Origin of the sequence: Asanoa sp. NPDC049573 (assembly GCF_040676615.1) — a bacterium.
Lineage (GTDB): Bacteria > Actinomycetota > Actinomycetes > Mycobacteriales > Micromonosporaceae > Asanoa.
Map to the genome: position 1 here is coordinate 344,981 of NZ_JBFAPI010000001.1, position 114,075 is coordinate 459,055.

103 protein-coding genes and 2 pseudogenes (2 of these 105 only partly in view) are annotated in these 114,075 nt (G+C 71.8%); 55 read left to right on the top strand and 50 right to left on the bottom strand.

Features of this window, described 5'->3' with window-relative positions; all coding sequences use genetic code 11:
* On the top strand, window positions 1-869 hold the 3' portion of the coding sequence (locus AB0J74_RS01605; protein WP_363443133.1) for a GNAT family N-acetyltransferase. The gene continues 61 nt to the left of window position 1, outside the view; only the last 869 of its 930 coding nucleotides appear in the window; the start codon falls outside the window, past its left edge; its stop codon occupies window positions 867-869.
* A gap of 47 nt (window positions 870-916) precedes the next feature.
* Here the strand turns inward: AB0J74_RS01605 and AB0J74_RS01610 are convergent, their stop codons facing one another.
* The 4 genes from AB0J74_RS01610 to AB0J74_RS01625 all read right to left on the bottom strand — a co-directional run bounded on the left by AB0J74_RS01610 (window position 917) and on the right by AB0J74_RS01625 (window position 4,593).
* Window positions 917-2,539, bottom strand: coding sequence for a sodium:solute symporter (locus tag AB0J74_RS01610; protein ID WP_363443135.1), 1,623 nt, complete (start codon window positions 2,537-2,539; stop codon window positions 917-919).
* Window positions 2,530-2,745 (bottom strand): DUF3311 domain-containing protein, encoded by a 216-nt coding sequence (locus AB0J74_RS01615; protein WP_363443137.1) that lies wholly within the window; start codon window positions 2,743-2,745, stop codon window positions 2,530-2,532. The genes AB0J74_RS01610 and AB0J74_RS01615 overlap by 10 nt, the downstream gene beginning before the upstream one ends.
* 106 nt (window positions 2,746-2,851) lie before the next feature.
* Window positions 2,852-3,727, bottom strand: coding sequence for a LysR family transcriptional regulator (locus tag AB0J74_RS01620; RefSeq protein ID WP_363443139.1), 876 nt, complete (start codon window positions 3,725-3,727; stop codon window positions 2,852-2,854).
* Window positions 3,724-4,593 (bottom strand): LysR family transcriptional regulator, encoded by an 870-nt coding sequence (locus AB0J74_RS01625; RefSeq protein ID WP_363443141.1) that lies wholly within the window; start codon window positions 4,591-4,593, stop codon window positions 3,724-3,726. The genes AB0J74_RS01620 and AB0J74_RS01625 overlap by 4 nt, the downstream gene beginning before the upstream one ends.
* Before the next feature lie 109 nt (window positions 4,594-4,702).
* Here AB0J74_RS01625 and AB0J74_RS01630 point away from each other — a divergent pair, with 109 nt between their 5' ends.
* Window positions 4,703-5,989: a hemolysin family protein gene (locus AB0J74_RS01630; RefSeq protein ID WP_363443143.1), complete on the top strand. Its 1,287-nt coding sequence runs from the start codon at window positions 4,703-4,705 to the stop codon at window positions 5,987-5,989.
* Window positions 5,990-6,013: 24 nt separating this feature from the next.
* Window positions 6,014-7,021, top strand: a complete 1,008-nt coding sequence (locus tag AB0J74_RS01635) for a TerC/Alx family metal homeostasis membrane protein (RefSeq protein ID WP_363443145.1) — start codon at window positions 6,014-6,016, stop codon at window positions 7,019-7,021.
* A gap of 80 nt (window positions 7,022-7,101) precedes the next feature.
* On the opposite strand, the gene AB0J74_RS01640 is transcribed toward AB0J74_RS01635, so the two are convergent.
* Both AB0J74_RS01640 and AB0J74_RS01645 read right to left on the bottom strand, forming a co-directional pair.
* On the bottom strand, window positions 7,102-7,512 hold the full coding sequence (locus AB0J74_RS01640; protein ID WP_363443147.1) for a TIGR03618 family F420-dependent PPOX class oxidoreductase: 411 nt from the start codon (window positions 7,510-7,512) through the stop codon (window positions 7,102-7,104).
* 56 nt (window positions 7,513-7,568) lie between these two features.
* Window positions 7,569-8,384 carry an SAM-dependent methyltransferase gene (locus tag AB0J74_RS01645; protein ID WP_363443149.1) on the bottom strand — a complete coding sequence of 272 codons (816 nt, stop codon included), beginning with the start codon at window positions 8,382-8,384 and terminating at the stop codon, window positions 7,569-7,571.
* A 139-nt stretch (window positions 8,385-8,523) separates the two neighbouring features.
* Here AB0J74_RS01645 and AB0J74_RS01650 point away from each other — a divergent pair, with 139 nt between their 5' ends.
* The 7 genes from AB0J74_RS01650 to AB0J74_RS01680 are packed head-to-tail and all read left to right on the top strand — an operon-like array spanning window position 8,524 to window position 11,763.
* Window positions 8,524-9,078, top strand: coding sequence for a MauE/DoxX family redox-associated membrane protein (locus AB0J74_RS01650; protein ID WP_363443151.1), 555 nt, complete (start codon window positions 8,524-8,526; stop codon window positions 9,076-9,078).
* Window positions 9,071-9,613 carry a hypothetical protein gene (locus tag AB0J74_RS01655; protein ID WP_363443153.1) on the top strand — a complete coding sequence of 181 codons (543 nt, stop codon included), beginning with the start codon at window positions 9,071-9,073 and terminating at the stop codon, window positions 9,611-9,613. Before AB0J74_RS01650 ends, AB0J74_RS01655 begins: the two co-directional genes overlap by 8 nt.
* A complete protein-coding gene (locus AB0J74_RS01660; protein ID WP_363443155.1) occupies window positions 9,610-9,774 on the top strand; it encodes a hypothetical protein in 165 nt (54 codons plus the stop codon). The genes AB0J74_RS01655 and AB0J74_RS01660 overlap by 4 nt, the downstream gene beginning before the upstream one ends.
* An 18-nt stretch (window positions 9,775-9,792) precedes the next feature.
* The gene (locus AB0J74_RS01665) at window positions 9,793-10,344 is read left to right on the top strand and encodes a hypothetical protein (RefSeq protein WP_363443157.1); all 552 of its coding nucleotides are present in this window, start codon (window positions 9,793-9,795) and stop codon (window positions 10,342-10,344) included.
* 23 nt (window positions 10,345-10,367) lie between these two features.
* Window positions 10,368-10,913: a DUF5666 domain-containing protein gene (locus tag AB0J74_RS01670; protein WP_363443159.1), complete on the top strand. Its 546-nt coding sequence runs from the start codon at window positions 10,368-10,370 to the stop codon at window positions 10,911-10,913.
* Window positions 10,910-11,434, top strand: coding sequence for a hypothetical protein (locus AB0J74_RS01675; protein ID WP_363443161.1), 525 nt, complete (start codon window positions 10,910-10,912; stop codon window positions 11,432-11,434). The genes AB0J74_RS01670 and AB0J74_RS01675 overlap by 4 nt, the downstream gene beginning before the upstream one ends.
* The gene (locus AB0J74_RS01680; protein WP_363443163.1) at window positions 11,431-11,763 is read left to right on the top strand and encodes a hypothetical protein; all 333 of its coding nucleotides are present in this window, start codon (window positions 11,431-11,433) and stop codon (window positions 11,761-11,763) included. The genes AB0J74_RS01675 and AB0J74_RS01680 overlap by 4 nt, the downstream gene beginning before the upstream one ends.
* Before the next feature lie 78 nt (window positions 11,764-11,841).
* Here the strand turns inward: AB0J74_RS01680 and AB0J74_RS01685 are convergent, their stop codons facing one another.
* The gene (locus tag AB0J74_RS01685; RefSeq protein ID WP_363443165.1) at window positions 11,842-12,150 is read right to left on the bottom strand and encodes a hypothetical protein; all 309 of its coding nucleotides are present in this window, start codon (window positions 12,148-12,150) and stop codon (window positions 11,842-11,844) included.
* Window positions 12,151-12,261: 111 nt separating this feature from the next.
* Complete coding sequence (locus tag AB0J74_RS01690) at window positions 12,262-12,486, bottom strand: hypothetical protein (RefSeq protein WP_363443167.1); 225 nt, start codon at window positions 12,484-12,486, stop codon at window positions 12,262-12,264.
* A 157-nt stretch (window positions 12,487-12,643) separates the two neighbouring features.
* Between AB0J74_RS01690 and AB0J74_RS01695 the strand changes: the two genes are divergently transcribed.
* Together AB0J74_RS01695 and AB0J74_RS01700 are read left to right on the top strand one after the other, a co-directional pair.
* On the top strand, window positions 12,644-13,231 hold the full coding sequence (locus tag AB0J74_RS01695; RefSeq protein ID WP_363443169.1) for a hypothetical protein: 588 nt from the start codon (window positions 12,644-12,646) through the stop codon (window positions 13,229-13,231).
* Window positions 13,232-13,439: 208 nt separating this feature from the next.
* Window positions 13,440-15,902: a M14 family metallopeptidase gene (locus AB0J74_RS01700; protein ID WP_363443171.1), complete on the top strand. Its 2,463-nt coding sequence runs from the start codon at window positions 13,440-13,442 to the stop codon at window positions 15,900-15,902.
* A 62-nt stretch (window positions 15,903-15,964) separates the two neighbouring features.
* On the opposite strand, the gene AB0J74_RS01705 is transcribed toward AB0J74_RS01700, so the two are convergent.
* Complete coding sequence (locus tag AB0J74_RS01705; protein ID WP_363443173.1) at window positions 15,965-16,426, bottom strand: SRPBCC family protein; 462 nt, start codon at window positions 16,424-16,426, stop codon at window positions 15,965-15,967.
* A 63-nt stretch (window positions 16,427-16,489) separates the two neighbouring features.
* On the opposite strand from AB0J74_RS01705, the gene AB0J74_RS01710 reads away from it, so the two are divergent.
* From AB0J74_RS01710 to AB0J74_RS01725, 4 genes are read left to right on the top strand one after another with little or no spacing between them, the layout of a single operon-like run.
* Window positions 16,490-17,164, top strand: a complete 675-nt coding sequence (locus tag AB0J74_RS01710; protein WP_363443175.1) for a hypothetical protein — start codon at window positions 16,490-16,492, stop codon at window positions 17,162-17,164.
* A 17-nt stretch (window positions 17,165-17,181) separates the two neighbouring features.
* The gene (locus AB0J74_RS01715; RefSeq protein ID WP_363443177.1) at window positions 17,182-18,081 is read left to right on the top strand and encodes an FAD-dependent oxidoreductase; all 900 of its coding nucleotides are present in this window, start codon (window positions 17,182-17,184) and stop codon (window positions 18,079-18,081) included.
* Window positions 18,082-18,120: 39 nt separating this feature from the next.
* Window positions 18,121-18,726, top strand: a complete 606-nt coding sequence (locus AB0J74_RS01720) for a toll/interleukin-1 receptor domain-containing protein (RefSeq protein WP_363443179.1) — start codon at window positions 18,121-18,123, stop codon at window positions 18,724-18,726.
* The gene (locus AB0J74_RS01725; protein WP_363443181.1) at window positions 18,723-20,534 is read left to right on the top strand and encodes an effector-associated domain EAD1-containing protein; all 1,812 of its coding nucleotides are present in this window, start codon (window positions 18,723-18,725) and stop codon (window positions 20,532-20,534) included. Before AB0J74_RS01720 ends, AB0J74_RS01725 begins: the two co-directional genes overlap by 4 nt.
* Here the strand turns inward: AB0J74_RS01725 and AB0J74_RS01730 are convergent.
* Together AB0J74_RS01730 and AB0J74_RS01735 are read right to left on the bottom strand one after the other, a co-directional pair.
* Entirely contained in the window at window positions 20,525-20,797 is a 273-nt protein-coding gene (locus tag AB0J74_RS01730) for a hypothetical protein (RefSeq protein WP_363443183.1), read from the bottom strand. The genes AB0J74_RS01725 and AB0J74_RS01730 overlap by 10 nt on opposite strands.
* Window positions 20,798-20,827: 30 nt before the next feature.
* A complete protein-coding gene (locus tag AB0J74_RS01735) occupies window positions 20,828-21,247 on the bottom strand; it encodes a hypothetical protein (RefSeq protein WP_363443185.1) in 420 nt (139 codons plus the stop codon).
* Between the two features lie 230 nt (window positions 21,248-21,477).
* On the opposite strand from AB0J74_RS01735, the gene AB0J74_RS01740 reads away from it, so the two are divergent.
* The 5 genes from AB0J74_RS01740 to AB0J74_RS01760 all read left to right on the top strand — a co-directional run bounded on the left by AB0J74_RS01740 (window position 21,478) and on the right by AB0J74_RS01760 (window position 26,860).
* Window positions 21,478-22,716 (top strand): ABC transporter substrate-binding protein, encoded by a 1,239-nt coding sequence (locus AB0J74_RS01740; protein ID WP_363443187.1) that lies wholly within the window; start codon window positions 21,478-21,480, stop codon window positions 22,714-22,716.
* A complete protein-coding gene (locus AB0J74_RS01745; protein ID WP_363443189.1) occupies window positions 22,713-23,663 on the top strand; it encodes a sugar ABC transporter permease in 951 nt (316 codons plus the stop codon). Before AB0J74_RS01740 ends, AB0J74_RS01745 begins: the two co-directional genes overlap by 4 nt.
* The gene (locus AB0J74_RS01750) at window positions 23,663-24,517 is read left to right on the top strand and encodes a carbohydrate ABC transporter permease (RefSeq protein WP_363443191.1); all 855 of its coding nucleotides are present in this window, start codon (window positions 23,663-23,665) and stop codon (window positions 24,515-24,517) included. Before AB0J74_RS01745 ends, AB0J74_RS01750 begins: the two co-directional genes overlap by 1 nt.
* An 11-nt stretch (window positions 24,518-24,528) precedes the next feature.
* Window positions 24,529-25,728, top strand: coding sequence for a sn-glycerol-3-phosphate ABC transporter ATP-binding protein UgpC (gene ugpC, locus AB0J74_RS01755; protein WP_363443193.1), 1,200 nt, complete (start codon window positions 24,529-24,531; stop codon window positions 25,726-25,728).
* A gap of 199 nt (window positions 25,729-25,927) precedes the next feature.
* Window positions 25,928-26,860, top strand: a complete 933-nt coding sequence (locus tag AB0J74_RS01760) for a hypothetical protein (protein ID WP_363443195.1) — start codon at window positions 25,928-25,930, stop codon at window positions 26,858-26,860.
* A gap of 3 nt (window positions 26,861-26,863) precedes the next feature.
* On the opposite strand, the gene AB0J74_RS01765 is transcribed toward AB0J74_RS01760, so the two are convergent.
* Window positions 26,864-27,703 carry an endonuclease/exonuclease/phosphatase family protein gene (locus AB0J74_RS01765; protein ID WP_363443197.1) on the bottom strand — a complete coding sequence of 280 codons (840 nt, stop codon included), beginning with the start codon at window positions 27,701-27,703 and terminating at the stop codon, window positions 26,864-26,866.
* Here AB0J74_RS01765 and AB0J74_RS01770 point away from each other — a divergent pair, their 5' ends adjacent.
* Genes AB0J74_RS01770 through AB0J74_RS01785 form a run of 4 tightly spaced genes read left to right on the top strand, consistent with a single transcriptional unit; the run spans window position 27,704 to window position 31,575 of the window.
* Window positions 27,704-29,002, top strand: coding sequence for a cytochrome P450 (locus AB0J74_RS01770; protein WP_363443199.1), 1,299 nt, complete (start codon window positions 27,704-27,706; stop codon window positions 29,000-29,002).
* On the top strand, window positions 28,999-29,892 hold the full coding sequence (locus AB0J74_RS01775) for an alpha/beta hydrolase (protein ID WP_363443201.1): 894 nt from the start codon (window positions 28,999-29,001) through the stop codon (window positions 29,890-29,892). The genes AB0J74_RS01770 and AB0J74_RS01775 overlap by 4 nt, the downstream gene beginning before the upstream one ends.
* Window positions 29,879-30,694 carry an SDR family NAD(P)-dependent oxidoreductase gene (locus AB0J74_RS01780; protein ID WP_363443203.1) on the top strand — a complete coding sequence of 272 codons (816 nt, stop codon included), beginning with the start codon at window positions 29,879-29,881 and terminating at the stop codon, window positions 30,692-30,694. The genes AB0J74_RS01775 and AB0J74_RS01780 overlap by 14 nt, the downstream gene beginning before the upstream one ends.
* Complete coding sequence (locus tag AB0J74_RS01785; protein WP_363443205.1) at window positions 30,691-31,575, top strand: transposase; 885 nt, start codon at window positions 30,691-30,693, stop codon at window positions 31,573-31,575. The genes AB0J74_RS01780 and AB0J74_RS01785 overlap by 4 nt, the downstream gene beginning before the upstream one ends.
* Here AB0J74_RS01785 and AB0J74_RS01790 read toward each other — a convergent pair.
* Window positions 31,550-32,389, bottom strand: a complete 840-nt coding sequence (locus AB0J74_RS01790) for a hypothetical protein (protein WP_363443207.1) — start codon at window positions 32,387-32,389, stop codon at window positions 31,550-31,552. The genes AB0J74_RS01785 and AB0J74_RS01790 overlap by 26 nt on opposite strands.
* 157 nt (window positions 32,390-32,546) lie before the next feature.
* Complete coding sequence (locus AB0J74_RS01795; RefSeq protein WP_363443209.1) at window positions 32,547-34,370, bottom strand: anthranilate synthase family protein; 1,824 nt, start codon at window positions 34,368-34,370, stop codon at window positions 32,547-32,549.
* Between the two features lie 205 nt (window positions 34,371-34,575).
* On the opposite strand from AB0J74_RS01795, the gene AB0J74_RS01800 reads away from it, so the two are divergent.
* The 3 genes from AB0J74_RS01800 (at window position 34,576) to AB0J74_RS01810 (ending at window position 39,215) form a co-directional block, all read left to right on the top strand.
* Window positions 34,576-35,916 carry an FGGY family carbohydrate kinase gene (locus tag AB0J74_RS01800; protein WP_363443211.1) on the top strand — a complete coding sequence of 447 codons (1,341 nt, stop codon included), beginning with the start codon at window positions 34,576-34,578 and terminating at the stop codon, window positions 35,914-35,916.
* A gap of 189 nt (window positions 35,917-36,105) precedes the next feature.
* Entirely contained in the window at window positions 36,106-38,796 is a 2,691-nt protein-coding gene (locus AB0J74_RS01805) for a nitrate- and nitrite sensing domain-containing protein (protein WP_363443213.1), read from the top strand.
* A complete protein-coding gene (locus AB0J74_RS01810) occupies window positions 38,793-39,215 on the top strand; it encodes a roadblock/LC7 domain-containing protein (protein ID WP_116074212.1) in 423 nt (140 codons plus the stop codon). The genes AB0J74_RS01805 and AB0J74_RS01810 overlap by 4 nt, the downstream gene beginning before the upstream one ends.
* Before the next feature lie 126 nt (window positions 39,216-39,341).
* On the opposite strand, the gene AB0J74_RS01815 is transcribed toward AB0J74_RS01810, so the two are convergent.
* The 3 genes from AB0J74_RS01815 to AB0J74_RS01825 all read right to left on the bottom strand — a co-directional run bounded on the left by AB0J74_RS01815 (window position 39,342) and on the right by AB0J74_RS01825 (window position 44,267).
* Window positions 39,342-40,847: a GH1 family beta-glucosidase gene (locus AB0J74_RS01815; RefSeq protein ID WP_363443215.1), complete on the bottom strand. Its 1,506-nt coding sequence runs from the start codon at window positions 40,845-40,847 to the stop codon at window positions 39,342-39,344.
* 460 nt (window positions 40,848-41,307) lie between these two features.
* On the bottom strand, window positions 41,308-42,780 hold the full coding sequence (locus AB0J74_RS01820) for a GGDEF domain-containing protein (protein ID WP_363443217.1): 1,473 nt from the start codon (window positions 42,778-42,780) through the stop codon (window positions 41,308-41,310).
* A 2-nt stretch (window positions 42,781-42,782) separates the two neighbouring features.
* Window positions 42,783-44,267, bottom strand: a complete 1,485-nt coding sequence (locus AB0J74_RS01825) for a GGDEF domain-containing protein (RefSeq protein ID WP_363443219.1) — start codon at window positions 44,265-44,267, stop codon at window positions 42,783-42,785.
* A gap of 218 nt (window positions 44,268-44,485) precedes the next feature.
* Between AB0J74_RS01825 and AB0J74_RS01830 the strand changes: the two genes are divergently transcribed.
* A complete protein-coding gene (locus AB0J74_RS01830; protein WP_363444037.1) occupies window positions 44,486-47,362 on the top strand; it encodes a glycoside hydrolase family 48 protein in 2,877 nt (958 codons plus the stop codon).
* A gap of 137 nt (window positions 47,363-47,499) precedes the next feature.
* On the opposite strand, the gene AB0J74_RS01835 is transcribed toward AB0J74_RS01830, so the two are convergent.
* Window positions 47,500-47,952 (bottom strand): globin domain-containing protein, encoded by a 453-nt coding sequence (locus tag AB0J74_RS01835; protein WP_363443221.1) that lies wholly within the window; start codon window positions 47,950-47,952, stop codon window positions 47,500-47,502.
* 220 nt (window positions 47,953-48,172) lie between these two features.
* A complete protein-coding gene (locus AB0J74_RS01840; RefSeq protein ID WP_363443223.1) occupies window positions 48,173-48,613 on the bottom strand; it encodes a hypothetical protein in 441 nt (146 codons plus the stop codon).
* Window positions 48,614-48,728: 115 nt separating this feature from the next.
* On the opposite strand from AB0J74_RS01840, the gene AB0J74_RS01845 reads away from it, so the two are divergent.
* Window positions 48,729-51,086: an MFS transporter gene (locus AB0J74_RS01845; protein ID WP_363443225.1), complete on the top strand. Its 2,358-nt coding sequence runs from the start codon at window positions 48,729-48,731 to the stop codon at window positions 51,084-51,086.
* Window positions 51,087-51,300: 214 nt separating this feature from the next.
* Here AB0J74_RS01845 and AB0J74_RS01850 read toward each other — a convergent pair whose 3' ends face one another.
* Window positions 51,301-52,101 carry an SDR family oxidoreductase gene (locus AB0J74_RS01850; RefSeq protein WP_363443227.1) on the bottom strand — a complete coding sequence of 267 codons (801 nt, stop codon included), beginning with the start codon at window positions 52,099-52,101 and terminating at the stop codon, window positions 51,301-51,303.
* Window positions 52,102-52,105: 4 nt separating this feature from the next.
* Complete coding sequence (locus tag AB0J74_RS01855) at window positions 52,106-53,089, bottom strand: LLM class F420-dependent oxidoreductase (protein WP_363443229.1); 984 nt, start codon at window positions 53,087-53,089, stop codon at window positions 52,106-52,108.
* A gap of 94 nt (window positions 53,090-53,183) precedes the next feature.
* Here AB0J74_RS01855 and AB0J74_RS01860 point away from each other — a divergent pair, with 94 nt between their 5' ends.
* Window positions 53,184-53,810, top strand: a complete 627-nt coding sequence (locus tag AB0J74_RS01860; RefSeq protein WP_363443231.1) for a DUF3159 domain-containing protein — start codon at window positions 53,184-53,186, stop codon at window positions 53,808-53,810.
* Here the strand turns inward: AB0J74_RS01860 and AB0J74_RS01865 are convergent.
* From AB0J74_RS01865 to AB0J74_RS01890, 6 genes and pseudogenes are all read right to left on the bottom strand, one after another.
* Window positions 53,807-54,403, bottom strand: coding sequence for a cysteine hydrolase (locus AB0J74_RS01865; RefSeq protein WP_363443233.1), 597 nt, complete (start codon window positions 54,401-54,403; stop codon window positions 53,807-53,809). The genes AB0J74_RS01860 and AB0J74_RS01865 overlap by 4 nt on opposite strands.
* Before the next feature lie 116 nt (window positions 54,404-54,519).
* Window positions 54,520-56,991, bottom strand: coding sequence for a transglutaminaseTgpA domain-containing protein (locus AB0J74_RS01870; protein ID WP_363443235.1), 2,472 nt, complete (start codon window positions 56,989-56,991; stop codon window positions 54,520-54,522).
* Window positions 56,985-58,118, bottom strand: coding sequence for a DUF58 domain-containing protein (locus AB0J74_RS01875; RefSeq protein WP_363443237.1), 1,134 nt, complete (start codon window positions 58,116-58,118; stop codon window positions 56,985-56,987). The genes AB0J74_RS01870 and AB0J74_RS01875 overlap by 7 nt, the downstream gene beginning before the upstream one ends.
* A 183-nt stretch (window positions 58,119-58,301) precedes the next feature.
* A pseudogene (locus tag AB0J74_RS01880) lies at window positions 58,302-59,255 on the bottom strand (MoxR family ATPase); the annotation flags it as partial.
* A gap of 31 nt (window positions 59,256-59,286) precedes the next feature.
* Complete coding sequence (locus AB0J74_RS01885; protein WP_363444040.1) at window positions 59,287-61,974, bottom strand: fibronectin type III domain-containing protein; 2,688 nt, start codon at window positions 61,972-61,974, stop codon at window positions 59,287-59,289.
* Window positions 61,975-62,212: 238 nt separating this feature from the next.
* Window positions 62,213-64,495 carry a tetratricopeptide repeat protein gene (locus AB0J74_RS01890; RefSeq protein WP_363443239.1) on the bottom strand — a complete coding sequence of 761 codons (2,283 nt, stop codon included), beginning with the start codon at window positions 64,493-64,495 and terminating at the stop codon, window positions 62,213-62,215.
* Between the two features lie 68 nt (window positions 64,496-64,563).
* On the opposite strand from AB0J74_RS01890, the gene AB0J74_RS01895 reads away from it, so the two are divergent.
* The gene (locus AB0J74_RS01895) at window positions 64,564-65,460 is read left to right on the top strand and encodes an aminotransferase class IV (protein WP_363443241.1); all 897 of its coding nucleotides are present in this window, start codon (window positions 64,564-64,566) and stop codon (window positions 65,458-65,460) included.
* Here the strand turns inward: AB0J74_RS01895 and AB0J74_RS01900 are convergent.
* The 3 genes from AB0J74_RS01900 to AB0J74_RS01910 all read right to left on the bottom strand — a co-directional run bounded on the left by AB0J74_RS01900 (window position 65,457) and on the right by AB0J74_RS01910 (window position 67,975).
* Window positions 65,457-66,185 (bottom strand): HAD family hydrolase, encoded by a 729-nt coding sequence (locus AB0J74_RS01900; RefSeq protein WP_363443243.1) that lies wholly within the window; start codon window positions 66,183-66,185, stop codon window positions 65,457-65,459. The genes AB0J74_RS01895 and AB0J74_RS01900 overlap by 4 nt on opposite strands.
* Window positions 66,155-66,859 carry a hypothetical protein gene (locus AB0J74_RS01905; protein ID WP_363443245.1) on the bottom strand — a complete coding sequence of 235 codons (705 nt, stop codon included), beginning with the start codon at window positions 66,857-66,859 and terminating at the stop codon, window positions 66,155-66,157. The genes AB0J74_RS01900 and AB0J74_RS01905 overlap by 31 nt, the downstream gene beginning before the upstream one ends.
* A 66-nt stretch (window positions 66,860-66,925) precedes the next feature.
* The gene (locus AB0J74_RS01910) at window positions 66,926-67,975 is read right to left on the bottom strand and encodes an LLM class flavin-dependent oxidoreductase (protein WP_363443247.1); all 1,050 of its coding nucleotides are present in this window, start codon (window positions 67,973-67,975) and stop codon (window positions 66,926-66,928) included.
* 82 nt (window positions 67,976-68,057) lie between these two features.
* Here AB0J74_RS01910 and AB0J74_RS01915 point away from each other — a divergent pair, with 82 nt between their 5' ends.
* Window positions 68,058-68,906, top strand: a complete 849-nt coding sequence (locus tag AB0J74_RS01915) for a helix-turn-helix transcriptional regulator (RefSeq protein WP_363443249.1) — start codon at window positions 68,058-68,060, stop codon at window positions 68,904-68,906.
* 303 nt (window positions 68,907-69,209) lie between these two features.
* On the opposite strand, the gene AB0J74_RS01920 is transcribed toward AB0J74_RS01915, so the two are convergent.
* Together AB0J74_RS01920 and AB0J74_RS01925 are read right to left on the bottom strand one after the other, a co-directional pair.
* Window positions 69,210-70,001, bottom strand: coding sequence for an alpha/beta hydrolase (locus AB0J74_RS01920; RefSeq protein WP_363443251.1), 792 nt, complete (start codon window positions 69,999-70,001; stop codon window positions 69,210-69,212).
* A 59-nt stretch (window positions 70,002-70,060) separates the two neighbouring features.
* Window positions 70,061-70,474: a MarR family winged helix-turn-helix transcriptional regulator gene (locus tag AB0J74_RS01925; RefSeq protein ID WP_363443253.1), complete on the bottom strand. Its 414-nt coding sequence runs from the start codon at window positions 70,472-70,474 to the stop codon at window positions 70,061-70,063.
* 81 nt (window positions 70,475-70,555) lie between these two features.
* On the opposite strand from AB0J74_RS01925, the gene AB0J74_RS01930 reads away from it, so the two are divergent.
* Together AB0J74_RS01930 and AB0J74_RS01935 are read left to right on the top strand one after the other, a co-directional pair.
* A complete protein-coding gene (locus AB0J74_RS01930; RefSeq protein ID WP_363443255.1) occupies window positions 70,556-72,328 on the top strand; it encodes an ABC transporter ATP-binding protein in 1,773 nt (590 codons plus the stop codon).
* Window positions 72,329-72,390: 62 nt separating this feature from the next.
* Entirely contained in the window at window positions 72,391-72,708 is a 318-nt protein-coding gene (locus tag AB0J74_RS01935) for a hypothetical protein (protein WP_363443257.1), read from the top strand.
* 9 nt (window positions 72,709-72,717) lie between these two features.
* Here the strand turns inward: AB0J74_RS01935 and AB0J74_RS01940 are convergent, their stop codons facing one another.
* Together AB0J74_RS01940 and AB0J74_RS01945 are read right to left on the bottom strand one after the other, a co-directional pair.
* Window positions 72,718-73,680 (bottom strand): dihydrodipicolinate synthase family protein, encoded by a 963-nt coding sequence (locus AB0J74_RS01940; RefSeq protein WP_363443259.1) that lies wholly within the window; start codon window positions 73,678-73,680, stop codon window positions 72,718-72,720.
* 12 nt (window positions 73,681-73,692) lie between these two features.
* Complete coding sequence (locus AB0J74_RS01945) at window positions 73,693-74,568, bottom strand: isocitrate lyase/phosphoenolpyruvate mutase family protein (RefSeq protein ID WP_363443261.1); 876 nt, start codon at window positions 74,566-74,568, stop codon at window positions 73,693-73,695.
* 15 nt (window positions 74,569-74,583) lie between these two features.
* Between AB0J74_RS01945 and AB0J74_RS01950 the strand changes: the two genes are divergently transcribed.
* The gene (locus AB0J74_RS01950) at window positions 74,584-75,141 is read left to right on the top strand and encodes a hypothetical protein (protein ID WP_363443263.1); all 558 of its coding nucleotides are present in this window, start codon (window positions 74,584-74,586) and stop codon (window positions 75,139-75,141) included.
* A 169-nt stretch (window positions 75,142-75,310) separates the two neighbouring features.
* Here AB0J74_RS01950 and dinB read toward each other — a convergent pair whose 3' ends face one another.
* Window positions 75,311-76,501 carry a DNA polymerase IV gene (dinB, locus tag AB0J74_RS01955; RefSeq protein WP_363443265.1) on the bottom strand — a complete coding sequence of 397 codons (1,191 nt, stop codon included), beginning with the start codon at window positions 76,499-76,501 and terminating at the stop codon, window positions 75,311-75,313.
* Window positions 76,502-76,760: 259 nt separating this feature from the next.
* Here dinB and AB0J74_RS01960 point away from each other — a divergent pair, with 259 nt between their 5' ends.
* The 4 genes from AB0J74_RS01960 (at window position 76,761) to AB0J74_RS01975 (ending at window position 82,155) form a co-directional block, all read left to right on the top strand.
* On the top strand, window positions 76,761-79,556 hold the full coding sequence (locus AB0J74_RS01960) for an alpha-amylase family glycosyl hydrolase (protein ID WP_363443267.1): 2,796 nt from the start codon (window positions 76,761-76,763) through the stop codon (window positions 79,554-79,556).
* A gap of 369 nt (window positions 79,557-79,925) precedes the next feature.
* Window positions 79,926-80,756, top strand: coding sequence for a methyltransferase domain-containing protein (locus AB0J74_RS01965; RefSeq protein WP_363443269.1), 831 nt, complete (start codon window positions 79,926-79,928; stop codon window positions 80,754-80,756).
* Window positions 80,757-80,788: 32 nt separating this feature from the next.
* Window positions 80,789-81,136 (top strand): helix-turn-helix transcriptional regulator, encoded by a 348-nt coding sequence (locus tag AB0J74_RS01970; protein ID WP_363443271.1) that lies wholly within the window; start codon window positions 80,789-80,791, stop codon window positions 81,134-81,136.
* Window positions 81,133-82,155, top strand: a complete 1,023-nt coding sequence (locus tag AB0J74_RS01975; protein WP_363443273.1) for a hypothetical protein — start codon at window positions 81,133-81,135, stop codon at window positions 82,153-82,155. Before AB0J74_RS01970 ends, AB0J74_RS01975 begins: the two co-directional genes overlap by 4 nt.
* A gap of 362 nt (window positions 82,156-82,517) precedes the next feature.
* Here the strand turns inward: AB0J74_RS01975 and AB0J74_RS01980 are convergent, their stop codons facing one another.
* From AB0J74_RS01980 to AB0J74_RS01995, 4 genes are all read right to left on the bottom strand, one after another.
* Window positions 82,518-84,338, bottom strand: a complete 1,821-nt coding sequence (locus tag AB0J74_RS01980; protein WP_363443275.1) for a glycogen debranching N-terminal domain-containing protein — start codon at window positions 84,336-84,338, stop codon at window positions 82,518-82,520.
* A gap of 63 nt (window positions 84,339-84,401) precedes the next feature.
* Complete coding sequence (locus AB0J74_RS01985; protein WP_363443277.1) at window positions 84,402-85,706, bottom strand: trehalase family glycosidase; 1,305 nt, start codon at window positions 85,704-85,706, stop codon at window positions 84,402-84,404.
* Window positions 85,707-85,912: 206 nt separating this feature from the next.
* Window positions 85,913-86,710: a sugar phosphate isomerase/epimerase family protein gene (locus AB0J74_RS01990; protein WP_363443279.1), complete on the bottom strand. Its 798-nt coding sequence runs from the start codon at window positions 86,708-86,710 to the stop codon at window positions 85,913-85,915.
* Window positions 86,707-87,753: a zinc-binding alcohol dehydrogenase gene (locus tag AB0J74_RS01995; protein WP_363443281.1), complete on the bottom strand. Its 1,047-nt coding sequence runs from the start codon at window positions 87,751-87,753 to the stop codon at window positions 86,707-86,709. Before AB0J74_RS01995 ends, AB0J74_RS01990 begins: the two co-directional genes overlap by 4 nt.
* 291 nt (window positions 87,754-88,044) lie before the next feature.
* Between AB0J74_RS01995 and AB0J74_RS02000 the strand changes: the two genes are divergently transcribed.
* The 6 genes from AB0J74_RS02000 to AB0J74_RS02025 are packed head-to-tail and all read left to right on the top strand — an operon-like array spanning window position 88,045 to window position 94,168.
* Window positions 88,045-89,436, top strand: a complete 1,392-nt coding sequence (locus AB0J74_RS02000) for an extracellular solute-binding protein (protein WP_363443283.1) — start codon at window positions 88,045-88,047, stop codon at window positions 89,434-89,436.
* Entirely contained in the window at window positions 89,436-90,419 is a 984-nt protein-coding gene (locus tag AB0J74_RS02005; RefSeq protein ID WP_363443285.1) for a sugar ABC transporter permease, read from the top strand. Before AB0J74_RS02000 ends, AB0J74_RS02005 begins: the two co-directional genes overlap by 1 nt.
* Window positions 90,419-91,285, top strand: a complete 867-nt coding sequence (locus AB0J74_RS02010; protein WP_363443287.1) for a carbohydrate ABC transporter permease — start codon at window positions 90,419-90,421, stop codon at window positions 91,283-91,285. The genes AB0J74_RS02005 and AB0J74_RS02010 overlap by 1 nt, the downstream gene beginning before the upstream one ends.
* On the top strand, window positions 91,269-92,525 hold the full coding sequence (locus AB0J74_RS02015; protein ID WP_363443289.1) for an ROK family transcriptional regulator: 1,257 nt from the start codon (window positions 91,269-91,271) through the stop codon (window positions 92,523-92,525). Before AB0J74_RS02010 ends, AB0J74_RS02015 begins: the two co-directional genes overlap by 17 nt.
* A gap of 56 nt (window positions 92,526-92,581) precedes the next feature.
* Window positions 92,582-93,277: a DNA-3-methyladenine glycosylase 2 family protein gene (locus AB0J74_RS02020; RefSeq protein WP_363443291.1), complete on the top strand. Its 696-nt coding sequence runs from the start codon at window positions 92,582-92,584 to the stop codon at window positions 93,275-93,277.
* A gap of 15 nt (window positions 93,278-93,292) precedes the next feature.
* A complete protein-coding gene (locus tag AB0J74_RS02025; RefSeq protein WP_363443293.1) occupies window positions 93,293-94,168 on the top strand; it encodes a Gfo/Idh/MocA family oxidoreductase in 876 nt (291 codons plus the stop codon).
* Here the strand turns inward: AB0J74_RS02025 and AB0J74_RS02030 are convergent.
* Window positions 94,158-94,835, bottom strand: a complete 678-nt coding sequence (locus AB0J74_RS02030) for a DUF1345 domain-containing protein (protein WP_363443295.1) — start codon at window positions 94,833-94,835, stop codon at window positions 94,158-94,160. The genes AB0J74_RS02025 and AB0J74_RS02030 overlap by 11 nt on opposite strands.
* A gap of 93 nt (window positions 94,836-94,928) precedes the next feature.
* Between AB0J74_RS02030 and AB0J74_RS02035 the strand changes: the two genes are divergently transcribed.
* Together AB0J74_RS02035 and AB0J74_RS02040 are read left to right on the top strand one after the other, a co-directional pair.
* Complete coding sequence (locus AB0J74_RS02035) at window positions 94,929-96,518, top strand: hypothetical protein (protein ID WP_363443297.1); 1,590 nt, start codon at window positions 94,929-94,931, stop codon at window positions 96,516-96,518.
* Window positions 96,460-97,425, top strand: coding sequence for a hypothetical protein (locus AB0J74_RS02040; protein ID WP_363443299.1), 966 nt, complete (start codon window positions 96,460-96,462; stop codon window positions 97,423-97,425). The genes AB0J74_RS02035 and AB0J74_RS02040 overlap by 59 nt, the downstream gene beginning before the upstream one ends.
* Here the strand turns inward: AB0J74_RS02040 and AB0J74_RS02045 are convergent.
* From AB0J74_RS02045 to AB0J74_RS02055, 3 genes are read right to left on the bottom strand one after another with little or no spacing between them, the layout of a single operon-like run.
* Window positions 97,402-97,902 (bottom strand): DUF1992 domain-containing protein, encoded by a 501-nt coding sequence (locus AB0J74_RS02045; protein ID WP_363443301.1) that lies wholly within the window; start codon window positions 97,900-97,902, stop codon window positions 97,402-97,404. The two genes, AB0J74_RS02040 and AB0J74_RS02045, sit on opposite strands and share 24 nt — an antisense overlap.
* 17 nt (window positions 97,903-97,919) lie before the next feature.
* Window positions 97,920-98,885, bottom strand: a complete 966-nt coding sequence (locus AB0J74_RS02050) for an N-acetylmuramoyl-L-alanine amidase (RefSeq protein WP_363443303.1) — start codon at window positions 98,883-98,885, stop codon at window positions 97,920-97,922.
* Complete coding sequence (locus tag AB0J74_RS02055) at window positions 98,885-99,073, bottom strand: hypothetical protein (protein ID WP_363443305.1); 189 nt, start codon at window positions 99,071-99,073, stop codon at window positions 98,885-98,887. The genes AB0J74_RS02050 and AB0J74_RS02055 overlap by 1 nt, the downstream gene beginning before the upstream one ends.
* Window positions 99,074-99,207: 134 nt before the next feature.
* Here AB0J74_RS02055 and AB0J74_RS02060 point away from each other — a divergent pair, with 134 nt between their 5' ends.
* From AB0J74_RS02060 to lon, 3 genes are all read left to right on the top strand, one after another.
* Window positions 99,208-100,032 carry a TIGR03619 family F420-dependent LLM class oxidoreductase gene (locus AB0J74_RS02060; protein WP_363443307.1) on the top strand — a complete coding sequence of 275 codons (825 nt, stop codon included), beginning with the start codon at window positions 99,208-99,210 and terminating at the stop codon, window positions 100,030-100,032.
* A complete protein-coding gene (locus AB0J74_RS02065) occupies window positions 100,029-100,430 on the top strand; it encodes a TIGR03668 family PPOX class F420-dependent oxidoreductase (RefSeq protein WP_363443309.1) in 402 nt (133 codons plus the stop codon). The genes AB0J74_RS02060 and AB0J74_RS02065 overlap by 4 nt, the downstream gene beginning before the upstream one ends.
* Window positions 100,431-100,498: 68 nt before the next feature.
* A complete protein-coding gene (gene lon / locus AB0J74_RS02070; protein WP_363443311.1) occupies window positions 100,499-102,817 on the top strand; it encodes an endopeptidase La in 2,319 nt (772 codons plus the stop codon).
* Between the two features lie 12 nt (window positions 102,818-102,829).
* Here lon and AB0J74_RS02075 read toward each other — a convergent pair whose 3' ends face one another.
* Entirely contained in the window at window positions 102,830-103,711 is an 882-nt protein-coding gene (locus AB0J74_RS02075; protein WP_363443313.1) for a phosphatase PAP2 family protein, read from the bottom strand.
* 118 nt (window positions 103,712-103,829) lie between these two features.
* Here AB0J74_RS02075 and fdh point away from each other — a divergent pair, with 118 nt between their 5' ends.
* The 3 genes from fdh to nrfD are packed head-to-tail and all read left to right on the top strand — an operon-like array spanning window position 103,830 to window position 108,990.
* A complete protein-coding gene (fdh, locus tag AB0J74_RS02080; RefSeq protein ID WP_363443315.1) occupies window positions 103,830-107,087 on the top strand; it encodes a formate dehydrogenase in 3,258 nt (1,085 codons plus the stop codon).
* Window positions 107,087-108,016, top strand: coding sequence for a 4Fe-4S dicluster domain-containing protein (locus AB0J74_RS02085; protein WP_363444043.1), 930 nt, complete (start codon window positions 107,087-107,089; stop codon window positions 108,014-108,016). Before fdh ends, AB0J74_RS02085 begins: the two co-directional genes overlap by 1 nt.
* A gap of 38 nt (window positions 108,017-108,054) precedes the next feature.
* Complete coding sequence (gene nrfD / locus AB0J74_RS02090; protein ID WP_363444046.1) at window positions 108,055-108,990, top strand: NrfD/PsrC family molybdoenzyme membrane anchor subunit; 936 nt, start codon at window positions 108,055-108,057, stop codon at window positions 108,988-108,990.
* Here nrfD and AB0J74_RS02095 read toward each other — a convergent pair.
* Window positions 108,987-109,616, bottom strand: a complete 630-nt coding sequence (locus AB0J74_RS02095) for an NAD(P)H-binding protein (RefSeq protein WP_363443317.1) — start codon at window positions 109,614-109,616, stop codon at window positions 108,987-108,989. The two genes, nrfD and AB0J74_RS02095, sit on opposite strands and share 4 nt — an antisense overlap.
* 61 nt (window positions 109,617-109,677) lie before the next feature.
* Here AB0J74_RS02095 and AB0J74_RS02100 point away from each other — a divergent pair, with 61 nt between their 5' ends.
* Window positions 109,678-110,037 (top strand): helix-turn-helix domain-containing protein, encoded by a 360-nt coding sequence (locus AB0J74_RS02100; protein ID WP_363443319.1) that lies wholly within the window; start codon window positions 109,678-109,680, stop codon window positions 110,035-110,037.
* Window positions 110,038-110,125: 88 nt separating this feature from the next.
* On the opposite strand, the pseudogene AB0J74_RS02105 reads toward AB0J74_RS02100, so the two are convergent.
* The 5 genes and pseudogenes from AB0J74_RS02105 to AB0J74_RS02125 form a co-directional block, all read right to left on the bottom strand.
* Window positions 110,126-111,153: pseudogene (locus tag AB0J74_RS02105) on the bottom strand (glutamate--cysteine ligase).
* A 70-nt stretch (window positions 111,154-111,223) separates the two neighbouring features.
* On the bottom strand, window positions 111,224-112,189 hold the full coding sequence (locus tag AB0J74_RS02110; protein WP_363443321.1) for a class I SAM-dependent methyltransferase: 966 nt from the start codon (window positions 112,187-112,189) through the stop codon (window positions 111,224-111,226).
* 97 nt (window positions 112,190-112,286) lie between these two features.
* Entirely contained in the window at window positions 112,287-112,502 is a 216-nt protein-coding gene (locus AB0J74_RS02115) for a CDGSH iron-sulfur domain-containing protein (protein WP_363443323.1), read from the bottom strand.
* Window positions 112,499-113,485: an iron-containing redox enzyme family protein gene (locus AB0J74_RS02120; RefSeq protein ID WP_363443325.1), complete on the bottom strand. Its 987-nt coding sequence runs from the start codon at window positions 113,483-113,485 to the stop codon at window positions 112,499-112,501. The genes AB0J74_RS02115 and AB0J74_RS02120 overlap by 4 nt, the downstream gene beginning before the upstream one ends.
* 175 nt (window positions 113,486-113,660) lie before the next feature.
* Window positions 113,661-114,075, bottom strand: the 3' portion of a protein-coding gene (locus AB0J74_RS02125; RefSeq protein WP_363443327.1) for an SAM-dependent methyltransferase. 392 nt of this gene lie beyond the right edge of the window; 415 of the gene's 807 nt are visible here — the last part of the coding sequence; its start codon lies off the right edge, out of view; its stop codon occupies window positions 113,661-113,663.

Here is a 114,075-nt window from a genome sequence, read left to right on the forward strand (position 1 = left end):
CCTACCAACTCGACAAGGAACTCGCCCGCGACCTCGCCGAGGGGCGCCGCCGGCCGGAATGGCTGTGGGTCGCCCTCCGCGACGACCGGGTGGTCGCCCGCCTCGGCTGGTGGACGATCCGTGCGGGCGAAGACCCGTACGTCCTCGATTTCTTCGATTTCGACGACTCGCCCGGCAGTGTCGACGTCGCCCTGAAGCTGTTCGAGGCGGCCACCGCCGCGGTCTTCCCGGCGGGCGGCACCCTGCCGCAATACATCCGCTTCACCCCGCCCGACTGGCACGACGACCCGGCGGCCAACCAGGTCGTCACCGCCCGGATCGCCGCGCTGGAAAGCACCGGCGCGAAACTGCTCGTCGAGCGGCTCCGTCTGGAGTGGCTGCCCGAGCGCGGCGTCCCCGAGGTGGGCACGCCGCGGCTGAGCTTCCGCCCGGTCAACGACCGCGCCGACCTGGTCGCGTTGCTGACCGACGTGCTGGAGGGCACCCTCGACGCGCACAGCCAGGCCGAACTCGGCCGGATGAGCGCGGCGGAGCAGGCCGCACAGCAATACGACGAGGAGCTGCTGGGCTACCCGTCACCGCGCGACTGGTGGCGGATCGGCGTGCTCGACGACGGCACGCCGGTCGGCTTCGTGATCCCGGCCCGCAACAGCTACAACCCGATCATCGCCTACATCGGCGTGGTGCCCGCACACCGCGGCAAGGGCTACATCGACGAGTTGCTGGCCGAGGGCACGCGGCTGCTGGCGGCGCAAGACGTCCCCCGCGTCCGTGCGGCCACCGACGTCGGCAACGTGCCGATGGCCAAGGCCTTCGCCCGGGCCGGCTACCACGTCTTCGAACGCCAGATCGACATGACCTGGGAGTAGCGCGCGAGCACTGACCGCCAGCCCGGACAGCTGGCGGTCAGTGCGCGCTAACCCGGTCGCCGCGCGGCGTGGGCGCCGACCGGTCTTGCCGGCAGGCCGTCGAGGATCTCGTCCAGGCGCTTGACCATCGGGTCGTCGACGTCGGCCACGTAGTCGTCCGGCCGGGTGGCGTCCACGCCGCGCGGCACCCGCATCAGCCGCAGCAGCAGGGTCAGCACGGTCGCGACCACCAGGTTGATCCCGAGCGCGACGACGCCGACATAGATCGTCGCGCCCGTGTCGCCGACCGCCATCGTCGAGCCGCCGAAGTGTGCCTTCACCACGCGGCCGCCGGCGCCGATCTGTTGGATGTCCCAGAGCAGCACCAGGCTCGCGACCAGACCCGTCACCAGGCCGCCGATCAGGGCCCGCCAGTCGAACCACGCCGTGGCCAGGCCCAGGAAGACGGCCGGGATGGTCTGCAGGATGATCACGCCCCCGATGAGTTGCAGGTCGACCGCGTAAGAGGGCTGCAGCAGCAGGATGAACGCGACGGCGCCGAACTTGACCACGAGGGAGGCCCAGCGGCTGACCCGGGCCTCTTCCGCCGTCGACGCGTCCGGCCGCAGGTAGGTGCGGTAGATCGAGCGGGTGAACGCGTTCGCCGCCGAGATCGACATCACCGCCGCGGGGATGAGCGCCGCCACGCCCAGCGCCGCCAGCGCGATTCCGGCCGACCAGGCCGGGAAGAGTTGGTGGAACATCTGCGGCATGATCGTGTTGAGGTCGCCGTCCTGTGGCCGCACGCCCTCCGACAGGGCGAAGAAGCCGAGCAGGGCCATCAGCGCGAGTACGAGACAGTAGACCGGCGACGCCGCGATGTTGCGCCGGATCGTCGAGCGGTCCTTGGCCGCCAGCATGCCGGTGAGGGCGTGCGGATACGCGAAGATCGACAGCACCGAGCCCAGGACCAGCGTGATGAAGCCCAACTGGCCCGTCGGCGCGAGCAGCAGCCCGTCGCCCGGTGACGGCGTGCTGGCGAAATAGCCGCCGGCGCGCTGGAAGATCTGCTCCCAGCCGCTCGACATGGTGACCACCAGGAGCGCGGAGAGGACGACCCAGGCCAGCAGGATGTCCTTGGCGATGGACAGCAGCGCCGGCGCACGCAGGCCCGACCGGAACGTGCTCAGCGAGACGACGAGGACCGCGATCAGCAGCGGCCACTCGCCGGCCACGCCCACCGTGCGCAGCACGGCTTTGAGCGCCAGCAACTGCACGGCGACATAGGGCATCGTCGCGATGATGCCGGTCACCGCGATCAGGGCGCCCAGGCCCGTCGAACCGAACCGGGCGCGGGCGAACTCGCCCGGCGTCAGCAGCCCGTGCCGGTGCGCCACGGACCAGATCCGGGCGGTGAACACGAATGCCAACGGCGTGGTGATGATGGCGAACGGCACCGCGAAGAAGCCGATCGCGCCGGCGCCGTAGGTCAGAGCCGGAACAGCGACGAAGGTGTACGCGGAATACATCGTCCCGCCGAGCAGGAACCAGGTGACCCAGTTGCCGAAGGCCCGCCCGCCGACGCCCCACTCCTCGAGACTGTGGATGTCGTGCGGGCGCCGCCAACTCGCCGCGGCGAAACCGAGCAGCAGCATCGCGCACAGCAGCGCGACGAAGACCGTCACTTCCATGCGGGCCGCCGCTCACGGGTGGCCAGGTGCACCACGGTCAGCAGCGCCATCGAGAGGACCGCGCACATCAACTGCCACCAATAGAAGAACGGCAGCCCCCACAACCGCGGCTCCAAGCGGTTGTAGAGCGGAGTGAGCAGGGGAGCGACCGTCGGCGGGACCAGGAGCAGGTACCACATGCGGGACGGGCGAGCGCGCCGCGCCATCGGCTCCTCCTTTGATATCGACCGACGGGACGCGCTTGATCACAAACCGTGTGCAACGAGAAAGCAAAGACGAATTGTCACTGTCCCCATAGGCGCGTTACATGCGTCAATGGCCGCGAACCAGGCGGTCGGCCAGCAGCCGGGCGGCCGGCGACAGGCTGTCCGAGCGAAAAAGCAGCCCGTAGCTGATGTCGATCGGTGGGTCGAGCCGCCGGACCACCGCGCCCTCGGCGGCCGCCACCCGCGCGTAGGGGTCGGACACGAACGCCACGCCGGCGCCGGCGAGCACGAGCGGCACGATCGCCTCCCGGTGTGCGCTGCGGACCGCGGGCCGCATCACCACACCGTGCCGCACCAGCGCGGCCCGGATCGTCGTCCGCGCCGCGGTGAACTCCTTCAAGGTGTCGACGACGGTCATGCCGGACAGGGCCGCGAGCGGGAGCGGGTCGGGATAGGCGGGACCCGCGGGCAGGATGAGGTTGACGCAGCGTGTTCCCAGCGGATGGGCGCGCAGATCCGGATGCCGGACCGGCAGGTAGGTCAGGCCGACCTCGCAGTGCCCGTCGACGAGCAGCCGCACCATCTCGTCTTCGTCGTTGGGCCCGAACAGCCGGACCGACATGTCGGGCCGCGCCTGCCGGAGGTCGGCCAGCGCCCCGGCCAGATCCAGGGCCAGCACATCGTGCACGGCGAGGTTGAGCACCCCGAGCGTGGACAGGTCGGGACCGCGTACGGCGGCCCGCGCGGCGTCGACGTCGTCGAGTACCCGCCGGGCGGGGTCGAGCAGCGCCCTGCCGTCGGCCGTGAGGGTGAGCCCGCGATGCCGGCGCTCGAACAGCGTCACGCCGAGTTCGCGTTCCAGCGCCCGGATCGACTGCGACAGCGACGGTTGCGCCACCCGCAGCGCGGCCGCCGCGCCGCTCACGCTGCCGTGCTCGACGACGGCCACGAAGTAGGCCAGGCGGCGGATGTCCACGCTCACCCGCGCACGTGGTCGACGAACGCGGCGGCGATCGCGGTCAGCTCGACCGGCCGGTGGACCAGCCCGTAGGCGAGGTGCAGGGGCGGGTCGACCGCGCGCACGACCGCGCCGCGCGCGGCGATCGCGGCCGCGCCCGCGTCGGGCAGGAACGTGGCGCCCACGCCCGCGAGCACCAGCGCCCCCGACAGGTCGCGCTGGCCGTTCTCGACCACCAGGTGGGGCTGGACACCGCGGGTGCGCAGGGCCGCCTTGATCAACCGGCGCTGGCTCGACCCGGGCGGCACGCCGATCAGCGGCCGGCCGTCGAGGACGCTCAGCGGCACCCGCTTCTCGGGCAGCCGGGTGCCGGGCGGGAAGGCCAGCACGAACGCGTGCCGCCCGAGTTCGATCGTGGTGAGGTCGTCGAGTGGCGCCGACAGGTAGGCCAGGCCCACCTCGCTGACCCCGTCGCGGATCCGGGTGACCACCGGGTCGTCGTCGGCCGACCGGTCCGGCGCCCGGTCGAGGTGCACCCGCACGTCGGGATGCGCGGCGACGAACGACCCGACCAGGCCGGCTCCCGGATGGGTGGCCAGCGGCGCGCCGGCGACCAGTTTCAGCACGGGCTGCTCGTGGCCGCCGACCGACGCCCCGAGCCGCGCGATGTCGTGCATCAGCTGCCGGGCCGGCCCGACGAACCGGCGCCCGGCGCCGGACGGCACGACGCCGTGCGAGGCGCGCCGGAACAGCGCCACACCGAGTTCGCGCTCCAGCGCCTTGACCGACTGCGAAAGCGTCGGCTGGGCCAGGCCGAGTGCGGCGGCCGCCCGGCCGAACCCGCCGTGCTCGACCACCGCCAGGAAGTTGCGCACCTGACGCGGGTCCATTGCGACAGTGTTACGCGGGCCGGTCCGCCACGGAAGGCCCGCGTTTTGTGGCCGAACGGCTCGGGCATGGGAGTCTACTGTCGTTAGGCCGATCGGTGGAGGGGACGCTGTGGGGGGTTATGGGCTGCAGGTCGCCCTCGTACTCGTGCTGGTGTTGCTCAATGCGGTTTTCGCCGGAAGCGAAATGGCGCTCGTGTCATTGCGGGAGAGCCAGATCCGCCGGCTGGAGCGCGCCTCGCGGGCCGGCCGGGTGCTGGCCCGCCTCGCCGGCGACCCCAACCGCTTCCTGGCCACCATCCAGATCGGCATCACCCTGGCCGGCTTCCTCGCCTCCGCCGCCGCGGCCGTCTCCCTGGCCCAGCCGCTGATCAAGCCGCTCGGCTTTCTGGGCAACGGCGCCGAGCCGGCCGCGATCGTCGTGGTCACCATCGTGCTCACGTTCTTCACGCTCGTCTTCGGCGAACTCGCGCCCAAGCGCATCGCCATGCAGCGGGCCGAGGGCTGGGCGCTCATGGTGGCCCGTCCGCTCGACCTGCTGTCGACGGTCTCCCGGCCGCTGGTCTGGCTGCTCGGCAAGACCGGCAACCTGGTGGTCCGGCTGGCCGGTGGGGACCCCGACGCGGCCCGTGAGGAGGTCAGCACCGAGGAACTGCGCGACATGGTCGAGGCGCAGCAGACGATCCCGGCCGACCAACGGATGATCATCAGCGGCGCGTTCGAGGTCGCCGACCGGGTCCTGCGCGAGGTGCTGACCCCGCGCGGCGCGGTGTTCACACTGCCGGCGGGCACCCCGGCCGGCGAGGCGCTGCGGATGATCGCCGGTGCCGGCCAGTCCCGGGCGCCGGTGGTCGGGCCGGACGGGCTCGACGACGTGCTCGGCACGGTGCACATCCGCGACCTGGTCGACGCCGACGGCACGGTCGCGCAACACGCGTACCCGGCCGTGTTCCTGCCCGAAACGCTCAAGGTCACCGACGCCATCCGGCAACTCCGCGTGCAACGCCAGCAACTCGCGGTGGTGGTCGACGAGCGGGGCGCGGTCGACGGGATCGTCACCATGGAAGACCTGGTCGAGGAGATCGTCGGCGAGATCTACGACGAGACCGACCGCGACGTGCAGGCGGTGGTGCGAAAGGCTGACGGGGAGATGCTGCTGGTCGGCACGTACCCGATCCACGATCTGTCCGATATCGGTGTCGACCTCGGCGACGACGAGCCGCGCGACTACATCACCGTGGCCGGCCTGCTGCTGGCCCGGCTCGGCCACATCCCGACGGCGCCGGGGGAGACGGTCGACCTGCCGGGCTTCACCGCGGAGGTCGCCGAGGTGACGGGGCGGGCCATCACCCGGGTCCGCCTCCGGCCCAGGGTGGACGCGGTAGGGCAAGCTAGCTGATCAAAGGCGACGGAGAGGACCGGCATGCTGGAGGTCAGTGCCCTCGGTTGGACGATCACGATCCTGGCCATCCTGGCGCTGTTGGCGCTCGACCTGATCATCGGGACGCTCAAGCCGCACGCGGTCGGGTTCAAGGAGGCGGTCGCCTGGTCGGTGTTCTACATCGGCGTGGCGGTCGCGTTCGGCGTCATCTTCGCCTCGATCTCCGGCTGGGAGTTCGGCACCCAGTACTTCGCCGGCTGGCTGGTCGAGAAGAGCCTCTCGGTCGACAACCTCTTCGTCTTCGTGATCATCATGACCACGTTCGCGGTGCCGGCGGCGCATCAGCAACGGGTGCTGACGTTCGGCATCGTGCTCGCGCTCGCCTTCCGGGTGGTCTTCATCCTGCTCGGCGCCGCGCTGCTGTCGCTGTTCTCGGTGATGTTCCTGATCTTCGGCCTGATCCTGATCTACACGGCGATCCAGCTCTACCGACACCGGGACCAGGACCCAGATGCCGACAACGCGTTGGTACGGGCGACCCGCCGCATCGTCCCGATCACCGACGACTACCGCGACGGCAAGCTGTTCACGAAGGAGGCCGGCAAGCGCGTCGCGACGCCGCTGTTCGTGGTGCTGATCGCCATCGGCAGCACCGACCTGCTGTTCGCGCTCGACTCGATCCCGGCCGTCTTCGGCGTGACCTCGGAGACCTACATCGTCTTCACCGCCAACGCCTTCGCGCTGCTCGGCCTGCGCGCGCTGTTCTTCCTCGTGCAGGGCCTGCTCGACCGGTTGATCTACCTGTCCAGCGGCCTCGCGCTGATCCTCGGTTTCATCGGCGTCAAGCTGGCCCTGCACTGGGCGCACGAAGACATCTCGAAGAGCGTCTGGGAGATCTCGACCAACCTGTCGCTGCTGGTCATCGCGGGCGTACTGACCGTCACGACGGTGGCCAGCCTGGTCGCGGTGCGGCGCGACCCGAGCAGGAAGGCACACGCCGGCTCGCTGCGCGACCACCGCGAGCCCGAGCGAGGGACCGATGACCGTTGACCGGGGTGCCCATGTGCCCTTCCGGGCGATCGGGTCGGCGCTGGCCCGACGCGGGGACCGGGCGGTCACCAGACCGGACCTCACGCGTCCTTGAGTTCGCCCCACCCGTGCCAGCGGTCGATCTCGACGTGGGCGACCACGCGCGGGCTCTCCCGGTTCGGGTACGCGTTGCCGGTGTATTGCCGGGACAGCCGATCGATGCCGGCCAGCCCGATGTCGTCGACGATGGAAACGACCCGGCCCTGCAGGCTCACGTGGGTGTACCAGTCGTCGCGGGCCAGCACCGTCAGGGAGACCCGCGGGTCGGCGTGCAGGTGCTTGAGCCGCGCCCGTTTCGCGTCGAGGCCGAGCAGCACCCGGCCGTCGTCCTCGAGCAGGTACCAGGTCGCGACGGTCACCGGACGCCCGTCGGCGGCGACGGTGGCCATGACCGCGGGGTTGGGCTGCCGCAGGAGCGCGACGACGCGTTCCGGCAAGGGTGTGGATGGCATGGTCCAAGCCTAGCCCGCAAGATCCGCTGTAGCGCGCGGACCACCGCCGGCCGCGGTCAGGGGAGTCGGGCGACGCCGCCCAGGCAGGCGCTCTGGGCGGGGTCGTCGGTGAAGTCTGTCGGGTCGTCGGGCTCCGGGTGCCATTGCGGCACCCACACCAGGCCCGGCTCGACGAGTTCCAGGCCGGTGAAGAACCGCAGGACCCCGTCGCGGCTGCGGGGGGAGAGCTGGCTCGCCGTGTCGCGCTTGTAGAGGTCTTTGGCGCCGTCGAGCTGTGTGGCCCGGTCGGGCATGCCCTCGACCGAGCCGTGTGACAGCAGCAGGTAGCTGCCGGAGGGCAGGGCGGCCAGCAGCGTCGCCACGATGTCTGCCGCCTGGTCGTCGTCGGGGACGAAGTGCAGCACCGCGGACAGGAGCAGCGCGATCGGGCGGTCGAAGTCGAGCGTGGCCCGGACGGCCGGGTGGTCGAGGATCGACCGGGGTTCGCGCGCGTCGGCCCGGATCGCGGTCGCGGCCTCGTTGCCGGCGAGCAGGTCGAGGCTCTCCGAGACCGCGACGGGGTCGATGTCGACGTAGACCACCCGTGCTTCGGGCTGGATCTGCTGCGCGACCTCGTGGACGTTGCCCTCGGTGGGGATGCCGGAGCCGATGTCGAGGAACTGCGCGATGCCGGCGGTGGCGACGTGCCGGACGGCCCTGCGCAGGAAGGCCCGGTTGTTGCGGGCGCCGGCCCGCACCATGGGGAACAGCTCGATCATCTTCTGGGCCGCCTGCCGGTCGGCCTCGAAGTTGTAGGTGCCGCCGAGGAAGTAGTCGTAGATGCGGGCCGCCGTGGCCGGCTTCGACGCGCGATCCTTCGGTTCTCGCAGCACGTCGCCAGCCTCCGGTCGGGTCATCGGCCTCCGCAAGCGTCCACTATGCACCATGAGTGGGTATGCGCGCAGCCCCGCGTCACGTCCAGTGACTAGACAAGCATTGACCGTCACCATTTTTCTCAATACAGTGCCGTCTATGTCTACTACGGGGGTGGTGGTGGCCACGGCCACCGGGACCCTGGCCGCGATGTTCGCGACGAGCGGGGTCTCGAAGCTGCGACGGCCGTTCGACAGCGCCCTGGCGATGGTCCGGTTCGGCGTCCTGCGGCGGATCCGCCCGGCCGCCGGGCGCGCCCTCGGCGCCGTCGAACTCCTGCTGGCGGTAGCCCTCGTCGCCGCACCCGAGCCGTTCGTGGCGACCCTGGCCGCCGCCGGTGTGCTGGCCGTGTTCACCGCCCTGGTCGCCTGGGCGCTGGCGCACGGCCGCTCGTTCGAGTGCGCCTGCTTCGGTGCCGGCGAGCGGATCTCCTGGATCACTGTCGCGCGCAACATCGCGTTCATCGCGCTCGCCGCGGCGGTTGCGCTGGCGACCGCCCCGGGCGGTGCGTTCGTCGCGGCCGGGCTCGGCGACCGCGCCCTCGGCGTGCTGGTCGGCGCTCTGGTGATGTGCGCGGTCGCGCTGGTGTCCGTGCTGGTGACGCTCAATCCGTTCGCGACCCGGATCGAGACGGCGGGAGACGTCGATGGGTGACCTGGCACTGCTGGCGGTCGACGCGGTGTGGCTGGTGCTGCTCGGCCTCGGCGCCCTGGTGATCCGCCGCGAGTTGCAGTTGCTGCAGGACCGGCTGGCCGACATCGGCACGGCGCCGATGGACGGCATCGCCGTCGGCTCGTTCGCACCGCGTACCCCCGGCCTCGGTCGTGACGACGTGGTGCTCTTCCTGTTCGGCGACTGCGAGCCCTGCCACGACGCCGCCGAGATGGTCAGCCGGTCGCTCGTGCCGGGCCGGTTCCTGTGCGTGGTCAACGACGGCACCGTGCCGGGCTCGGCGGCCAGCGTGCTCGCGTTGCTCCCGTCCGGCGTCCGCACCGTCACCGGCGACCTCGCGAAGACGGCGCGCGAGCGTTTCCAGGTGCACTCCGCGCCGTTCGGTGTGACGGTCGTCGACGGACTCGTCGCGGCCAAGGGCACCCTGCGCAATCCCGACGACCTCGACCGCCTGGCCCACCTGGCCAACGGCCACCACCCGCTGGCCGTCGTCGGGACCCAGGAGCATCGTGCATGACGACGGCCGTCACCACGACCCGCGGGCCGGCGCGCCTCGCCTTCGCCACCGCGTCCGTCGCCGTGGGTGCCCTCCTGGCCGCGTGGAGCGGGACCGGACCGTTGCTGCCCCTGCTGGTCGCCGCGGTGCTGGCGGGGCAGGCGCAGCAGGCCCTGCCTTGAGGCCCCAACGTGATCGTCATGATCACGCGCGCCCGCGTGTCCGGGTGCTTCGACTCCTCCTTCGTGGCGGGCCTGGTCCTGCTGGCCTTCGCCCTGGCCGGAGCGCTGCTCAGCGGCGCCCTGCTGGGCCTGGCCGGCGCGGCCTTCGACCCGGTGACCCGGGCCGTGCTGACCGGTCTCGCCGCGCTGGCCGTGCTGCTGGGCGCGCTGACCCGCCCGGTGCCCTGGCAACTCGACCGGGAGACCGACCGGCGCTGGCTCGACTACCACGACTGGCGCACGGCGGCCCTCAACGGCTTCGCGCTCGGCCTCGGGTTCACCACCCGGATCGGATACTGGCTGTTCTACTTCGTCCTGCTGGCCGCGTTCGCGATCGCCGATCCGGTGCTCGCCGCGGCCGGGACGGCGGCGTACGCCCTGAGCCGGGTCGGTGGTTCTCTGCTGCTGGCCGCGACCGGGATCGAGGTCGCCGGTCGCGGCTGGATTCCCCGGCTCCGGACGGCCACCGACGCGGTGCTCTTCGCCGCGCTCGGGCACCTCGCCGTCGTGCTCGTGCGCTCCCTCGTGTGACCTTCGCCTAGAAAGGGGCGACCATGAAGTTCACCAGACGCAAGGTCCTCACCACCGGCTCGGTGGCGGTGGCCGGCGGAGCCGCGGCCGTCGCCGTGGCCGGCCCGGCCGAAGCCGCACCGGCGCTGAAACCGACGCCGGGGGTGAGCGTCGTCGAGAGCGTCGCCGGCGACACCGTCACCGTGCGCGTCCGCAGCGTCGGGCGACGCTTCGACGGCGCCGCCCGCACCGTCGCGGTCGACACCGAATCCTTCGGGTACGGGTGGAGCCTGCGCCCCGGCGACCTCGTGCTCGTCGAGGAGGCGGACGGTGCCGCGCGGGCGTTCCCGCTCTACCGCGACGTGGCGGGCCGGGTCGACGCGGTCGACGCGAAGTCGATGAAGATCGGCGGGGTGCGCGTGCGGCTCGACACCCGCACGCTGCTGTTCGCCCACGGCACCGACCAGCCGGTCATCGGCTCGACGTCGCGCCACCTCAAGGCCGGTGACACCGTCGCCGCCCAGTGCTTCGACAACCAGCGCGACGGGGCGCTGACCGTACATTTCCTGAAGCTCGCCGGGCCCGCGTGATGCTGCACGTCGTCGCGGTCGCCCTCGTGGTGCTCTGCGTGGTGCTCACCGTCGCGTTCGTGGCCTCGCTGCGCGGCATCGCCGAGTTGCGGATCCGCCTGGCCGGCGACGACGCCGGCGGCGTGCCGATGCTCATCATCGGGCGGCCCTTGCCCGAGTCGCTGCTCAGCCGGGTCTCCGACACCGAGTCCCTCGTCGTGTTCCTGTCGGCGACCTGCGGATCCTGCCTGCACCTCGCCGGCGAACTCGACCAGGTCGACGCGCCGTTCGTGGCGTGCGTGCTCGGCGATCCGCACGACACCGCGCCGGTCACCGAGGCGATCCCGGCCGGCGTGCCGGTCATCGCCGGCGACACCCACCGCATCGGTGTCGACATGAAGATCAAAACTTTCCCCACTGCCTTCGTCCAGCGTGACGGGTTCATCGTCGCCGTCGGCCAGGGCGGCGGTGCCGACACCGCCGCCGACCTCGACGAGCTCTGGCGGCAGGGCATCTCGGCTCACCAGGAGGCACGAGCGTGATCCAGGAACGAACCCGCACCACGACGCTGTCCCGCAACCGGTTCCTCGCCTTCGCCGGCACGGCCCTGGTAGCCGCCGCCTCGTCGGCGATGTTCCCCGGCCACGCCCAGGCGGCGGCCCCCAACGGCTGCCACGGCTACAACGGCTGTCCCTGCTGCAACTCGAGCTGCTGCGAGTCGGGCTGCACCCGCTACAACAGCTGCGGGAGCACAAGCTGCTGGCGCACCTGTGCCTACGAAGGCTCGACCCTGGTCAGCTTCTACTGCTGCGACTGGAAACGCAGCAACGGCGACTTCTGCATCTGCCGCGAACGCTGGGGCTCCTGCTGACGCACGCATTTCGGGATCCTGGCGGCGAAAGCTGGCGCCAGGATCCCGGACCAGCGACCGTACGCCCAGACCGGCCACTCACCGCACGGGGCGACGCAGGGCTCGCGCGTGCTCGGGCGAGGGCCTGCTGATGATCAGCAGAACGCCTACGGCTCCCAGCAGCACGGTAGAGCCGGCAAGGCAGGCGTAGAGCCAATTCGTGGAGACGAGGAAATTCGGTGACCTCGTGGACAGGTCACCGGCCCAGACTGCCGCGGCGAAGGCGACGAAAAGCACCGGGATCGCGGCGGCATTCGGCCATCGTCCGGCTCGGCGACGGACGGTTCGAACATCGTGGAACAACAGCGTGCCGGCCAGGGTCACCGTCAGCAAACCCGTCAAGGTCAAGCCCAGGTTGTAGGCGATCCATGCAAGCCTCGTCTCCTTCGGCTGCGGCGCGGGCGGCCTCCGTATCCGTGGCTCCGTTCATGAGGTAGAAGAGGGTGAGCGAAGGAGCCATCACTTGCGAGCGTTGGTGATGGTCTCGCCGGCGAGGACGGAGTAGGTGAGCGCCGCGAGAAGGAGCGCCACGAAGGCGGTCAGGAAACCCAAAAGGATCGGCCCACCTCGAGTTCGTGGGTGCGTTTGCAGGACGACGATCGCGGTGAAGGCGAAGCCGGCGAGCACCGCACTCATCTGCGCATAGAAGCCCGAGGTCTCGGCGATATCGAACAACGGAGGCACGCACGAGCCAACACCGTTTGGCACAGCGTTCCGCGTTCCGCGCTCTAAACCGAATCGCACGAATGTTCAGCGGTGCGTGACGATAATCCATCCGATGGCATCGCATCGCTGGGAAGTGGGTAGGACGTCCAGCCTCAGCGGGGCGAGGAGAACGTGGGTGGAGTCCGAGGGAACCGGGTCGAACCAGGGCGGGCGGCCCTCGTTGTCGCCGGTCCGGCCGATGCTCATCGCGTTGCTGGGGTTGGCCCTGGCCGCCGCCGGCGTCTACCTCCTCCGGCGCGACGACGAGTCGCTCCAGCTCGCCGGGTCGACGCTGTTCGTCTTCGGTCAGCTCGCCCTCGCCATCGCGATGTATCGGGCCATCCAGGACCGGGCCGCGCACTTCGCCGCGGCCGGCGTGCCCGAGGTCTGGACGCGGCCCCCGTTGCGCGGGCTGACCGACCTCGACCTGCGGCAATGGGACAACACCATCCGTGAGATGCGGCGGCCCTGGCCGGACGAGACCACCCTGCTCAACGCCGCCCGGGCCCGCGCGACCGGCGTACCCCTGCTGATCGTGCTCTCCGTCGCGACCCTGCTCGTGTCACTGGCGCGGTTCGTGCTGATGCTGCAGAACCCCGCGGCGCTGTTGGCGGTCTTCGCCCCGGTCAACCTGGTGCTCGGGTTCCTCGTCCTCGCGGTCGGCGTCCGCTACGCCCTCGACGGCCGGCGGGCCCGCGCCTACCTGGCGCGCTTCGGGCACTGATCAGGCCGGCGACCAGACGCCGGGGCCCAGGTCTGCCATGGAACGCCGGCTACCGGGCGGCCGGCTGGTCCATCAGCTCAAGTAATACTCAAGATCGGCTGCGCGCGGTTTCCGGAGCGAAAGATACACATACGCTGATCGGACTCAGCCTGTACGTGTGTCCTGAATGGACTCCAGCACCCCGAGCTGACCGAAGTAAGGAGGAAGCATGCGACGCAGACGACTGCGGATCGCACTTCTCGCGCTGCCGGCCCTGATGGTGGGCAGCGTCCTCATCGCGACCCCGTCCGCGGGCGCGGATCCCGCCGGCGGGCGGTCCACGCTGGAGAACGCGGACGAGGCCCGTTCCGTCCGGATCGAGCTGACCGGCTCCGCCATGCTCAACAAGGTCACCGACGCCGGCTTCGACGTCGAGCACGGCCTCGAGCGGGTGCCGAACGGCATCGAGGGCGAGGCCATGGTGACCGCCGACCAGGTCGCCGAGCTGAAAGCGCTGGGCGTCCGGATCCTGGGCGACGGCGAGGGCTTCGCCTGGCCCGAGGTGGCCGACGGCGGCCTGGCCACCAGCTTCGCCGCGCGGTCGGCCGCACCGCTGGCCGCGCAGCAGGACACCGTGCGGGTCGTCCGCGCCGACTGGTTCACCACGAAGGGCCAGGGCTTCCTCTACGTCGAGGCCCGCACCACCGAAGGGCAGCAGGCCGACCCGATCGTCGGCATGCAGCTGGAGAACGACTCGGGCAAGGCCACCCCGTGGGGCTACGCCCGCACGATGAGCCGGTTCGTCGACTCCGGTCAGTACATGTTCCACCGGAACCTGTTCAAGCTGGCCGCCCGGCCGCACCAGATCAAGGTCACCAGCTCGACCGGCGGCGTCGCCATCGGGACGGTCTCGGACTGGCTGGAGGGCGCTCCGCCGCCGTTGACCGAGAACCCGGGCTACAAGTCCAACTTCGTCGACAGCTACCGGAACCCGCAGCAGCTGTACGCGCGGGCCGAGGAGATCGCCGAGCAGTACCCGGACATCGCCGAGATCATCTACCTGCCCAACCGGACGAACGGCTACCAGCGTAAGGCCCAGGCCACGATCGGTGGCACCGGGCAGTCCGCGGTCGTCGTCGACTCGGCCGCGTGGGGCCACGAGGGCGGCAACGACATCACGGTCGAGTTCGTCGACCGGCCGGGCGCGGACCTCCCACTCGGTGTCGAGGTGACCGGCAAGGCCATCCGCGTGCTGCTCGCCAAGGACGCCGGCGGGGCGCTGGCCAGCACCGCCGCGGAGGTGTCGGCGGCGCTGGAGACCCAGTCGCAGGGGCTGGTCGACCGGGCACACCCGTACCGCACCAACACGGGCACCGGCATCGTCGCCGCCACGCCCGGCCCGGTCGCGCTGACCGACTTCCTCGACCAGAAGCGGGTCGGTGCGCCGGAGGGCGAGGTGCCGCGCGGCCCGAAGACGATCCCGGTCCTGCGGATCGGCAAGCACCGCGACGGGAGCCGGCCCGGCGTCCTGATCCAGGCGCAGGACCACGCCCGCGAGTGGGTGCCCGCGACGACCTCGCTGGAGTCGGCCGAGCGGCTGGTGCACAACTACAAGACCGACAAGGAGACGAAGAAGATCGTCAACGACACCGACGTCTTCTTCATCCTGTCGAACAACCCCGACGGGGCGAACTACAGCTTCTACAACAACGCCTCGCAGCGCCGGAACATGACCAACCACTGCCCGGACGAGAACGACGACCCGGCACGCCGCAACTCCTGGGGCGTCGACCTCAACCGCAACTACCGGGTCGGGTCGGGCTTCGACGGCTACGACGGCGCGTCGTTCAGCTGCACCAGCGACACGTTCCAGGGTCCGGCGGAGCTGTCCGAGCCGGAGTCGAAGAACATCATCTGGCTGGTCGAGAAGTACGCCAACATCAAGTTCATGATGTCGGTGCACTCCAACGGCGGCCAGCTGTTCTGGCAGCCCGGCGCCTACATCGCGGACGGCCGGATCACCACGCCGCGTCCGCCGCTGGGCGACGAGGCGTTCTACTGGCAGTCCGCCGGGCGGATCCTCTCGCAGGTCAAGGCCTACCGGCAGACCGTCGTCACGCCGGAGAACGTCGGCGGCTCGTCGGACGTCCTGTACTCGTCCGCGGGCAACGTCCGTGAAGACCTCTACAACACGTACGGCATCTTCGCCTTCGGTTGGGAGGTCGGCGGTTCGGTCTACAACCCGGCCACCGGCAACTGGCAGGGCGGCTCGTTCCAGCCGGCCTGGGACGGCGACCCGAACCTGGTCAGCGGCCACTCCGAGACGATGGAGTACGCGAACGGCATCATGGAGATGTTCCGGATCGCCGCGGAGTGGGGCAAGGACAAGAAGGACCCGACGTCGACCCTCGTGCCCGGCGGCGGCACGTTCAGCCGCCCGGTCGGCGTGCACTTCGAGACCGACGAGCCGGCCACCATCTACTACACGACCGACGGCAGCCGGCCCACCCTCGAGTCGCCCCGCTACGAGGCGACCGAGTTCCGGGAGCCGGGTGAGGTGATCCAGGTGACCACCACGACCACGTTCCAGTGGTTCTCGGTCGACGTCGCCGGCAACGTCGAGAACAACTACGACCCCGACAAGAACAAGGGCAAGGGCTTCAACAAGGCCACGATCACGATCGTCGACTAGCGACCGGGGTACGGGCGACCGCCGTCAGGACCTGGCGGCGGTCGCCCGACCCGGCCCGGCTGTCACGACCGGGACTCGACCAGGCGGGCCAGGTTGGCCAACGCCATCCGGGTCCCGGTCTCGTTGTCGGCCGGCGCGACGCTGTCCGGGAGTCCTTCGTGGACGATCAGCACGTCGGTGCCGCCCTCGGCGTCGGTCAACGTGGTGGTCATCGTCATCTCGCCCCGCAGCGCCGCGCTGTTGGTCTCGAACTCGAACACCTCGACCACCTGCTCGTCGGGCACGAGCCGCGCGAAGTGGCCGTGGTAGGTGTCGGTGTGCGACCCGGACTTGCCCGCGCTGCCGGGATCGTCGTAGGTCAGCGACACCCGGAACGTGCCGCCCTCGCGGGCCTCGAACTGGTGCACCTCGCTGGTCATCCCGGCCGGCACCCGCCACCGGGCGATCGCGGCGGGGTCGAGCAGGGCCGCGTAGACCGCCGACCGCGGCGCGTTGATGTGCTGCAGAACTCGCGTCGAGTACATGGCTCCCCACGGTAGCCCGGCGATCGGGGTAAACCGGATCGGGGTCTGGTGCGTCGAATCCGTATGAGGCGCTTCTTCGTACCCCTGCTGGCTCTGATCGCCCTCGGCGTGGCCGCGTGCGAACCGGGCGCGACCGCCGGCGGCATCGGCACCGCCGCACCCACACCCGCGACCGCGTCCGGGGCGGCCACCACCACCGCCGCGCCGGCGGCGACGAAGCGCGGGGCCTACCGGGTCAGCTATGGCTGGGCGGTGCCGTCCCGACCCGCCCGCGTCGCGCACCGGGTGGACGTGCCGGTGCAGCCGCCGCCCGCGGCACCCCTGCCCTTCCTGGCCACGGTCGAGGTCGGCGACCACCCGGGCGACGAACCGCCGTACACCCGGATGACGTTCGCGTTCGAGGGCGCCTGGCCGTCCTACGAGATCGCGTACGAGCGGTCGCTGACCCAGGACGGCACCGGCGACCCGGTGCCGCTGCCGGGCAACAGCGTCCTGCGGATCACCTTCACCGGCGCGCAGGCCCACGACGACCAGGGGCGCACGACCGCACGACCCGAAACCAAGCTGGGCTTCCCGACCCTGAAGGGGTACGCCGTCGCCGGCGACTTCGAAGGGCAGGTCGTCTACGGCCTGGGCATCCAGGCGGCGCCGAACAGCGACCAGGCCCGGCCGATCCGGGTCGGCGAGCTGATCCGCGCCGACGGCACCTACGTGGTGGCGGTCGACGTGCGGCGGTGAGCGGGCACCATGGTGGGGTGGACGTCGTCGTGCTCGGTGCCGGGATCATCGGGCTGACGGCCGCCCTCGAACTGCAGGCCGGCGGGGCCGAGGTGCGGATCGTCGCGGCCGAGGAGCCGGGCGACACGGTCTCGGCCGTGGCCGCCGCCGTCTGGTACCCGACCCGGATCGACGCCGACCCGCGGGTGCTCGGCTGGGGGACCCGGACCTTCGAGGCGTTCGCCGCGCAGGCCGGCAGCGCGCCCGGCGTCAGCATGCGGCCGACCCGCATGATCGTCCGGCACCCCGTCGACGGCCCGCCCTGGTGGGCGCCCGCCGTGCCGGACTTCGCCGATGTCGGCGGCGAGTGGCGGTTCACCGTGCCGGCCGTCGAGATGGTGCCCTACCTGGCCCACCTGCTCGACCGCTTCGCCGGGAACGGCGGTGTGTTCGAGCGCCGGCGGATCGACCACTTAGACGACCTCGACGCCCCGCGGATCGTCAACGCCACCGGCCTGGCCGCCCGCGCGCTCACCGGCGACGACCGCCTCTATCCCATCCGCGGCCAGGTGGTGGTCGTCGACAACCCGGGCCTGACCACCTCGATCCGCGACGAGGACCACCCGCTCGGCCCGGTCTACGTCCACCCGCGCAGCCGCGACGTCGTGCTCGGCGGCACGTTCGAGGTCGGCGACGACGACCGCACGGTCCGCCCGGCGACCGCCGACGCGATCATCGCCCGCGCCACCGACGTCGAGCCCCGCCTGGCCGGTGCGCCGGTCCGGCGCCACCTCGTCGGCCTACGGCCCGCCCGGCGCGGCGGCCCGCGTGTCGAAACCGAGAACCGGATCGTCCACGCGTACGGACACAGCGGCGCCGGCATGACCCTCTGCTGGGGTACCGCCGGGGAGGTGGCCCGCCTGGTCGAGCGCGGATAAACTCGGGCCTCCGCACACCGTCCACATTCGGGACCGAGCTTGTCCTACTCATACGAGGTGTTCGTCAGCTACCGGCGCGCGAACGCCTGGCCGCGCTTTCTGGACGGCACGTTCCTGCCGATGTTCCGGCACTGGCTCAGCGCCGAACTCGACCGCGAGCCGCGGATCTTCTTCGACGCCGACCTCATCGAGACGGGCACCTCCTGGCCGCACGCCCTGGCACACGGCGTGGCCGGCTCGAAGGTGATGCTCTGCCTCTGGTCGCGGCAATACTTCACCAGCCCGTGGTGCCTGGCCGAGCTGGGCCACATGCTCGCCCGCCGCCGGGCCCTGGCCGACACGCCGCCGCCGCTCGTGCTGGCCGCGGTCATCCACGACGGCGAGCACATCGCCGCCGACCTCGGCGACATCCAGCGCTTCGACATCCAGCCCTACGCGAACCCCTGGCTGGCCCGCGACAGCCCGACGGCGGAGGAGTTGTCCAACCGCGTACGGGTGCTCGCGTCACACGTCGCCCACGCGCTCGAGCAGGCGCCCGAGCACGACGAGAAGTGGGCCGACCTGGCCGTGGAGGAGTTCGTCGAGCTTTACCGGACCCGCAGCCTGCAGCGGGCGGTGCCCAGCCTCGGCGGGAGCCGGCCATGATCGTCACGTTCTACTCCTACAAGGGCGGCACCGGCCGCACGATGGCCCTGGCCAACATCGCGGTCCTGCTGGCCAATGCCGGGCACCGGGTCCTGATGGTCGACTTCGACCTGGAGGCGCCCGGCATCTGGCGGTATTTCAGCGACCTGCAGACCGGCCTGGATCGCCAGGAGGGCCTGCTCGACCTGCTGAACGCGCACGCTGACGGGCACAGGGTCGACTGGCGCTCCTACACCACGAAGATCCGGATCGGCGTCCAGTCGGTGTCGCTGATGACCAGCGGCCGGCAGGACGCCGACTATCCGGGGCGGGTCCTCGACTTCGACTGGTCCGCTTTCTTCGCCCAGCACGGCGGCGGCGAGTTCTTCGAACGCCTGCGCGACGAGTGGCTGGCCGAGTACGACTTCGTCCTGATCGACAGCCGGACGGGCATCACCGACATCGGCGGCATCTGCACGATCGCCCTGCCCGACATGATCGTCCCGGTCTTCGTCGCCAACAACCAGAACATCGACGGCGTGGTCGAGGTCCTGCGCCGCGCCCAGAAGGGCCGCCAGGACCTGGCCTACGACCGGGCGCCGGCCCTGGTTCTGCCGGTCCTGTCCCGCTTCGACAGCCGCACCGAGTACGAGTTCGTCAACGAGTGGCTGACCAACGCCGCCAACCGCTTCGGCGAGTTCTACGCCGACTGGCTTCCGGCCCAGGTCAATCCGCGGGTCGTGCTGGAGCGCACCAAACTGCCCTACGTCGCCTACTTCGGCTTCGGCGAGAAGCTGGCCGTGCTGCTTCAGGGCATCAGTGACCCGGATTCGCTCGGCTATGCCGTCAACTCGATAGCCACGCTGATCAGGAGCCGGCTGGCCGACCTCTCGCCGGTCGTTCCCCAGCCGATCGGTTCCGCGGCGGTGACCGGGTCGGCGAGGTCGCTGGCGCCGGCCGTCGACACCTGGATCGCGGCCGTCCACCTCGACGAGATGCTCCTCGGCACCGCCGTCCTCATCGATCGGCGGCTGTTGCTCACCGCCGCCCACCTGGTGGCGGCGCACAACGCGAACGACCTCTCGGTGTCGTTTCCGAAGGCTGACGACGAACGCAGGTACGCCGTCGCCGATGTCGCGTTGCCGGACGACATCGAGTCACACGACTTCGTCCTGATCACTCTGGCCGAGCCCGCGCCGCCCTCGGCCAGCCCGGCCCGGCTCGACTTCTCCGCGCCGAACGACCTCGTGGGCCAGCGGTGGTGGGCCTTCGGGTTCCCCCGGGACAACAAGTTCGGCCGAGCGGTCCATGGCACCGTGGCCGCCAGCCTCACCTACGGGTTGCTCCAGCTCGAATCGCAGTCGCGGCCCGGGCTGGAAGGGGGCTTCAGCGGCGCCGCCGTCTGGTCGCCCGACCAACAGGCGGTGGTCGGGCTGGTCGTCGGCAAGACCGGCGAAGGCGACGGCCTGGCCCTCACGCTGCATCGGATCGACGCCTCCGCCAAGCAGGACATTCGACGGCTGCGCAACCTGGTGGTGGATTCCGCGCAGCTCGGCTCCCGCCAGCGGCGCGATCTCGTCACGGCACTCGCCCGCGCCTTCGGCACCTGGGATCGCGCGAGCGAGCTGCTGCAGCTTCTCGGGTTCCCGGCCCGTCAACGGCCGAGCCGCGGCGAGTACGCGTCACCGGAGCTGCTCTGGGAACGGATCATCACCGACGTGGAGAACGGCGCGGTCGAGGGCGGCGTCGGCCAGCTCGTCGCCGAGGCGCTCAAGATCTATCCGCACAATCCGGTGTTGACGGAGATCGCCGCGACCCTTCAGCCCTGACCGCGGACGATCGCGACCGCCAGCCGGCACATCTCGTCCATGTTGGGTTCGAAGCCGGCCGCGATGTCGGGGTGGAGGCCCGCCTTGGTCTCCTCGACCAACTGACGGCAGACGACCTCGAACTCCTCACCCCGGTAGGACGCCCGGACCCGGTCGGTCGCCGCCTGGAGCGCCGAGGTGAGTTGGTCCTCCAGGGGACCCCGCAGCTTGCGTTGGACCGGGTCGTCGGGATCGGGCTCGAGCGTGACGTGGGGTTCGGACATGGGCCGGCAGTTACCCGCCCACGCCCGCGGCTACACGCCCAGTGATGTGACGCGGACCTGGTAGGACGGCTCGTCGCCGATCTCCTCGCGATAGGTCATCGACCGGATCTGGCGCTCGTCGGCGAACAGCGTGACGTCGGCCAGCACACCGAGATGGGTGCCGGTGAGCCGGCCGCGCTTGTCGCTGAGCACGTCGGCGACGCCGGCCAGGAAGCGGGGCGCGGAGCCGACGTGTTGGGCCGGGCCGCGGACGACGAGGTCGAGGGCGACCGCCGCGCGCAGCGGGGTCCAGCCGCTCTGCTGCGCGGCCGCCAGCGCGGCGAGCAGCAGGGTGCGTACCCGTTCGGCCTGGCGGTGGCCGGCGGACAGGATCGACAGGGTTTCGGTCTTCTGCGGCGGGTGGCCGCGCACCTCGAAGGTGACGCTCAGCGCCTGGGTGATGTCCTGCACGGCACTACCTCCGCGGGTCGGGCGGGGGCGACGCTACGTAAGGCGACGGTACCGTGTCGCGCTCGCGTCCACGAGGTGTACGTGAGGTCCACGTTTGTTTTTCCCGCACGGTGGGCATGGACCGAGATCGGTGCCAGCGACAAGCAGGGCGCCAGACCGCGATGACGCGGGAACGGAGGTCGGATATGGCGGAACGATCTCGAGGACCGGGACGGCGGCGACGGCGAGGGGTGGCCGCGCTCGCGGCGTTCACGCTCCTGGCGCCGGGGGTCGCCGCGTGCGGCGGGGCCGACGACGGCGGCGTACCGGTGATCAACGTCTATTACGCGCCGGAGGAGAACTTCCAGAAGGTCGTCGACGACTGCAACCAGCAGGCGCAGGGGAAATACCGGATCGCCTACCAGGTGCTGCCGCGCGGCGCCGACGAGCAACGGGTGCAGATGGTGCGCCGGCTCGCCGCCGAGGACGACGGCATGGACGTGCTCGGGCTCGACGTGACCTGGACGGCCGAGTTCGCCAGTGCCAAGTGGATCAGGGAGTGGACCGGGGCGCAGCGGGACGAGGCGTCCAAGGGCACCCTTCAGCAGCCGCTCGAGTCGGCGTCCTACGAGGGCAAGCTCTACGCCGCGCCGAAGAACACCAACACGCAGCTCCTCTGGTATCGCAGCGACCTGGTGCCCAACCCACCCAAGACGTGGGACGAGATGATCCAGATGTCGCAGGACCTCAAGAGCCAGGGCAAGCCCTACGAGATCGACACCATGGGCGCACAGTACGAGGGCCTGGTGGTGCTCTACAACAACATGGTCGCCAGCGACGGGGGCAAGATCCTCAGCGACGACGGCAACAAGGTCGAGTTCGACGACGGTGCCGTCAAGGCGCTGGGCACGCTGCAGAAGTTCGCTTCGGCCGGCGTCACCAACCCCTCGTTCACCAACACCCAGGAAGACGCCGCCCGGCTGCAGTTCCAGGGTGGCAGCGGCGCGTTCCAGCTCAACTACCCGTTCGTCTGGCCGGCGCTGCAGGAGGGCGCGCCCGACCTGAAAGACAAGGTCAAGTGGGCGCGCTACCCGGGCATCGACGCCAACACGCCGAGCAAGGTGACCGTCGGCGGCTACAACCTGGCCGTTTCGAAATACACGAAGCACCCCGACGAGTCGTTCGCCGCGGCGCTGTGCCTGCGCTCGCCGGAGCACCAACTCTTCTCCGCGATCAACGACGGCGTGCCGCCGACCATCGAGTCGGTCTACTCCGACCCGCAGATGGACAAGGCCTATCCGTTCAAGGCCGACATCCTGGCCCAGGTCAAGGACGGCGCCAACCGGCCGATCACCCCGGCCTACCAGAACGTGTCCACGGTGCTCTCGGCGACGCTGTCGCCGCCCGCCGACATCCGGCCGGACCAGGACGCCAAGGACCTGCGCGGCTCGATCCAGGACGCGCTCGAGTCGAAGGGTGTGCTGCCATGACGGCCGAGACCGCCGAGAAACCCACCACCCATCGGGTACGCCCGGAGAGGAAGGCCAGGGCCCGGCTCAGCGAGGGCAAGAAGGCGGAGCGGAAGCTCGGCTGGCTGCTCTGCGCGCCGGCGGCGATCGTGATGCTCGCGGTCACCGCGTACCCCATCCTCTATTCGGTCTGGCTCTCCTTCCAGCGCTTCGACCTCAAGTTTCCCGACCAGCGCGAGTTCATCGGGCTGGGCAACTACATCACCGTGCTGAGCAACCAGTACTGGTGGACCGCGTTCGGCGTCACCGCGCTGATCACTGTGGTCACCGTCGCGGTCGAACTCGTGCTCGGCATGGCGCTGGCCTGGATCATGTTCCGCACGCTGGTCGCCCGCGGGCTCGTCCGCACCGCGGCGCTGATCCCCTATGGCATCGTCACGGTGGTCGCCGCGTTCTCGTGGAAATACGCGTGGACGCCCGACACCGGCTATCTCGCGAAGCTGTTCACCGACGGCGCGCCGCTGACCGAGCGGGCCAGTTCGCTGGCGATCATCATGCTGGCCGAGATCTGGAAGACCACGCCGTTCATGGCGCTGCTGCTGATGGCCGGCCTGGCCCTGGTGCCCGACGACCTGCTCAAGGCCGCGTCGATGGACGGCGCCTCCGGCTGGCAGCGGTTCACCAAGGTGATGCTGCCGGTGATGAAGCCGGCGATCCTGGTCGCGCTGCTGTTCCGTACCCTCGACGCCTTCCGGGTGTTCGACAACATCTATGTGTTGACCGCCGGCGCCAACAACACCTCGTCGGTGTCGATGCTGGCCTACAACAACCTGATCCGCGGGCTCAACCTGGGCATCGGGTCGACCATGTCGGTGCTGATCTTCATCGCGGTCGCCATCATCGCGTTCGTCTTCGTGAAGCTCTTCGGCACCGCCGCACCCGGCAGCAGCGACGAAGGGAGGCGCTGATGGCTGTCATCGACCAGTCGGCTGGTGCGCAGAGCCGCCTCAAGAACTGGCGCTGGGGCGTTCTCGACGTGATCGTGATCGTCTTCGCGCTGATTCCGGTGCTCTGGATCGCGTCGCTGTCGTTCAAGACGCCGGCCACGATCACCGACGGCAATTTCATACCGCGGGAATGGACGCTGGAGAACTACCGGAACATCTTCAACACCGACCAGTTCGTCCGCGCCTTGATCAACTCGATCGGCATCGGGCTGATCTCCACGATCGTGGCCGTGGTGCTGGGCACGATGGCCGCGTACGCGATCGCCCGGCTGGATTTCCCGGGTAAGGGGCTCTTGATCGGCATCTCGCTGCTGATCGCCATGTTCCCCCAGGTGTCGCTGGTCTCGCCGCTGTTCGAGATCGAGCGGAGCATCGGCCTGTTCGACACCTGGCCCGGCCTGATCCTGCCCTACATCACGTTCGGGTTGCCGCTGGCGATCTATACGCTCTCGGCGTTCTTCCGGCAGATCCCGTGGGACCTGGAGAAGGCGGCCAAGATGGACGGCGCCACGCAGGGTGAGGCGTTCCGCCGGGTGATCGCCCCGCTGGCCATGCCGGGCATCTTCACCACGGCGATCCTGGTCTTCATCTTCTGCTGGAACGACTTCCTGTTCGCGATCTCGCTGACCTCGACCGAGCGTTCCCGCACGGTCCCGGCGGCCTTGTCGTTCTTCCAGGGCGCCTCCCAGTTCGAGGACCCGACCGGCGCCATCTGCGCGGCGGCCGCGGTCATCACCATCCCGATCATCCTGTTCGTGCTGTTCTTCCAGCGCCGCATCGTCTCCGGCCTCACCTCGGGCGCCGTGAAGGGTTAGGGGCTTTCATCGTGGCTGACATCGTTCTGGACAAGGTGACCAAGGCGTTCCCCGACGGCACGCTCGCGGTCCAGGAGTTCAACCTGGAAATCGCCGACGGGGAGTTCGTGATCCTGGTCGGCCCCTCGGGTTGCGGCAAGTCGACAACCTTGAACATGATCGCCGGTCTGGAAGACATCACGTCCGGCGAGTTGCGCATCGACGGCAACGTGGTCAACGACAAGGCACCGCGCGACCGCGACATCGCGATGGTCTTCCAGTCGTACGCCCTGTATCCCAACATGACCGTCCGCGAGAACATGGCGTTCCCGCTGAAGCTGGCCAAGCTGTCCAAGGAGGAGATCGACCGCAAGGTCGACGAGGCGGCGAAGGTGCTGGAGCTGACCGCGCTGCTGGACCGCAAGCCGGCCAACCTCTCGGGTGGCCAACGCCAGCGGGTGGCGATGGGCCGGGCGATCGTCCGGTCGCCCAAGGCCTTCCTGATGGACGAGCCGCTGTCCAACCTGGACGCCAAACTGCGGGTGCAGATGCGCACAGTAGTTTCCCGCCTGCAGAAGAAGCTGGGCACGACCACGGTCTACGTGACCCACGACCAGACCGAGGCGATGACCCTCGGCGACCGGGTCGTGATCATGCGGGCCGGCGCGATCCAACAGGTGGGCGAGCCGCAGCACCTCTACGACCACCCCAACAACCTGTTCGTGGCCGGGTTCATCGGCTCGCCCTCGATGAACTTCCTGGTCGCGTCCGTCGCTGACGGAAAGCTGCGGACGGCCCTTGGTGATTTCCCGCTGGGCTCGCGAATCCGCGACTCACTCGGCGATCACTCCGGCGACCTGATCGTCGGCATCCGCCCCGAGCACTTCGAAGACGCGTCCCTGATCGAAGACTCGATCCGCCAGCGCGGCGTCGAGTTCGAGGCGCCCGCTGATCTCGTCGAGTCGATGGGCTCCGACAAGTACGTCTATTTCACCGTCGAGGGCGAGAAGGCGAGCGCGGCGGAGCTGGAGGAGTTGGCGGCCGACGTGGGCAGCAGCGACCTACCGGCGAGCGGCTCCAACCTGGTGTGCCGCTTCTCGGCCGAGTCGCGCGTCAAGGAAGGCGACACCGCCCGCGTCTGGATCAACCTCGACAAAATCCACCTCTTCGACCCGTCAACGGGCCGCAACATCACTCTCCACGAGGGCAGGTCGTCCGGCGTGACCGCCTAGCCCCTTGCGCTGCACCCATATACGCACCACTTGAACGCAGGTTCAGGTGGTGCGTATGTGTGGGGTGGCGGGTTGTCGAAGTCGATCAGTCCGCTTTAGCGGCGCCGGACCCGCGGGCCATCGTCCGCGGCCAGGCCTGAGGAGCTGGCCGGTTGGGCAGGGCGCAACGTTCGGGCATCAAGGCGCTAGGGTATCGGTCATGGCTGATGTTCCCGATCTCTGGGACCTGGCGGCCGACCCGGACAGCCTGGACCGTCTGGAAGCTGCCTGGAAGGCGCAGGTGAAGCAACTCTCGTGGGCCGCGGACACGATCAACGCCGCTGCCAACCGGGTCATCGGTGGCGACTCGTGGGCCGGGGAGACAGCGGACCGTTACGACCAGCATCGGCGCACGTTGGTGAAAGACCTCGACGACTGTGCCGAGCTCGCCGGCAAAGTCGCCCGGGCCATCGGCGGGAGCGCCGAGGTGCTCCGGCACAACCAGGCGTTGCTGACCGCCGAGCGGCAGAAACTCGCGGGGATCCGCTCGGACAATGCCGGCGGGCAGCTCATGTTCTACCCGGCCGACGAGGACGAGACCCGGCAGGTCAATCGGGCGATCCAGGCCGCCAACGAGATCCGCGACCGGGTCAATGAGCGGCTGCTGGCCGACGCGCTGGTGTTCAACTCCGCGCTTACCGAGCTCAACGGCTGGAAGACCACCTATTCCGCCCGAACGTTGCGGATGCTGAACTACAACATCCAGCAGGGTGGCGGCGGAAACAACTGGCTACACCGTGGGCCGGGCACGGATCCCGGTGACTTCGGTGACCTTGCCCAGCGCATGATCGACGGCGATGTGGACGTCGCGACGCTGCAGGAGGTCTTCCGTGGCGGTGCCGAAGAGCTCGAACGCGAGTTGAACGAGCGAGCCGCTCCCGGCGAGCACTATGAGGTCCACTTCGGGGAGGCGTCCGACAAATACCAGTGGAGCAACGGCGGTGTTCCCGTGGTCGGCGGTTCCAGCGACTTCGGCAACGCCGTCGTCGTGCGCACCGGCAACGGCGTCTCGAGTGACTTCGACTCGGTGTCGGATCTCGGCCCCGGCGACGAGGGGCGCTCGACCACCAAGGTGCGGGTCAAGCTCGATTAGCCCCTACCAGTCCGACAAGGTCACGTCGACGACCTGTCCGTCGTGGTCGGACGGATCCCGATCCCAGCGCTGAGCTGACGAAGCGCCCACGCCGCGGGGCATCACGAAGTCGATCGGGTGATGGCTGTAGGAGGTTCCGCCCTTGCCGTCGTGGATGTCGCCGGCGTTGACGTCGAAGCCCTGGTCGCCGAACTCCCGGATGGCCTGGGCCGACGAACTCGTGCCCGACGACACCGAGTTGAAGTCGCCGGCCACGACGGTGTTGCCGGCGGTCTGGTCGCCGGCGAGGCCACGGAGTCGGTCGATCTCCGCGGTCTGTTCCGCCGCGTGTGGCCCGGCGTTGCTCAGTTGAGCGCTGAAGACATCCAGCTGGTTGTGTTTCTTCAACATCTCGTCAGCCGCGTCGGCCTCGGTCTTGCGATACAACGCCAGGGCCATCTCCAGCCGCTCGGCGTCGGCGTCGATCGTTTTCGCCATGCCCTGCAACACGGCTCCCATCGCACTCTGCGCCTGGCGCTGAGCGTTGGTGCAGGTCGCGCCCGCGCCCGTGTTGCCGAACGCCCCTGCGCCGCCCGGCAGCAACGGCGACCCGGCCGACGGCGCGCCCGAGAATCCCTGCACGCCCGCGTCGAGCGAACTCTGTGCGCGGCGTACCTCACTGCCGAGATGCGCGAGCTGATCGAAGTCGACCTTGCTGTCCGTCACCTCATCGACCTTAGTCCACGCCAAGCTGTCTCCAAACCCGAAGACATTGGAGACATAGACGAAGCCTTGTGCCCTCAATCGCGCCGGGGCTACCGTGCGGGGGTCGGGTACTGGACGGTACTCCCCTAAGGAGGCCACATGGGCCCTCCCGTCGTACGCCTTCCGAGAGCGGCGCAGACCCTCGGCATGGTGTTGGTCCGGCGCCGTTTTCTGATGTCGCTGCGCGACCGCCACGGTTCGGCCTTCGTGCTCGACGTGCCGCCGTTCGGTAAGACGCTGGTGATCAGCGACCCGGTCATGCTCAAGCAGCTCTTCAGCGCCAGCCCCGAGATCGCCGGGACGCCGCAGCCCAATCTTGGCCGGATGCTCGGCTCCGGCTCGATCTTCGGGCTCGACGGCGAGGAGCATCGGCTGCGCCGCAAGGTGTTGGTGCCGCCGTTCCACGGGCGCCGCATGCAGGCGTACGCCGGTCTGATCGAAGAAGAGTTTCGCAAGGAGGCGAGCACCTGGCCGCTGGGCAAGGAGTTCGAAACCCTCACCCCGTTCATGCGGATCACCCTCAACGTGATCCTGCGCGCGGTGTTCGGCGCCGAGGGCGCGCAGTTCCAGGCCCTGCGCGAGATGCTCCCGGTGTTCGTGACCTACGGCTCGCGGCTGACCGTGCTGCCCGTCAGCGACCGGGGGATCGGCCCGTGGAACCCGTGGCGGAAGTTCCGCGAATACCGCGACCGCTACGACCGCACCGTCCAGACGCTCATCGACCGGGCCCGGGCCGACGAGAAGGCGGGTGAGCGGGACGACATCCTCTCGATGCTCCTGCAGAGCCGCTACGAAGACGGCACCCCGATGTCCGACAAGCACGTCAAGGACGAACTGCTGACCTTGCTGGCCGCCGGGCACGAGACGACCGCGACCACGCTGGCCTGGGCGGTCGAGCGGCTGAGTCGGCATCCGGCACTGTTGAAGCGGCTGGCCGAAGGCGACGAGGACCTGCTCCAGGCCACCATCCTCGAAATCCAGCGGACCCGCCCAGTGGTGATCAACACCGCGCGCAAGGTACGCGGTGACGGCTTGATCATCGGCGACTGGCCCGTGCCGAAGGGGTGGACGGTGCTGGCCGGGATCGACCTGGCGCACACCGACGACACCGTGTTCGAGCACGCGAGCACGTTCGATCCGGACCGGTTCGTCGGCGTCAAGCCGGCCACGTACGCCTGGATTCCCTTCGGTGGCGGCACCCGGCGTTGTGTCGGTGCCGCCTTCGCCAACCTGGAGATGACCGTGGTGCTGCGCACCCTGCTGCGCGAGTTCGACCTCCGCCCGACCGACGCGCCACCCGAGAAGTGGCACTCCCGTGGCGTCGCCTACGCACCGCACAAGGGCGGACGAGTGGTCCTGGACCGCCGCGACAACGACGAGAGGGGAGTGTCCGCGTGAGCGAGGAGCGTTTCGCCGACGTCGGCCGGGGCATCGAGCTGTGCTATGCCGAGGCCGGTGACCCGGCCGGCCGGCCGCTGCTGCTGGTGATGGGGCTCGGTCAGCAGATGATCGCCTGGCCGGACGGTTTCGTCGACCTGCTGGCCGAGCGCGGCTTCCGGGTGATCACCTTCGACAACCGGGACGCGGGGCGTTCGACCCACGCCGACTACCGGCCACCGCCGCTGATGGCGATCCTGCGCAACAGGATCCCGGCCGAGTCCTACAACCTGGGCGACCTGGCCCAGGACACGGTCGGCCTGCTCGACGTGCTGGGCCTGGAGCGGGTGCACATCGCGGGCGTGTCGATGGGCGGGATGATCGCGCAGACGGTGGCCGCCCGGTTCCCGCAGCGGGTCCGCACGCTGACGTCGATCATGTCGACCACCGGCGCCCGTAAGGTCGGCCGCCCGGCCCTGTCGACCTGGATGCTGATGGGTGGCCGGCCGCCGCGGACCCGGGAGGAGGCCGTGACCCGGGCCGTGAAGATGTTCCGGCACATCGGCTCGCACGGCTTCCCGTTCGACGAGGACAGCCTGCGGGCCCGGGCTGGTGCGGCCTGGGACCGGGACCGGTCGGCCGCCGGGCTGGGCCGGCAGCTGACCGCCATCTTCGCGTCCGGCGACCGCACCGAGGAAGTGCGCCGGATCACCGCGCCGACGCTGGTCGTGCACGGCGACCGCGACCGGATGGTGCACCCGAGCGGCGGGCAGGTGACCCATGAGGCGATCGCCGGTTCCCGGTTGGTCGTCATCCCGGGCCTCGGCCACGACTGCCCGGCCGGCGTGTGGCCGCGACTGGTCGACCTGATCGACGAGCACGCACAGGACAGCACCCATGCCCCGGCCTGAGCCGCTGGCCGGCCGCACGGCTGTGATCACCGGCGCCGCGTCCGGGATCGGCCGCGCGCTGGCGCAGCGTCTGTCCGCCGCCGGTTGTCCGGTCGCCATCGCCGACATCGACGAGCGCGGGCTCAAGGAGTCGCTGCCCGGGCCGGTGCTGCGCCGGGTCCTCGACGTGCGCGATGCGGCCGCGGTCAGCGCGTTCGCGGGCGAGGTGCGGTCGTGGGCGCCGGGCCGGATCGGCGCGGTGTTCAACAACGCGGGCGTCGCGATCGGCTCGTCGGTGCTCGGCGCGGTCGCCGAGGACGACGACTGGCTGCACTCGATCAACTTCCAGGGCGTGGTCAACGGCGTGCGCGCGTTCCTGCCGATCCTGGTCGGCCAGGACAGCGGGGCGATGGTCAACACCTCCAGCGTGTACGGCCTGATCGGCGTGCCCAACCAGAGCGCCTACTGCGCCGCCAAGTTCGCCGTCCGCGGCTTCACCGAGGCCCTCCGGCAGGAACTGCGCGGTACCGGGGTGCGGGCGGTGACCGTACACCCGGGCGGGGTGAAGACCAACATCGCGCGCAACGCCCGGTTCCGCGGCGACCCCGAGGGTCGCGGGCGAACCCACGAGCAGATCGCCGCCGAGTTCGACGCGATCGCCCGCACCACGCCCGAGCGCGCCGCCGCGATCATCCACAAGGGAGTCGACCGGGGCAAGGCGCGGATCCTGGTCGGCCCCGACGCCTATCTGGTCGACGGCCTCGCCCGGCTGGCGCCGACGCACTATTTCGACATCATCGCCCGGCTCCGGCGGAGCCGGTGACCGCCCGGCCCGACCCGGTGCGGGAACGGCTGTTGAAGGGCCTGCACCGGGCGATCGAGGAGCGCGGCTACGGCGGCACCACGGTCGCCGACATCGTGCGGCACGCCCGGGCCTCGCGCACCACGTTCTACCAGGTGTTCGCGACCAAGGACGAGTGCCTGCTGGCGCTGATGGAGGCGGCGAACGGCTCGCTGATGCGCCGGATCAGCAACGCCGTCGACCCGGCGGCGCCGTGGCCGGTGCAGACCCGGCAGGCGGTGACTGCCTACATCGGGCACGTCGCGGCGAGCCCGGAACTGTCGCTGTGCTGGATCCGCGAGTTCCCGTCGCTCGGCCCGATCGCCGGTCAGGTCCGCCGCGAGTCGATGAACGCGCTGGCCGACCTGGTGCGGCGGCTGAGCGCCAACGAGCCGTTCCGCCGCGCCGGTCGGGCGCCGCTGACCCGCGAACTGGCCCTGGTCATCCTCGGCGGCCTGCGCGAGCTGACGGCGACCGCCGTGGAGGAGGGCACCGACGTCCGGCAGCTGACCGAAACCGGGGTGGCGGCCGCGGTGGCGTTCCTCGGCGCGGCGCCGCCGGTGCCCGTGGTGGCCCGGCCGACCGGCGACGAGGGTCTGTTGCTGACCGAGGAGCAGTGGGCCCGGATCCGCCCGCTGCTGCCGCCGGCCCGGGCGGCGGTCGGCCGCCCGCCGGCACCGCAGCGCCAGGTGGTCGAGGCGATCGTCTACCGCGACCGCGAAGGCATACCCTGGCGCGACCTGCCGTCGCGGTTCGGCCCCTGGCAGACCGCCTGGAAACGGCACCGCCGCTGGGTCGACGACGGCACCTGGGCGCGGATCAGCGCCGCGATCGGCGCTACGCCGGCGACAGGAACCCGGTGAGCACGACGGTGTCGGGGCCGTAGCGGGCGGCCAGTTCCTGCCGTCGCGCGTCGGTGGCGACGTAGACCTCGACGGTCACCCGGTTGGCCAGCGTGTCGATGCCGGTGCTCAGGACGCCGGGCAACGCCGCCAACTCGGTCTGCACCCGGGTCAGCTCGGCGGTCGTGCGGGCGGCCGGCGCCACGCACAGCGCGCCACCCCAGACCGCGCGCAGCCGGGCCTCGTTACCCGGAAGGTCGTCGGTGAAGAGCGCGTTCAACACCAGCCGCCGCGGATCGTTCTCGCCGCCGTTCTGGTCGATCCACAGGCCGGCCGACACCGGCGACGACGAGGCCAGCGCGATCGCCTGCTGCAAGGCGTCGTCGGTGGCCCTGGCACCGTCGACGACCCGCCACCCGTCGGCTGGCGGCGGGCACGCGCTGGAGAAGTCGCCGGCCGGCTCCGGGCCCGCCTGCCGCGGTGGGCCCGGCGGCTCGGTCAGCGTGAACCGCTTCCCGTCATACGTGCCCACGAGCTCGAACGAGCCCCACCGGGCGCTGCCCACCTCGGAATGCTCGAGCCCGTCCCACGACCACCCGACGATGTCGGGACCACCGCACCGCGGCGGATGGGACAGCGCGACGTTGCGGCAGAGCTGCGGCCCGTGCGAGGCGTCTTCCAGCACCAGCCCCGACGCCCGGAACCGGCCCGGATAGCTCTCGGGCGCGAAGCCCGGGTCGGGCTCGCCCGGATCCGCGCCGACTGGTGTGCCGTCAGGGTCGGCACAGCCGGCCAGCGGGGTGAAGAACAGCCCGACCAGAACGAGCACGAGCACGCGAGGCTTCACACCTACTGCGACGCGGCCGGCGGCGCGCCGGTTCCCTACCGGACAACAGACCGGCCGCTCGACGTCGCGAGCCGGTGGGCCGGGCGGGGGCTCTCGGACCCGCCCAACCCACCGGTGCCACCAGCCGTACCCCGGACGCCGAGGTTTATGCCGACGCGACCGGTGCGAGCACGTGCAGCAGCAGGCCGGTCAGTGCGGCCAGCCCGTCTTCGCTGAGCACCGACTCGGGGTGGAACTGCACGCCGGCGAAGCGCGGCCCGCGCAGCGCGTGCACCGCGCCGCCGGTGGACCGGGCCAGTTCGACCGGGCCGTAGGCGGTGGACAGCGCGTCGGTGGCCGCGGTCGGCGTGAACGTCGAGTAGAAACCCACCCGCGCCGGGGTGCCGAACAGGTCGACCGTCTTCTGCACGCCCTGGTAGGGCGAGCGGCGGCGGTGCATGCCGAGGCCGAGCAGCGACGACAGGATCTGATGGCCGAGGCAGACGCCGAGCAGCGGGCGCCCGTCGACCAGCCGCGCGGTCGCCACGGCACGCATCGCCGCCATCTTCGGCGAGGCCGGATCGGTCGGGTCGCCGGGTCCCGGCCCGGCGATGACCAGGTCGGCGTCGCCCCACGCCGGTGCCGTCCAGGGCAGCACCGACACCCGTAGGCCGAGCGCGCGGAGTTGGTGGGCGAGCATGCCGGTGAAGGTGTCCTCGGCGTCGACCACCACCACCCGGCGACCGGCCAGCGCCGGCACCACCAGGGCGTCCGGCGCGGGGCGGGCGTCGAGCCAGAAGCGGGCCAGATGGTCGTTGCGGGCGGCGAGCGCGGCCAGCACCCGCTCGTCGCCGGCCCGGCTGACCGGCGCGGGCGCGGCGCCGGTGCCCGCCGCCAGGCCGAGCGCGCTGAGGATCCCGGCCGCCTTGGCGTGCGTCTCGGCGACCTCGCCGGCGGTGGTGGAGTGCCGCACCAGGGTCGCGCCGACCGGCACCCGCAGCGCACCGTCGGCCGTGATCTCCGCCGCCCGGATCAGGATCGGGGCATCCAGCGTCTGCCGTCCGTCGTCGTCGTGCCCGAGCAGCGCCAGCACCCCGGCGTAGTAGCGCCGGCCGCGCCGCTCGTGGCGGGCGATCACCCGGCACGCGTTCTCGATCGGGCTGCCGGTCACCGTCGGCGCGAACATCGTCTCGCGCAACACCTCCCGCACGTCGCGGGTGCAGCGGCCGGCGAGCAGGTACTCGGTGTGGGTCAGGTGCGCCATCTCCTTGAGATAGGGCCCGACCACCTGGCCGCCGGTCTCGGCGACGGTGGCCATCATCTTCAGCTCCTCGTCGAGGACCATGTAGAGCTCGTCGATCTCCTTCGGGTCGGCGAGGAAGTCGAGCAGGTCGACGCCGGAGCCGTGCCGGTGCGTCCCGGAGATCGGGTTCATCATCACCAGCCCGTCCTCGACCGAGACGTGCCGCTCCGGCGAGGCGCCGACGATCGTCCGGGCGCCCGTGTGCACCAGGAACGTCCAGTAGGCGCCGCGCTCGTCGAGCAGCAGCCGGCGGTAGGCGGCCAGGGCGGCCGCGACCGGGGAGCCGTCGACCTGGGCGGTGTGCGCGCGGTGGATGACGAAGTTGGCGCCCTCGCCCCGGCCGATCTCGTCGGCGAGCACCCGGGAGACGGTCGCCGCGTACTCGTCGTCGCTGACGTCGAAGCCGCGCGGCCCGCGGGTGCGGACCGGCGCGTCCGGCAGGGCGGCCACGGCCTCCGCCAGCGGCACCCGGTCGTGGGTCTCGATCGACAGGAACTCCAGGGGTACGCCGTCGTCGACGGCGTCGAAGCCGCGCTCGGCGATCTGCCGGTAGGGGACCACGGCCAGGGCCGGGATCGGGAGCTCGGCCAGCGTGGCGACGGTCGCGACCGGGCCGGCGTACACGTCGACGTGGTCGGCGCCGTCGCGGCGGATCAGGGCGAACGGCGCGGAAGGATCGATCTGCATGCGGTTTCCTCGGGCTCTGGGCGGATGCCGTCGAGCGGAAACCGGATGAGCGGGCCGCCTCGAGGGCGGCCGCGTCGATGGTTACGCGCGGGAGTGGGCCGCCGGGTCGGCGGGCCACCACATGCTCAATCGCGCGTGCATGGTGAGCAAGCTACCGGCTGCGCGCCGGATTCGGAAGACGACGTGCGGGGTACGGTGGCGGGCGATGAACGTTCTCGCCCTCGACCTGGGCACCTCTTCGGTGCGCGCGATGGTCTTCGACGACCGGGCCACCGCCCGGCCGGAAGCGCTGGCCCGCCGTGGCTTCGACCTGTCGATCGCCGCCGACGACAGCGGCACGGCCACGCTCGACGCCGACGAATACCTCGCCGCGCTGATCGCCTGCGTCGACGAGCTGGCCAAGGGCGGTCACCTCGACGACATCGGCCTGGTCGCCGCGTCGGCACAGTGGCACTCGGTGCTGCCGGTCGACGCCGCCGGCCGCCCGCTCGGCCCCGTGATCACGTGGCTCGACACCCGGCCGGCCCCGCCCGACGGCGCCACCGGCCCGCTCGACCCGGAGGCCTTCCACCAGCGCACCGGCGCCTGGTGGCACCGGTTCTACTGGACCGTCAAGCTGCCCTGGTTGCGCGCCTCCGGGCTGGCCCCGGCCCGCTACACCGGGCTGGTCGAATACATCCTCACCGAGTTGCTCGGTGCCGCACCGATGTCGGTGTCGCAGGCTTCCGGCACCGGAATGCTCGACCTGGCGACGATGGAGTGGGACGCCGAGGCGCTCGACATCGCCGGCGTCGGCACGGGCCAGCTACCGGAGTTGGCCCCGCTCGGCTGGCAGGGTCGGCTCTGCGCCGAATACGCCCGCCGCTGGCCGCAACTGGCCGGGGCGCGCTGGTCGCCGGCGATCGGCGACGGCGCCGCCTCCAACATCGGGTCCGGTTGCGTCGACGAGAGCCGGGCGGCGGTCACCGTGGGCACCTCGGCCGCGGTCCGCCTGGTCCAGCCGGCGCCGCGCGGCGCGGTCCTGCCGCCGCTGCCGCACCGGCTCTGGCGCTACCGGGTCGACGACCACCGGGTGGTCACCGGCGCCGCCTACTCCGCGGGCGGCAACCTCTTCGCCTGGGCCCGCCGCGAGTTGCGGTTGCCCGACGGCCCGTCGCTCGAGCAGACGCTGGCCGGCATCACGCCCTTCTCGGGGGTACGCGCGGACCCGAGGCTGGGCGGCGACCGCCCGCCGGGTACGGCGCCGGCCGGCTCGGGTGAGCTGCGCGGCATCGGCTTCGGCACCACCGCGGTGGAGATGTTCGCCGGCCTGATGGAGGGCGTCTGCACGATGGTGCTCGGCGACCTGCAGGTGATCGAGTCCACCGTCGACCACCCGGTCGCGGTGACCCTGGGGGGTGGCGCGATCGCCGCCTCGCCCTGGTGGCGACGCGCGTTCGAGTCGACCCTCGCGCCGCGCGAGGTGGCACACGTCGACGACCCCGAGGTGGGCTGCACCGGCGCCGCGCTGGTCGCGCTCGGTCGCGCGGACCAGACTCCCGGGTGACTCGACCGCGCCACGATCACTCTGCGAGGATGGCTCAACCGGACGGACGAGGCACCTCCGCCGGACGGGCGGCTGCTCCCTCCACCTCGCGTTCAAGGTGACCACACTGGGCGGTTGCCCCCGTGCGCGGCGCTGCCACGCCTGGTTGGATGAACGGGTTTCCCGGTGTGGGCGACTAGGAGGAAACGGGTGGCAGGAGCGACCGGGCAGCCGAACGGCGCCGTGCCGCACCATCGCCGGCCGCAGGGCGAGGTGCGGGTCCCGCCGCACCGCCGCAACAACCGCTACCGCCTGCGCGACTGGCGCATCCGCACCAAGCTCGGTGCCGTCCTCATCGTCCCGTCGCTGGCGTTCCTGCTGCTCGCCGGCTTCCAGGCGCGCACCCTGTTCACCCAGGCCAACACGTTGGGCCAGTTCTCCGCCGAGGTCGGCGTCGCCGACGAGATCGGCGGCCTGGTCGACGCCGTCCAGCAGGAGCGCGACCGCACCGCCGGCGAGCTGGCCGCGCCGGGCGACGCGAGCGGCCGTCCCGACCTGGCCCGGCTCACCAACGTGCTGCGGCCCTACGAAGACGCCGTCGACGCGGCCGCGACCAGGTTCCGCGCGGCGGCCGACCCGGCGCTCGGCGGCGACGTGTCCTGGCAGGTCGCCTACGGCCGCACCGTGGAGCTGATCGACCAGCTGCCGACGCTGCGCACGGCGGCCACCGGCAGCGCCACACCGCAGACCGTGTTCGACAGCTACACCCGGCTGATCGACGCGTTGCTCACGCTTTTGGCCGAGCCGTCACCGGGCGCCCAGCATCCGGAGCTCTCCCAGGCGGTGCTCCGCTCGGTGCAGCTGGCCCGGGTCAAGGAGCTGGGCTCGAAGGTGCGGGCCCGGATCTTCGCCGCATCGGTCGCCGGCGCGTACGGGCCGGACGACCTGGTTACCCTCTCCGACCTGCGTGCGCAGCAACTCGCCGCGCTGGCCGACTTCCGCCTCGCGGCCACGCCCGAGCAGGTCTCGCTCTACGACGACACCTCGGTGCTGCCGCAGTTCGTCGAGGCCACCCGGCTCGAGGAGCAGACCTTCGGCACCGCCAAGGCGCCACAGGTGCTCGGCGCCGAGGAATGGTGGGCGGCCAGCCAGAACCGGGCCGAGCAACTGCTCAAGGTGGAGCAACAGGTCGCGGCCGACGCCGACCGGGCCGCCCGCGACCGCAGCAACGCCCAGCTGCGCGACAGCCTGCTGGTCGCCGGCGGCATCCTGCTCGTGCTGCTGATCGCGGTCCTGACGTCGATCGTGGTCGGCCGCTCGATCGCGCGCTCGCTGCGCACCCTGCGGACCCACGCCCTGCAGGTCGCCCAGGTGCAGCTGCCCGACGCGCTCGAACGGCTGCGCGCGATGGGCCCCACCGTGCCGCGGATCGACGTGTGGCCGACGCCGGTCCGCTCGATCGACGAGATCGGCGAGGTGGCCGAGGCGTTCGTCGCCGTGCACCACAGCGCCATTGCGGTCGGCGTGGAGCAGGCCACCATGCGGCGCACCGTCAACGCGATGTTCGTCAACCTGGCCCGCCGCAGCCAGGTGCTGGTCGAGCGGCAGCTCGAGCTGCTCGACGAGCTGGAGCGCGAGGAGAGCGACCCGGAACAGCTCGACAACCTGTTCAAGCTCGACCATCTCGCGGCCCGCATGCGCCGCAACGACGACAGCCTGCTGGTGCTGGCCGGCATCGAGTCGAGCCGGCGGTGGAGCGAGCCGGTCGCCCTGCCGGCCGTGGTGCTGGCGGCGGTCGCCGAGATCGAGTCCTACCCGCGGGTCCGGCACGACGCGATCGACCTCGTACACGTGCTCGGCCACGCCGTCGGCGACCTCGTGCACCTGCTCGCCGAACTCCTGGAGAACGCGACCGTGTTCTCGCCGCCGACGACGACGGTGCACGTCTTCGCACACGGCGGCTCCCGGGTCGGCACGGTCATCGAGATCGCCGACGACGGGCTGGGCATGTCGGAGGCGGCGCTGCGGGAGGCCAACGACACGCTGGCCGCGCCGCCGACGGCCGACGTCGCGGCGTCCGAGCGAATGGGCCTGTTCGTTGTCAGTCACCTCGCGGCCCGGCACGGCATCCGGGTCGAGTTGCGGGCGGCCCGCAGCGGCGGCGTGATCGCCGTGGTCCGGTTGCCGGCCGAGATCCTGGCCCACGAGCACGCCGAACTGCCCTACCGGCCGGCCCGACCGATGCTGGCCGCGGTCGCGGCGGTGTCGGGCGCGGCGCCGTCGCTGCAGCCGGCGCCGCGCGCCGGTGGGCCGCTGCTGCCGGGCACCGCGGTCACCGCGCTGACGATGTCGACACCGGGTGCCGGCGTGCCCGCGGTCGCCGCACCGGCGATCCCGCTGCCGATCGAGCCGGCGCCGGCCTGGCCCACGCCCGCCTCGGCGGTGCCCGCGCCGGCCGCGCCGCCTCCCGCCGTCCCGGCACCCGCTGTCCCGGCACCCGCTGTCCCGGCACCCGCTGTCCCGCCACCCGCGGTGCCCGCGCCGGCCGCGCGGGTGCCGTCGCACGACCCGGCCGACACCGAGGTCTCGTGGTTCTCCCGCACCGGCTCGCCGGCCACCGCGGGCGCGCGACCGCGGGCGGCGACCGCGGTGGCGCCGCCGGCGGAACCGGTGACCGGGGGAGTGGGCCGCACCGGGCTGCCCCGGCGCGTCCCGATGGCCCAACTTCCGGGCGGCAACGGTGCCGCGCCGGTTGCCGCACCGGTCGGCGTCGACGCCGATCCCGAGGCGGTGAGCAGCCTTCTCAACCGGTTCTACGGTGGGATCCGGCGCGCCGAGGCGGAGAACCCCGAAGACCAGACGAGCGCGCCGCCCTGGCGCGGAGAACGGGAGCAACGATGACGACGCTCAGCCGCGAGGCGCGCGACCTGAGCTGGCTGGTCAGCGGCTTCGCCCAGCGGGTCCCGGGTGTCTCGCACGCGATCGTGGTGTCCTCCGACGGCCTGCTGATCGCGGTCTCCGACCACCTGCCGCGCGATCACGCCGACAAGCTGGCGGCGGTCACCTCGGGCGTCATGAGCATCACCAGCGGCGCGGCCCAGATGTTCGACAACGACTACGTGAAGCAGACGGTCGTCGAGATGGGCCGCGGCTATTTCCTGGTGATGCACATCCGCGACGGGTCGATCCTGGCCACCCTCGCCGGTTCCGACGCCGACATCGGTGTGGTCGGCTACGAGATGGCGCGGCTGGCCAAGCAGGCCGGGGAGATGCTCACCCCGGCCCTGCGGGCCGAACTCCAGCAGGCTCTGCCGCGGTAGCGGCCCGGCCGGCTCTGCCGCGGTAGCGGCCCGGCCGGTTCTGCCGCGGTAGCGGCCCGGCCGGTTCTGCCGCGGTAGCGGCCCGGCCGGTTCTGCCGCGGTAGCGGCCCGGCCGGTCCTGCCGCGTTAGACCGTGTTGTCGCGGATCACGCCCTGATACCAGCGCGCGCTGCGCTTGGGGGTCCGGCGCTGCGTCGGGTAGTCCACGTAGACCAGTCCCCAGCGCTGCTCGTACCCCTCGGCCCATTCGAAGTTGTCCATCAGTGACCACACGTGGTAGCTCTCCAGCGGCACGCCCGCCCCGATCGCGCGGTGTGCCGCCGCGAAGTGGTCGCGCAGGAACTCGACCCGGCCCGGGTCGTCGACCGTGCCGTCGGCACCCATCTCGTCCGGGCAGGGCAGGCCGTTCTCCGTGATGGTGAGCGGGATCGGCCCGTAGTCGCGGGTGATCCGGGTCAGCATGTCGAAGAGACCGTCCGGGAAGATCTGCTGCCAGGACGCCTCGGAGGTCGGCCAGCGCTGCTCGGTGTCGCCGCCACCGGTGACGTAGTAGGGCGTGTAGTACTGCACCGCGAGCAGGTCGACCGGCGACGAGATAATCTCGAGGTCACCGTCGCGGATGCCGCGGACCATCCGGCTCTCCGGCCCAAGATCATCGAGCACGTCCCGCGGGTACGCGCCGCGCAGGATCGAGTCGAGGTAGAGGCGGTTCTCGTAGCCGTCGTAGAGCCGGGTCGCGGTGGCCGTCTCGGCGCTGTCGTCGGCCGGGTAGCACGGGTGCAGGTTGAGCGCCGGTCCGATCCGCGCGTCGGCGCTGGCCCGCAGCGCGCGCACCGCGAGGCCGTGCGCGAGTTGCAGGTGGTGGGCGACCAGGTAGGCGGCGGACGGGTCGCGCAACCCGGGTGCGTGGTGGCCGCCGAGATAGCCGTTCTGCACCACGGTCTTGGGCTCGTTGATGGTCAGCCAGTCGGGCACCGCGGCGCCGAGGGCGTCGAACACGGACGCGGCGTAGTCGGCGAACCGGTAGGCGACGTCGCGGTTCTCCCAACCGCCGAGGTCCTGGAGCGCCTGCGGCAGGTCCCAGTGGAACAGCGTCGCCATCGGCGCGATGTCGCGCTCGCGGAGGCCGTCGACCAACCGCCGGTAGAAGTCCAGGCCGCGCTGGTTGGCCTTGCCGGTGCCGTCGGCCTGCACCCGCGGCCAGGAGATGCTGAACCGGTAGGTGCGCAGGCCGAGGTCCTTCATCAGGTCGAGGTCGCTGGCCCAGCGGTGGTAGTGGTCGGCCGCGACGTCGCCGGTGTCGCCGTTGCGGGTCCGGCCGGGCGTGTGGCTGAACGTGTCCCAGATGGACGCGCCCCGGCCGTCTTCCTTCACGGCACCTTCGATCTGGTACGCGGAGGTCGCGGCGCCCCAGCGGAAGCCGTCCGGGAACCGCAGTCCGAGCCGGCGTTCCGGGTTCGGGTCGGCGTCGGGCGAGTCCGGGTCGCAGGCGGCGGCGAGCAGCGGCGCCGCGGAGATGGCGGACGCAGCGGCCGGTCTTGCGGCTGCCGACAGGGACGCTCGTGCGGCGGTCGCGGCGGTGGCCGAGAGCGCGGCCCGGCGCAGCAGGCGCCGTCGGGTCAGCACGGTCATGTCGCAGGTCTCCTCGGGGTGGGATCTGGGAGCGCTCCCAAGATCGTACAGCCGTTTGCAATGTTCCGGAAGCCCGGACCGGCCAGCTCAGTGGAAGTACCGCAAAACAGGACGGTCGACCGGTTGGGCGTCGCCGCCTGTCCTGTCGACCGATTCATGCCCGTAACAATCAAGGGCTAGCGTTGGGGGCGGGGAGGGCAACCCCACCCCCAACCTCAGTTACATACACGCACGGCGGTTGGCACCAGACGTGCGTGTCGCGCGGGAGCCGGGCCACGCGAGTGGCGGTGGTTCCACCTCCTCTCGAGGGAGAGCGGAGACCGGCGACGGAGTCCGGGCTGGCCCGTCGCCGGCCTACTCTGACGTTCATCAATGGAAGCGCTCCCATCGACGTTGGTCAGACTGTAGCGGCCCGGCAGCGTGCGGGAAACCCCCTGGACATGATCGAAAGTTTCGGGGTCTAGCTGTCGCCTTCGGCGTGCAGATGGAAGCCCGAATTCCGCCGCTTGGCCTCATACATCGCCTCGTCGGCGTTGCGCAGCAGTGTCTCGAACGGCTCGTGGTGACTGGCCGCGATCCCGATGCTCGCCGACGGCCGCAGCGTCCGCCCGGCGATACGGGCCCGCCTGGCCAGGTCGCCCATGATCCGGTGCGCGGCCTCCACCGCGTCCGACGCCGACGCATCGGCCAGCAGCACGCTGAACTCGTCGCCACCCAGCCTGGCCACCAGGTCGGTCGGCCGCACGGAACGCCGCAGCCGGTTGGCGATGACCTTGAGCAGCCGGTCGCCGGCATGGTGGCCCAGGGTGTCGTTGACCGCCTTGAACTCGTTGAGGTCGAGCAGCAGCACCGCGCGGCCCTGACCTTCGGTGCTGCTGAGCAGCTTCGCCCGCTCGTCCAACGCCGCCCGGTTGGGCAGCCCGGTCAGGTGGTCGTGGCGGGCCGCGTAGCGCAGGCGGTCTTCCTGCCGGCCCAGCGCCGCGACGGTCTCGTCGAGCCCGCGCACCAGGCGCGCGTTCTCGACGAACACCAGATGCTGCCGGATCATCACCAGCCCCGTCACGATCACCGTGCCGGCGAGGGCACCCCAGGCGCGGTCGGTCAGCCCGCCGGTCGCCAGTTCGACGATGAGCAGGATCTGGGTCGCCGCCACGGCCACGAACGGCAGCCCCGCGGCGGCCCGCCGGTCGCGGGCCGGGGGAGCGGGATTGCGGAGTTGCTCGAACCGGGCGGCCGCCACCAGCAGCAGCGCCGGCACCATCCGCACCACCAGCACGGCGCGCAGGTCCGGCGCCGTCTGGAGTTGGGGGTTGAGGACGTGGCCGACGCCGAAGACCGCGATCGCCAGCGTCAGTGTCACTCCGACGAGCAGGCGCACCGGGGTCGAGCGGGTGTAGACGACGCGTACCAGCGCGACGGCGGCCGCCAGCAGGATCACCGCGCCGGCCATCGTCCAGACCAGCTGGCCCGTTCGGTGCGCGTCGCCGCGGCCGATCAGCGTCACCATCCAGACGGCGACGCCCCCGCTTATCAGCACGATCGACATGTCGAGCCACAGACGCTTGCGGACGCGTCGCCCCGACCCCCATGGACGCGACAGCAGGAACGCCAACAACACACCGGTCGCCACGGTGAGCAGGATCGTCGGAACGGTCGAGAGACCGGCCACCGTTCCCGGATGGTTGGCCGACTGCGCCGCCCGCAGCACCGCACCCGCCGTGAAGATCAGCCCGGCCACGGCCGCGGCCTCCCAGAACCGCCGCGTGCCGCTGCCCTGGTCGCGCCGTTGGGCCAGCTGCCAGGACAGGCCAGTGAAGGCCGCTTCCAGGACCGCCTGGGCCACCCAGGCGGTGACGCCGGGGTCGGGCCCGAGGGCGATCGCGATCACGGCTGCCCCGAACACGAGCAGCGCCGTTCCCAGGATCCGGTCCACGGTCAGGTCGCCGAGTCGGGGTGCAGGTAGAAGCCCGAGTTCCGGCGCTTGGCCTCGTACATCGCCTCGTCCGCGTCGCGCAGCAGCGCCTCGAAGGGCTTGCGCCCGCTGGCCGCGATACCGACGCTGGCCGAGGGCCGCAGGGTCTGGCCGTGCACCCGCACCGGATCGGCCAGCGCGCCGAGAATGCGGTGGGCGGCGGCGACCGCATCGCTGGAGGTGGCATCGGCGAGCAGCACACTGAACTCGTCGCCGCCCAGCCGGGCCACCGTGTCGCCGGGCCGCACGCTGCGCCGCAGCCGGGTCGCGGTGAGCTTGAGCAGGTCGTCGCCGGCGTGGTGGCCGTACGTGTCGTTGACCATCTTGAACTCGTTGAGGTCGAGCAACAGCACGGCCCGCCCGCGACCGGGTCCGCTGCCGGCCAGGTGCTGGGCGTGGTGATCGAAGAAGGCCCGGTTGGCCAGGCCGGTCAGATGGTCGTGGTTGGCCGCGTGACGCAGCTTCTCCTCCTGCCGACCGAGCGCCTCGACGCTCTCGTCCAGGCGTCGCACCAGCCGGTCGTTCTCCATCAGCACCACGCTCTGGCGTGCGGCGACGACGGCGGTGAGCACCGCCGAACCGACGATGGTGCCCCAGCTCACCAGCGTGAGCCCGATGAGCGGAAGCTGGATCAGCAGCGTGATCTGCACCGCGGCCACCGCGAGGAACGGCAGCCGCACGGTCACCCGGGTCCGCGTGGGTTGGTCGGCCGCGCGGGTCAGCGTTCCGTGGACCCGCTCGACACAGGGCGCGATCACGAGAACCAGCGCCGGCACCATCCGCAGCACGTAGCTGCCCCGCGAGTCGGCGTTGGCGAGCTGCGGATTGAGCGCGTGCTCGACCCCGAAGAGCGCGATCGCGATGGTCAGGATCACCCCGGTCGCCCGGGTGAACGGCGCCTCCTTAGTCATCAGCAGCCGGACGATCGCGAACGCCGACACGATCATGATCACCGAGCCGATCAGCGTCCAGGCCAGTTCCCGGGTGCCGGTGGCGCTCTCGCTTCCGGTCAGCGTGATGCTCCAGACGAAGACCGAGGCCGCCACGAGCACGGTGGCGGCGTCGAGCCACAGCCGTAATCGCTCCCGGCCGATCATGTCGGGCGGTCGGGTCAGCAGGAAGTACAACAGCACCACGGAGCCCGCCACGATCAGCAACGTCGGCATCGCGCTGTTGAAGTCGGGGTTGCCCGGGTCGATGCCGAACTGGACCGCGCGCACGACTCCGCCGGCGGTCTTCAGCGTGCCCGCGACGGCGGCGGCACCCCAGAACCGCCGGCAGAGCGGATCCTGACCCGGGCGGCGCCACAGCCGCCAGGAGAGGTAGGCGAAGGCGCCCTCGAGCACGGCCTGCGTCGACCACGACGTGATCGCCGGGTGTGGACCCAGCCCGATCAGGAGCGCCGCGACGGCGAAGGTGATGAGCACCCCGCTCAGGACGCGGTCCATCGACCCATCGAACCACGCGGGCCACGCAGCGTAGGCGGTTCGCGCCGGGCGGTGCGTGCCCGCTTGCCGCCGGGAGCGCTCCCATGCAAGACTGTCGATCCAAGGGAGCCGACCTTCGCGCACGCGTCCCGGGCAGGACGCGTGGCCCACCCCTGCTTTCGCGAGGAGAGAACGCTTCCATGACAATCAGGCTTACCCGGCCCAGACGTGCCCTGGCGATGCTCGCCGCCGGCACGCTCGTCGCCGCCGCGGTCGCCATCCCGGCCGCTCCCGCGCAGGCCGCGGTCGCGTGCGACGTGGTCTACGCGACCAACGAGTGGCCCGGCGGCTTCACCGCCAACCTGACCATCCGCAACCTCGGCGACCCGATCAACGGCTGGACACTCGGCTTCACCTTCCCCGGCAGCCAGCGGGTCACCCAGGGCTGGTCGGCCACCTGGACCCAGACCGGCAACCAGGTCACCGCGGCCAGCATGCCGTGGAACGGCAGCCTGCCGACCGGCGCCTCGACCGGCATCGGCTTCAACGGCAGTTGGAGCGGCAGCAACCCGAAGCCCACCTCGTTCACCGTCAACGGCACGACCTGCGGCGGCGCGCCCGTGCAACAGCCGCCGACGGTGGACCTGACCGTGCCGGCCGGACCGTTCGAGGCGCCGGCCGACGTCGCGCTCAGCGCCAGCGCCAGCGACCCGGACGGCACCGTCAGCAAGGTCGAGTTCTACCGCAACGGGATGTTGGTCAACACCGACACCACGGCGCCGTACGGCTACACGCTGGAGGACCTGCCCGCCGGGTCGTACACCGTGCAGGCCCGGGCGTACGACAACGCCAACCTGACCGCCACCGACGAGGCCAGCTTCACCGTCACCCAGGCCAGCGGCCCGGTGCTGCGGGCCAACCCGTCGTCGGTCTCGGTCGCCGAAGGCGGCACCTCGTCGACCCGGCTGACGCTCAGCGCCGCGCCGTCGTCGGCGGTCACGGTTGCGCTGGCCCGCACCGGTGACACCGACGTCTCGGTCAGCCCGACCAGCGTGACGCTGAGCAGCTCCAACTGGAGCACGGGCGTGCCGGTGACGATCGCCGCCGCGGAAGACGCCGACACCGTGGGCGGCTCGGCGACGGTCACGGCCACCGCCACCGGGTACGCGCCCGTCGCGATCACCGTAACCGAGATCGACAACGACGGCGGCACGGGCGACAACGTCTACATCGAGCGGTTCCTGGACCAGTACGGCAAGATCAAGAACTCCGGCTACTTCAGTCCGGAGGGCGTCCCGTACCACTCGATCGAGACGTTGATCGTCGAAGCTCCCGACTACGGCCACGAGACCACCTCGGAGGCGTTCAGCTTCTGGATCTGGCTCGAGGCACAGTACGGCCGGGTGACCGAGAACTGGGCGCCGTTCAACAACGCCTGGACGGTGATGGAGAAATACATCATCCCGTCGCACAACGACCAGCCGACCGCCGGCGTCAACGGCACGCCGCAGTACGCCGCCGAATACAACCTGCCGAGCCAGTACCCGTCGCAGCTGCAACCCAACGTGCCGGTGGGCCAGGACCCGCTGCGCTCCGAGCTGCAGTCGACCTACGGCACCGGCGACATCTACGGCATGCACTGGCTGCTCGACGTCGACAACACCTACGGCTTCGGCCGGTGCGGCGACGGCACCACGCGTCCCGCCTACATCAACACCTTCCAGCGTGGACCGCAGGAGTCGGTGTGGGAGACCGTGCCGCAGCCCTCGTGTGAGACGTTCGCCTTCGGCGGCCCCTACGGCTTCCTGGACATCTCGATCAAGGACAGCGGCACGCCGGCGAAGCAGTGGAAGTACACCAACGCGCCGGACGCCGACGCGCGTGCGATCGAGGCCGCCTACTGGGCGCTGACCTGGGCGACCGAGCAGGGCAAGGCCGCCGACGTGTCGGCGACCGTGGCCAAGGCCGCCAAGATGGGCGACTACCTGCGCTACGCGATGTTCGACAAGTACTTCAAGAAGATCGGCAACTGCGTCGGCGCCTCGACCTGCCCGGCCGGGTCCGGCAAGGACTCCGCGCACTACCTGCTGTCCTGGTACTACGCCTGGGGCGGCGCGACCGACCCGAACGCGGGCTGGTCGTGGCGGATCGGCTCGAGCCACAACCACTTCGGCTACCAGAACCCGATGACCGCGTGGGCGCTGACCAACGTCAATGAGCTCAAGCCCCGCTCGGCGTCGGCGGTTTCCGACTGGCAGAAGAGCTTCGACCGGCAACTCGAGTTCTACCAGTGGCTGCAGTCGGCCGAGGGCGGCATCGCCGGCGGCGCGACCAACAGCTGGGACGGCTCGTACGCCCAGCCGCCGGCCGGCACGCCGACCTTCTACGGCATGTTCTACGACGTCGACCCCGTCTACCACGACCCGCCGTCGAACCAGTGGTTCGGCATGCAGGCCTGGTCGATGGAGCGGATCGCGGAGCTCTACTACGCGACCGGCAACGCGAAGGCCAAGGCGCTGCTCGACAAGTGGGTGCCCTGGGCGCTCGCGAACACCACGATCGGCACCGGCGGTGCGTTCGAGATCCCGTCCGACATGAGCTGGAGCGGCGCGCCGACGACCTGGAACCCGTCGTCGCCGGCGACCAACACCGGCCTGCACGTGACGGTCACCAAGAAGGGCCGTGACGTGGGCGTCGCCGCGGCGTACGCCCGGACGCTGATGTACTACGCCGCCAAGTCGGGCAACGCGGCCGCGAAGACCGGGGCCAAGGGCCTGATCGACGCGTTGTACGCGAACCGCGACGCCCGTGGTGTCGTCACGACCGAGACCCGCGAGGACTACAACCGGTTCGACGACGTCTACAACGCCAGCACCGGCCAGGGCCTGTACCTGCCGCCGGGCTGGTCGGGCGACATGCCCAACGGTGACGCCATCGCGCCGGGCAAGACCTTCACCGATATCCGGTCGTTCTACAAGCGCGACCCGGACTGGGCCAAGGTCCAGTCCTACCTGGACGGAGGCGCGGCGCCGAGCTTCACCTACCACCGGTTCTGGGCGCAGTCCGACATCGCCATGGCGTACGCGGACTACGGCCATCTGTTCCCGAATGGTTGATCGACCCCGCTATCCATAAGGGGCAGGACGGAGTATCGTTCTGCGCGGAGAGGCCGCTTCCCCCGTGGCGGCCTCTCCACCTATTTCGACGCGAAAGCCCGGGCCACCCGCCCGGGCTTTCGTGTGTTCGCGTCCTGTCAGGCCGCGCGGCTCTCGGCCGTGCTGACCGCCATGCCCTGCATCATCGTGCCCGCGGCCCACGTGTAGGCCCGGACCCAGGCGCCCTCGACCTCTGGCGTGAACGCGTCGCCCGCATACTCGCGCAGCGTCGCGAGCAGGCAGCCGGCGACGGCCGTGAAGTGCTCCGGCTGGACACCCCAGCCGGCGTGCTTCTCGCCCAGCGCGAGCAGCGTCGGGCGCAACGCGTCGGGGGTGTCGTAGTTCGTGACCAGCGCGACGATCGCGCCCAGGAGCTTGTCCTCCTGCGGCTTCATGTTCGCGGGGAACATCGGCCGGACGGCGGGATACTCGGCGAAGAGTCGCTCGTAGAACGATTCGATGAGCGCGTCGGCGCGGTCGGCGACGACCTCGAGGCTGGCTTGCAGGAGCTTGGCGTCGGCCTGGTGGCTGGAGCTGGTCTCCTCGGTCATTTAGGGTCCTCCCCGGCTTGTGGGCCGTGAGCGCCTGGAGGGGTTCCTGAGGCGCCTTCGTCACTCAGAGCGTAGGGATCAGCACAGCACGTCACAAGACTCACGTGAATATGGCACAGATAAAGAAAACTGCCGATTGCAACATGCGGCCAGTTGTGGTAGGCCAGGTCGCCATTGGCTTGTTGGCGGCGAGCCACCTGGCGTTTCGTTTTCGCCCCGGTCAGTCCCGATGTGGCCAAGCGCTGGCGGCGACCACGACGCCGTAGAGCAGATGGTCGACGAGGAGGGCGGCTTCCTCCTCGGGCTTCTGCCGGTGCGCGTGCGGCAGGCCGAGCACCGGTGCGATGCCGACCTCGAACGCGGTCCAGAACAGCACGCCGTAGATCAACCCGGTCAGCGGGTGCCGGCGCACCTTCCGCGGCAGCAGCCCGAAGGCGGCGCCACCGAGGCCCCCGTACGTCCAATGCACCGCTTCCACGATCGCCGGGCGGCGCTCTTCGGGAATCCGCTCGAAGATCGCGGGCAGGGTGCTCTGGACGATCGCCTCGGGCGGGGTGTCGGCGACCAGGCCCAGGGTCGTGGTCATCTGGCGCAGGCCTGACATGGCCATCGCGGCGACCACGCCGCGCGCGGTGCCACGGATCACGCTGCTCGTGCCCATCCCTGCCGGGTACCCGCCGTGCGACCGGACACGCCCGTCGGATGGGACCCAGTTCACGCGGCACCCCGTTGTTCGGCGCAATATGCTTAGTACAGCTAATGAAGTGGGTGATGCGATGGCAATCCAGGCCCGGTCGGGCGGCCGGATCCCGCACAAGTGGTCGGTGCTGTCCAACACGACGCTCGGCATGCTGATGGCGACGGTCAACGCGTCCATCCTGACCATCTCGCTGCCGGCGATCTTCCGCGGCATCCACCTCGACCCACTCGCACCGGGCAACGTCAGCTACCTGCTCTGGATGCTGATGGGCTACCTGCTGGTGACGGCCGTCCTGGTGGTGTCCCTGGGCCGGCTGGGCGACATGTTCGGCCGGGTGAAGATCTACAACGCCGGTTTCGCGGTCTTCGCCTTCGCGTCGGTGGCGTGCCTGTTGACGCCGGGTTCGGGCCGCACGGCCGCGCTCTGGCTGATCGGCTGGCGCATCGTGCAGGGCGTCGGCGGCGCGATGCTGATGGCCAACTCCACAGCCATCATCACCGACACCTTCCCGGCCCGCCAGCGCGGCACGGCGCTGGGCGTCAACCAGGTCGCCGGGCTCGCCGGCAGCTTCGTCGGCCTGGTTCTCGGTGGTCTGCTGTCCGCCTGGAACTGGCGCTCGATCTTCGGCGTGAGCGCCCTGGTCGGCGTGATCGGCGCGGTCTGGGCCTACCGCAACCTGCGCGAGACGGTCGTCCGCCGCTCGGGCGTGCGCATCGACTGGTGGGGGAACGCGACGCTGGCCGTGGGCCTGACGGTCCTGCTGGCCGCGCTCACGTATGGAATCCAGCCGTACGGCGACCATGTCGAAGGCTGGGCCAACCCGCTGGTGTTCGGCGGCCTGATCGTCGGCGCGGTGCTGCTGGTCGCGTTCTGCGTCATCGAGACACGCGTCGCCCAACCGATGTTCCACCTGCGCCTATTCAAGATCCAGGCGTTCTGGGCCGGCAACGCGGCGGCGTTGTTCAACGCCATCGCCCGCGGTGGCCTCCAGTTCATGCTGATCATCTGGCTGCAGGGCATCTGGCTGCCGCTGCGCGGCTACGACTTCGAGGACACCCCGCTCTGGGCCGGGATCTACCTGGTGCCGCTGACCATCGGCTTCATCGTGGCCGGCCCGCTGAGCGGCTGGCTCTCGGACCGCTACGGCGCGAAGCTGCTGGCGACGGGCGGCCTGGTCGTGATGGCCGTGACGTTCGTCGGCCTCCTGCTGATCCCGGTCAACTTCAGCTATCCGCTGTTCGCGGTGCTCCTGCTCTTCAACGGCGCCGGTTCGGGCCTGTTCTCGGCCCCCAACACGACGGCGGTGATGAACGCGGTGCCAGCGGGGGAGCGCGGCGTCGCATCAGGCATCCGGGCGACGTTCCAGAACGCCGGCATGGTGCTGTCCATCGGCCTGTTCTTCTCGCTGCTGATCGCCGGCCTGTCCTCGTCGCTCCCGTCGGCGCTGCACAGCGGCCTGACCGCCCAGGGCGTGCCGGCTTCCGCGGTCTCCTCGGTGGTCGCCGTACCCCCGGTATCCCTGATGTTCGCGGCGTTCCTGGGCACGAACCCGATCGGCTCCCTGCTGGACCAGGCCGGCGTGACCGGCCAGGTCCCACCGTCCACGCTCGCACACCTGACCGACCGCACGTTCCTGCCCGGTCTGCTGAGCGGCCCCTTCCACGACGGCCTCCTGGTGGTCTTCATCCTGGCCGCGGCTCTGGCCGTCGCAGGCGCGGTGGTCTCCCTGTTCCGCGGCGGCGTCTACATCCACGAAGACACCGCCACCCCAGCCACCGCTGCCCCGTCCCCGGCCGGCGGGCGCGGTTCGCGCCCGCTCGACGTTCCGTCGGCCAACGGCCACGGCACGATCGCCGGCGACGGGGCAGCGGTTCGCAGCTCGCGCGCGTCGGGCGACTCGGTTCGTAGCCCGCTCGCGTCCGGCGACGGGGCGGCGGTTCGTAGTTCGGGCGCGTCCGGTGACGGGGCGGCAGTTCGTAGTTCGGGCGCGTCTGGTGACGGGGCGGCGGTTCCTAGCTCGCTCGCGTCCGACGATGCGGGAGCCAATGACAGATCGGGCGCGGCGGGCAACGCGAGAGCCGGCTACGGTGCCGCGGGGGCCGGTGGCCGCTCGGGCCGCGCTGGCTCTGGCTCCGCCGGTGGCGCGGGAGGCGGCGACGGTGCCGCGGGGGCCGGTGGCCGCTCGGGCCGCGCTGGCTCTGGCTCCGCCGGTGGCGTGGGAGGCGGCTACGGTGCCGCGGGGGTCGGTGGCCGCTCGGGCCGAGCTGGCTCTGGCTCGGCCGGTGGCGTGGGAGGCGGCGACGGTGCCGCGGGGGTCGGTGGCCGCTCGGGCCGCAACGGCGCCGCCGGTGGCGTGGGCGCCGGCGACGACGCCGCGGACGGCGACCGCTCGGGCCGCGGTCGCCCGGTCAGACGCTGGACCGGACGCGGCTGACCGACCTCCGCGTCGCGGAGATCGCTGGCCTGTCCTGACCGGCTTTGCTCTGCACCCCCACAGGAAGCCCCCCGGTGGAATGGCGCTTCCTGCAGGGGTGCAGAGCAAAGCGCCGAAGAACCCCGCCCTGCTGTCAGGGTCGGCACGAAACGGAGGGCACCGGGTCTGCCCAGGTGGTCGAGGCCGTCGCCGGCGGGCGGACGCCTCGCCCCGGTCAGGCGGTCGACGAGACCCGGCTGATCATTTTGCGCATGGAGGTCAGCCAGCGGTCCGGGTTTTCGGCCTTGCGCTGCTGGTAGGTGGCCACCTCGGGATGCGGCAGGATCAAGAAGCGCTCCGCCGCCAGGCCCTCGACCACCGCCTCCGCGACCTGCTCCGGCGTCAGCACCTCGCCCGCGGCGGCTGTGACCAGGGCGCCGGCGTGGCCGTGGGTCAGGCCGTGCTCCAGCATCGGCGTCGCTACGCCCTGGGGGCACAGCGCGCTGACCCGGATGCCGCGGTCGCCGTAGGTCATCGACAGCCACTCGGCGAAGCCGACCGCCGCGTGTTTGGTCACCGCGTAGGGGGCGTCGCCGACCGCGGTCAGCAGGCCCGCGGCCGAGCAGGTCTGCAACAGATAGCCGGCGCCGCGGTCGAGCATCGACGGGAGCACCGCGCGAGCGGCGACCACATGCGCGTGCACGTTGACCGACCAGGCCCGTTGCCAGGCGTCGTCGGTGGTGTCGAGGCCGGTGCCGGTGGTGATGCCGGCGTTCGAGCAGAACAGGTCGACCGGGCCGAACGACTCGTGTGCGGCCGCGACCAGGGCGGTGATCTGTGCCGGGTCGGTCACGTCGCAGCGGACCGCGTGGGTCGGCGCGTTGTCGATCGACCGGGCGAGGGACTCGACCGCCGGGCCGTCGAGGTCGGCGAGCACCAGGCCGGCCACGCCCGCCTCGGCGAACCGGCGGGCCATCGCGGCGCCGATGCCGCCCGCCGCGCCGGTTATCACAACTATCTTGCCGCCCAGGTCCATTCGGTCAGCCTCTCTCCACACTGGATGGTGCGGCCAGCTCGCCGATCAGGGCGATCAGCGCATCCACGCCGCCGGCCGTCAGTTCGGGGGTGGGCAGCGGGGCCATCATGGGCGTCGTGACGCCGGCCTCGACGTACGCCATGATCTGCTCTTTGCACTGGTGCGGTGTGCCGTGGATGACCAGCCGGTCGACGAGTTCGTCGGGCACGGCGGCCAGGGCGCCCCTGCGGTCGCCGGCCGCCCAGGCCGACCAGACCGGGTCCAGCAGGTCGGCGTTGCCCAGCCAGCGGTGGAACTCGGCGTACGCCGGGACGGTCAGGTAGCTCGTGATCATCCGGCGGCCGAGGGCGCGGGCGTGGTCGGCGTCGTCGGTCGGGCAGACGAAGATGCGGGCCGCGATGTCGAAACCGGCCGGGCGGTCGCCGAGCGCGTCGAGCGCCTTCGGCACGTCGGTGGCGGCCAGCCAGTTGAGGATCGTGCCGTCGGCCTCGGCGGCGGCCAGCCGCAGCATCGCCGGGCGCAGCGCCGCCAGCAGGATCGGCGGAGGCGAAGCGGGCGGGCGTTCGAGGCGGAAGCGGCGGACCGCGAACGTGTCGAACTCGCGGTCGACCGTCTCGCCGGCCAGTGCCGACCGCAGGAAGCGGAGCATGTCGCGGCTGCGCTTGAACGGCTCGGTGAACGGGACCGCGTTCCAGTCGCCGACGACGACCGGGGACGAGGCGCCGATGCCGAGCACGAAACGGTCGGGCGCGGTCTCGGCCAGCGCGGCCGCGGTCATCGCCAGCAGGCCGGGGCCGCGGGTGAAGACCGGTGCGACGGCGGTGCCGAGGCGCATCCGCGGTGTGGCGATCGCGCCGATCGTCAGCGGAGTGAAGGCGTCGGTGCCGGCGACCTCCGACGTCCACAGGTCGGTGAAACCGGCATCATGCAACAAGGCGTAAAGCCGACCGTGGTCGGCCAACGGGATCCCGGTGAACGGGACCGTCATTCCCCAACGGTGGGTCACGTCTGAAGAACCTACCGGTTACGCGGCCATCGGTCGCGTGCTGTTTCTCATCCCTGGTTAGGGTAGCCTCACCGCGATGACCCAGGAGTCGCTCAATGACCTGCTCGGCGGCCGTCGCGGTGCGATCGAGGCGTCGCTGCCGCCGCTGGCGTTCGGGCTCGGCTGGGCGCTCTCCGGTCGCTCCAACCTGGCCGGTGTGATCGCCGCGCTGGCCGTCGGCGCCGCCGTCGCGATCTGGCGGTTCTCCCGGGGACACCGGCCGATGGCCGTGGTCATCAGCCTGTTCGGTGTCTGCCTGGCCGCGCTGGTCGTGCTGCGCACCGGCCACGCCGCCGACTTCTTCCTGCTGCAACTGGTGTCCAACGCGGCCAGCGCGCTGGCCTGGCTGGTCAGCATCGCGATCCGCTGGCCGCTGCTCGGCGTGGTCGTCGGGCTCGCGCTCGGCCAGAAGACCCGGTGGCGCCGCGATCCGGCGCTTGTCCGCGCGTACGGCTGGGGCAGTGTGGTCTGGGTCCTGCAGTATGTCGTGCGGGTCGCGGTGTTCCTGCCGCTCTACGCGGCCGACAAGGTGCTCGCGCTGACCGCGACCCGGGTCGCGCTGACCTGGCCGCTGGTCGCGGCCTGCGTCGCGGTGAGCTGGTGGGTGGTCCGCCGGGCCCTGCCAGCCGATCACCCCGGGTTGCGCAACCCGGTGCCGGCCTAGCCCTTCGCCAGCATGTTGTGCAGTTCGGCGCTGTCGATCACCGTGGCGCGCCGACCGAAGACCTTGTCGAGCAACAGGTCGTGCAGGTCAGGATCAAAGTCGGCGACGCAATCGGAGAGTACGTAGACCCGGTAGTCGCGGTCGGCCGCGTCGATCACCGTGGACAGCACCACGCCGCTGGTGCTGACGCCGGTGAGCACCACGGTGTTGATGCCGCGGGCCCGCAGCCGCTGGTCGAGGTCGGTGGTCGACATGGCGCCGATGCGCACCTTGCGGACCACGATGTCGCCCTGCTCCGGCGCCAGCGGCTCGACGATCGCGGTGCTCGGGTCGTCGTCGCCCATCGCCCGGTTCTCGGCCGCGGCGGCGAACGTGACGTTGGTGGCCGGCACCGTGGCGTAGTCGTCGTCGGTGAACGCGACCCGTACGTAGCCGATGGTGCCCTCGTGCGCGCGCACGTCGGCGATCGCGTCGCGGACCCGCCCGATCAGTGCGTCGGGCTCCGGCAGCCGGCCGACGATCCCGTTCTGGTAGTCCATCACCAGCAGCGCGGTGCGTTTCGGATCGAACAGACCGTTCGTCGGCGCGGGCATGCTGTCTCCTTGCGGGTCGTGCGGGCCGCCAGCGCGCGCGGCGCGAGCCGGCGCTTCGTTGGCCAAGCTACCCGCAGGGGTGGCTCGCCCGCCGCCCAACCCCTGTGCCTTCCGGGTCAGCGGGATCGGTCGCGGTCGTCGGGGTCGGCGCGTGCGTCGCGGTTGGCGCGGTTGGCGCGGTTGGCGCGTTCCCAGCGCAGCGGGCCCGGATGGAGGGGCCAGAGCAGGCGGCGCCAGCGGGACTGGGCCGCCCGGAGCCGCGCGTGGTAGGCGCGAGCCGCCGCGCCGGCCCGCGTGGCCTCGGCGTCGCCGACCTGCTCGGGCGCGAAGGCGTCACGGTTGACCAGGTCGACCAGGGTGACGAGTTCGGGCGTCGACACCACGGGTGCCGCTTCGACGGCGGGGCGCGGGGCCGCCGGCTGCTTCGCCGCCGGCCGGTCGACGGCGCCTGCGGCAGTGGACTCGGCCGCGGCGAGATCGGTCGGCTGGGTGGACCGGCCTGAGGAGCCGCCCCCGGCGGCGTCGGTCGGCGGGGTGGACCGGCCTGCGGCGGCGTCGGCCGGCGTGGCGGAACGGGTCGCGGCGGCGAGGTCGGTCGGCGTGGACCGGCCCGCGGCGGCGGCCGCGGCGTGGGCCGCGAGTTCGGTCGCCGACAGGTGGGCGGGTGCGGGGGTGCCGGCCAGCCGGAGCGCGTCGCGCACTTCCAGCCAGGCGCCGGCCACCCGGTCGCCGGGGGTGCCGGTCGCGAGCCGGCGCCGGCTGAGCCTGCGGCGCATCAGGATGAGCGCACACACCAGCGCGACCACGAGCAGCAACAGGCCGCCGCCACCGATCGTGTAGGCGGTCGCCACGCCCGAATCACCGGGCGCGGCCGCCACGAGCGGCGCCGCGGTCGGTGAGACGGTGGGCTCGACCGTGGGCAGCGGCGCTTCGGACGGCGGTTGCGTCGGCGGCTCGGGCTTCGGCGGCTCGGTCTCCGGCGTCTCCGGAGTGGTGTCGGGCTTGGGCAGGGGGTCGAACGCCACCCAGCCGACCTCGTTGAAGTAGATCTCCGGCCAGGCCTGCGCGTCGGCGCCGCGGACCGGGCCGGTGCCGGTCGCGCTCCGGAAGCCCACCACGATCCGGGTCGGCAGGCCCATCATCCGGGCGAGCACGGCGTACGCGGCCGCGAACTGCTCCGACGTGCCCCGCCGCCCGCCGCCGTTGGCCGGGCCGAACAGGAAGAACGCCAGGTTGGGGTAGGCGTGCCCGCTGGGCGCGTCGGCGACCATCCGGTAGTGCGTCGCCAGGTAGTCCTCGATGGCCAGCGCGCGCTGGTAGGCGCCGCCGCCCGCGTCGTTGGCCAGCCGGTCGGCCAACTCGCGCATCTGGTCGGGTGCGCCGGGGCCGAGCCGCAGCATCCTGGCGACCCCGTCGCCGAACGGCACGTCGGCCGCGGTCAGCAGGTTGAGGTCGGGCTGCTCGGCCTCCGAGGAGACGGTGTAGGACTGGCCGGATCGCAACCCGTCGGGCTCGATCATCGTGCCGGTCGACGGGTCGTAGGCGACCCGGACACCGTCCACGCGCGACGGTGTCGGCACCGCGGGCAGCAGGCGGCCGGACAGGTCGCCGATCTCGATCCGCTGTGTCACCGGCGCGACCGGGTTGGCCGGCAGCGTGGCCGGGGCGGGGAGCACCCGGCCGGCGCCCCGGTAGACGGCGCCGACCCGCCAGGTGATCCCGTCGTAGTCGCTGAGCACCGCCAGCCGGATCCGGACCGGCTCGTCGCGGTCGCTGCGGATGTCGAACAGCAACTGGTCGGGGTTGAGCGCCCAGCCGGAGATGCGGATCAGCGGGTTCTCGTCGAGGCTGTCGACCTGCGGCGGCTGCACGTACTGCCGCGGGTCGACCGGCGTCGTCTCGACCCGGCCGGTGACCAGGGGAGCGGTGGCGGCGACCAGGGCGATCGCGGCGAGGGCGGCCAGCACGGCCCGGACCTGCAGCGCCACCCGGGCCGGGCGGGGGAGGGCGGCGGTGGGTGCCGGCGGGCGGCCGGTGACGGCGAGACCGAGGGCCGCGGCGACGACGACCATCAGCACCGGGCCGAGGGCGGTGGTCGCGTTGGGGCCGACGACGTAGAGGGCGCCGGCGAAGAGGAGCACGGGTGGGGCGTACCCGATGAGCAGTCGTCCCCAGCGCAGGCCGAGTTCGGCACCGGCGAGCCCGGCCAGCCAGGCGGCGACCACCGGCACGATCACGGTGTCGGGCGTCGGCTCGACCGGGATCATGGCGGTGAGCAGGCGCGGGATGCCGTTGCGGCCGGCCTCGACGGCGAGGTCGCGCAGCGGCCCCGGCAGCCCGGCGCGGTCGGCCGACCACCAGAGCGCGCCGAGGGTGTAGCCGGCCAGGCCGAGCACGGACACCGGCGCGACCAGCCACGACGGCGACCGGCGGGCGGCGACGGAGATCAACACCGCCGCCCCGCCCGCGCCGGCGACCAGCGGCACCAGGACGGACCCGGCGTAGACGCGGTCGAGCGCCAGCGCCGCGGCGGTGATCATGACGATCAGGGCAAGCGGGGGTACGGCGGCCCGCGCGAACCTCACCATCCGCGCACCGTGTCCCAGGCGGCGGCGAACGACTCGCCGTCGGTGGCGTCGAGCACGACCATGCCCTCGGCCGCGGACGGGGTGCCGCCCTCGCCGAAGACGGCCACGACCAGCGCGGCGTAGGGCCCCCGCAGTGACCCGATCAGCCCGAGGTCGCTCCGTCCGCCGGCCCCGGTCAGGAAGATCACGGTGTCGCCGGCGCGCTGCTGGCGGAGCCGGTCGGTGGCCGCCTTGAGGTCGCCGGCGACCAGGTCCGCCTCGGCCAGCCGGTCGAGCGGGTGCGGCGCGGGCGCCGTCTCGCCGGCCACCAGCAGCAGCGTGACGTCGACGTCTTCGCGGGCCGCCGCGGTGACGATGGACGCGGCGGCTTCGCAGGCGGCCTCGAAGCTCGGTGCCTCCCCGCCCGCCCGGTCGGGGTGGGCGGAGGCGCGGTTGTCGAGCAGGACGACCAGCTTCGGGAGACTGGTGTCGAGCTGCTCGCGGACCATCAACTCGCCGATCCGGGCGCTGGTGCGCCAGTGCACCCGGCGCAACTCGTCGCCGACGACGTATTCGCGCAACGAGTCGAACGTGATCGTGCCGTGCGGGACGCTGTCGACCCGGCCGTCGAGGCTGCGCATCGCGCCCGCCGGCACGGCGGCGAGCGGGTGGATCCGCGGGTGGACCCAGACGGTGCCGGTGCCGCCGTGTGACCGGGCGGCGGTGACCAGGCCGAGCGGGTCGCGGCGGGAGACCCGCAGCGGACCGACCCGCACGACGCCGCGGCGGCTGGTCGGCACGGGATAGTCCACCGTGGTGTCGCTGCCCGGCCGCAGTCGCAGCACGGGGACGGGCACCGCGGCGGCGCCGCAGCGGTCGTGGGCGACGAGGTTGGCGGCGCGCAGCCGGGCGCCGTTGCGCACGGTCAGCGTGACGCCGGCGGGCTCGCCGCGACCGACCCGGTCGGGCTCGACCCGGCGCGACACGTCGAGCCGCGGCCGCCAGGCGGCGTGTAGCACGGCGAAGACGACCGAGACCAGGGCGGCGCCGCCGAGCGCGGCCAGCTCGGGGTAGCCGAAGCGCCAGCCGGAGGCCGCCAACGCGGCGCCGGCGACGGCCAGCCCGACACCCCGGGCGGTGGGCCGCACGGATCAGCTCCCGGGCAGCGGCCGCAGCCCGCCGTTGGCGGTCGGTGCCGCGTGGGCGACGCCGTTGGCCTGTGCCGGTGTGCCGTAGCTCGCCGCGGTCGGTTGCGCGGACCCGACCGGGGCGACCCGCCCCGAGGTCGCCCGCGGCCGCGCCTGAGCGGACCCGGCGGCGGACGTGGGGCCGCCGCCGGGCAGCGGGACCGGCACGGCCCGGATCGCCTCGGCCAGGACCTCGTCGGCCGTCGTGCCGCGGAGTTGGGCGTCGGGCGTGAGCAGGATGCGGTGGGCGAAGACCGGGCCGAGGAGGGCCTTGAGGTCTTCGGGCAGGACGTAGCCGCGGCCGTGGATCAGCGCGTAGGCGCACGCGGCGCGGGTCAGCGCGATCACACCGCGCGGGCTCACGCCGACCCGGACCTGCGGGTGCGCGCGGGTGGTCGCGGCCAGCCGCACCGCGTAGGCGTAGAGCGGGTCGGCGACGTGCACCTGCTGCGCCATCCGGACCATCTCGCCGACCGTGGCCGTGTCGGTGACCGGCTCGATCGCGTCGGGGGAGCGCAGGTTGGCGCCGCGCAGCACCTCGATCTCGACCGCTTCGTCGGGATAGCCCACCGAGAGCTTCATCAGGAACCGGTCGAGCTGTGCCTCCGGCAGCCGGTAGGTGCCGTCCATCTCGACCGGGTTCTGGGTCGCCACGACCAGGAACGGGCGTGGGACGCCGTGCCGCACACCGTCGACGGTGACGGTGCGCTCCTCCATCACCTCGAGCAGCGCCGACTGCGTCTTCGGCGACGCCCGGTTGATCTCGTCGGCGATGACGATGTTGGCGAACACCGGACCCGGGTGGAACTCGAACCCGCGGGTGGCCTGGTTGAAGATGGTGACGCCGGAGACGTCGGAGGGCAGCAGGTCGGGCGTGAACTGGATGCGCCGCCACTGGCCGTGGACGCTCGCCGCCAGCGCCCGGGCCAGCGTGGTCTTGCCGACGCCGGGCACGTCTTCGAGCAGCACGTGGCCCTGTGCGAACAACGCGGTCAGCGTCAGCCGCACGACCTCGTCCTTGCCGAGCACGACCGCGCCGACCGACTCGGCCAGCCGCCCGGCCAGGGCCGCGAAGCCCTGGATGTGCCCGGCCGGCAGCGGCTCGTGCTGTGGTTGCGTCACCGGATCCTCACACGCACGTCGGCAGGCCGTTGATGTTGTCGCCGTTGTTGAGGTTGAGCCACGCGAACGGGATGTAGCCGACCTTGTTCTTGAAGGTGATCTGCACCCACCACGTGCTGGCCTTGTTGTTGTTGTATTGCACGGCCTTGATGTTGCTGCCGGCCTTCTTGCACCAGGCACCGTAGCCGGTGCCGTTGGGCGTGTCGCCGAGCGCCTCGGCGAGCACCTGGCGGGTGCCGGTGTAGACGCCGATGCCGTCGTCGCAGTAGGTGCCGCCGCTGTCGTTGCAGGCGACCGTGCCGTTGACCGCCGCCGTGTTGACGCCGCGGGCCGCGCCACCGTTGACCGTGCCGGCGTTGTTACGCGCCTCCACCGTGTAGGTGTAGGCCGTGCCGGCCCGCCAGGCGGCCATCGTGATGGTGCCGCAGGTGGTCCACCCGCTGGCCACCGTGCGGCCGTTGCCGCTCAGACTGACCTGGCACTGCGTCGCGCTGCCACGCGTGTTGACCGTCATCGGCACCGAGATCGCGGTGCTCGTGGCCGTCGCGGCACCGAGCGTCAGCGTCGGCACGTCGATCGTCGTGGCGGTCGCGGTCGCCGCCGGTCCCTCGCCGGCCTCGTTGACCGCCACCACCGAGGCGGTCGCCGGCTGGCCCGCGGGCAGCCCGGTGACCGTCTGCGACGTGCCCGCGGTCTGGACGGTCCTGCCGCCGACCGTCACGGCGTACCCGGTGATGGGTCGCCCGTTGTCGGCCGGCACACCCCAGCTCACCGTGATGGTGCCGGCGGCGTCGGGAGCGACGGCGGCGATGTTGAGCGGCTTGCCCGGCACCGTGAACGGGACCACGGTGTCGCTGGCCGCCGACGGCGTCGACGCCGCACCCTTGTCGCTGACCGCCACCACGGTGAACGCGTACTGCGTGCCGTAGTCGAGGTCGCCCGCGGGCACGATCAGCTCGGTCTTGGCGGTCTCACCGGCCGGCGCGGTGGCACCGGCGGTCGACGAGGTCACCGCGTATTTCGCGATGCGGTTGCCCTGGCCGTTGGCGGCTGGCCAACTGACCCGCACGGTGCCGTCGGGCCGGGCCTCGGCGGTCACGCTGGCCGGCGGGTCGGGCACGTCGGCGGTCGGCATCACCGGGTTGCTGCGCTTGACCGGCCCGGCGCCCTTGCCGTTGACCGCGTGCACCGAGAACCGGTAGGTCTCGCCGTTGGTCAGCCCCGGGATCTCGATCGAGCGCTGGCGCGCACCGACCTCGACCGGCTGCGGCCCGCCCTCGACCACGTATTTGGTGATGGCGGCCCCGTTGTCGTCGGCCGCGCGCCAGCTCACCCGGGCCAGCTTGTCGCCGGCCGTCGCGGTCACCGCGCGCGGCGCGCCCGGCTTGCCGATCACCTTCTCCTTGACCGGTGGCGGCTTCGGCGGGTCCTTGGGCGGGTCGTCGCCCAGCACGTCATCGGCGTATTTGTCGACCACCCGGACCTGGCCGTGGTCGTCGACCACCCGGGCCGTCGACGAGTTCGGCGCGTTGATGAACAGGTAGTTCTCGCGCACCTCGAGCTCGAGCGGCCCGTTGGCGCCCTTGACGTCGATCGTGTCGACGAGCTGACCGTGCTCGTCGAACACGCTCACGGTGCCGGTGCGGTCGTCGGCGCAGTAGAAGCGGCCCGCCCAGGCCACCGCCGGGCGCAGTTGGTCGCCCTCGCCGGGCACGACGAACTGGGCGACCGGGCCGCCGTCGCCGACCACCAGCACGTGCCGCCCGTCGGCGACGGTCACCGGCACCTGCGCGCCGTTGGTGCGCGGCGGCACCAGGCCGATGCCGGGCAACGAGAGGACCACCTTGTGCTCGCGCTCGCCGCGCACGGTGGTCAGCGCCCCGCTGGTGCGGTCGAGCACGGCCACACCGTCGTCGAGGGTGGTCACCGCCAGGTCGTGGCTCGGGTCGGCCACCGTCACGGTCTTGACCAGCGCGGGACCCACCCCGCCGCCGGAGCCGCCGGTGCCCGGATTGGACACACCGACCAGTGCGGCTCCGGTGGGCAGCGGATCGGCCGGCGCGCTGGGCAGCGGCGCCGGGGTGATCGCGGAGACCGTGCCCTCGCTCGGCACGGCCACCCACAGCCGCCCGGTGCCGTCGAAGGTGCCGCCCGCGATGCCCGGTGGATAGCGCACCGGCTCGCCGATCGGCACCAGCGAGCGCGGGTCGAGTTGGCGGACGATGCCCTGCGGCGCGTCGACCACGAAGGCGGCGTCGTCGCGCATGGCGATGCTCACGCCCAGGCCGGAGGTGGTGCGGGTGGTGGCCATGACCTGCAGCGTCGCGAGGTCCAGGGAGCTGACCTGGCCCGTCGTCAGGTCGCGCAGGATCAGGAAACGGTCGGTCTGGGTGACCTGCATCGAGTGGTTCTGCGCCTGGTTGACCTCGACCCGGGTGTCGACCCGGCCGGTCAGCCCGTTGACCCGGGCGATCTCGCTCTTGGCCCGGCTCCACATCCACGAACTCGCGTCGTAGTTGGCCACCGCGTTGTCGGCCACACCCAGCCCGAGGACCGTGAAGCCCATCGCGGCGACCAGGGCGATCACGACGCCGCCGGTCACCAGCCCGCCGCGCGGAATGCGCCGCCGCGGCTTGGCCAACGCGTCGTCGAGTGCCTTGCCCAGATCCGGTGCGGCGCCGTCGCCGCCTGTCATGGTGCCGTTGTCTGTGGTGGCCACAGCCGGCTAACCCTCCCACCCGTGTGTAGGCGACCGCTGGTCGCCCAGGCGTTCCTCCCCGAAAGCCAGGGGCCATCATATTGGGCTGTCAATGCGGGCGGGCACCGGTTGTGGTCGGCTGTGGACAGTGCGCGGGTGCCCTGTGGACAACATCGAGCCGGCTTCGCGTCCGCGCAGGTCGCCGCAGTTGCGGATGGTTCGGCCGGATTGTGGATTAGCCGCCAGAACGAGCCGTACGGCGGGTGCACACCTGACCGGATGTGGCATAGCGGTCGGTCGAGTAGACAGCTACGACGGTGAAGCAGTAGTCCGAGTCAGTCGCCAGCCCGTTCGCCAGATACCGGGTCACACCGGGCTCAACCGTCCCCATCGCCCGCAACTGCGTCCCCGCCTGCCCCGCGGCGACGATGAACGGCACCGTGCCGGCGGTCGGGTCACGCCAGGTCACCAGCAGCGCGTCGCCGTCTTCCCGCACGGCCAGGTCGGTCGGCGGGTCGCCACCGAGTGCCGGCCCGCTCGGCACCACCGCGCCCGCGCTGATGTCCGGCGCCGCCGCGACCCGAGAGGGATCGTCGTTCTGGTCCCGAAGCACCACGAACATCACGAGCACCGCGGCCACGACGGCCGCGACGGCGGCGACGAACGCGGCCACCGTCGCACTGCGACCACGGGTCCGCTCCCGCTCCGCGGCGGCTGCCATCGGACCATGCAGGGATACGGGCGCCACCTCCAGCGCCGGCGCAGGAGAGACGACAGGTTCGTGGCGGTTCCCGAACCCTTGCGGCGACCTCTGCCGCGCCGGCTCCAACTCCCGCCCCCACGGTGGCGCCCCGCCGGCTTGCCCCCAATCAGGAGCGGCCGGCGACTGTCCACCCCATCCGGTCCCGTTCCCACCCTGACCGTTGGGCTGAGGCCAGCCGTTTCCGGCCTGACCGTTCGCTCCCGGCCAACCGTTGCCGGCCTGGCCACTCATGGTGTCGGCGGCCGGGCCGCCGGGCGCAGCGGGGTTGCCGCCCTGTCCACCTTCGCCCCAGGCCGCCGGACTCCAGCCGCTCGGGCTCGTCGGCCGGCCGGCGCCCTGCTGCGGCGCCGCGCCGCCGCCACGCCCGCCCGCGTCGCGGTTCGCCCAACCGTCCTGTGGGGCCGGTGCCCGCGGCGGCTGTGTCGGGAGCGCCTGGGTGGGGGCGTTGACCGCGGCGCGGGCCGCCTCGGCCGGGCCCCCGCCGTCGCGTGCCACGGCGAACACCCCGGGCGCCACCTCGGGGTCGGCGCCCGGCCGACCACCCTGCTGTGCGGACGCCGGGCCGAACGCCGACCCATCCGAGCCAGGACCGCCGGCCACCGGCACCGCTCGCGGGGAGTGCGTCACCGGCCCGGACGCGCCACCGGCGGCCACCGGTCCGGCGGACCGCGGCGGCTGCGGGTCAGGCGCGTTGCCGCCGGCCGGGGGAGGCCAGGTCGTGGGCGGCCCGGCCACGGATCCCCCGGACCCGGGGGTTGTACGAGTCGCCGCAGCGTGCGCCGTCGGCCCGGCCGCGTCGCCGCCATCCGGCGAGAACGCCGCCGGTGGGGACGGCGCGGCCGACGCCTGGCCGAAGCCGTGCGGCCCCGGATCGTGGAATGACCCCGACCCGGACGGCACGCTCGCCGCGGGACCGAACCCGTGCGGACCGTCCTGCGTCGGGACGGCTGTCCCCGACATGAAGGAATTCGTCGAGGCCGCCTGCGGCGGGAAACCACCTGGATCGCCCGGACCTGGGCCGGGCGATGTGGCCGCCTGAGGCGGGAAACCACCTGGATCGCCCGGACCTGGGCCGGGCGGTGCGGCCGAATGGGGCGGGAATCCGTGCGGACCCGGCCCGGGCGTGCTCGACGGCCCGAATCCGCCGGCCGGTGAAGGGTTGTGCGGCGATTGCCGGAAACCGCCGGGACCCGTGGGGCCGCCGCCCGCGGCCGGTCCGAAGCCGCCGCCGGGGGAGAACGGCTGCGCATACGCGGGCTGCCCGCCCACTGACGGAGGCGGTGGCGCGACCGCCGACTGGACCGGCGGGATCGGTGGGAGCTCGCCGCCGGCGGCGGAGAGGTAGGCCGCTGCCGTGCGTACCATGTGATGATCTTCACCGAAGGCGGCCGGGCCGTAGGTGGCGACGCGGGTGAAGTTGCGGCGGGCCTCGTGGCGGTTGCCCAGTTCCTCGGCGACCGTGCCGAGGTCGAACGACAGCGCCAGCATCAGCGGGTTGGCCTCGCCCAGGTGCAACTCGCCCGCCGCGATCGCGTCCTCGAGCACCCTGCGGGCCGCGGCCGGGTCGTCGGCCTCGCGGTGCAGCGTGGCCAGCGCGTGTTGGCCCCCGAGCAGCTCAGGGTGGTCGTCGCCGAGCATCGGGCGGGTGGCGTCGAGCGCGTCGGCCAGCATGGCCCGGGCCGTGGTCAGGTCGCCGGCGTCGCGCAGCGCCTGGGCCTGGCGCAGCGCGGCGGCGAGCGGGGAGGGCAGCGACACGCAGGACACTCTGCCCTTGTGGCCGCCCTCGGCGCTAGTCGTGTGGACAGCCGTGATCTGCTGGGTGAATGCTGCAGAGGTACGACGAGCGGAACGCCGAGATCCGGTATTGGGTCAACGGCGTGCTCCGGCACCGCGATGAGCCCGGATTGTCGCCGTTCGACTCGGTTGTCCAGGGCGGCGACGCCGTCTGGGAGGGCCTGCGGCTCTACGACGGGAAGATTTTCGCGCTCGACGCCCACCTCGCACGGCTGCGCCGGTCCGCCAAAGCGCTCGCCTTCGCCGACATTCCGTCCGATTCGGACATTACCCGTGCGGTGCGCGAAACGCTGACCGCCAACGACATGCGCGACGGCGTTCACATCAGGCTGACCCTGAGCCGCGGCGTCAAGCTCACCAGCGGCATGGACCCGCGGCTCAACACCGCCGGCTGCACGCTCGTCGTCCTCGCCGAGCACAAGCCACCGGTGTACGACACGGGCGGCCTCACCCTGATCACGGCCAGTGTCCGCCGCCCCGGCGCCGACGTGCTGGACCCGAAGATCCACCACGCCAACCTGCTCAACTCGATCCTCGCGAAGATCGAGGCCAACGTGGCCGGCGCCGACGACGCGCTGATGCTCGACCCGCGCGGTTTCGTGGCCGAGACCAACGCCACCCATCTGTTCGCCGTCACCGGCGGTGAGCTGATCACCCCGCGTACCGTCGCGTGCCCGGAAGGGATCACCCGCGACACGGTGCTGCACATCGCCCCGAACGCCGGCATCCCGGTCACCGTCCGCGACGTCTCGCTGGTCGAGATGTACAACGCCGACGAGGTCTTCTGCACCGGCACGATGGGCGAGTTGGCCGCGGTCACCACGATCGACGGCCGGACGATCGGCACGGGCCAGTCGGGCCCGGTCACGGGCAAGCTCGCCGCGCTCTACCAGGAGCACGCGAAGACCCACGCCAAGCCGCTCTAGATGCGGTGTGCGGCCAACTCGTCGTAGTAGGGCTGGGCCGCGACGACCAGATGGGCCAGGTGCGCCGGCACCGACGCGGGCACGTCGCGGTAGGGCGCGAAACCGGTCGACTGTTCGACCGCCGCGTACCAGTGCGGCGCCCACACGCCGTCGGTGTCGCGCCGCCCCGGCGGCCAGCTCAGCATCGCGTCGTCGAAGTCGATCCCCAGCTCGGCGCAGAGCGTGCGGAGCTGGCCGGCCGGGTCACGCAACAGCGCCGCCGAGTCGAGCACCGGGCCGCCGTGCCGGCGGAAGATCTCGACCTGCTGCGGGTAGCCGAGGTCGTCCAGGGTGGGTTCGCCGCGCACCTTGGCGTAGGAGGCGACGACGTGTGCCGGGTCGCGGATCAGGTAGGCGTTGGTGACCTGCCCGAGCCAGCCGCGGCCGACCTCGGGGAGCAGGTGGTGCGCCATGTGCTTCTCGTACTGCAGCGTCCGGCCGGCGGGCAACGGTTGGCACAGCCCGGTGACCGCGGCCGACCAGTGCGTCGGCTGGCTGGCCAGCACGTCCGCCCGGCCGGGATGGTCGAGCGTCGTCGCGGCCAGGTAGGCGGCGTAGAGCGGCTCGTCGACCACCGCGCAGTCGGCGCGGGCGCCGAAGCTGCGCATCAGGGCCGTCGAGACGTTGCGCGGCCCGGACCACATCGCGATCCGGGTCACGCGAGTTCCCGCCGATCGCGTCGCCATTGCTGTTTCTTCTTCTCATCGCGTACGACGATGCCCAGCTTGAGCAGGTGCTCGCGAAGCTCTGCCGCCTCTGCCGTCTTGCCCTCCGCCAACGCCGCCGCCCGGTCGATCAGCAGCCCGTGTGCGACGCCCGGCAGGTCGTCGTCGAGCCGGGTCCAGATGCGGAACTCGTCGCGGTGCGGGTCGCCGTCGGCCCGCCACGGATAGCCCTTGCCGGTGAACGCCGCCTCGACCCGGGTCTTCGACAGGTCGGTCTTCTCGCGGGCCAACTCGCGCGCGTCGCGGCCGAGCAGCACGAGTTGGTCGCGGTCGAAGAACACGGCGGTGACGTCTCCGCGGGCGACCCGGCGTTTGGTAGACCCGCCCCGGGTCAGCGTGACCTCGCCGATGCCGACCCGCACCACCAGCATGTCGGCGACCGCGAGCACCGACACGACGACGCCGACCAGCAGCCCGACGCCGAGCGCGACCAGCGTCGCCTGCGGGTCGGGTGCCTCGTCGATCGCCTTGAAGACGGCGTGCAGGGGTGCGACCGGCAGGCCGGCGATCCAGCCGGCGGCCCACCGCACCACCCAGCCGAGCCCGGCACCGAGCACCGGGAACAGCACCCAGTAGAGAACCCGGGCCCCCGGATCGTCGACGACGGTCTCGTCGAACGACGAATTGGTGGTCACGCGCAGATTGTGCCGGACGGACCGGCGTCCGCGCCGCCCCGGATCGGGTGGCTGGTGGCCGCTGCCTCAGCTTTCGTCGGCGAGCATCTCGCGGACCAGCGGGGCGACCTTCCTGCCGTACAACTCGATGTTGCGCATCACCGCGTCGTGCGGGACGCCGGCCAGGCCGTATTTGAGGTCGAACCGTTCCGCGCCGAGCGTGCGCAGCGTTTTGACGATCTTCGGGGCCACGGTCTCGGGCGAACCGACGTACCAGGCGCCGTGCTCGATCTCCTGCCTGAGGTGGTCGGCGGTCGGCGGGCGCCAACCGCGCTGCCGGCCGACCCGGGTCAGCACGTCCAGATAGTGCGGCACCAGTTGCTCGTAGGCCTCTTCGTCGGTGTCGGCGATGTGCCCGGGTGAGTGCACCCCGATCGGCATGCCGGGCTTGTCCAGCCGGCGCTGCGCCTCGCGGAACAGGTCGGCGAACGGCACGAAGCGCTCGGCCGGCCCGCCGATGATCGCCAACATCAACGACATGCCGTACGTGGCCGCCCGGATCACCGATTTCGGGCTGCCGCCGACGCCGATCCAGGTCGGGATCGGGCCGCCCACCGTGTGCGGCACCACGTCGGCGTCGACCAGCGGCGCGCGCAGCCGGCCGGACCAGGTGACCGGTTCCTCCTTGCGCAGGCGGGAGAACAGGTCGACCTTCTCCTCGAACAACTCCTCGTAGTCGGCCAGGTCGTAGCCGAACAGCGGGAACGACTCGATGCTCGACCCGCGCCCGAGGATCACCTCGGCGCGCCCGCCGGAGAGCCCGTGCAGGGTCGAATAGCGCTGGAAGACCCGGACGGGGTCGTCGGAACTGAGCACGGTGACCGCCGACCCGATCCGGATCCGGCTGGTCCGCGCGGCGATGGCGGCCAGCACCAGGTCGGGCGCGGAGAGCGGCATGTCGGAGGTGTGGTGCTCGCCGATGCCGAAGAAGTCGAGCCCGACCTGGTCGGCCAGCACCCCGTGCTCCACCAGCCCGCGGAGGGTTTCCGGATGACTGACCGGTTTCCCGGCGTTGTCGGACAGGACGTCGCCGAACGTGTCCAGGCCCAGCGTGACGCGGTTCGAATATTTGCTCACGCAATTAGGTTGCCTTTCGGTGAGGGCGGCGGCCACACCCTGTGGTGGGTACCCACGACCGACGAGAGGAAGATCCGGCGTCATGAGCAGCGAACTCGGCGATTTCCTGCGCTCCCGCCGGGCGGCGCTGACCCCCGCCGCGACCGGCATCCGGACATATGGCGCGTCCCGCCGCGTCCCCGGCCTGCGCCGCGAGGAGGTCGCGCGGCTCGCCGGCGTCAGTGTGACCTACTACACCCGCATCGAGCAGGGCGAGAGCCACCAGCTGTCCGACTCGGTGCTGGACGCGCTGGCCGGCGCGCTGCGTCTGGACGAGACCGAACGGCTTCATCTCGTACGGCTGGCCCGCCCGGCCGCCGTCCCCCGCCGCCCGTCGGGCCCGGAGACGGTCCGCGACCCGGTGCTCGCGCTGGCCCGGAGCAGCACCGACCAGGCCGCCCTGGTCGTGGGCCGCCGCACCGACCTGCTCGGCGCCAACCGCCTGGGCTACGCGTTGCTCGGGTTGCGTCCGGGCGAGCGCCCCAACATGGCCCGCCAGATGTTCCTCGAGCCGGCGATGCGCGACCTGATCGTCGACTGGGAGCGCGAGGCCCGCAACACGGTCGCCTACCTCCGCAACGCGTCGAGCGACGCCGCGCACGACCCCATACTGTCCGAACTGGTCGGCGAGCTGAGCATCCGCAGCCCGGAGTTCGCCCGCATCTGGGCCACCCACCCGGTGGCCGAGTGCCTGCACGCCGTGCGCGACTGGGACCACCCACTGGTCGGCCGCCTGACCCTCAACGAGGAAAGCCTGCGCCTCCCGGACGACCCCGGTCAACGCATCATCTTCAACGGCGCCGCGGCCGGCTCAACCTCCGCGGAACGGTTGCGGCTGCTGGCGTCGCTGGTCACGGATCCGCAACCCGGCGACCTTCAGCAGCCTGGCTAGCCTGTCGCCGGTGGGCGCACTCGCCGCCGCGTTGACGCCCGCGGGCAGCGCCGGCTTCACCGACGCGCGGTCCGCCGGGCGGCGCCGGCTTCACCGACGCGCGGTCCGCCGGGCAGCGCCGGCTTCACCGGCGCGCTGGTCCGCCGAGCGGCGCTGGCTTCGCCGACGTGCGGGTCCGTCGGTTGGCGCCGGCTTGTCGGATGTGCGGGTTCGCGACCTGCCGGCAGCTCGGCGACCGGCACGAGGGGTCCGCGTGGCGGCTGCCGATGTGGCGTTGCGCCACCGGGACGAACGCGGTCGGCGCTACCCGGCGTGCGCCGCCAGGAAGGTGTCCACATCGGACTCGATGGTGCCGAGCATGTCCCAGCCGTGCAGGCTGCTGTCCTTCAGCTCGACCACCTTCTTGTCGCTGGTGGACACGGCGGCCAGGAAGTCCTTGGCGCTGTCGCCGCAGAAGGCGGACGGGTCGTTGGTCGCGCAGGCGAACAGCAACGGCATCTTGAGCTCGGGCGCCGCGTCCATCGGCGTGACGGGCGCGGTGGCTGACGCCGAGAAGCGTGGGTCGTGGGCCGAGAGCGACACCACCGAGTCGACGTCGGTCTCGGGATGGGCGGCCGCGACCAGGGCGATCGCGGCGCCGCGGGAGGCGCCGACCAGCTGCACGGTCGTGGCGCCGTTGCGGCGCAACTCGGCGGTCGCCGCCGGAACGTCGGACGCCGGTTCCGGGCCGCCGCACTCGCTCAACCCGTCGCAGCGCTGGTCGAACGCGATCACCTGGTAGCCCTCACCGGCCCAGCGCCGGGCCTGCTGGAACCAGCCGCACAGGTCGCTGCCCAACTGGTGCACCAGGACCAACCCGCGCGGGCCGCTGCCGAACCGGGCGGCGGCCAGTTCGACGCCGTCCGAGGTGGTCAGCACGACCTTCGTGATCCCGTCGTCGGGGCTGGACCCGCACCGCTCCTCGGGTTCCGGCGCCTGGTCGGCGCTTGACGGCGGGGTGGCGGGAACGTCGTCGCCGCCGCAGGCAGCGGCGAACGAGAGCGTCAGCACGGCGCAGCAGACAATGGCAGCGAGGCGGCGTGGGAGCGGTTCCATGATCGGGACTCTAGCGTGGACGGACGTTTCGCGACGCCCCGTCCTGAGTCGGTCTACCGTCAGTCGCGGGCCAACCCGTGCAGGATCCGGCTGAGGTGGTCGCGGTCGCCGGGAGAGAGGGCGCCGAAGAAGCGGGCCGCCTCGGCCGTGCGGGCCTGCTGGATCGCCGCGGCGGCCGCCTCGCCCGCGGCGGTCAGGCCCACCAGCGTGGCGCGGCGGTCGGCCGGGTCGGGGTGGCGTTCGACCAGGCCGCGGCTCTGCAGGTCGTCGACCACCTCTGTGGTGGAGCGGGGCGCGATGTGCAGCTTCTCGGCCAGGTCGCCGAGGCGGATCGGGCCGTGGTCGACCAGCGCGTTGAGCGCCCGCCACTGGCCGGGCGTCACGTCCCACGGTGCCATCGTCTGCCGGTTGAGGTGCCGCAGCCGGCGGGCCACGCCCCAGAAGGCCTCGGAAAGGCTTTCGCCGTCATCCACGGGAATACCGTACCAACGGATCAGGTTGTAACCTCATGTTGAGGGAACCTCAGCAATATCGCCCGGGAGGACCACCGGATCTTGCCTTTCCACGAATCTGGCCGTCGCGCCAGCGAGGCCGAGAAGACCCAGGCACGCGAGGTGTCGCTGCGCCGGATCGGGCGGCTCTTCGGACCGCACCGCTGGCCCCTCGCCGTTGTCACACTCATCATCATCGCGTCGTCGATCATCGCGATGGCGTCGCCGTTCCTGCTCCGCGCGGTCATTGACCGGGCGTTGCCGCAACAGGACCTCAGGCTGCTGGTCTGGCTGGTGGTCGGCATGATCGGCGTTGCCGCGGCCACCGCCGCCCTCGGCGTCGTGCAGACCTGGATATCGACCGCGGTCGGGCAGAAGGTCATGCACGGCCTGCGTACGACGGTCTTCGCCCACCTGCACCGCCAGTCGGTCGGCTTCTTCACCCGGACGCGCACCGGCGAGGTGCAGTCGCGCATCACCAACGACATCGGCGGCATGGAAGCGGTCGTCACCACGACGGCCACGTCGATCGCCTCGAACCTCACCACCACCATCGCCACCATGGCCGCGATGGTCGCCCTGTCCTGGCGCCTGTCGCTGGTGTCGCTGATCGTGCTGCCGCCGGCGATCTATCTGACCCGCCGGGTCGCCCGGATGCGCCGGGTCATCACCGAGCAGCGCCAGCGCGAGCTCGCCGACCTCAACGTCACCATCGAAGAGGGCCTGTCGGTCAGCGGGGCGCAGCTCAGCAAGACGCTGTCCACCGGCAGCGCGCTGGTCGAGCGGTTCACCGCCTCGTCGCGCCGGCTGATCGACCTGGAACTGCGCTCCGAACTCGCCGGCCGCTGGCGGATGGCCTCGATGAGCATCATCTTCGCCGCGATCCCCGCGCTGATCTACCTGAGCGCCGGCCTGCCGTTCTCCGCCGGCGCGCTCAGCATCGGCACGCTGGTCGCGTTCACCGCCTTGCAGGCCAACCTGTTCCGGCCGCTGATGGGGCTGCTGAACGTGGGCGTCACGCTGACCAGTTCGCTCGCGCTGTTCGGGCGGATCTTCGAGTATCTCGACCTGCCCGTCGAGGTCGACGACCCGGAGTCGCCGGTCACTCTGGAGCGCCCGGCCGGGCACCTGCGGCTGGAGAACGTCAGCTTCACCTACCCGGGCAACCCGACCCCGGCCGTCGCGGGCGTGACGCTCGACGTGCCCACGGGTACGTCGCTGGCACTGGTCGGCGAGACCGGGTCCGGGAAGAGCACGATCGCCTCGCTGATCGCCCGCCTCTACGACCCGACCGACGGCCGGGTGACCATCGACGGGGTCGACGTGCGCGACCTGCGCCTGGCCGACCTGGCCTCGATCGTGGGCGTGGTCAGCCAGGAGACCTACCTGCTGCACACGACGATCCGGGAGAATCTGCGGTACGCGGCTCCGTCCGCCACCGACGCCGAGATCGAGTCGGCCGCTCGGGCGGCACAGATCCACGACGTGATCATGGAGCTGCCGGACGGGTACGACACCACCGTCGGGTCGCGCGGGCACCGGTTCTCCGGCGGGGAGAAGCAGCGCATAGCGATCGCCCGTACGCTGCTGCGCGATCCTAGGATCCTGGTACTCGACGAGGCGACCAGCGCGCTGGACACCTCCACGGAACGGGCGGTGCAGCAGGCGTTCGACCGGCTGGCCCGCGGGCGCACGACCGTGACGATCGCGCACCGGCTGTCGACCATCCGCGACGCCGACCAGATCGTGGTCGTCGACCACGGGCGGGTGCTCGAATCGGGTACGCACGAGACGCTTGTCGACTCGGCCGGCCGCTACGCCGCGCTGGCCGCCTGATCTTCGGTCCCCACCGCCTCGTTCACGGGCGGGCCGGCACCGGGCGGGGTAAGACTGGATGGATGGCTAGGGAAGAGGACTTCACCACCGAGGCGGCCGAGGGCCAGCGGGACCGGCGTTTCCACGGTGGCGCGCCACAACGGCTCGACGACGACGAGCTGGCGCGCCGCACCGAGGAGGAGCGGGTCGACGCCGGGACCAGCGACTACGACCCCGACGACGTGCCGCCCGCGACCGACGACCCGGCGCCCAGCGACCTGGGCGACTCGGCTCTCGTCCAAGACATCGAGGGCATCGGCGCGCGGCAGGAGGACGAGGGGGAGACCCGGCCGCTGAGCGAGGACAACCCATTCCCGCCGACGCGGTACGAGGAATCGTAGTTTCAGGGTTCACAGGGGGTCGAGGCCGGCCTCTCTGAGGTTGGCGACGGCCTGGCCCACCTCGTCCGAGCCGGGCGCCGGGATGGGTACCCGCGGCGTGCCACCGGACTGCCCGTACGCGCCGCGCAGCGCTTTGATCAACCCGAGTGGTGTCTTGCCCTCGCGCAGCGCGGCACCGTGTGCGAACTCGCCGGCCTGCATGATCCAGCCGAGCCGCTTCTGCGCGTCGTGCCACTGTCCTTTCTCGACGGCCAGGAAGAACTCGTGCAGGTAGGGCTGGCGCGGCGTCTGCAGGAACAGCGCCCGGCTCGATCCCATCACCACGTCGGGCGCCAACTCGGGATAGATCATCCGGGCGACCAGGAAGTATTCCTCGACCGGGCTGGTCACCATGATGTCGCGGCCGACCGCCGCCAGCGTCTCCAGAAAGACGTCGAGCCGCACCGCGCCGCTGAGCAGCAGCGCCATCTGCGGGCGGTCGGCGAGTTCGCGGATGACCGGGAGCCCGATCTCGTACCCCACCTCGGTGATCGCCGTGTTGTAGATCCCGAACGGCGCCGGCACCCGGCCGAGCACGTAGTCGAAGAAGGCCAGCACCCCGTTCTCGCCGCGCGGCCCGAAGAACGGCGGCCAGAGCATGATCAGACCGGCTCCGGACTCCGCCGCGTGCGTCGCGATGTCGACCGCGTCGTCGGGCGCGGTGTGCGTGGCCGAGACGGCGACCGGCACCCGCCCCGCCACGGCGTCCAGCACGATCTCGGCGAGCCGCTTGCGCTCCGGCACGGTGAGCAACCAGAACTCCTGCCAGACGGAGCCGACGTAGAGCCCGCCGACGCCCGGCAGGCTCAGCGTGTAGTCGACGTCCCTGCGCAACGCGGCCTCGTCGATCGTGCCGCTGTCGGTGTAGGGCGTGAACGTCACCGGGATGTAGCCGGACAGGTTCGTCCGGGCCCACGTCTTAGCGTCGGTCATCTTCTTCTCTTCTCACCATCTGTTCTCCAGCCACCGGTCGACGCCGGTCATCGTCGCCAGGTCGACGGGCGTGAGCAGCGACATCGGCCCGGGTTCGTCGGTGAGGGCGGCGGCCAGTTCACGGGCCATCCCGGTCACCGCGGCGGCGATGAGCAACTGCGACATCAGATAGAGCCCGAACCCCATCCGCCGCGCCTCGTCGACGGGCAGGTGCCGCCCGGTGGGCGAGTGCACGACGATGCGATTGGCCGGCACCCGGTCGACCAGAAACTGGTAGGCGGAGATCCGCCGCTCCCGATCGGCCGGCGTGTCCGGATAGTTGAGGTAGCGCGTCATCAGCGGCAGCACCAGATCGGCACCCGCGTCCAGGTAGGACTCGCACCGGTTGCGCGCGTCGTCGACCGAGTCGCGCACGGCGTCGGTCCGGACGATCACGGCCGTCTCGCGCCCGACCTCCCGCCGGACGACGGCGATCTCCCGCCCCATCTCGGCCATGGTCCGCAGCGGCCGGTCCTTGCCGAATCCGAGCCGGTCCTCGAGCACGAAGGCGGCGGCGCCGGCCGAGAACGCGTCGGCGGCGCGCTCCTCCGCGCTGCGTTCGCCTTCGAGGCCCGTCTGCCCGTCGACGATGATCGCGAGCCCGGCGGCGTCGACCAGTTCCCGCGCCCGATCGAGGTACCGCTCCCACGGATCGTGCGGCGCGTGCGGCGAGGGAGCGTCGGCGGCCTGGAACCCGAACGGCGTCAGGTAGGCGGCCTCGATCCCGGCCGACTCCAGCACCCGGGCCCCGACCACGTCGTAACAGCCGGGCGCCACCACGAGATCGCCGGAAGCCAACGCATCCCGCAACACGGCCCGCGGCACCGGCGCCACGTCCACCCCATCCACGGCACTGGGATGCCCGTGACCGCCGGTGCCGGCATCGCGGTCGCTTTCGCGGTCGTCCCTGTGCCGGAGGTGCTGCCGGTGCGGGGGCGGGTCCGGGTCGTGGTGCTGGCGGCTGCCGTGGGGCTGGTGCTGGCGGCAGCCGTCGGGTTGGTCCTGGGCGCTGCCGTGGGGTTGGTCCTGGGGGCTGCCGTGGGGTTGGTCCTGGGGGCTGCCGTGGGGTTGGTCCTGGCGGCCGCCGTCGGGCCGGTCCTGGGGGCTGCCGTGGGGTTGGCCCTGGGGGCTGCCGTGGGGTTGGCCCTGGGGGCTGCAGTGGGGTTGGTCCTGGCGGCTGCCGTGGGGTTGGCCCTGGCGGCTGCTGTGGGGCTGCGGGCCGTGCGGGTGGTCGCCGGCGGCGGAAGGCTGCTCGCGGCGGTCGCGGCCGGCGGGCTCGCCGCCTGGGCTGGTGTCAACCCACCCACCGCCGTGGCGGCGGCCGGCTCCGCCCCGGGCGATCAACAACTCGTCACCGAGCACTTACGGAACGCTACGCTGCCGCGCCTTCGGCGCGCCATAAATGGGACATTTTTGAGCTAATGGCGACCGCCACTGGCCGCAGCACTGCCTCCACGCGGGCGCCCCGTCCAGAGCCGACCACGGAGAGCCCGTTCCGCGCAGCCAACGGGGACTACCCGGCGCGAGGGCCGCGCGCCCGTCCGGCGGTGCGGCGGTCCGGAGACCCGCAGGCGCAGGGTGTCGTGGTGGGTCAGTCGGGGAGCATAGGCATCTCCAGGCCCGGCCCGTGGCCGACAAGGGCGCCGCGGGTGATGGCGGACGAACCGAAGCGGTCGCGGACCGCGTCGAGTGCGGCGTCCAGCGCGACACCATCCTGGTCCGCGAAGGGAAGCGGGAGTTGCATATAACGGTCGTCGAGGTTGCCGACCGAGATGCCGATCAGGGTGATGCCGCGCTCCTCGATCATCGGCAGCGCCGCCGCCAGCAGGCGGCGGGTGGCGTCGAGGATCGTCTGGGTGTGTGAGGTCGCGCGGGGAAGGGTGTGCGACCTCGTCGCCCGGGTGAAGTCGGTGAAACGCAGCCGCAGCACGACCGTGCGGCCCGTCCGGCCGGCGCCGCGCATTCGCCGGGTCACCCGGTCGACCAACCCGGCCAGCATGCCGTCGAGCGCGGCCGGTGTGCGCGGCCCCCGACCGAGCGCCCGCTGGGCGCCCATCGACCCGCGCCGCTTGCCGGTCTGCACCGCGCGCGGGTCGCGGTTGTGCGCCAGCGCGTCGAGATGCCGGCCGGCGCCCCGGCCGAGCAGCGACACCAGCGTCGCCTCGCCGAGCCCGGCGAGTTGGCCGACCGTGAAGATCCGGCGGTCGCGGAGCTTCGCGGCGGTCACCGGGCCGACGCCCCACAACCGTTCGACCGGCAGCGGATGGAGGAACTGCAACTCCTTGTCTGTCGGCACCACCAGCAGTCCGTCGGGCTTGGCGACCCCGCTCGCCACCTTGGCCAGGAACTTGGTGCGCGCGACGCCCACCGTGATCGGCAGCCCGACCTTGTCGCGGACCGCCCGCCGCAGGTCGGCGGCGATCTCCGACGGCGGACCCGCGATCCGCCGCAGCCCGCTGACATCGAGGAACGCCTCGTCGATCGAGAGGCCCTCGACCATCGGGGTGGTCTGCCGGAACACCTCGAACACGGCGCGGCTCGCCTGCGTGTAGGCGGACATCCTGGGCTCGACGACGATCGCCTCGGGGCACAGTCGTCGTGCCGCATGGCCGCCCATCGCCGTGCGTACGCCCGCCGCCTTCGCCTCGTAGCTCGCCGCCAGGACCACGCCGCCGCCCACGATCACCGGACGGCCCCGCAGCCTGGGGTCGTCGCGCTGCTCGACCGACGCGTAGAAGGCGTCAAGATCGGCGTGGAGGATGGTCCCTTCTGACACGAACATATGTTCGCATGGGCAGCTCAGGCCGTGTCCAGAGAGTGTGGCGATAACGCGGTCAGAATTTTTCCGGCCCTCCTCCGGGGCGGCGGGCAGGTAACGATCCTGTGAAGGAGACCCCACCGTTTCCGTGCAATCGTCGCCTCACGCTGTCTGTTGAGGACGTTTGTGCCCGCGTACCCCCGGATTGTCCTTCTGGTTCACCCGCTTGCAATGTCGTAGCCCTTCGGTAACGTCCCCGTCGGTCGATGTCCGAGGGGGGAAGATGTCCATACCTGGATCTATCCGGCGGGTGCTCGGCATGGTCGGCGCGCTGGTGCTCGTGGCCGCCCTGCCAGCGGGTCCCGCGGCCGCCGGCGGGCGGGGTGACGATCTGTCCGCGCGCCACTCGCTGCGCGAGCCGGTGACCGACGAGAACTTCTACTTCGTGATGGCCGACCGGTTCGCCAACGGCGACACGGCCAATGACCAGGGCGGTCTCGGCTCCGACCCGCTGGTGTCCGGCTTCGACCCGACCCGCAAGGGCTTCTACAACGGCGGCGACCTCAAGGGCCTGCGCTCGAAGATCGACTACATCAAGGGCCTCGGCACGACCTCGATCTGGTTGACGCCCAGCTTCAAGAACAAGGCGGTCCAGCTCGAAGACGGCCCGTCGGCGGGTTATCACGGCTACTGGATCACCGACTTCACCCAGATCGACCCCCACCTGGGCAGCAACGCCGACCTGCGCGCCCTGATCGACACCGCGCACGCCAAGGGCATGAAGGTCTACTTCGACATCATCACGAACCACACCGCAGACGTCATCGGGTACGAGGAGGGCGCGCGCAAGGCCTACGTCAGCAAGGACGCGGCGCCCTACAAGACGGCGTCCGGCGCGACCTTCGACGACCGTGACTTCGCGGGCCAGCCGTCGTTCCCGGCGCTCGACCCGGCCACGTCGTTCCCCTACAAGCCGGTGCTCGACCCCGCGGAGCAGAACCTCAAGGTGCCGGCGTGGCTCAACGACGTCACGCTCTACCACAACCGCGGCGACACGACGTTCGTCGGCGAGAACGCCTACTACGGCGACTTCTTCGGGCTCGACGACCTGTTCACCGAAAACCCGCGGGTGGTCCGCGGGATGATCGACATCTACAAGACCTGGATCCGCGACTTCGGTGTCGACGGCTTCCGGATCGACACGATGAAACACGTCAACGACGAGTTCTGGCAGACGTTCGGCCCGGAGATCCTCGACTACGCCCACCGCCAGGGCAAGCCCGAGTTCTTCATGTTCGGCGAGGTCTTCGACACCACGAAGAGCTTCACCTCGCAGTTCACCACCCGCGACAAGATGCAGTCGGTGCTCGACTTCCCGTTCCAGGAGGCGGCCCGCAACTTCGCCTCGCGCGGGCAGCCGGCGGCCGCGCTGCAGACCTTCTTCGCGGGCGACGACTGGTATACCGACGCCGACTCCAACGTCTACGAGCTGCCGACCTTCCTGGGCAACCACGACATGGGGCGGATCGGCGGTTTCGTCCGCGGCGACAACCCCGGCGCGACCGACGCCGAGTGGGTGTCCCGCGACCGGCTCGCCCACGAGTTGATGTATCTCTCCCGTGGCAACCCGGTCGTCTACTACGGCGACGAGCAGGGCTTCACCGGTCCGGGCGGCGACCAGGACGCGCGGCAGACGCTGTTCGCCAGCCGGGTCCCCGACTACCTCGACGACGACCTGCTCGGCACCGACGCGACGCACGCGCAGGACAACTACGTCACGACCCACCCGCTCTACGAGTCGATCGCCGGGCTGGCCTCGCTGACAAGGCACAACCCGGCATTGCGCGACGGCGCCCAGCAGCACCGCTACGCGAGCGAAGGCCCGGGCATCTACGCGTTCTCCCGCATCGACCGGCGCGACCAGCGTGAGTATGTGGTCGCCCTCAACAACAGCGAGACCGCGCAGACGGCCGCGGTCCCCACCTACGCGACCGGGCGCGACACCTTCAAGAGCGTCTACGGCGACGGACCACGGACGCTGCGTTCCGGCAGTGACGGCCGGTTGTCGGTGACCGTGCCGCCGCTGTCGGCGGTGGTCTACGAGGCCAACAACAAGGTGGCCGGGTCCCGCTCGGCGCCGTCGGTGTCCCTCGGCCAGCCGACCGCGACGCCCGGCGCCCGGGGCCGGCTCCAGGTCACGGCCAACGTCGGCGGCTCGTCGTTCTACGAGGTCACCTTCTACGCCTCGGACAACGGCGGGGCCTGGCGCCCGGTCGGCACCGACGACAACGCGCCCTACCAGGTCTTCGACGACGTGAGCGACCAGCGGGCGGGGTCCTCGGTCCGCTACCGCGCGGTGGTCGTCGACAACAAGGGCCACACCCGTGAGTCGGCGACCCGGTCGGGCACCGTGCCGGCCCCGCTGGTGTCGATCGAGACCCCGACCGAGGGCAGCGGCGTGCGCGGCACCGTCGAAGTGCGCGCCGTCGTCGACCCGGAGCGGGCGACCAACGTGGTCGCGATCGAGCGGCGCGTCGCGGGTGGTGCCTGGACCCGGGTCGGCACGGATTCGTCGTCGCCGGTCTACACGGTCTTCGACGACCTGACGCCGCTCGACCTGGCGGCCAACACGCCGGTCGAATACCGGGCGGTGCTGCTGCCCGGCGGCCTCGCGGGTCCGGGTGCGACGTCCGCGGTCCGCGGCGTGCGGGCGGCGGGCCCACCGGCGACCTCCGCCACGGTGCACTACTACCGCCCGGCGGGCGACTACGGCGATCCGGCGGCGGCGGGTTGGGGCCTGCACATGTGGGGCGACGCGGTCGCGCCTGACGTGCTCGCCCAGATCGCGTGGGACAAGCCGTGGCCGCGTGCCGGGGTGACCGACGGCTGGGCCGACTATCCGATCCCGCTGGTCGACGACACCAAGCCGGTCAACTTCATCATGCACCTGCCCAGCGGCGACACGGTCCCGACGACCCGCGAGCCCGGCGGTGACCGCTCGTTCCTACCCATCAACTCGCCCGAGATCTGGCTCATCCAGGGCGACCCGACCGTCTACACGAGCAAGCCGGCCGTCTGATACGCGGCGCCGGATCCCGCTGCCCGCTCAGCCGCGGGATCCGGCCTGGCTGAGCCTGCCCTCGCACCAAGGCCGGCCTGCCGAGGGCGCGGTAACCGGGCGGCGGCTGGCCGCGTAGCCGGGCGTCGGCCAGGCCGAAGGGGTGGCCACCTACGCGGGCGTGCCTCTGCTGGCCGCGTGAGACAAGGCCTGCCGGCGGCGCGCTGGCGCGCCGAGGCGGCGACCAGGGGTGGGCCGCCGACGGCATTCTTCGAGAACGTGTGACTCGTTGCCCGTTGCGACGGCCAGGGCACCCGTTGACCGGACCCAGCCCGTGGTTTGCTCGAAGCGGCACCGCCGGGTGCCGCTGACCGCCGGGAGTGTGCACCGATGACCGAGCCCGAACCGCCCGACACCGGAGCGTTCAGCGACATCGACGCGTTGCCGGAGCCGATCTTCGAACTGATCCTGGGCGTGCTGCGCAGGATGGCTGAACACCCGGAGATCCAGCGTGTCCGCCAGGTCGCCTGGGACGCTCTGCGCCCCGGGCCCGGGCAGCGCTTGCTGGACGCGGGTGCCGGCGGGGGTGAGGTGGCGCGCGCCCTCGCCGCCGCGGTGGGCAGCGACGGCGAGGTCGTGGCGATGGACTCGTCCGCCCGCACGCTCGAGGCCGCCCGTGCGTTGACGCCGGCGGACCTCCCGGTCCGGTTCACCCGGGGCAACATCATGGATCTCGAGTTCCCGAGCGAGACCTTCCATGGCGTACGCAGCGAGCGCGTACTCCAGCACGTCCCCGACCCGGATCGCGCCGTGGCCGAACTGGCCCGCGTCACCCGCTCCGGCGGGCGGCTCTGCCTGATCGACACCGACTGGGAGTCCGCCGCGGTCGACGGCGTCCCGGCCGACCTCGCGGCCGCCGTCCGTGACCGCATGCTCGGCATCGCGCGCGACCACCACAACGACATGGGCCGCACCTTGCGCCGCCGCCTCGTGCGGGCCGGCCTCGGCGAGGTGACGACCACCCCGGTGACCTGTCTCTTCCTCGATCCCGCCTCGGCCGCCGTGGTGATGCCGGTCTTCGATCCGCGCGTGCCGCCGGCCGCGGGCATGGTTCCCGACGACCTGCGCGACCGATGGTTCGCCGAGGTCGCTGCCGCGGGCGGGCGCGGCGAGTTCCTGGCCGTGCTCACGATCTGGGTGGCTGCCGGCGTCCGCCGATAGGCATATACCGTGCGGCGGTATATCATCCGTCCATGAGCGACCGTCCTATGTCGGAGCCCACGTTCCTGATCCTCACCGCGCTGGCGGCGACGCCGCAGCACGGCTACGGCGTGATCGAAGACGTCCGGCAGATCTCCGACGGCCAGGTCCGGTTGCGGGCCGGCACGTTGTACGCGGTGCTCGACCGCCTCCGCGCCGACGGGCTCATCGAGATCGACCGGGAGGAAGTGGTTCAGTCCCGGCTGCGCCGTTACTACCGGCTGACCGCGCTGGGCGAGCGCAGCCTGACCGAGCAGACGGCGCGCCTGCGCCGCAACGCCAGCGCCGCCGCCGCGCGGCTCCGGCGCAGCGACCTTCGACCCCAGGAGGGTATGGCGTGAACGAGGCGGACCTGGAGAGACGCTACCGGCGGCTGCTCGCGTGGTACCCCTGGTCACACCGCCGGGTGTACGAGGACGAGATGCTCGCCGTCCTCGTCACCGCCGCCCGGCCCGGTCAACGCTGGCCCACCCTCGGCGAGGCCGGCAACCTTGTCGCGTCCGGCCTGCGGGCCCGCGCCGGCGCCGCGGTCACCGCGGCGGTGAGCCCGCCGTGGCGCGCGGCCGCGACCGTGTTCGGGCTGTTCGCCGCGATCGTGCTGCTTTCCCAGCGCGTCGTCCGGCTGTTCGACATCGCGCCCCCTGGAAGCGGGGCCTACCTGCGCGCACTCGGCTGGGCTGCGGTGGTGCTCGCCGTCCTGGTGGGCCTGCGCCGTTCCGCCGCCACGATCGCGTGGCTCACCGCGTTGGGAGAGGTGGTGCTCGTCGCGCGGCAATACGGCGGCGACCCGGTCTCGGCGGTCCACCTGATGTGGCCGCTCGCGCTGGGCCTGTTCGCGGCCGCCGCGCTCAGCGTCGCGACCGAGCGGGTGGGCGGGGTGCTGCGGCTACGCCGTGTGCTGCTCTTCGCCGGTGGCGTCGCTCTGGCCCAGACCGTTCTGCTGACCAACCGCCATGCCCAGTGGAACTGGCGCGAGGCCGGCACCTTCTATGCCAACTACGGGCTGGCAGCCCGGTCAGAGGCGGTCTTCTACCTCCTGCTGGCGGCGGTCCTGGTGGGTTTCCTGGCCTCGGCCCTCGCCTGGCTGACGCTGCCCGTCGCGATCCGCTGGCGCGCCCTCGCGCTCGCGACCCCGGTGATCACCGTCGCGGCGCTGGTCAAGGTCACGCTGTCCGGTTGGGAGTACTCCAACTGGAACATGGGCCACCCGATCTACCTCGTGCCGATCCAGTGGACCCTGTTGGCCGTCCTGCCACTGGCATCACTCGGGATCGCCGCCGCCCTCGTCGAACGGCGCGAACTCACCGCCCGACTGTCCGCACTCGGCCGAGCCGCCGACCGCGACCAGGCAACAGGCTAACTCGACCGGCTCGGGCCATAGGTCCGAACCGCCACGTCAGAGAGCGGCTGATCGTCGTCGCCCGATCACCGCGCAGGGGGTCGGGGCAGCGTCGTTGGTGGCGGCTCGCGGTCGCCGTGGCCACCGCACAGGCGGGTCGGGGCAGCGTCGTGGGCGGCGGATCATCGTCGCCGTGGCCACGGCGCAGGGGGTCGGGGCAGCGTCGTGGGTGGCGGATCGCGATCGCCGCGGCCACGGCGCAGGGGGTCGGGGCAGCGTCGTGGGTGGCGGATCGCGATCGCCGCGGCCACCGCACAGGCGGGGTTCCAGGCAGTGTCGTGGGCGTTCCCCGCACGCGGGTTCGCGCGCCGGGGAGCGAAAAGTCAGTGCGCTTCAAGCACGGTCCGGAGCAGGAGCGGTGTGGCCGCCGCCCATGCCTGGGGTGAGCAGGAGTGCGGATAGGGGACCGGCGGCTGGCCGGCCTTGCGCTCCAAGCCCGTCAGCACCTCCGGGAGCCGGCCGCCGGCGGACGCGGCCGCGGCGAGCAGACCCGACGCGATCCGTGCCGCCGCCTCGGTGTGACCGACCCGGGCCAGGCCGGCCACTGCCAGCGCCGTGTCGTGGGGCCATACGCCGCCGCGGTGGTAGGAGAGCGGGTGGTAGGGCGCCTGCCCCGCGGCGAGGGTGCGGATGCCCCAACCCGAGAAGAAGTCGTCCGCCACCAGGCGCTCGGCGACCAGTTGCGCCCACGAGTCGTCGAGAATGCCGGACCACAGGACGTGGCCGGCGTTCGACGCCAGCGCGTCGACCTGGCGGTCGGCACCATCCAGGGCGAGCGCGACGAACGCGTTCGGCAGCCGGAAGTCCGCCGAGAACACCTGCTGGAGCAGGTCTGCCCGCTCGTCCAACGAAGCCGCCCAGGTGGGGTCGCCCCAGGCGCGGCGGGCCAGGTCGGCGGTGCCGCGCAGTGCCCGGTAGGCATAGGCCTGGGCCTCGCTCACCGCGATCGGCCCGGTCGCCAGCGTGCCGTCGGCGAAGACGAGAGAGTCGGCCGAGTCCTTCCAGCAATGGTGGACCAGGCCGGCCCCATCGGTGCGATAGCGCAGATAGCCGGTGGCGGCCATGCCTCCGGAGTCGAGCATCCAGCCGATCGCCGCCCGGGCCGCCGGCTCCAGGTCCTTCGCCAGGAGTTCGTCGCCGGTCAGGGCGTAGTGCGCGGCGAGCAGCACCAGGAACAACGGCGTGGCGTCGACGGTGCCGTAGTAGCGGCCATACGGGACCTCGCCCAACGTCGCGAGTTCGCCCTGGCGCATCTCGTGCAGGATCTTGCCCGGCTCCTCCAGGCGCGCCGGGTCATGGGCACGGCCCTGCGTCGCCGCCAGGACCCGCAGCGTGCCCTCGGCCAGTTCGGGCCGGAACGGCAGCGCGAACAGCGACGTCAACAAGCTGTCCCGGCCGAAGAGCGTCAGGAACCAGGGCGCCCCGGCCGCCGGCACGACAGCTCCTGGCGGGAGATCGGCGACCAGATCGGCCACCGGGATCCGCAGGCTGTCCAGATCAGCCAGCCCCCGCGCCACGCACCGGTCGAGGTCGTCACCGCGCGCCGCGACCGGAGCCGGCGCCAGCGCGACCGAGCCCGCCGACGACGAGGCCACCGTCGCCCGCAGGGTGACCGAGCCGTGCGGCGGCAGCGTCACCGTCCACTGCGCCCCGTCGCCGGACAACCGCGCCGGCGGCGAGGTCGTGATACGGGTCGACCGGCTGAACCCCCGCCGCGAGTAGGAGAACACCACCTCGGACGCGGTCGCCGACACCGACCGGTCCGCGTCGGACTTGTCGAAGAGGCGCGACGACCGCAACTCGAACTGGTCGCTGAAGTCCGCCTCGGCGGACAGCGCCACCCGGACCGTCTGCGGCGCCGGCACGAAGCTGGTCAAGGTCAGCTCCTCGACCAGCACCCCGGACCCGAGCAACTGCCCACGGCGAAGCACGAACGGCGGGTTCTCGTTGCGTACGGTGGGCGGCGCCAGCACCACCTCGTCGGCCGACGACGACAGGGCCCGCAACGCCCGGCCGTGCACGGTCAGCACCCAGCGCGACAGGTGACGCGTGTCCGCGACGAAGAACCCGCCGGTGTCGGTCACGTTGCCACCGGCGTCGGTCAACAGGCAGGTTGTACCCGACACCACAGTGCGCACGGTCATTGTCGCCACCACCTCACGGCATGCGGGGAGGGCACGGCACCCGCCGCTGCTGGAGTCAACGAGTCAACGGCGCGGCCCGGTGCGGATCAGGTCGAGGGTCAACGCCGCCGTCCAACTGAAGTCGTCGGTGCCGTAGCCGGCGCCGGTCAGCGGGTCGAGGTACTCCCGGAAACCGGCCGCGCGCACGCGCCCCAGCAACCGGTCGCGCAGGTCGTCGGCCAGCCCGGTCTCACCGTGCAGGCGCAGGCCGTACCAGAAGAGCCAACTGGTGTTGATCCACCCCGGGCCGCGCCAGTAGCGGCCGGGCTCGTGGTCGGCCGCCGTCAGGTCGTAGCTCGGCACCGGGCACGCGTCGGCCAGCCGGAACCGGTCTCCGAGCGCGGTCTTCACCAGGTCGGTCGCGACCGGCAGATCGGGCACGACCAAGGGCAGCAAGCCTGCGACTGAGTACGACCGCAGAGGCGCGGAACCGAAGACGTCGTACGCGAAGAACGTGCCCGCCGACCCGTCCCACAGCTCGGCCATCAGCGCGTCGGCGACCTGCTGGGCCCGGGCAAGATGCCGGGAGGGGTCCAGCCCGATCTCCATCGCGATCGACGCGAGCGCCTGCTCCCCGGCGGCGAGCAGCGCGTTGCACAGCGGATCCTCGACCGCGAACCCGGGCGTCGCCACGTACCGCGAGTCCCGGTAGTCCCGCGCCAGCCGGATATACCGCCCGTAGTCGGCATCCGTCGGCCGCTCCGCGGCCGCGGCGTGCGCGAGATCGCGTCGCGCCAGCGCCGACGGCGGCAGCGGCACGACCCGGGACAGCGGCGCGTCCCAGGCGGGGCTGTTGTCCATCCCGGATTCCCACGGGTGCACCACCGACACGAGCCCTCGGCCCCGCAGGTCGCGTGCCGTCAGCAGCCAGTCGTGCCAGGCCGCCAGCCGCGGATAGATCCGGTGCAGGAACCGCCGCGCCCGGGCCACCGCGGGGGCCGCGCGGTAGGTCTCCCACGCGGCCAGCGCGTGCACCGGCGGCTGGACGATCCCGGACGTCGGAACCCCCGGCGCGCCGGGCAGCTCCGAGGACCGCCAGAACGACGGCCCGGGGAAGTAGGCGTCCGCGGGTACGAGCGGGTCGAACACGATGTGCGGCACCCGGCCGTCGGTCCACTGGGCGCCGAACAGCGACTCCAACTCGCGCTGGGCGCGGACCGGCGAGAAATGCCGCAGCCCGAGCGCGATGAACGCCGAGTCCCAGCTCCACTGGTGCGGGTAGAGCCCGCCGGCCGGCACGGTCGCGCCGCGCCGCCAGTTGGCCGCCAGCACCCGCCGCGCCGCCCGGTCGAGCGACGCGGCCGGCGCGATCACCGACCGCGTGATCACGGATGCCCCGGTCGCCGAAAGCGCGGAGGATGCGGTCGCGGAAGCCGCGGTCGCCGAAGGCGCGGTCGCCGAAGGCGCGGAGGCGGCAGTCGCGGACGGCGCGGAAGCCGCAGGCGCAGAGGTCGCGGTCGCGGAAGGCGCGGTCGCGGAGGCCCCGGTCGCGGAAGGCGCGGTCGCGGAGGCCGCGGCCGCGGAAGGTGCGATGGTCACGACCACCGCCGCAGGAAGCCCGGGATCGCCGCCACCGCGGCCGTCGGCTCGCCGCGGAGCCGGCACTCCACCGCCAGGAAGCCGTCGTAGCCGACCGCATCCAGCGTGCCGAGCAGCGCACCCCAGTCGATGTGGCCGGCGCCGGGTTGAAACCGGTTGGAGTCGCTGACCTGGACGTGTCCGAGCTGGTCGGCCGCCTTCACCAGCGCGGTGGTGGGCTCGTCCTCCTCGATGTTCATGTGGTAGGTGTCGGCCAGCACCCGCACCGACCGCAGGCCCACCTCGTCGACCAGCGAGACCGCCTCGTCGAGCCGGTTGACCATGTGGTCCTCGTAGCGGTTGAGCGGCTCTAGCACCAGCGTCACCCCGAGGGACGCGGCATGCTCGCCGAGTTCGGTCAGGGCCGCGAGCAGCACGGCCCGGTCGGCGTCGGGGGAGCGCGGCGGTTCGAACGGCGGCAGCCGGCGGGAGAACATCCCGTAGGAGGCGGGCGTGCCGGCCACCGAACCGCCGACCTCGGCGATCACCGAGAGCTGCGAGCGGAGCTGGGCCACGGCGTCGCGGCGCAGGCCGGCGTCGAACGCGCCGATGAAATGCAGCATGTCGACGCAGACCGACGGCATCGGCACGCCGTCGCGCGCGGCCTGGCGCAGCTCGGGCAACCGGTCGCGGAACGCGAACTCGCCCTTGGCCCGCAGCTCGATGCCGTCGTAGCCGGCGCGCGCCGCGAAGTCCCACTTCGCCTGGAGGCTCTCGCCGGGGAGCAGCTGCTCCTGGCAGGAGATCTTGATCATGAGAACTTCAACACCACCTGGAGTGCTTCCTGGGGACGGTGGTCGAGCATGGCGAAGGCCGCCGCCGCTTCTTCCACCGCGATGACGTGCGTGACGAGGCCGACGGGGTCGACCGCGCCCTGCTGGGCCAGACCGAGGAACGCCTGGTTGAGGCGGGCCTGGTTCCAGCGCCCGGCGAGCTCCGGCGGCACGCCCCCGATCTGGGAGGAGACGATCCGGACCCGGTTGTGGTGGAACTCGTCGCCGAGCCGCAGCCCGGCGCCGTCACCCTGGTAGAAGCCGGAGGCGACCACCCGCCCGTCGACCGCGACCGTGCGGATCGCGTCGTGCAGGGCCGGGTAGTGCCCGCTGATCTCGATCGCCACGTCGGCGCCGCGCCCGTCGGTCAGGGCGCGCAGGGCCAGCGCCACGTCTTGCGCGGCCGCGTCGATGGTGTGCGCGGCGCCGTACTCGCGGGCCTTGGCCAGGCGGGCGGGCAGCGTGTCGACGGCGACCACGGTGGCGCCGGAGAGCTGGGCCAGCCGGGTGGCGAGCAGGCCGAGCACGCCCTGGCCGAAGATCGCGACCACTTCGGAGAGATGGATGTCGGCGGCCAGCACCCCGTTGAGCGCGACGGCGCCGACCCGGGCGAAGGTGGCCGCGACGGGGTCCAGGCCGTCGGGCAGGACACAACCACGAACCTTCTCGATCGGGAGTACGGCTTCGCCGCGGTGCCCCCAGATCCCCCAGACCTGTTGGCCGACGGCGGGATCCCCGGGCGACGGCTCGTCGGCCAGCACCTCGACCACCTCGCCGACCTCGGAGTAGCCGAGCCCGGCGATCGGATAGCGCAGGCCGCTGGTCCCGGCGACGAACAGCCGCAGGTCGGCGTCCCAGTCGCGGTTGAGGTAGGGGTTGGTGCCCCGGTAGGCGGTCAGTTCCGTGCCCGCGGAGATCCCGGAGTAGCTGGTGCGGATGCGCACCTGCCCCGGGCGCAGGTCGACGTGCGGCTGCTCGACGACCTCCACGTGGCGTGGGGAGGTGAACTGCACTATCTGCGGCACGACGGCCTTCCGCCCTTGTCGAAGAAAGAAGCGCGCGACATAACGACCCGAGGTTCGGCCGAGATGTTACGCACTTATGTCTGGCAATCAAGTATAAGTCCGGATCCGCATCTGTCCGTCATATGTGGACATAAGCCACGCAGACCTGTCCAAGATCGTCCGTTACCCGACCGAGGGACCGAACGTTACGTACATATGTCTTGCCTTCGCGTATAAGACCTTGGTGTGATTCGTCCATAGATCGGAAAAGAAAAGGGAGAGATCGATATATCGGACGAAGGAGCAACCTGCGTGAACGCGAGAAGACTGCTCACCGCCGCATCCGCGGCGGTCCTGGTGGCCACCACGTTGACCGCCTGCGGCAGTGACGACCCGGCCGACGACGCCACCGGATCGATCACCGTTTGGAGCCTGGAGAACCAGACCGACCGGGTCCAGGCGACCCAGAAGATCGCCGACCAGTTCACCGCCAAGACCGGCATCCAGGTCAAGATCGTCGGGACCGACGAGAACCAGTTCACCAGCCTGATCACCTCGGCCGCCGCGGCCGGAAAGATGCCCGACGTGGTCGGCGCGCTGCCGCTGGCCGCCGTCGCCCAGATGGCGACCAACGACCTGCTCGACACCGACGCCGCCAAGGCCGTCGTCGACGAACTCGGCACCGGCACCTTCTCGCCGCGCGCCCTGGAGCTGACCGCACAGGACGGCAAGCAGCTCGCGGTGCCCAGCGACGGCTGGGCCCAGCTGCTCTTCTACCGCAAGGACCTGTTCGACAAGGCCGGCCTGGCCGCGCCGGACACGTTCGACAAGATCCGTGAGGCCGCGCAGAAGCTCAACACGGGCGGCATCGCCGGCATCACCATGGCGACCGTCCCCAACGACGCCTTCACCGAACAGACGTTTGAGAACTTCGCGCTCGGCAACGGCTGTCAGCTGGTCGACGACCAGAAGAACGTCACCCTCGACTCGCCGGCCTGCCAGGCCACGTTCCAGCTCTACAACGACCTGATCAAGAACTACTCGGTGCCCGGCGCGCAGGACGTCGACACCACCCGGGCCACCTATTTCGCCGGCAAGGCGGCCATGGTGGTCTGGTCCTCGTTCCTCCTCGACGAGATGGCGGGGCTGCGCAACGACGCCCTGCCCACCTGTCCCGAGTGCAAGGCCGACCCGGCGTTCCTGGCGAAGAACAGCGGCATCGTGACCGCGGTGTCGGGCCCCAACGGGCAGCCGGCCCAGTTCGGCGAGATCACCAGCTGGACGATCACCAGGGACGGCCCCAACACCGACCAGGCCCGCAAGTTCGTGGCCTACATGATGAACGAGGGCTACACCGACTGGCTCGGCATCGCGCCCGAGGGCAAGTTCCCGGTGCGCAAGGGCGACTCGGCCGACCCGGCGAAGTTCACCACGGCCTGGAACACGCTGCCGGCCGGCGTCGACACCCGCAAGCCGCTGTCCGACAGCTACCCGGCGGACGTGTTGACCGCGTTGCGCAGCAGCCCCGACACGTTCCAGCGCTGGGCGCTGCCGCAGAAGCAGGGCGCGCTGCTCGGCGCCACGCTGGGCGAGTTGCCCGTACCCAAGGCGGTGAACGCCATGACCGGCGGTGAGCTCGATCCCGCCGGCGCGGCCAAACGCGCCGCAGACGACGTGCGGGCCATCCAGAAGTCGCAGAACTGATGGTCGCGACCCGCGAGACGCGGCCGGCGGCGCCCGAACGGCGCCGCCGGCCGGCCCGGCCGCTCACCCGCCGCCAGCGGGAGAACCGCGCCGGCCTGGCCTACCTGTCGCCCACGTTCATCGTGGTGCTGGTCGTGGTGGTCGTCCCGATCCTCTGGACGATCATGCTGGCGTTCCAGCGGATCCGGCTGATCAACATCCGCCGGGCCGGCCTGTTCGGCGAATACACGCTGCACAACTTCGAGTACGTGTTCAGCTCGCCGGGCTTCTGGAGCTCGCTGTGGACCACGCTGCTCTACACGATCGGCGGCACCGCCCTGTCGATCATCTTCGGCCTGGTCGCCGCCCTCGCGCTGCGCACGCGCTTCCCCGGGAGGACCTTCGTACGGGCCAGCGTGCTGCTGCCCTACGTCGCGCCGGTCGTCGCGGTGACCTTCGTCTGGGAGATCATGCTCAGCCCCCAGTTCGGCGTGGCCAACGACTGGGGCGGGCGGTTCCTGGGCTGGGACCGGCCGATCGCGTTCCTCAGCCAGCGCGAATACCACCTGTGGGGGGTCGACATCCCGCTCGCGCTGATCACGGTCATCGCGTTCGAGGCGTGGCGCTACTTCCCGTTCGCGTTCCTGTTCATCCTGGCCCGGCTCCAGGCGGTGCCCAAAGACCTGGAGGAGGCGGCGATCGTCGACGGCGCGGCGCCGACCCAGCTCTTCCGGCACATCCTGCTGCCACAGTTGGGCGCCGTGATCGCCCTGCTCAGCGTGCTGCGGTTCATCATGACGTTCAACAAGTTCGACGACGTCTGGCTGCTCACCGGCGGCGGTGCCGGCACCCAGGTGGTCAGCGTGCGGGTCTACGACTTCCTGACCTCGCGGCTCGACATCGGCGCCGCCGCCGCGCAGGGCCTGGTGCTCGCCGCCGGCCTGGTCATCCTGCTACTGGTCTACCTGCGGTTCTTCGCGCCGCGGCTGGAGGGGGAGTCGTGATGGACCGGGCGACCTTCGAGACCCGCCTCTTCGGCGTGCTGCGCTGGGTCGTGATCGCGGTGCTGATCGTGGTCACGCTGTTCCCGTTCTACTACATGGTGCTGCTCTCGGTCCGGCCGATCGAGCAGGTGCTCCAGGACCCGGGCGGCATCTGGGCCGGCCCGGCGGAATGGACCTTCTCGACCTACCGCGAGGTGCTCACCTCGGTCGACGACGGCGGGCAGGGCTTCCTGCGGCTGCTCGGCAACACGACCCTGGTGGCGGTGTCGGCGACGCTGCTGACACTGCTGGTCGCGCTGCCCGGCTCGTACGCCGTCAGCAGGTTGCAGTTCGTCGGCCGCCGCCAGGTGCACTTCCTGTTCCTCGCGGTCTACCTGTTTCCGGCGATCCTGCTGGCCATCCCGCTGTTCACCGTGTTCACCCGGCTCGGCCTGCGCGGCTCGCTGGGCGGGCTGATCATCGTCTACATCGCGCAGACCATCCCGGTCTCGGTCTACATGCTGCGCAACTACCTGAGCACGATCCCGGTCAGCCTGGAAGAGGCGGCCGCTGTCGACGGTTACACACGGTTACAAACCCTGCGTAAGGTAATCTTGCCGCTCGCGGCACCGGCCGTGATGGCGAACGCACTCTACGTTTTCATGATCGCCTGGAACGAGTACCTGTTCGCCCTCCTGTTCCTGGTCGAGAACCGGCCCAACTGGACGGTCTCCCTCGGCCTCGCCCAGCTCGCCGGAGGCATCGAAGTGAGTAAGACGGTTTTGATGGCCGGGTCGGTGGTGCTTACCCTGCCCATCGTGATCATCTTCTTCGCCACCGAACGCCTGCTGACGGAGGGACTGACCGCCGGTGCCGACAAGGGATAGGCCACCGGCCCAGGGCGGTCCGCCCGGTTCGCCGGTCGCCGCCCGCGGCGCGCCGATCCACCAGAACTCCGCCGGCCACCTGCTCTGGCTGGTCCGCACGGGCCGCGCCCGGACCCGCTCGGAGTTGCAGGCCTACACGGGCCTGTCCCGGTCGACGCTGGTGCAGCGGATCGACGCGCTGCGGGCGGCCGGCTACCTGCGCCGCTCGGGCGTGGAGGAATCGACCGGCGGCCGGCCGGCGGAGTTGCTCGAGTTCGACACCGACCACGGCGTGGTGCTGGTCGCCGACCTGGGCGCCAACCACGCCCGGGCGGCGGTCCTGGACGTGGCCGGCACGCTGCTGCACGAGGAACACGAACACATCAAGATCGGCGAGGGCCCCGAGTACGTCCTGGGCTGGGTCGACGCCGCCTTCGGCCGGCTGTTGGCCGCCGCGGGCCAGGACCGCACCCGGGTCCGCGGCATCGGCGTCGGCGTGCCCGGCCCGGTCGAATACGACGCCGGCGTGGTCACCGAGCCGCCGATCATGCCGGGCTGGGACGGGGTGCCGATCGCCGACCGGCTGCGGGCCACCTGGGGCTGCCCGGTCTTCGTCGACAACGACGCCAACCTGATGGCGCTCGGCGAGCAGGTCGCGTTCTACCCCGACTGCCCGGCGCTGCTGCTGGTCAAGGTCGCGACCGGGATCGGGGCCGGCATCGTGGTCGACGGCCGGGTCTACCGCGGCATCGACGGCGGTGCCGGCGACATCGGGCACATCCGGCTGGCGTCGTCGCCGGAGGCCCGCTGCGAGTGCGGCCTCTACGGCTGCCTGTCGGCGGTGGCCAGCGGCCTGGCCCTGGCCCAGCGGCTGTCCAGCGGCGGCACGCCCACCCAGTCCGGCCCGGAGTTGATCGAACGCATCCGGGTCGGCCACGGCGAGGCGGTGCACCTGGCCCGGGAGGCCGGCCGCCTGGTCGGCGAGGTGCTGGCCACCGTCGTCTGCCTGGTCAACCCCGGGGTCCTGGTGATCGCCGGCGACCTGGCCGAGACCCACTTCGTCACCGGCGTCCGCGAGATGCTCTACCGCTACGCCCTCCCGCGCGCGACCCGGCACCTGGAGGTGACGACCAGCCGCCTCGGCCCGCAGTCGGCGGTCACCGGTGCGCACGCGATGGTGATCGACGAGATCTACTCACCGAGCGCCGTCGACGCCGAACTCGCCGCGAGCCCATCCACCGACCTCTCCCGGAGTCGCTGACCGGGCATCGGCCGATTTGCTGGCCCGGCGGCGGTCCCGGCGGGCAAGGTGAAGACGTGGGCACGCCCGAGTGGGGTAGCAAGGTCACGTTCCGGCAGGCGGCGGCGCTGCTGGCCGCGCGGGACCCGGTGATGGCGCGGCTGGTGGCCAACGCGCCCGCGCCGCGGATTCCGTTGTGGAAGGAGAGCAACTTCGAGTCGCTGGTCCGCGGGATCGTGTTCCAGCAGTTGGCCCGCCCGGCCGCGGTGGCCATTCTCGGCCGGCTGATCGACGCCGCCGGCGGCGACCTGACGCCGGACAGCGTCCTGCCGCTGTCGGACGCGGTGCTGCGCAAGGTCGGTCTGTCGGGGCGGAAGGTGATCTCCCTGCGCGACCTGGCCACGAGCGTGCGGGACGGCACCGTGGTGCTCGACAACCGGCGGCTCGGCCACCTCGACGACGACGAGATCATCCGGCGGTTGTCGACCGTCAAGGGGATCGGGCCGTGGTCGGCGCAGCTGTTCATGATGTTCCAACTCCGCCGCCCGGACGTGTGGCCGGTCGGCGACCTCGGCATCCGCCGCGGCTACGGCGTCGCCTACGGCATCGACACGCCGACCGAAAAGCAGTTGGAACCGCTCGGCGACCGGTTCCGCCCCTACCGCACCACCGCGGCCTGGTACTGCTGGATGGCCGAAGCCGTGTTCGCGGGCCGCACCCCGACGCTGCCGATCGCCGACGACCCGATCCTGCGCGCCCACAAGGTGCTCTGACCGCGGCGTGGTGCAATGTCGCTTGTGGGGGAATCGCCGGTCCGGGTCGGCCTCGTCGGCGCCGGGCACTGGGCATCGGTGATGCACGGGCCGACGTTCGCCGCCGGGCCGGAGACCACGCTGGTCGGCGTCTGGGCGCGGCGTCCGGAGGCGGCCGTTTCCCTGGCCGCCCGACTCGGCACGTCGGCGGTCGCGAGGTTCGACGACCTGCTGGAGCGCTGCGAGGCGGTCGCGTTCGCGGTGCCGCCCGATATCCAGGCCGACCTCGCCGTCCGGGCCGCGGCGGCCGGGCGCGCCCTGCTGCTCGACAAGCCGGTGGCCCTCACGGTCGACGCGGCCGAGCGGGTCGCGGCGGCCGTCCGCAAGCACGGCGTGGTGAGCCAGATCGTGCTGACCAAGCGCTATCACCCGGCGACCCGGGCCTTCCTGGCCGACGCGGCCGGGTTCGCGGCCACCGGCGGCCGGGCCCGCTACCTGCACGGCGGGTTCCTCGACGGCCCGTTCGCCACCGGCTGGCGGCTCGACCACGGCGCCCTGCTCGACCTCGGCCCGCACCTGCTCGACCTGGCCGAGGCCGCGCTCGGCCCGATCGGGTCGATCGACCGGCACGGCGACCCGACCGGCTGGCTGGAGCTGACCTGCGTGCACCGGGGCGGCGCGGTCAGCCAACTGTCGCTCTCCGGTGCGGTCGGCCTGCCGCGGTCGCGGGCGGGCGTCGAACTCTACGGCCCGGCGGGCGTACTGGAGATCGACTTCGGCACGATCGACCACGCCGAGTGTTGGCCGGTGCTGCGCGCCGAGTTCGCGCGGGCCGTGCGCACCGGCACGCCGCACCACCTCGACGTCGAACACGGCCTGCGGCTGCAGCACCTGCTCGCGCTCAGTTGTTGACCAGGCCGGCCAGCAGGTTGATGGCGCCCGCGACGATCGCGACGCCGAAGACGTAGGACAGCAGGGCGTGCGCGAGCACCGTGCGGCGGATCGGCGCGCTGCGCAGGGTCGTGTCGGAGACCTGGTAGGTCATGCCGATCGTGAACGCCAGGTAGGCGAAGTCGCGGTAGGTCGGCTTGGCCGCGTCGCCGAAGTCGATGCGGGCGCCGGTGCTCTGGTAGTCGAGCTTCGCGTAGCGCAACGTGTAGACGGTGTTCATGGTGACCCACGCGCTGGCCACCGTGAGCACGGCGACGCCGATCAGCACGCCGCGGTCGGTGCCGTGCTCGCTGGCCGCCCGGCCCAGCGCGAACGCCACCCCGAGCAGGCTGACCAGGCAGGCGGCGGCCAGCAGGGCGGTGGCCGAGCCGTGGGTCTGGTCTTCGCGGGAGGCCACCCGCTCGGTCTTCTCGCCGTCGGCGCGCAGGAAGAGCGGCCACACCGAACCGAGGAACACCAGCGCCGCGGCGTCCCAGCCGGCTATCACCGCGAGCTCCCAGTTGACGGTCGCCGCAGTCAGGCCGCCGGAGACGATCACCCACAGCGCGAGCACCGCGGCGGCCCGGCGGATCGCCGGTGCGCTCCAACCCAGCATGGGCTGGCGGGCTGACCATTTGGGCGTACTCACGAATGCAGTCTCGCAGGCGACGCCCTCGGCGATCTAGACACGCCGGGGCGCGCCAACCGGGCAAAACGGGCGGCGATGGGGGAGCATCGGGCCATGGTGCATCCGGAGTCGCTGGGGCCGCTGCTGCTCGACGCCGGCCTGGTCACCCCCGGGCAACTCGCGCAGGCCGAAGCCGACCGGTCCGGCGCACCGCTCGGTTCGGTCCTGGTGGCCAGTGGCGTGCTGGCCCGGCGCGATCTCTTCCGGACCCTGGCCGCCGCGTGGAACTGCGGCTACCTCGACGTGAGCACCGAGTGGCTCGACCCGGAGTTCGCCCGGCACGACCCGGCCACCCTGTTCCGCGAGGCCTGGCTGCCGCTGCACCATGACGACGAGGGCTACGTGCTGGTGGCCACCGCCGAGGAGCCGACGCCGGAACGGGTCGCGCTGATCGAGGCCGCCGTCGGCGCGCCCGTTTGCGTCGGTGTCACCACCGACTGGGACCTCGACGAGGCGATCCAGCGGGCCTACCGCGCCGAGGCCCCGGCCCCGGAACCGGCGCTGCGGGGGGCGCGCGGGTTCAATCGTGGCTGGCTGGTCGCCGGGGTCGTGCTGCTGGCCCTGGTCTTCGCCACCGGGCCGACGATCGCCGCGCTGGCGCTGCTGGCCGGTGCGGGCTACCTGCTCCACGCCGGGTTCGGCTTCGTCGCCGCGCTGCGCGGCTCGCGCGAACCGGTCACGGACGGGCTCGACGAGCGCGACCTGCCCACGTACACCGTGCTGGTTCCGCTCCGGGACGCCGCCGCCGCGCTGCCCGGCCTGGTCGCCAACCTCGGTGCGCTCGACTACCCGGCCGCGAAGCTGGAGATCATCCTGCTGCTGCCGGAGGACGACGTGAAGACCATCGACGCCGCCCACGCCGCCGAGCCGCCCCCGACGACCAGGTTCGTGCTGGTGCCGGCCGGCGTGGCGGCGACGCCGATCGGGCTGTCGTTCGCGCGCGGCGCCCAGGTGGTCGCCTACGGGCCGGCGGACCGACCCGAGCCGGACCAACTCCGGCACGCGGCCGCCGCGTTGCACCGGGCCGGCCCGGCCACGGTCGGCGTGCAGGTCGACCCGGCCCCGGTACGGGCGACCTCCAGCCATTTCCGCACCGACGCGCTGCGCCGGCTGGGCGGGTGGGACGCCGGCCTGGACGCCCGGGTCGCGGCCGCGGGCTGCCGGGTCGACACGCTCGACAGCACCACGTTCCGGCCGGCGGCCGACGGCGTGACGCTGCCACGCGGTCTTTTCCGGGCTGTCGGCGTCAAGCGGGCGCTGGGCCTCCTGCTGCGCGCCGGCGGCGGGCCGGCGACGGTGCTGGCCAGCCCCGTCCTCTACCTCGTGTTCGCCGCGGCCGTGTCGCTGCCGCGCGACCTGCTCGACCGGGTGCTGCCGGGCTGGGCGCTCGGCACCGCACTGCTCAGCCTGCTGGGCGGCGCCGCGCTGACCGTCTACGCGGCGATGATGCGCGCGTTCCGCCGCCGCCGCTACCGGCTGGTGCCGCGGGCGGTGCTGACCGCGTTCCCCTCGCCGCGCCGTGTCGCCGCCACCTACCGGGCGCTCTGGCAGTCGCTCGTCCGTCCGCACGACCGGGAGAGCCCGCATGGCAGTCGCACAGTCCACAGTGGTGACCGGTCGGTGGCAGCGGTGGACCTGGGCTGAAGAGCGCTGGCCCCGTAGCGTCGGTGCGCGGTGGCTGCTCCGCATCGGCCTGGCCCTGCCGTTCGCGGGCCTGGCGCTGTTCGCCTCGGCCCGGGGGTTCGACGCCCGGGCCGCCGGCCTGCCCGCCCTGCTGCCCGCCGGCACCCTGGCCTGCTGCCTGGCCACCGGGGCTCTGCTGGCCGCGCTGGCGGAGCGGCTGATCCGCTGGGAGGTGCCGGTCCGGATCGCGGTGCCGCTCCTCGTGCCGGCGATGGCGTTCGCCGGGTCGGCGGACCTGACCGGGATCCTCACGGTGGCGTTCCTGGCGCTCGCGCTGGAGGCGTTCGTCCAGTTCGCGGTCGCGGGCCAGACCGAGGGCGCCTTCCGCGCCGGCCTGCTGCTCGCCGGCGCCGTCCTGTGCTCGCCGGTGGCCGTCGGCTACGCGGTCGCGCTGGGCCTGGTGGCACCGTTCGTGGCCGCCGAGCGCGGCCGGGCCGAGCCGGCCACCTGGGCCGTCGTGGCCTTCCCCGCGCTGGCCACGCTGGCCGGCTGGGCGTTCCTGGACTGGCGCGTCACCGACCTCGGCTTCGACCCGGCGGTCGCGCCCGCGTTCGGGGGCGCGTTGCTGGCGGTCGCGCACGCCCCGCTCTACGTCGCGGTGGCGGTTCTCTTCGCGGTACGCCGTCCGCGCGCCCTGGCCGGCTACCTGGTGCCGGTGCTCGGGGTGTCGCTGGGGTTGCCGGCGTCGCCGGTGACCGCGTACCTGCTGCTGACGGTCGTCGCCCTGGTCGCCGTGCCGCGCTCGCCCAGCCGCCGGCTGGCGACGTTCCTCGGCGCGGTGGCCCTGGCGCAGTGGGCGCTGGCCCTGTCGTGGCCGCCGGGCAGCGCGGCCTATGACGACTGGCTACGGGTGGTCTGGGGTCTCTGACCGGTCGCGCCGGAACCAGCGGCGGCGCGGACGGGCCGCCGCCGGCGGGTTTGGCGGTGCCGGCTGGCGGGCCGCCGCCCAGCGGGCCTCCAGGGCCTCGCGCCAGAGCGTCACCATCGCCTCGACGTCGACCCTCCTGATCGGGACGAACGGCTGCGACGGGTGGATCTGGTAGTCGAGGATCTCCCGGTTGAGGTCGGCGACGGTCTCGCGGACCCGCTGCTCCGAGGGCAGCCGGCGGACCTCGTCGGGAAGGCGTTCGACCTGGCGGGCGAGTTGCACCGAGGGCGGCAGCAGGCCGGCGCCGGAGAAGCCCTCGCGGCGGGCGTACTCCTTGAGCCACCACTGCTCGTCGTAGGGCTCGGCGTGGCCGGGCAGCGGCTTGCCGGCGCCCGGGAGATCGTCGAACTCGCCGTTCTCCCGGGCCGCACGGATTCGCGCGTCGATGAGTGACTCGACTCGGATCCGGTCGCTCATCGCGTAAACATAGCTGCTCAGAGTCGGGTGAGGCGAACGGCGTCGGCGATCACCAGGCCGGTGCCGGAGGTCCAGCGGCTGACCGCGACCCGGTTGGCGTCGCCGGCCGGCAGGCTGAACGTGCCGATCGAGCGCCAGGCGCCGCCGCCCGTACGCTGGTCGACGTTGACCGTCTGGTTGCCGCTCGTGGTCGCGACGATGTAGGGCGCGGCGCTGTTGTAGCCGGCGTTGGCGGCGTACCAGACGTCGACCCGGTAGGACCCGGCGGTCGGCACGGCGAACTTGTACCAGGCCGGGTCGCTGGCCGCGACCGGGTCGGCGAACCGGTAGTCGGTGCCGTAGCGCTGCGTCGAGTAGGACGAGGTGCCCCAGTTGGCGCTCGCCGTGAACCGGCCGGCCGTGGTGTTGTCGACGATGGACGACCAGGTCCCGCCCCCGCCGGACATCTTGGCGGCCACGTCGGCCCGCATCACGTCGAGGTCGATGAACGACGGGTCGATCTTGCCGGTGGTGCTGGTCTCCCGGTGGCCGCGGGCGTAGCTGGAGTCGCGGCCGAGCCGGGTCAGCACCGCGGCGGTGGCGGCGATCGAGGCGTTGTACTGCGCCGCCGTCATCTCCTGGTTGACCCCGTTGTAGTCGATCTCCCACCCGATCATCAGGGTGTTGCCGTCGCCGGCGGGGATCGGCCCGCTGCCGCGGCTGACCCCGGCGTGGTTGGCCCGGCCGGCGGAGATCAGGTGGAAGACGCCGTTGTAGTCGACCAGCGCGTGGCAGAGCGGCCCGGCCAGGTCGGGGCGGCCGTTGATGCACACGTTGAGCGCCGGGTGCGGGTTGCTCGCGCTGGAGGTGGCCGCGGTGTGGTGCCACAGCACGCCGATCGGGTCGAACGAGCCGGGTCGCAGCCGGTTGACCCAGTCGCCTTCGGTGACAACCTGCACACCGGCGTTGCGCAACACGTCGAGGAGCCAGGGAACCGTCGCCATCAGGCACCCCGGGCCAGGCTGGGCTCGGCGGCGATCAGGTCGGCGACGCACTCGGGCGCGGTCGCGCGGGCGGCGGGCGCGGCCGCGGCGGCGGCCGGGCGGGCGGCGACGGTCACGGCTGCGGCGGCCAGGGCCGGCAGGCCGAGCAGCGCCCGCCGGCGCAGCCGGCGAGGTGGAAAGAGGGTCACGGCACTCCTTCGGTCGGCACGGGTGGGGCAGGTGAGGCGCACGCTATACCGTGAAGCCTGTCTATGTCGACAGTTGCCGATCTCTCGGTTGAGGCTGAAAGATACTTTCAGCGAGCCCGTGGTAGACCATTCATATGGAGTTCGGAATCGGTTACTTCCCCACGTACGACGGCATGAAGCCCGGTGAGGTCGCCCGCCTGGCCGAGGAACGCGGCGCGGACGCGATCTACTTCGCCGAGCACACGCACATCCCGGCGGCCGAGACCGACCGCTTTCCCGGCCAGCCGCTGCCCAACAAGTACTGGAAGACCTACGACCTGTTCGTCGCGCTGACCGCCGCGGCCGCCGCGACCAGCCGCCTGCGCGTCGCCAGCGGCATCTGCCTGGTCATCGAGCGCGACCCGATCACCACCGCCAAGGCGGTCGCCAGCGTCGACCACCTCTCCGGCGGCCGCCTCGAGTTCGGCGTCGGCGCCGGCTGGAACCGCACCGAGATGCGCAACCACGGCACGGACCCGCGGGTGCGCATGCGGATCCTCCAGGAGCGCGTCGAGGCGATGCAGGCGATCTGGACCAACGACGAGGCGAGTTACGCCGGCCGCTACGTCACCTTCGAGAACATCTGGTCGTGGCCGAAGCCGGCCCAGAAGCCCTACCCCCCGATCCTGGTCGGCGGCACCGGCCCGACGGTTCTCGACCGGGTGCTGGCATTCGGCGACGTGTGGTTCCCCAACTACCACGACGGCATCCTCGACCGCATCGCCGAGTTGCGCGCCCGCGCCGACCGCCCGGTCGAGGTCCAGGTGATGAGCGTCCCGGCCGACCCCAAGATCTTCGAGCAACTGCGCGACGCCGGCGTCCGCAGGGTGGCCCGCTGGTTCCCGTCCGGCCCGCGCTCCCGGGTCGAGCGGGCGTTCGACCAGTGGGAGGCGGCGATCGCGGAATACAACCCGGAGTGACCCCCGCCGAGGCCCGCGCCCGCTTCGCGGCGGCCCGGGTCGCCCGCCTGGCGACCGCGGACGCCGCCGGCCAGCCCCACCTGGTCCCGGTGACGTTCGCGGTCGCGGGCGACGTGGTCTACACCGCCGTCGATGCCAAGCCGAAGCGCACGACGGCGTTGCGCCGGCTGGCCAACATCGCGGCCAACCCCCGGGTCTCGCTGCTGGTCGACCACTACGACGACGACTGGTCGCGGCTGTGGTGGGTGCGGGCCGACGGCACCGGCCGGATCCTGCCGGACTCGCCCGAGGCCACCCGCGCCGCCGGTCTGCTGAGCGACCGCTACCCGGCCTTCGAGCTGCGCGGAGTCGTGCTCGCCGTCGAGATCATCCGGTGGATCGGCTGGTCAGCGGCCTGATCGAGCTGTGGCCTGGGTCACAATGCGGCTCGGGAACAGAGTGCATGCTTTGTTACTTGAGTACGTACATGGCAACTCTACCCGTCCTGCCGTTGACCGATGCCGTGCTGCTGCCTGGCATGACCATCCCGGTCACCCTCGATAACAACACTCAGGCCGCCGTCGACGCCGCACGCGCCTCCGGCGACAACCGCGTGCTTGCCGTGCCCCGGGTCGACGGCGAGTACGGATCGGTCGGCGTCATCGCGCTGATCGAGAAGGTGGGCCGCCTGCCCAGCGGCGAGCCCGCCGCGGTCATCCGTGGTCTGTCCCGGGCGAAGATCGGCTCCGGCGTGCCCGGTCCCGGTGCCGCCCTCTGGGTCGAGGCCACCGAACTGACCGAGACGCCGCCCGCGGGCAAGGCCCGTGAGCTGGCGAGTGAATACAAGGCCCTGGTCAAGTCCGTGCTGCAGCAGCGCGGTGCCTGGCAGGTCATCGACGCGGTCGAGCGTATGACCGATTTGTCCGAACTAGCCGACTCGGCCGGCTACGCACCCTGGCTCACCCTGGAGCAGAAGATCGAGCTCCTCGGCGCCGAGGACGTCACCGCGCGGCTCGAGCTGCTGGTCGGCTGGGTGCGTGACTACCTGGCCGAGCAGGAGGTCACCGAGCGGATCACCAACGACGTCCGCGAGGGCCTGGAGAAGTCGCAGCGCGAGTTCCTGCTCCGCCAGCAGCTCGCCGCGATCCGCAAGGAGCTGGGGGAGGACGAGCCCGACGGCTCGGCCGACTACCGGTCCCGCGTCGAGGCCGCCGACCTTCCCGAGAAGGTCCGCGAGGCCGCGATGCGCGAGGTCGGCCGGCTCGAACGGGCCAGTGACCAGTCGCCCGAATCCGGTTGGATCCGGACCTGGCTGGACACCGTACTCGAAATGCCCTGGTCGACGACGACCGACGACAACACCGACCTGGTCGCGGCGCGCGCGGTGCTCGACACCGACCACGCCGGGCTGGCCGACGTGAAGGACCGCATCCTGGAGTACCTCGCGGTCCGCAACCGGCGTGCCGAGCGCAACCTGCAGGTCGTCGGCGGACGTGGCTCCGGCGCGGTGCTCGCCCTCGGCGGGCCTCCCGGCGTCGGCAAGACCAGCCTCGGCGAGTCCGTGGCGCGGGCCCTGGGCCGCAAGTTCGTCCGGGTCAGCCTCGGCGGCATCCGGGACGAGGCCGAGATCCGTGGCCACCGGCGCACCTACGTCGGTGCGGCTCCGGGCCGGATCGTCCGGGCGCTGAAGGAGGCCGGTTCGATGAACCCGGTCGTCCTGCTCGACGAGGTCGACAAGATCGCTGTGGGTTACTCCGGTGACCCGGCCGCGGCGCTGCTCGAGGTCCTCGACCCCGCGCAGAACCACACCTTCCGCGACCACTACCTGGAGGTCGACCTCGACCTCTCGGACGTGCTGTTCCTCGCGACCGCCAACGTCGTCGAGAACATCCCCGGCCCGCTGCTGGACCGGATGGAGCTCGTGACGCTCGACGGCTACACCGAGGAGGAGAAGGTGGCCATCGGCCGCGACCACTTGTGGCCGCGCCAGGTGGAGCGCGCCGGCCTGACCGCCGACGAGGTGTCGATCACCGACGCCGCCATCGGTGCGATCGCCGCCGAGCACACCCGCGAGGCCGGCGTCCGGCAGCTCGAGCGCGCGTTCGCCAAGATCCTGCGCAAGGTCGCGGTCTCGCTGGCCACCGCGCCGGCTCAGGTGAACATCGACGTCGACGAGCTGAAGACCTACCTCGGTCGGCCCCGGTTCACGCCGGAGTCGGCGGAGCGCACGGCGACCCCGGGCGTGGCGACCGGTCTCGCGGTCACCGGCGCCGGTGGTGACGTGCTGTTCATCGAGGCGACCTCGATGGAGGGCGAGCCCGGCCTGACCCTGACCGGTCAGCTCGGCGACGTCATGAAGGAGTCGGCCCACATCGCCCTGTCCTACCTGCGCTCCAACGGCAAGCGGCTGGGCATCGACCCCAACCAGCTCGCCGGCAAGCGGATCCACCTGCACGTGCCGGCCGGCGCGGTGCCGAAGGACGGCCCGTCCGCGGGCATCACGATGGTCACCGCCCTGGCGTCGCTGGCGACCGGTCGCCCGGTCCGCCCGGAGTTCGGAATGACCGGCGAGGTCACCCTCTCCGGCCGGGTCCTGCCGATCGGCGGCGTCAAGCAGAAGCTGCTGGCGGCACACCGGGCAGGCCTGACCGAGGTCATCGTCCCGGCCCGCAACGAGCCGGACCTCGACGACCTGCCGCAGGAGGTGCGCGACGCCCTGACCATCCACGTGCTCGGTGACGTGAGTGACGTGCTGGCCCTGGCCCTGCGCCCGGCCGACGAGCGCGAGCTACTCAGCGCCGCATAACCCAACAGAAGATCAGAGCCGCCCAGGGTGTACGTACGCCCTGGGCGGCTCTGTGTTCTCCAGGCCTGTGGCCGGGTCGACCGGTCGGGTGAGGTGGATCGCCGCCCCGACGAGCAGCATCGCGAGGACGCTGACGGCCGCGGTGGCCGCGAGCAGCGGCACGCCGGCGTCCGTGGCGAAGGCGAGCAGGACCATCATCAGCAGCGTCGCGCCGCAGGCGAGGGCGAGCAGCCCGGTGCCGGACGAGTGGTCGGGGTCCGGCTCGCCGTGCTTGTCGGGCCAGCGGGCCAGGCCGGCGGCGGCCAGGAAGAACACCGCACCCGCCAGCAGCAGGCTGCCGACCACGTCGCTGAACCGGTGCCAGCCCACGATCATCGTGGCCGCGGCGACGACCGACACCCCCGTGGTGCCGGGCACCGCCACCACCCAGCGCACCCGCGCCGGCACGACCAGCAGGAACGCCAACAACAGGGCGATCGCGGCGGTCACGTGTCCGCTGGGGAAGCTGTTGTGCGTCGACGAACCGACGACGCCGAGCTCCGGCCGGATGATCACTTGCTTGGCGAGCCCGGCGACGCCGACCGCGCCCCCGAAAAGTGCCAGCGCCGCGACCGCCGCACGCACCCGGTGTGTGAGCAGGCCACCGAGCACGAGCCCGAGCACCGTGAGGCCGATCAGCAGCGGGTTGCCGAACCGGTTGAGCACCAGTTGGGCCGGCTCGAGCAGCACGGTCGGCTGCGCGTAGCCGCCGCGCTCGGCCCGGGGCAGCAGCTCGCCGTCGAGCCACTGCCCGGCCGAGGTCCGCACGAACAGCAACCAGGTCGCCCCGAACCCGACAGCGCAGGCCGCGGCGGCGGCGAGAGCCCGGCGGCTGGCGTCGATAGAGGTCTGCACACCGACCATGGTGGCCATCCGGCATCCGGATCTCGTCCGGAACATGTCTTGGTTGTGTCACAAACCCCGGCCGGGCACATGCCATGCGCGGTGGGGTGGGCTGATCTAGGGTGGATGGGTGGGTGTGCGGACGTGGATCGAGGGGTGGCCGGTCTACCGGCAGCTCACCGGCACTGACCCGCTCGGGCGCGGGCAGGCCGCCCGTTCCGCGCGCACCGAGTCGCTCGCGCCGCGCACCGCCGAGGCCGACTCCGTGGCCAAGTCCGTCTGTCCCTACTGCGCCGTCGGGTGTGGACAGCGCGTGTTCGTCAAGGACGGCCAGGTCACCCAGATCGAGGGTGACCCGGACAGCCCGATCTCGCGCGGCCGGCTCTGCCCCAAGGGCTCGGCCAGCAAGAGCCTGGTGACCAGCGACCGGCGGGTCCGCACGGTGCTCTACCGCCGGCCCTACGGCAAGGACTGGGAGGAACTCGACCTCGACACGGCGATGGAGATGATCGCCGACCGGGTGGTCAAGGCGCGCGCCGACACCTGGGAGGACAAGAGCGACGACGGCCGGCCGCTCAACCGGACCCTGGGCATCTCGAGCCTGGGTGGCGCCACGCTGGACAACGAAGAGAACTATCTGATCAAGAAGTTGTTCACCGCGATGGGCGCGATCCAGATCGAGAACCAGGCGCGTATTTGACACTCCTCCACCGTCCCCGGTCTGGGGACCAGCTTCGGCCGTGGCGGGGCCACCGGGTTCCAGCAGGACCTGGCGAACGCCGACTGCATCGTCATCCAAGGTTCCAACATGGCCGAGGCACACCCGGTCGGGTTCCAGTGGGTGATGGAGGCGAAGAAGCGCGGTGCGACGGTGATCCATGTCGACCCGCGGTTCACCCGGACCAGCGCGCTGGCTGACCAGTTCGTGCCGCTGCGGGCCGGCTCCGACATCGCGTTCCTCGGCGGGGTGATCAACTACATCCTGCAGAACGAACTCGACTTCCGGGAGTACGTGGTCGCCTACACCAACGCGGCGACCATCGTGCGCGAGGACTTCCAGGACACCGAGGACCTCGACGGGCTGTTCTCCGGCTACCACGAGGAGACCGGCACCTACGACCCGCAGAGCTGGCAGTACCAGGGTCACGACACCCGCGTGCCGACCCACGGTGAGATGCACACCCAGCGCGAGACCGGCGCCGGCCTGCGGCACGAGTCGCACGGTGCCCCCGTGAGCAACATCGCGGAGCGCGACGAGACCCTGCAGGACCCGCGCTGCGTCTACCAGATCCTGAAAAAGCACTATGCCCGCTACACGCCCGAGGTGGTCGAGCGCGTCTGCGGCGTACCCCCGGAGCAGTTCCAGAAGGTCTGCGAGGCGTGGACCCGCAACTCCGGCCGCGACCGCACCACCGCGCTGGTCTACTCGGTCGGCTGGACCCAGCACAGCGTCGGCGTGCAATACATCCGCACCGGCGCGATCATCCAACTCCTGCTGGGCAACATGGGCCGGCCCGGCGGCGGCATCATGGCGCTGCGCGGGCACGCCAGCATTCAGGGCTCCACCGACATCCCGACGCTGTTCAACCTGCTGCCGGGCTATCTGCCGATGCCGCACTTCAAGGAGCACGAGACCTTCGACCTGTGGGTCGACGCGATCAGGCACCCGGGTCAGAAGGGCTTCTGGTCCGGCGCCCGCAGCTACGCGGTGAGCCTGCTCAAGGCCTACTTCGGCGACAACGCCCGGGCCGACAACAACTTCGGGTACGGCTACCTGCCCCGGATGACCGGCGACCACGGCACCTACCAGCAGGTGCTCAACATGATCGACGGGAAGGTCAAGGGCTACTTCCTGCTCGGCCAGAACCCGGCGGTCGGCTCGGCGCACGGCCGGGCGCAGCGGCTCGGGATGGCCAACCTCGACTGGCTGGTGGTCCGCGACCTCTACATGATCGAGAGTGCGACGTTCTGGAAGGACTCGCCGGAGATCGAGACCGGCGAGATCGTGACGGAGGAATGCCGCACCGAGGTGTTCTTCCTGCCGGCGGCGTCCCATGTGGAGAAGGAAGGCACGTTCACCCAGACCCAGCGGATGTTGCAGTGGCGCGAGAAGGCGCTCGACCCGCCGCAGGACTGCCGGTCGGAGCTGTGGTTCTTCTACCACCTGGGCCGGCTGGTCCGCGAACGGCTGGCGACGTCCACACTGGAGCGTGACCGCCCGGTCCTCGACCTGGCCTGGAGCTATCCGACCCAGGGCCGGCACGACGAGCCCAGCGCCGAGGCGGTGCTCAAGGAGATCAACGGGTATGTGGTGGCCACCGGCGACCCGGTATCCGGCTTCACCGCGCTCAAGGACGACGGCTCCACCGCCTGCGGCTGCTGGATCTACAGTGGAGTGTTCGCCGACGGCGTCAACCAGGCCGCCCGGCGCAAGCCCGGCCAGGAGCAGAGCTGGGTGGCGCCCGAATGGGGCTGGGTCTGGCCGGCCAACCGGCGCATCCTCTACAACCGTGCCTCGGCCGACCCGCAGGGTGTGCCGTGGAGCGAGCGGAAGGCCTACGTCTGGTGGGACCCGGAGAAGCGCGAGTGGACCGGCCACGACGTCCCCGACTTCGAGAAGAAGAAGGACCCGTCCTACCGGGCGCGGCGCGGCACCACCGGCGTGGCCGGGCTCGCCGGCGACGACCCGTTCATCATGCAGGGCGACGGCAAGGGCTGGCTGTTCGCGCCGGCCGGCCTGATCGACGGGCCGCTGCCGACCCACTACGAGCCGGCCGAGTCGCCGCTGCGCAACCCGCTCTACGGCCAACAGGCCAACCCCACCCGCAAGGTGTACGACCGTCCCGACAACCAACTCAACCCGGCGCCGCCCGAGCCGCACTCCGAGGTGTTCCCGTTCGTCTTCACCACCAGCCGGCTCACCGAGCACCACACCGCGGGCGGGATGAGCCGGCAACTGGCCTACCTCTCGGAACTCCAGCCGGCCATGTTCGTCGAGGTCTCGCCGGCCCTGGCGAAAGAGCGCGGCCTGGAGCACATGGGCTGGGCCCACGTGGTCACCGGCCGCGCCGCCGTCGAGGCCCGGGTGCTGGTCACCGCCCGGCTGCGCCCGCTGCGGATCGACGGTCGGGTGATCCACCAGGTCTGGCTGCCCTACCACTGGGGTGGCTCGGGCCTGACCACCGGCGACTCGGCCAACGACCTGTTCGGCATCACGCTCGACCCCAACGTGCTGATCCAGGAAAGTAAGGTCGGCACCTGCGACATCCGGCCGGGCCGGCGCCCGACCGGTCCGGCCCTGCTCAACTACATCGCCGGCTACCTGCGTCGGGCGGGGCTGGACGCCTCGCACTACGCGCCGCTCGAGACACCTGGGACGGCGGAATGATGACGGGTCCCAACAGCTACTTCGGCCCGATCGACCCGGCGCCGGACGCGGGTTATGTCGACGCGCCGCCGCGGATGGGCTTCTTCACCGACACCAGCGTCTGCATCGGGTGCAAGGCCTGCGAGGTGGCCTGCAAGGAGTGGAACGGCATACCCGACGACGGTTTCAACCTTCTCGGGATGTCCTACGACAACACCGGTGGCCTGTCCGCCAACACCTGGCGGCACGTCGCGTTCATCGAGCAGGAGTCGCCAAGCGAGGCGTCGATGGACGTGCTCCGCGAGGCCGAGCGGACCGTCTCGACCCAGTTCCTCGGCATGCCGTCGTCGACGCTGCCGGGCGCGACCGGGCGCGAAGACCGCGACCTGCGCTGGCTGATGATGTCGAACGTGTGCAAGCACTGCACCCACGCGGCCTGCCTCGACGTATGCCCCACCGGCGCGCTGTTCCGCACCGAGTTCGGCACCGTCGTCGTCCAGGAAGACATCTGCAACGGCTGCGGCTACTGCATCCCGGCCTGCCCCTACGGCGTGATCGACCAGCGCAAGGACGACGGCCGGGCGTGGAAGTGCACGCTCTGCTACGACCGGATCGGCGAGGGCATGACGCCGGCCTGCGCACAGGCCTGCCCGACCCAGTCCATCCAGTACGGCGAACTCGACGAACTGCGCGACCGGGCCGCCAAGCGGGTCGAGGTGCTGCACCAGCGGGGCGTACCCGAAGCCAAGCTCTACGGGCACGACCCCGCCGACGGTGTCGGCGGCGACGGCGCGTTCTTCCTGTTGCTCGACGAACCCGAGGTCTACGGATTGCCGCCGGATCCCGTGGTCACCACGCGTGACCTGCCGTCCATGTGGAAGCATGCGGGCGTGGCAGCTTTGACGATGGCCGCCGCGGCGGTCGTGGCATTCCTCGGGCGGCGCCCGTGAGCCAGGGTGAGCGCCGCAGCGGCAAGGGCGACCGCGTGATGGTGCCGCCGGCCGAGTTCCGGTCCTACTACGGCCGGCAGGTCGTCAAGACCCCGGTGTGGCGCCACGACGTCGCCGCCTACCTGTTCACCGGCGGGCTGGCGGCCGGTGCCGCGCTCGTCGCCGCCGGGGCCGACCTGACCGGGCGCCCGGCACTGCGCACGACCGGCCGGCTCACCGCCTTGGCCGCGATCGGCGCGAGCGGCTACTTCCTGATCAACGACCTGGGCCGGCCGTCCCGCTTCCACCACATGCTCCGGGTCGCCAAACCGACCTCGCCGATGTCGGTGGGCACCTGGGTGTTCAGCGCGTTCGGCGCCGCGGCCGGCGTCGCCGCCGTCGCCGAGGCGGCGCCCTGGCTACCCCGCGACGGCGTGGTCGGCCTCGCCGCCCGCGCGCTGCCGGCCGCCGGCCGGGCCGGTGGGCTGGCGGCGGCCGCCGCCGCGCCCGCACTGGCCACCTACACGGCGGTGCTGCTGTCTGACACGGCGACGCCGGCCTGGCACGAGGCCTACCCCCGGCTGCCGTTCGTCTTCGCCGGCAGCGCGCTGGCCAGCGGCGGTGCGGCGGGCCTGATCGGCGCCCCGATCGCCCAGGCCGGCCCGGCGCGCACGCTGGCGGTGGCCGGCGCGGCCCTGGAACTGACCGCGACGCACGGCGTCGAGCACCGGATGGGCCTGCTCAGCGAGCCGTTCCGGCAGGGCCGGGCCGGCAGGTTGCTGCGCGCGGCTCGGTTGCTGACCGCGGCCGGCGCGGCCGGTGCGCTGTTCGGCGGCCGCAACCGGGTGGTGTCGGCGCTTTCCGGAGCGGCGCTGTTGGCCGGCTCGGTCGCCACCCGCTACGGCGTCTTCGAGGCGGGCAAGGCGTCGGCCGAAGACCCGAAATACACGGTGCTGCCGCAGCGCGAACGGCTCGCCACCCGCCCGCCTGGCTAAGCGGGCCCGACGGCGACGATCGTGCGGTGGTGGCGCGGGCGGTCGATCTCGTCGACCACGGCGACCGCGAGATCCGCGTACGGGAACAGCGTCGTGCCGGCTGGCAGGACCTGGCCGGCGCCGGTCCGGTAGGTGCCGGTGCCGCCGGTCGTGTCGTCGAGCAGGGTGGGCGGCGGCACGAGCAGCACCCAGTCGAGGTCGGCCGCCCGCAGGACCTCCACCTGGGCCGCGTGGCCGAGCGAGAACGCGCGGTGCTCGGCCGGGAACTCGGGCGAGTCGTGTAGCGGCACGCCGGGCGCGACCTCCAGCGTCGTGCCGATGCCGATCCCCACGAGGCGTGGCACGCCGGCCGCGGCCAGGCCGCTGGTGAGGGCCCGGGCCGCCGCGGCGAAGAACTCGCCGGCCGGCACGTCGAGGCGGGCCGCCGCGTTGACCGCCGCGTCGTGGCCGGCGGCGAGTGCGGCCACGCTCGCGCCGTCGGTGACGTCGCCGGACACCACGGTGCCGTCGAGGTCGCTGTGACGGGTGCGGACGACGGCGGTGACCCGGTGACCCCGGCGGCGGGCCTCGGCGACCACCCGCCGGCCGGCACGGCCGCCGGCCCCGAAAACGATGATGCTGCTCATGCCGCGGACGGTAGCCCCCGGTGTGCCGGTTACCGCAACGAAACTGACTACGGTTGGGTGCGTGACCACCGCACTCGACCCGGACCTGTTCAGCGGCTGCGGCACCGACCGCCCCCTGATCCGCATCGGTGACAAGTGGACGATGAAGATCATCGTGTGCCTCCGCGACGGACCGCGCCGCTTCGGCGAACTGGCGATCCCGCTGCGCGGCGTCACGGCCAAGGTGCTGACCGAGTCGCTCCGGTCGATGGAGCGCGACGGCCTGATCACCCGCACGGCGTACGCGGAGATCCCGCCCCGCGTCGAATACGCCCTGACCCCGCTCGGCCACACCCTCCTGGAACCGCTGGCCGCCATCTGCGCCTGGAGCGCCGCCCACCTGCCGGAAGTGCTCCGCGTCCGCGACGAGCGGGTGGCCTAGCCCCGGCCGCGATGCACGCCACAAGGCCTTCGCCAGTGTCGTCACCGTCCGGGGAATGCGCGGCGGGCGTCGGTGTCGGCGCCGGCGGTTAGCCGTCGATGGTCTGGTGGGCGAGGTCGGCGAGGACGGCGACGGCGGCGCCGGTCCGGGCTTGGACCCGGCGTTGCCGGTCTGCACCGGTCCCGCGCTCTCGGAGGCGCTCAAGCCCTCGATGTATCGAGGTCAGGTCGCCCTGGCGGGCAAGTGCCGGGCTCACGGTGGCCAGCAGCTCGTCCACGAGGTCGAACGCGGGCCGGCTCCGGCCCGAATGTGGGTCGGTCAGCGTGCCGGCGAGGCCGCTGTGCGCAGCGTTCCAATGTGCGGCCCGCAGCAGGTGGGTGCGGACCCGCGGCGCGGTCCGCCCCGCCGTTATCTCGTTGATCGCGGTGGCTACGAGCCCGCGGACGAGGCCGGCGACCAGCACCGTGTCGTCGACCGTGGGGCAGACGTCGGTCACCCGCACCTCGATGGTCGGGTATCGCGCGGACGGCCGGGCATGCCAGAGCACCATGGTCTCGTCGAGCATGACCCCGGAGTCGACCAGGGCCCGCACCGCCCCGTCGTAGTCCTCGGTGGACGGGAAGTAGGGCGCGGGTCCCAGGCTCGGCCAGCGGTCGAGCTGCATCGCGCGCCAGCTGGCGTGTCCGGTGTCGACTCCTGCGTGTAGGGGCGAGTTGACGGCGATGGCCTGCACCACCGGCAACCAGGACCGCAGGTGGTTGCTCACCTGGATCGCCAGGCCCCGGCTCGGGACGCCGACATGGACGTGCGCACCGCACACGGCCGGGTGCGCGATGATCGGCCCGTAGTGGCTGGTGATCTGGCGGAACCGGGGATCGTCGGAGACCCATCGTCGGTGTCGCCGACCGGTGTTGCGCCGATCGCGACCAGCTGGGCGCCGGTCGTCGTGGCGGCCCTCGCGGCGACCAGGCGCAGCGCGAGCAAGTTCCGCCGGACCTGCGGCAGAGTCTCGCAGACCGGGGTGACCATCTCGACCATGCTGTGCCGGAACTCCCGCCGGCTCAGCGCCGCGGCGTCCGGTGACAGGGCCGCGTAGACCTGCTCGGCCACCGGCATGTTTCGTCCGGTCACTGGATCGAGGAGCAGGTACTCCTCTTCCACTCCGAGCGTCAGGACATCCACTGGCTCACCCTGCACGAGTCGCGGTGAGCACGACAACGGCGATCCGCTCCGCGTGGGCGTATGCCGGTCCGTCGAGCTCTTCGCCGTACACGTCCGGATCCACTTCCCGGTAGGTCCAGCTCAGGTCGGTGCCCGCTAGCCGGGCCGCGGCCGCACGGCGGAACAGGTGCTCTCCGCCGACCACGCCGGTGCCGGCGAACAGGACGAGAGATCCTCCCGGGGCGAGGCGGCGGGCGGCCACATCGATGATCGCGACAGGCAGTTCGTGACCGTTCGGTCCCCCGTGCCGATAGGCCCTACCCGCTGGGTCGATCATGAACGGCGGATTCGAAATCATCAGGTCGATGTCACCATCGACGTCGTCGAGCAGGTTGCTGTGACGGACTCGGACGCCGCCGGTCCCGGCCAGCGCCGCGTTGACCTGCGCGTACCGCAGGGCGGTGGGGTTGATGTCGACGGCCAGGATCTCCGCGCCCGGCAGGCGTTTGGCAACCACGACGGCGCCCGCGGCCGTGCCGCAGCCGATGTCGACGGCCCGCCGCACCTGTCGTCGGCAGGCCTCGACGTGCGCGACAGCGGCGTCAGCCATCCGGTAGGTGTCCGGGCCGAGGAACACCGCGTCGGCTGCGGCGGTCGGAAAGGCTGAATGAACGAATACCTCGTCGTCGTAGGTGGAGAACCGGACCAGGCTGCGCCAGCCGTCGCGGTGCCGTTCGCGAATCCCGGCGGCGTCCATCAACGTGATGATCTCCGGTGACAGCGTCTCATCGGTGAATGGCCGGCTCCAGCCGAAGACGCCGCGCGGATCGTTCGCCCACGCGTTCTCCGGCCGACGGTTGACCCGCTCATGGGTGGCCGGGGTGACGGTGGTGAATCGGTAGCCGCCGTCCCGCAGCGCTGCGCCCAGCTCTCGCAGCGCGGAATCGGCCCTGGTCAGCACGGGTCCTGGGGCCAGCGTGCGCTCAGTCATGGTCATATTCCGGAGGTGCCCGGCTACCGCCGGACCAACCCACGGCGGTTGGCCCAACCTTCCTTGGGCGGCTCGCAGATCAACGACACGGTGGGTGTCAGTCACGGGTTTCGGCGGTGGGTGCCCGGAATCCGACCAGTTTGTGGCTGCCGTCACAGAAGGGCTTGCTGGCCGATTTGCCGCACCGGCAGAGCGCCACGGTGCCGCGGCCGGGTTCGATCCGCTCGCCGTCCGGTGTGACGATCTCGAAGCTGCCGCGCACCAGCAGTGGACCGTCCTCGTACGGTGTGACCGTCGCACCCGGCTCGCTCACCGCGGCGTCCGCAAGGAGCTGCGCCCGGCGTGCCAGGCGTTGAGCATGTGGTCGGAAGCCGCGGCGTCGACCGCCAGACAGCAGGCGGCGCCGAAGAGGACGTCGACGGCGGCCGCTTTCTGGTCCTCCTCGGCTGCGACGAAGCCTCCGCAGAGGTCGACCGCCGCGATCTGCTCGTGTACGGCGTCGGCTTCGACATGCTCGTCGAAGAAGCGCGTCGCGGTGTGGCCGCCACCGAGGCGCCGCAGGCCGTCGCGGTAGCGCCGGTTGGGGATCGACGAGGTCATCTCGAACGCGGCGAGGTGGCCGACGAGTGCTCCGCGCAGCCGCCGGTGCAGCCCAAACAGCGAGATGAGGTTGCTGGTCGCCAGTGTGACCGCTGGGACGGCGTCGACGTGGACGCCGTACGTGCTGTCGATGCCAATGCTGTCCATCATGGAGCGGAAGAGCTCCGCGTGCATCCGCTCCGGTCGGCCACCGCCGTACTCGTCGAGCTGGATCTCGATGAGCGCTGCCTTCGCCCGCCCGGCCAGCCGAGGGATGCCCCAGGTGTGTGGGTCGGCCTCCTTGAGGTGGTAGACCGAACGATGGACGACGAACTCGATGAACTGTTCACGGGTCGCGTGCCGCTGCAGATAGCCCGATGCCGTCGCGTTCGGCGGCCGGTCGTCGGCGGCCACCAGCGCCGCCAGCGCCCGTGGCACCTCGGCCACCGCCACCGGCTCGTGCTCGTCGACGAGGTCGCGCAGCCCGGTCTCGAAGCGCTGCTCGAGGCCAGCCCGCAGGGCCAGCAACGACGGATCCCATTCCCAGGCGGGGTCGACCTGGTGCCATCCGCGGTAGTGCAACTCGTAGCAGATGAACAGCGCCAGCTGCAGGTCTTCGTCGTCTGTCGCCTCGGCTGCCGGCACAGCGTGCGGCGCCCGCCGCAGTGCGTCGACCAGCGTCGCGGACACCGGTCCCCTGGGTTCTGGCAGCCTCATGGCCCCCGGGTTCCCTGCCGAGCTGAGATCAAACTCCACTGCCCGCGCATCGGCCTCGAGCCGCAGCAGGCGGGCGAATGTTGAATCTGAGGAGCCGGGAGAAGCCCAGATGACTGTCCGGGTCGCGGATCCCGGGGGCTCACGGAGAACCGCTGGCGCGGGCGCCTCGCACGGGTCAGGCGGCGAGGCGGGCGTGGGTGAGGGCGGCCAATTCCAGCGGGCGCAGGGCGTCCGTGCGCTCCCACATCGCGGCCGGGACCGCCGTGCGGGTGGAGGGCTGGGCGAGCACCTGCCAGCCGTGGCGGGACAGCATCGCCGCCGCGTCCGTCGGAGACCAGGTCGAGCGCCAGGGTTCGCCGCCGGCGGCGGCCACCGCGCTCACCTGGGCGGCGTAGTCGTTGCCGGCGGCGTCGCGGAGCGGCGGCGGGAGCACGTGGTCGAAGACCAGTTCCGAGCCGGGCGCCAGGGTGGCCGCGAGGTCTGCCACCTTGCGCTCGACCTCGGCCGGTGACAGGTACATCACGACGCCCAACCAGCTGACGAAGGAGCGCTGGGAGGGCAGGGACAAGTCGACGGGGGCGAACGTGACG

Coding starts and splice junctions, on each gene's coding strand:
- AB0J74_RS02110 (WP_363443321.1), bottom strand. CDS start 112,189: ATGACTGAGCGCACGCTGGCCCCAGGACCCGTGCTGACCAGGGCCGAT.
- AB0J74_RS02025 (WP_363443293.1), top strand. CDS start 93,293: ATGTCGCTTGTGGGGGAATCGCCGGTCCGGGTCGGCCTCGTCGGCGCC.
- AB0J74_RS01665 (WP_363443157.1), top strand. CDS start 9,793: ATGATCACGCGCGCCCGCGTGTCCGGGTGCTTCGACTCCTCCTTCGTG.
- AB0J74_RS01730 (WP_363443183.1), bottom strand. CDS start 20,797: ATGTCCGAACCCCACGTCACGCTCGAGCCCGATCCCGACGACCCGGTC.
- AB0J74_RS01960 (WP_363443267.1), top strand. CDS start 76,761: ATGTCCATACCTGGATCTATCCGGCGGGTGCTCGGCATGGTCGGCGCG.
- AB0J74_RS01640 (WP_363443147.1), bottom strand. CDS start 7,512: ATGCCATCCACACCCTTGCCGGAACGCGTCGTCGCGCTCCTGCGGCAG.
- AB0J74_RS02050 (WP_363443303.1), bottom strand. CDS start 98,885: ATGGCGACGGTTCCCTGGCTCCTCGACGTGTTGCGCAACGCCGGTGTG.
- AB0J74_RS01795 (WP_363443209.1), bottom strand. CDS start 34,370: ATGCAGATCGATCCTTCCGCGCCGTTCGCCCTGATCCGCCGCGACGGC.
- nrfD (WP_363444046.1), top strand. CDS start 108,055: ATGGTGCCGCCGGCCGAGTTCCGGTCCTACTACGGCCGGCAGGTCGTC.
- AB0J74_RS01940 (WP_363443259.1), bottom strand. CDS start 73,680: ATGACCGACGCTAAGACGTGGGCCCGGACGAACCTGTCCGGCTACATC.
- AB0J74_RS01965 (WP_363443269.1), top strand. CDS start 79,926: ATGACCGAGCCCGAACCGCCCGACACCGGAGCGTTCAGCGACATCGAC.
- AB0J74_RS02005 (WP_363443285.1), top strand. CDS start 89,436: ATGGTCGCGACCCGCGAGACGCGGCCGGCGGCGCCCGAACGGCGCCGC.
- AB0J74_RS01920 (WP_363443251.1), bottom strand. CDS start 70,001: ATGGAACCGCTCCCACGCCGCCTCGCTGCCATTGTCTGCTGCGCCGTG.
- AB0J74_RS02120 (WP_363443325.1), bottom strand. CDS start 113,485: ATGAGGCTGCCAGAACCCAGGGGACCGGTGTCCGCGACGCTGGTCGAC.
- AB0J74_RS01710 (WP_363443175.1), top strand. CDS start 16,490: ATGAGGCGCTTCTTCGTACCCCTGCTGGCTCTGATCGCCCTCGGCGTG.
- dinB (WP_363443265.1), bottom strand. CDS start 76,501: ATGTTCGTGTCAGAAGGGACCATCCTCCACGCCGATCTTGACGCCTTC.
- AB0J74_RS01915 (WP_363443249.1), top strand. CDS start 68,058: ATGAGCAGCGAACTCGGCGATTTCCTGCGCTCCCGCCGGGCGGCGCTG.
- AB0J74_RS01835 (WP_363443221.1), bottom strand. CDS start 47,952: ATGACCGAGGAGACCAGCTCCAGCCACCAGGCCGACGCCAAGCTCCTG.
- AB0J74_RS01980 (WP_363443275.1), bottom strand. CDS start 84,338: ATGACCGTGCGCACTGTGGTGTCGGGTACAACCTGCCTGTTGACCGAC.
- AB0J74_RS01625 (WP_363443141.1), bottom strand. CDS start 4,593: ATGGACCCGCGTCAGGTGCGCAACTTCCTGGCGGTGGTCGAGCACGGC.
- AB0J74_RS01635 (WP_363443145.1), top strand. CDS start 6,014: ATGCTGGAGGTCAGTGCCCTCGGTTGGACGATCACGATCCTGGCCATC.
- AB0J74_RS01895 (WP_363443241.1), top strand. CDS start 64,564: ATGCTGCAGAGGTACGACGAGCGGAACGCCGAGATCCGGTATTGGGTC.
- AB0J74_RS01780 (WP_363443203.1), top strand. CDS start 29,879: ATGCCCCGGCCTGAGCCGCTGGCCGGCCGCACGGCTGTGATCACCGGC.
- AB0J74_RS01655 (WP_363443153.1), top strand. CDS start 9,071: ATGGGTGACCTGGCACTGCTGGCGGTCGACGCGGTGTGGCTGGTGCTG.
- AB0J74_RS01610 (WP_363443135.1), bottom strand. CDS start 2,539: ATGGAAGTGACGGTCTTCGTCGCGCTGCTGTGCGCGATGCTGCTGCTC.
- AB0J74_RS01745 (WP_363443189.1), top strand. CDS start 22,713: ATGACGGCCGAGACCGCCGAGAAACCCACCACCCATCGGGTACGCCCG.
- AB0J74_RS01760 (WP_363443195.1), top strand. CDS start 25,928: ATGGCTGATGTTCCCGATCTCTGGGACCTGGCGGCCGACCCGGACAGC.
- AB0J74_RS02045 (WP_363443301.1), bottom strand. CDS start 97,902: ATGAGCGACCGGATCCGAGTCGAGTCACTCATCGACGCGCGAATCCGT.
- AB0J74_RS01900 (WP_363443243.1), bottom strand. CDS start 66,185: ATGGCGACGCGATCGGCGGGAACTCGCGTGACCCGGATCGCGATGTGG.
- AB0J74_RS01815 (WP_363443215.1), bottom strand. CDS start 40,847: ATGACCGTGCTGACCCGACGGCGCCTGCTGCGCCGGGCCGCGCTCTCG.
- AB0J74_RS02040 (WP_363443299.1), top strand. CDS start 96,460: ATGGCAGTCGCACAGTCCACAGTGGTGACCGGTCGGTGGCAGCGGTGG.
- AB0J74_RS02010 (WP_363443287.1), top strand. CDS start 90,419: ATGGACCGGGCGACCTTCGAGACCCGCCTCTTCGGCGTGCTGCGCTGG.
- AB0J74_RS01725 (WP_363443181.1), top strand. CDS start 18,723: ATGATCGTCACGTTCTACTCCTACAAGGGCGGCACCGGCCGCACGATG.
- lon (WP_363443311.1), top strand. CDS start 100,499: ATGGCAACTCTACCCGTCCTGCCGTTGACCGATGCCGTGCTGCTGCCT.
- AB0J74_RS01670 (WP_363443159.1), top strand. CDS start 10,368: ATGAAGTTCACCAGACGCAAGGTCCTCACCACCGGCTCGGTGGCGGTG.
- AB0J74_RS01800 (WP_363443211.1), top strand. CDS start 34,576: ATGAACGTTCTCGCCCTCGACCTGGGCACCTCTTCGGTGCGCGCGATG.
- AB0J74_RS01990 (WP_363443279.1), bottom strand. CDS start 86,710: ATGATCAAGATCTCCTGCCAGGAGCAGCTGCTCCCCGGCGAGAGCCTC.
- AB0J74_RS01840 (WP_363443223.1), bottom strand. CDS start 48,613: ATGGGCACGAGCAGCGTGATCCGTGGCACCGCGCGCGGCGTGGTCGCC.
- AB0J74_RS01855 (WP_363443229.1), bottom strand. CDS start 53,089: ATGACGGTCCCGTTCACCGGGATCCCGTTGGCCGACCACGGTCGGCTT.
- AB0J74_RS01700 (WP_363443171.1), top strand. CDS start 13,440: ATGCGACGCAGACGACTGCGGATCGCACTTCTCGCGCTGCCGGCCCTG.
- AB0J74_RS02085 (WP_363444043.1), top strand. CDS start 107,087: ATGACGGGTCCCAACAGCTACTTCGGCCCGATCGACCCGGCGCCGGAC.
- AB0J74_RS01830 (WP_363444037.1), top strand. CDS start 44,486: ATGCTCGCCGCCGGCACGCTCGTCGCCGCCGCGGTCGCCATCCCGGCC.
- AB0J74_RS02060 (WP_363443307.1), top strand. CDS start 99,208: ATGGAGTTCGGAATCGGTTACTTCCCCACGTACGACGGCATGAAGCCC.
- AB0J74_RS01615 (WP_363443137.1), bottom strand. CDS start 2,745: ATGGCGCGGCGCGCTCGCCCGTCCCGCATGTGGTACCTGCTCCTGGTC.
- AB0J74_RS02095 (WP_363443317.1), bottom strand. CDS start 109,616: ATGAGCAGCATCATCGTTTTCGGGGCCGGCGGCCGTGCCGGCCGGCGG.
- AB0J74_RS01970 (WP_363443271.1), top strand. CDS start 80,789: ATGAGCGACCGTCCTATGTCGGAGCCCACGTTCCTGATCCTCACCGCG.
- AB0J74_RS01845 (WP_363443225.1), top strand. CDS start 48,729: ATGGCAATCCAGGCCCGGTCGGGCGGCCGGATCCCGCACAAGTGGTCG.
- AB0J74_RS01825 (WP_363443219.1), bottom strand. CDS start 44,267: ATGGACCGCGTCCTGAGCGGGGTGCTCATCACCTTCGCCGTCGCGGCG.
- AB0J74_RS01705 (WP_363443173.1), bottom strand. CDS start 16,426: ATGTACTCGACGCGAGTTCTGCAGCACATCAACGCGCCGCGGTCGGCG.
- AB0J74_RS01870 (WP_363443235.1), bottom strand. CDS start 56,991: ATGGTGAGGTTCGCGCGGGCCGCCGTACCCCCGCTTGCCCTGATCGTC.
- AB0J74_RS01750 (WP_363443191.1), top strand. CDS start 23,663: ATGGCTGTCATCGACCAGTCGGCTGGTGCGCAGAGCCGCCTCAAGAAC.
- AB0J74_RS01850 (WP_363443227.1), bottom strand. CDS start 52,101: ATGGACCTGGGCGGCAAGATAGTTGTGATAACCGGCGCGGCGGGCGGC.
- AB0J74_RS01810 (WP_116074212.1), top strand. CDS start 38,793: ATGACGACGCTCAGCCGCGAGGCGCGCGACCTGAGCTGGCTGGTCAGC.
- AB0J74_RS01935 (WP_363443257.1), top strand. CDS start 72,391: ATGGCTAGGGAAGAGGACTTCACCACCGAGGCGGCCGAGGGCCAGCGG.
- AB0J74_RS01860 (WP_363443231.1), top strand. CDS start 53,184: ATGACCCAGGAGTCGCTCAATGACCTGCTCGGCGGCCGTCGCGGTGCG.
- AB0J74_RS01770 (WP_363443199.1), top strand. CDS start 27,704: ATGGGCCCTCCCGTCGTACGCCTTCCGAGAGCGGCGCAGACCCTCGGC.
- AB0J74_RS01650 (WP_363443151.1), top strand. CDS start 8,524: ATGTCTACTACGGGGGTGGTGGTGGCCACGGCCACCGGGACCCTGGCC.
- AB0J74_RS01660 (WP_363443155.1), top strand. CDS start 9,610: ATGACGACGGCCGTCACCACGACCCGCGGGCCGGCGCGCCTCGCCTTC.
- AB0J74_RS02035 (WP_363443297.1), top strand. CDS start 94,929: ATGGTGCATCCGGAGTCGCTGGGGCCGCTGCTGCTCGACGCCGGCCTG.
- AB0J74_RS01865 (WP_363443233.1), bottom strand. CDS start 54,403: ATGCCCGCGCCGACGAACGGTCTGTTCGATCCGAAACGCACCGCGCTG.
- AB0J74_RS01885 (WP_363444040.1), bottom strand. CDS start 61,974: ATGACAGGCGGCGACGGCGCCGCACCGGATCTGGGCAAGGCACTCGAC.